Raw genomic sequence first — 112,609 nt, forward strand, 5'->3', positions numbered from 1 at the left:
GCGGCCGGCCGGCGGGTGGGGGGGGGGGGGGGGCGGGGGGCGCGGGGGGGGGGGGCGGGGGCGGCCCCCCCCCGGGGGGGGGGCGCCCCCCGGGGGGGGGGGGGCCCCCGCGCCCCGAAGGCTCAGCGGCCTTCCGCGAACTCCCGGAGGTCCGCGGTCAGTTGCTCGCGGTGTGTGGCGAACAGCCCGTGGCCCGCGTTCTCGTAGACCTTGAAGGTGCTGTCGGGCGCGAGTTCCGCCGCACGACGGCCGGTCAGCTCGATGGGGGCCGACGCGTCGTGGGTGCCGTGGACGACGAGGACGGGCAGATCGAGCTTGGCGATCTCGGGCGCCACGTTCAGGGTGACGACGAGGTCGCCCAGCGCCGCCCCGGCGCGGGCCGTCGCCCCGTGGCAGCGGTCGACCATCGACTGCACATAGGCCTCGGAGAGTTCGTTGCCGGGCAGGTCGAGGGCGAAGAACGCGCGGGCGCCGTCCGCGAAGAAGGCGGCCCGGTCGCGGCGGAACTCCGCGTTGCCCGCCTCGACGAGCGCCGGGGCGACTCCCGCCGGATGGTCGCTGGAGCGTGCGGGCCCCGGCGCCATGCCCGCCACGAGCGCCACCCTGGCGACCCGCGCGGCGCCGTGCCGGGTGAGGCAGCGCACGACCTCGGCGGTGCCCAGCGAGTGCCCGACCAGCGTCACCTGCCGCAGGTCGAGACGGCGCAGCAGCCCGTCCACGTCGTCGGCGAGGCTGTCCAGGTCGAAGCCGCCCCACACGTCGTCGGAGCGGCCGTGTCCGCGCCGGTCGAACCCGACGCACCGGAACCCGGCCTCGGCCAGCGGCAGCATCTGGTACTCCCACATCTCGGTGCCGAAGTAGGAGCTGTTGACGAAGACGATCACCTGTCCGGAGGCCGGACCGTAGTCGACGAAGTGCAGCCGGGTGCCATCGACGGGGCTCTCGAAGTACGGCATGGGAGTCCTCCCGGAATCCAGGTGGGTGACGGGCGGTGCGCTGTGCCCTTCATGGTTCCGGGAGTACACGGGCGGGTCGATTACCTCTGGGGTCATGGCCTTCGGAGCACGGGGTTCCGTCGCCGGCGATCACTGCGGGGCGCGCTCCTCCAGGGCGGTGCGCCACGCGGGCGACGGGCCCTGCCGGACGGGCTCGGCACGCCGTCCGCCCCGTGCGAAGAAGTCGGCGAGGGGCAGGATCGCGGCGCCGACGGTGACGGCGTCCGGGCCGAGTTTGCCGAGGTCGATGGTGACGCGTTCGGCGGGGTAGCGCAGGGAGTAGGAGGCCGCGTACCGGCGGACGGCCGGCAGGAAGCGGGAACCGAGCTGGAGGCCTGCCCAGCCGCCGATGAGGATGCGCTCGGGCTGGAACAGGTTGATGAGGTCCGAGAGACCGGCGCCGAGGTACTCGGCGGTCTCCTCCAGGACGGCGAGGGCCACGGGGTCGGGCGTGGTGTCCTCGGCGTCCTCGGGGGGATAGGCCGCGGCGAGCATCGCGGTGAGCGCGGTCTCCTCGTCGGTGTCCTCCGGAGGACGGCCGCCCTCCTCGCGCCAGCGGTCCAGGAGTGCCTCCGCGCCCGCGTACGCCTCGAGACAGCCGAGCGCTCCGCAGCGGCAGCGGCGTCCCCGGACCCGTACCGTCAGATGACCCCATTCGACGGACCGGCCGTTGTCCACCTCTTCCGTGGCGAGGCAGGCGCCGACACCCGAGCCGAAGAGGACGACGACCGCGTTGCGGGCGCCGCGCCCGGCGCCGAACCACATCTCCGCCTGGCCGAGGGTCCTGGCTCCGTTGTCCGCGAAGTACGGGACGGTGTCGGGGAGTTCGCAGGTGGCGCGGAGCAGGGATTCGAGCGGGACGGCGTCCCAGCCGATCGTCTGGCCGTGCACCACGGCTCCGCGGTCCGGGGTGCGGGCGACGATGCCGGGGACGCCGATACCGACGCCGAGGAGCTGCTCCGGCGCGATGTCGGTCGCGGCGAGCACCTCGGCGATGCCGTCGCGGATGTGGCCGACGATAACCTCCACGTCGTAGCCCTGGCGCTCCAACGGTCTTTCGGTGCGCGCGAGTTCAGTGAGGGTGAGGTCGAAGAGCTCGACGCGGACACGGGTCTCGCCGACATCGACGCCGATCATGTGGCCGCTGCCGGGCGCGACGCGCAGCAGGGTCCTGGGGCGGCCGCCGTCGGAGTCGACGCTGCCGGCCTCCTCGACCAGTCCGTCGGCGACGAGTTCGGCGACCACGTTGCTGATGGAACCGGAACTCAGCCCGGTGGCCGGGCCCAGTTCGTAGCGGCTCATCGGCCCGTCGAAATACAACCGTTGTAGTACGGCGGTGCGATTGCCCCGCCGCAGGTCACGCACTGTGCGCCCGTTCCGCCCCGCCATGAGATTCCCTTCCGGCCTGCCCGACCTGCAAGATACCCCTGCGCGATCCCTTGACGCGACTTTCTTCCGGGTCTTAACTCACGTCCTAAATTAAGCCATGAGGGGCGTTCGAGAAGTGAACGCGGGCGCCCCTTGTGCCATCCCTCCGGGAAAGGGACACAAGCAGCCATGCGCAGAATCCGAGCCGCGGCCGCCGGTGCGGTCACCATCTCCCTGCTGACCGCCGCGACCGCCTGTGGCGGCGGCTCGTCGACGAGCGGCGGGTCCAACGACTCCCCCAAGACGCTCACCTACTGGGCCTCCAACCAGGGCGCCAGCATCGCGATCGACAAGAAGGTGCTCCAGCCCGAGCTCGACAAGTTCCAGAAGCAGACCGGGATCAAGGTGAAACTGGAGGTCGTCCCCTGGTCCGACCTGCTGAACCGCATCCTCACCGCGACCACCTCCGGTCAGGGCCCGGACGTCCTGAACATAGGCAACACCTGGAGCGCCTCCCTCCAGGCCACCGGAGCCCTGCTGCCGTGGGACGCGAAGAACTTCGGCAAGATCGGCGGCAAGGACCGCTTCGTCGACTCGGCCCTCGGCTCGACCGGCGCCCAGGGCAAGGACCCGGCCGCGGTGCCGCTGTACTCGATGGCATACGCCCTCTACTACAACAAGAAGATGTTCGCCGACGCGGGCATCGCCAAGCCGCCGACGACCTGGGACGAGCTCATCGCCGACGGCAAGAAGCTCTCCAAGGGCGGCAAGTGGGGGCTGGGCGCCGAGGGCTCCAACCCGTCCGAGAACATCCACCACGCCTTCGTCTTCGCCAAGCAGCACGGCGCCGACTTCTTCACCGCGGACGGCAAGGCCGACTTCACCAACGACGGCGTGGTCGCGGCGGTCAAGCAGTACGTCGGCCTGATGGCGAAGGACAAGATCATCGCCCCGGGCAACGCCGAGTACGCGCAGAACCAGTCCGTGGCCGACTTCGCCAAGGGCAAGAACGCGATGCTGCTGTGGCAGTCCGCCTCCGCCAACCTCAAGTCGCAGGGCATGAGCGAGGACTCGTACGGCATCGCCCCGGTGCCCGTGCAGTCCGGCACCCCCGGCACCGGCGCGAACGTCAACTCGATGGTCGCGGGCATCAACCTGGCCGTCTTCAAGAACACCGACAACCTCGACGGTGCCACGAAGTTCGTGAAGTTCATGACCAGCGACGCCGAGCAGAAGATCCTCAACACGGCGTACAGCTCCATCCCGCCGGTCAAGGCCGCGCAGTCCGACGCCACGTTCAACACCCCGTCGAACGCGGTCCTGAAGGACACCCTGGCGCAGAGTGCCGCCGCGCTGCCGCAGGTCGCCGACGAGTCCCAGTTCGAGACCGCCGTCGGCACGGCGATCAAGGAGCTGTTCGCCGACGCGGCCGCCGGCCGTCCGGTGACCGAGGCCTCGGTGAAGGCCAAGCTCGACAAGGCCCAGCAGCAGATGCCGAAGAAGTGAGTGCGAGCACCCACATGACCACCACGACCGCCACCGCAGAGGCGGCCGAGCGGACGGTGCGCAAGAACTCCCCCGGTGCGGCACGCGGCCCGCGCCGCACCGGGCGGATCCGTCGCATCGGGCTGCCGTACCTGCTGCTTCTTCCCGCCCTGGTCCTCGAACTCCTGGTCCACCTGGTGCCGATGGTCATCGGCATCGTGATGAGCTTCAAGGAGCTCACGCAGTTCTACATCCGCGACTGGGGCACCGCGCCCTGGTCCGGCCTCGACAACTACAAGGTGTCGGTCGACTTCGACGCGCCCGTGGGCAAGGCGCTGCTCGACTCGTTCTTCGTCACCGTCACCTTCACGCTGCTGTCGGTCGGCCTGTGCTGGCTGATCGGAACGGCGGCCGCGATCTACATGCAGGGCACCTTCCGCGGCCGGGGCCTGCTGCGCGCGCTGTTCCTCATCCCGTACGCGCTGCCCGTGTACACGGCCGTGATCACCTGGGTGTTCATGTTCCAGCACGACAACGGCCTGGTGAACCACGTCCTGCACGACCAGCTGCACCTCACCGACAAGCCGTCCTTCTGGCTCATCGGCGACAACAGCTTCATCGCCCTGCTCACCGTGTCGGTGTGGAAGGGCTGGCCGTTCGCCTTCCTGATCGTGATGGCCGGCCTCCAGAACATCCCGCAGGAGCTCTACGAGGCGGCGGCCCTGGACGGCGCGGGCATGTGGCAGCAGATCCGCCGCATCACCCTGCCGTCGCTCCGCCCGGTCAACCAGGTGCTGGTGCTGGTGCTGTTCCTGTGGACGTTCAACGACTTCAACACGCCGTACGTCCTCTTCGGCAAGACCGCCCCGGAGGCGGCGGACCTCATATCGGTCCACATCTACCAGGCGTCGTTCGTCACCTGGAACTTCGGCACCGGCTCCGCCATGTCCGTCCTGCTGCTGCTGTTCCTGCTGGTCGTGACGGGTGTCTACCTCCTGCTGACCTCCCGAGGAAGGAAGACGGCCGATGTCTAGCACCGTGACCCGCAGCCGCTCCCCGATGGCGCCGCCCCGGTCCTTCCTCTGGTCCCGGCGGATCTTCCTCACGCTGCTCACCGGTTTCGTCCTGGTGCCGGTGTACGTGATGGTCTCCAGCTCGCTGAAGCCCCTCGCGGACGTCTCGGGGAAGTTCCGCTGGATCCCCAGCGGGCTGACGATCCGCCCGTACATCGACATCTGGTCGACGGTGCCGCTCGCGAAGTACTTCATGAACTCGCTGATCGTGGCGGGCGCCGCGACGGTGTGCTCGGTGGTGATCGCGGTCTTCTCCGCGTACGCCGTGAGCCGCTACTCGTTCCGCGGCAAGCGCGTCTTCACGGTCACCGTGCTGTCGACCCAGATGTTCCCCGGCATCCTCTTCCTGCTGCCGCTGTTCCTCCTCTACGTCAACATCGGCAACGCCACCGGCATCGCCCTGTTCGGGTCGCGCGGCGGGCTGATCCTGACGTACCTCACCTTCTCGCTGCCGTTCTCGATCTGGATGCTCATCGGGTACTTCGACTCGGTGCCGCGCGACCTCGACGAGGCGGCCCTGGTGGACGGCTGCGGACCGCTCGGGGCACTGTTCCGGGTCGTCGTGCCGGCCGCGATCCCCGGCATCGTCGCGGTCGCCGTCTACGCCTTCATGACCGCGTGGGGCGAAGTGCTGTTCGCCTCCGTGATGACCAACGACGCCACCCGCACGCTCGCCGTCGGGCTCCAGGGCTATTCCACGCTCAACGACGTGTACTGGAACCAGATCATGGCCGCCTCGCTGGTCGTCAGCGTCCCCGTGGTCGCCGGCTTCCTGCTCCTGCAGCGCTATCTCGTCGCCGGGCTGACGGCCGGTGCCGTCAAGTGACCGACTTCCCCCGTTCCGAGAGGACTTCCGTGACCATCGACCTCGCCGCTCTCCCGCACGACTTCCTGTGGGGCACGGCCACATCGGCGTACCAGATCGAGGGAGCCGTGACGGAGGACGGCCGTTCGCCGTCGATCTGGGACACCTTCTCGCACACGCCCGGCAAGATCGACAACGGCGACGACGGGGACACCGCCTGCGACCACTACCACCGCTGGCGCGAGGACATCGAGCTGATGCGCCGGCTCGGCACCAACGCCTACCGGCTGTCCGTCGCCTGGCCGCGCGTGGTGCCGGGCGGTGACGGCCCCGTCAACCCGAAGGGCCTCGACTTCTACGACGCCCTGATCGACGGCCTGCTGGAGGCGGGCATCACCCCGTCGGTGACCCTCTACCACTGGGATCTGCCGCAGGTGCTCCAGGACCGGGGCGGCTGGTCCGCGCGGGACACGGCACTGCACTTCGCGTCGTACGCGGCCGTCGTCGCGGAGCGGCTGGGCGACCGCGTGAAGCACTGGACCACGCTCAACGAGCCGCTGTGCTCGGCCTGGATCGGGCACCTGGAGGGCCGGATGGCCCCGGGCCTGACCGACCTGGCGGTCGCGGTGCGGGCCTCGTACCACCTGCTGCTGGGCCACGGCCTCGCCACCCAGGCCGTCCGCGCCGCCGTCCCCGGCGCCGAGATCGGCATCGTGAACAACCTGGCGAGCGTCGAGCCGGCCACCGACCGTCCCGAGGACGTCGCGGCGGCACACCGTCTGGACGGGCACACCAACCGCTGGTGGCTGGACCCGGTCCACGGCCGCGGCTTCCCCACCGACATGCGCGAGGTGTACGGAGTCGAGCTGCCCGAGCAGCCGGGCGACCTGGAGACGATGGCGGCGCCGCTGGACTGGCTGGGCCTCAACTACTACTTCCCGTCCACCGTCGCCGACGACCCCACCGGGCCCGCGCCGCGGGTCCGCACGGTCCGCCGTCTCGGCGTGCACCGCACGGGCATGGACTGGGAGGTCGAGGCCGACGGCATCGAGCGTCTGCTGCTCCGCCTGACGGAGGACTACGGCGCGCGCAAGCTGTACGTCACGGAGAACGGCTCCGCCTACCCCGACGTGGTGCGCGCCGACGGGACGGTCGACGACCCCGAGCGCGTCGCGTACCTGGAGCAGCATCTCGCCGCCTGCGCCTCCGCGGTCCGCAAGGGCGTTCCGCTCGCGGGCTACTTCGCCTGGTCGCTGCTCGACAACTTCGAGTGGGCGTACGGGTACGACAAGCGCTTCGGCCTCGTGCACGTCGACTACCAGACCCAGCGGCGCACGGTGAAGGGAAGCGGGCACCGCTACGCGGAGATCATCCGCGCGCACGGGGGAAGGGGGCGCAGCGCGGCGTAGGGCCTGTCCGTCCGTGCCCGGCGTCGACCGCCGGGCGGGCGGGAACGGTCACAGGGCCTGGCACGCCTCGTCGAGGGCGGCGGTCAGCTGCGGCGCCACGCCCTCGCGCACCCGGGCGACCTGTGCGTCACCGGCCGCGCGAGGCACCGTCTCCACGAGCATGATGAGGTAGAGGTAGCTGCGGTAGAGGGCCAGGCGCCGCCGTGTCCCGGCGTCGAACACGACCCGCCCGCCGGCTTCTTGATAGCCCATCAGGAAGTGCGGGTCGCGCTCGATGTCGTCGAGCAGGGCGAGGGAGACGAAGTCGGCGAGCGGGTCGCCCCAGAACATGCGCTCCCCGTCGATCAGCCCGCCGACACGTGGGCCGGCCTCCGTGCGCGCCACGAGGATGTTGCCCCGCCACAGGTCGAAGTGGACGAGGCGGGGGACGGTGACCTCGTCCAGCAGGTCGTAGGCGGCCTTCGCCGTCCTGGCCACCTCGTCCACCGGCCGGGGCAGCCAGGCGCGGAAGCGGCGGGCGTCGTCGAGCACGGCCTCGTACATGGCGGTGAAGGCGGTACGCCAGTCGCCGGACAGCGGGCCGAGCGCGCCGGACGGGTAGCCGAACCCGGGGCCGGTCACCGCGTGCAGACGGGCCACCAGCCCGCCCAACTCCCGCCGCAGCAGGGCCTCCTCGCCCTCGAGCAGGTCGCCCCACGCGGCGCCCGGGCAGTGCGTGAGGAGGAGATGTGCGTCGAAAAGGGGGCCGACGACACGGGGCACGGGAACGCCGGTCGCCGCCGCCGCACGGCAGAACTCCGCCTCGGAGACGACGAGCCGCCGTTCGTGGCTCAGGCCCGGGGCCGTGGCCGGCGGCGGGAACTTCACCACGTAGCGGCCGCCGTCGGTGAGACGCAGTTCCTCGACCTCGTTGTACGTCCCGCCCGTGAGGGTCCGGCGACCGGCGAGCAGGCCGGGCGCGAGGCCCGCCCCGTCGAGGACCTGCCGCGCCCGCTCCCAGCCGTCCACCACTGCCACCGGGGCCCCCCTCGTCGTCCGTGGGCCCCACTCTGCCAGGTGGGCCCGACGGCCTGAAACCCCTTTCTCCGGGGCCGGCCACACGCCTCGCTCCGGGCCACGGCGCGGTCGCCCGTCGTCAGCGCCGATCGCCGGGACTCTCCGGCGCGGTCGCCGGTACGGGGCCTGCCGTCCGCACACCTGGCGCGCCGACGACCGGTGCGCGGCCGTCCACCGACGTGCCCGCGCCCTCCGGAGCGCCGAAGCGGGCGAGGCAGTGCCACACCTTCTTCAGGTCCTGCGCCTCGTGCCGGCCCGAGCGGGCTGCGTCGCCGATGATCCGCGGATCGAGTCGTCCGTCCTCGGCGATGCGCGCGCCCAGTTCGACGAACTCCGGGCCGCGGAAGCCGGGGTGGCGCCGCAGTTCCTCGACGGTGAGCCGGTATCCGGGGTGGAACTCGACCGGGCACGGGAGCCGCCGGGCGGCCGCCTCGACGGGGGTGCCCCGGAAGGAGGCGTCGAGGACGAGTGCTTCCATGTCCCGGTCCAGCAGGACCGGACCGTGCACATGGGCCTCGATGTAGTCGTCGAGCGCGTCGCGGCTGTCCGCCTCGGCCAGTTCGACGAGGTCCATGCCGGCCGCCACACCGAACGCGGCCGGTTCGGCCGCGCTGTCGGGGTAGCAGAAGGTGGCGCGGCGCAGCGCTTCGCCGGTCATCCGGAAGTGCGAGGAGCCGAACCGGGGTGAGGCGCCGACCAGTTGGCGGCGGAAGTTCAGCCCGCCGTAGACCGGGCGCTCCTGCGGGGGCGCGGTGTCGTAGGCGCGGGCGAAGATCCTGCTCTCCCAGAGCCACCGGTCACCGCCCGGGTGCGCGGTCAGACCGCCGTTGCTGGTGCCGGTCACGAACTGGGAGCGGTACGAGCCGTCCCGGGCCATCGCGGTGAGGACCGGGACGCCGCCCACCAGCCGGTCCGGGTGGAAGTTCAGGGTCACCCGCAGCGCCGGGTCGACGGCCGGGCCGCTCGAGCGGGCCGCGACGTGGCGCAGGGCCCGTTCCTGCGGTGAGCGGCCGTTCTCGAAATGCATTGGTTCTCCCCCACGGGGCTAGGTAGCTTAGGACTCTACCTAGTGCCTCTAGGTTCAGTGTTTCCGCCCTGGAAGGACTCCCCCATGAGATCACTCACCGAGCAGGACATACGCACCTCGTTCGTCAACTGCTCCAAGGGGGAGGCGAACCGCCTCGCCACTCCCCGGAACCTCGACGAACTCCCCTGGGACGAGCTGGACTTCCTGGGCTGGCGAGATCCCGGGGCGCCCGACCGCAGCCACCTCGTCACCGAGCGGGACGGGGCTCTCGTCGGCATCGCGCTGCGCCGCCCCGCCTCGCGGCACGGCTTCCTGCACCGCAGCATGTGCTCGCTGTGCCTGACGACCCATCCGGGCGGCGGCGTCTCCCTGATGACGGCCCGCAAGGCCGGCGCGGCGGGCCGCGAGGGCAATTCGGTCGGCGTGTACATCTGCACCGACCTGGCCTGCTCCCTCTACGTGCGCGGCAAGAAGCTGCCGCCGTCGGGGACCCGTCTGGAGGAGACCCTCACGGTCGCGGAGCAGATCGCCCGGACCGTGCACAACCTGTCGGCGTTCCTGGACAGGGTCACGGGCTGACACGGCCTCACTCGGCGGCCTGCGGTCCCGTCGCCCGGTCGCCACGATGCGCGTCGTGCCGGGCCAGCAGGGCGAGCAGATCCGTCACGCTCAGACCCGCGTCCGCGGGATGACGCAGGATGGTCCCCGGTTCGATGCGGTAGATGTTGGAGCGCCCCACGCGGGTGCGGGAGAGATAGCCCTCCTGCACCAGATCGGAAATGATCTTCTGGACAGCGCGCTCGGTGAGCCGGCAGCGGGCGGCCATGTCGCGGATACGGGTCCGGGGGTTCTCGGCGATCGCGGCGAGCACGCGCGCATGGTTGGTGAGGAACGTCCACCCCGAGTGCGCCTCCGGTGCTCCATCCATGCCCCCAGGGTAGGGCGATGCATTCACGTATACAAAAGAGTGAAACCCATTTCCGGTATGCGGTGGCAGGAGACGCGCCGCGGGCACGGGGCCCGGGCCGCGGGAGCGCACTACGAAGCCCGGCGGCCGCGAAAGGCCCGGGGCCTCGGGAGCGCACTGCAGAAGCCCCGGGGGGCGCGGCGGCCCGGGACGTCCCTCCCGGGCCGCCGCGGTCTCAGGACGCGGCGGGCGTCCAGTGCGGGTCCCGGCCCAGGAAGGCGAGCAGGGTCTCGGCCCGGCCGGAGCCCTCGGGCACCTCACGCGCGGGGGCGAACACCCCGAACGAGTCGCGCAGATGGCCGACGAGCGACTGCGCCGCGAGCCAGATGCCGTCGGCCACCTCCTCGTCCAGCGGAGCGTCCTGCCCCGTCGCGACGGCTATGTCCCAGGCGTGCACGGCCGCGTCCATGGCGGCCGCCGCGGCGGCCAGGGGCAGCGGCAGCGGCCCCAGCGGGGTCGGCACCTCCGCGGCGTCGGCGGACAGCTGCGCGTAGGCGCCCGCGACCTCGCGCAGCACCTTGTCCAGTGCCCCCTGCGCGTCGGCCGTCAGCCCGTCGACGGGCTGGAAGGGGTCCGACTCCGGCATGCCGGCGCCGGTGATCGCGGCGCCGTAGGCCTGCTGGTCGAGCCGCGCGTGATTGAGGACCTGCCGGGCCGTCCACTCGCTGCACGGCGTGGGCGCTCCCCAGCCGCCCTCCGGCACGGCCGCGGCGACCTCCCGCAGGTAGGTGTGTGCCCGCACGAGCAGTTCGACGCCCTGGACGTTGGTCATTCCGGTCCCCTCCTGGTCCCTCCGGCTGATGACACCAACCTAGGCCCGATTGCGGACAGGTTCGGTCCGCAATCAAGAAGTTCGGCCCACGGGTGGAACGGGAACAGGCCAGAGATGCGAGAGGTACAGGGTGAGTGGGCGGCCGGCGTCGCCCGGATGGTGAAGCGGCGACGGGAGCCGGTGGTTCTGCAGACCTTGCGGTCGACCGCCGCGGCGACCATCGCGTACGTCGTGGCCCTGCACCTCAGTCCCGAGCCCGCGCCGCTCACCGCGCCCCTCACCGCCCTGCTGGTCGTCCAGGTGACCCTGTACTCCACGATCACCACCGGCGTCCGGCGGGTGAACTCGGTGGTGGCGGGCGTCGTCATCGCGATCGGCTTCAGCAGCCTGGTGGGGCTGACCTGGTGGAGCCTGGGTCTGATCATCCTCGCCTCGCTGATCGCCGGGCACCTCGTCCGGGTCAGCGAGTTCGTGCCCGAAGTGGCGATCAGCGCGATGCTGGTCCTCGGCGTGACCAGGGTGGGCGACACCGCGTGGGCCCGCGTCGTCGAGACGCTGATCGGTGCCGTCGTGGGACTCGGCGCCAACCTCGTCTTCCCGCCCCCGGTATGGGTCGGCGCGGCCGGCGAGTCCATCGAGGACCTCGCGCGCCGGATGCGGCAGCTGATGCTGCGTGTCGGCGAGCAGGCGTCGGGCCGCACCCCCTTCCGGCTGGCCGCCGAGCGGCTGCACGAGGCGCGCCGCCTCGATCACGACATCGGCGGGGTGGACGCGGCACTGCGGCAGGCCGAGGACAGTCTGAAGCTCAATCCGCGGGTGCGGGAGGGACTGCTGCACCGGGTGGTGCTGCGCACCGGTCTGGACACCCTGGAGATCTGCACCGTGGTCCTGCGGGTCATCGCGCGCAGCCTCACCGACCTCGCCAAGGAACGTGAGCCGGAACCGCTGTTCGAGCCGCAGGCGGGGGCCGTACTCGAGCAGTTGCTGGCCCAGGTCGCCGACGCCGTCGTCAGCTTCGCCGTGCTGGTGACCAGCGATGTGAGCCGTAGTGCCGCGTCCGCCGAGGAGCGGCTCAGCGCCGAGCTGACCACGGCCGCCTCCACCCGGGACAAGCTGGCGCAGCTGTTCCTCGAGGAGGTGCAGCGGGACGCCCGCCACTGGCAGCTGCACGGCGCGCTCCTGGCCGAGGTCAATCGCCTCATCGACGAGCTGGACACCGAGCACCGCACCCGAAGGCTTCTGGAGGAGCTGGACCGCTGCGCACGCGAACAGCGTGAGCGCCGCCCCCGGCTCACCCGGCTGCGGCAGCGGCTGCACGTGCCGCCGCGGCTGCGCTTCAAGCGGAACCGCCCCGCTGCTTCCCGTCGTTCTAGCTGAGGAGAGCGCGACGACGCCGGTACCGCTCCGGCGCCGGAGCGGTACGACGAGGAGGGGGCGGTCGAATGACCGAGGAAGCCGTACGGATCGACGGGAACACGCTGCGACTGCCGGGCGGGGTGCAGGTGCGGTTCATGCGGACCCTGCGACTGCCCGAGACCGGCACGCACGCCCTGCCCCCGGGGCTCGGCGAGTTCCCGGTGCGGCGCGTCGAGGACTACGCGGACACCGTGCCCGCCGCATGGCGGTCACGCGGCGGGGTGATGCTGCCGGTGTATCTGCGCGAGGCGATGTGGCTGAATTTCGCCGGGTCGTCGGAGCCTGCGGCGTTGCAGGTCGGCGTCGGCAAGGTGTGCGCGATCTCGGGCAAGAGGTGGAGCTCCCGTCTCACGCGGAAGCCGCAGAATTACGTGGTACTCCCACGACAGCCGTGGCTGGACGGGATCAATTCCGGCAAGGGCACGGTCCGCCAGTTCGTGGCGGTGCCGCTGGGTCTGGGGGCCACGGTCGAGGGCCAGGTCACCGGCGAGGAGGTGTGGGGCGGCGTCCAGCTCCAGTCCTTCCCGCTCAATGACGCGGAGCTGGCCGCGTGGCGCGAGGAGGAGCGCCGCCGGGCCCAGGAGCGCAGCTTCATGCCGCCGCCCGGCGGTGGGTACGGCGCCGCCTACCCGATGGCCGCACCGCCGGCGCCGGGCGCGGTTCCCGCCCCCGCGGCGGCCCCGGCGGGGCGTGCGCGCAGCGCCCCGGCGATGGGGCTCGGCGTCGGCGGCTCCATGCGCCAGGAGGTCTACCGTGACGACCGGCCGCTCAAGGCCTGGGCCGAGGAACCGGCGGGGCGCGTCTTCGTCCACCTCGTGACGCCGCCCGAGTGGCGCCGGATCACCGGCGAGGCGGCCCCACCCTCCCCCGTCGACCGCGCCGCCTACACGCGCGCGGGGCTTCCCTGGTTCGACTACTACGACCAGGACGCCGCGGACCTGGCGCCGACGGACGCGCTGGGTTCGGTGCAGCCGGTGGGCGAGTGGCTGGGCGACGACCACGAGCCCTGGCAGCAGCCCTCGCCGCACCAGATCAAGCCGCTCGGCGACGCGCCGGGCAAGCCGGTCGAGGACGGCGACTGGTAGACGCCACGGAGGCACGGGCGGGCGTTGCGCAGTGCGCAACGCGCATTGCCGGTCTTGCATCAGAAGGGTGCCGCACGCCAAGGTGACTGTCACGGCCGAGGCAATCGACACCTGAGGTGCAGGCATGAGCAGTGACGCGCGACCGTCCCCGGGCCAGGGCGGCGGCTGGACCAGGCGCCGCTTCGTGGGTGTGCTCGCGGGCGCCGCCGCCGTGACGACCGTCCCGGCGCCGGCCGCCCCCGGCACAGGGACGACAGGCGCGGCGCCGGCTCCGTCCGCACCCGCGCCGGCCGCCTCACGCTCCCCCGCGCACCGCTCCCGTCCCGGTCCGCGCCCGCTGTTCCTCGGCACCTACACCTCGGTCGACGGCGGCGGCACCGGGATCGGCATCGCCTCCTACGACCCGACGACGGGCCGTGTCACCGGCGCCGGCACGATCACCGGCGTCGGCGATCCGTCGTACCTCGCACTGCACCCCGACCACCGGACGCTGTACGCCGTCGACGAGCGGGACGACGGCGGCGTGACGGCGGTACGGCTGCGCGCGAGCGGTCAGAAGCCCTCGGTGCTGGGCACGCGCTCCACCGGCGGTGCGGGTCCCTGCCACCTGTCCGTGCATCCGAGCGGGCGCTGGCTGCTGAGCGCGAACTACCGGTCGGGCAGCGTGGCCGTGCACCCGATCGACGCCTCGGGGGCCCTCGGTGAGCGCACCGACCTGGTCACACACTCCAGCCCGGCCCCAGGTCCCGGCCAACAGGGCCCGCACGCACACCAGTTCATCACCGGACCGGACGGCGACCACGTGCTCGCCGTCGACCTCGGCACCGACACGGTCTACACCTACCGGCTGGACCGGTCGAAGGGCACCCTCAGCGAGGTGTCGCAGGCACACACGCGGCCGGGCGCGGGCCCGCGCCATCTCACCTTCCATCCGGACGGCCGCCACGCCTATCTCGCCAACGAGGTCGACAACACCGTCGCGGTCTGCGGCTACGACCCGGCCACCGGGCGGCTCACGGTGGGCGATCCGCAGTCCACGGGCACGGGTGAGGGTACGAGTTACCCGGCCCAGGTCCTGGTGACGGCGAACGGGGCGTACGCGTACCTCGCCAACCGCGGCCACAACAGCCTGACGCGCTACGCCGTCGAGGCGGACGGCGGCCGGCTGAGGCTGCTGGACACGGTGCCGGTCGGCGGGGACTTCCCGCGCCACATCGCGTTCTCCCCGGACGAACGGCTGCTGTTCGCGGCGAACCAGCGGTCGGGCACCGTCAGCGTGTTCCAGGTCGACGCCGCGGACGGTGGACTGCGGCTCGCGGGCGAGCCGTTCGCCTCACCGGTCGCCGTCTGCGCGCTGCCGCTGTAGGGAGCGCGGGCAGGAGGCCGAGCTCGCCTGCGTGAGCAGGACGTGCATGCGTTCGGTGAGCTCGGACACGTCGTCCGCGGGGGCGTGGAAGGGCAGGCGGACGTCGCCGCCGCCGCGCGCCCGCTCGATGCGCAGAGTGAGTCCGTGCCGGTCGACGGCGAGCGGCTGGACGCGCACCGCGCCGTGCAGGCTGTCCGGCTCGACCAGCCGGGTCAGCCGCTCGACCGCGTCCGGGTGGGCCTCGGCGAGGTGGGTGAGCAGCCGGGCCTCCGCGGTGGCGAGGGGATCGGGGCGGGCGTCGGCGAACTCGTCGAGGTCGAGCACCACCGTTCCGGACGGGCGGCGCAGCACGGCGCGCGTCGGCCGGAAGGCCAGCTGCCCGTCCTCGGGGGCGCACCATCCGGCGAGCCACAGCCGGGCGCGGATGCGGTTGCGCAGCGGTACGGGACCGGCGTCGGCGAACTCCAGGACGGCGGACGGTTCGCCGCGCGGCGCGCAGATCGCGGCGGCGAGGAGTGCGCTGTCCTCCGGTACGTGCAGGAGCACCCGGCCGTCCGCGGCGACGGTGTGCGCGCCGACGAACTCCTCGCGGCCGCCCTGTGCGGTCACCGCGCAGGACCAGGCCGCGGCGAGCACCGATCGGGCGCATTCCGCCGCGCTGGGCGCGGCCGTCCAGGCGTGAGGGTCACCCATCCATTCCTCCTTAGGTAAGGCTTGCCTAACCTATCGAAGATCCGGGCGTACGCCAACCACGCCTCGCCGTTCCTGGACCGCCCCTCTCCGGGCGCTGCCCCGTCAGGGCCGTGCCGCCTCAGGGATCGATGGCGCCGAGCAGCGCCCGGGCGCACAGGTCACGCACCTGCGCCCGGGTCAGGTCCGCACCCCTGAGCCACTCCAGGCACACGGCCGTGGTGAAGGCCAGCCATCCACGGACGGCGATCCGGAGTTCGGGGCGCTCCTCGGCCGGCCGGCCGAGCTCGGGGTCGGCGGCGAGCGCCGCCAGGATCTGCCGCTCCTGCGCGGCCAGCGCCTGCCGGTAGACCCTGCGCACGGCCTGGTCACCCGCCGCGTCGGCACGATGGAAGGCGCGGAAGCCGTGCGCGTGCTCCTCCACGTAGCCGAGGAAGATGTCGAGGCCCGCGCCGAGCTGCTCGCGCACCGGAACTCCCGGAACGGCCGCGGTCATCCGCAGCATCCGGCCGCTCTCACGCTCGACGACGGCGGCGAAGAAGTCCCGCTTCGTCGGAAAGTAGTGGTACAGCAGTCCGCGCGAGACGCCGGCGATCTCCGCGACCCGCTCGATCCACACGTCGTCGTACGGGCTCTCCGAGAACAGACACGCCCCGACGGACAGGAGCTGCTCGCGACGCTCCTCGGTGCTGAGCCGCCGCCGTGTGCGTTCCCCTTGTTTCCCCGCCATGCCCGCACTGTACTTGACGTCGGTTCAACAACGGGACCAGACTGAATTCCGCTATTGAACCCACGTACAACAGACTCAACCCGTCCCAGGCACAAGGGAGATGGCTGATGGCTCGGACGACGGAGGACGCGCTGCCCAGGGGGTTCCGCAGCGCGGAGCTGGGCTGGCCCGAGCTGCACCGCATCCCCCACCCGCCGCGCCGTGTCCCGCTGGCCGGCGACGTGCTGGGCGTGAGTCCGCGCTCCCCGGTCCAGGACTCCATGCGCTTCGGACACCTGCTCGGGCCGATCTTCCGGCGCAAGATCTTCGGCAAGGAGATCGTCTTCGTCTGGGGCGCGGACCTGGCCGCCGACCTGGCGGACGAGGCACGGTTCGCCAAGCACGTGGGACTGGGCGTCGCGAACCTTCGCCCGGTGGCCGGGGACGGTCTGTTCACCGCCTACAACCACGAGCCCAACTGGCAGCTGGCGCACGACGTCCTCGCCCCCGGCTTCAGCCGCGACGCCATGGAGGGCTACCACCCGATGATGCTGGCCGTCACCGAGCGGCTGACGGACCACTGGGACCGGGAGCAGGTGGCGGGACGCGCGGTGGACGTGCCCGGCGACATGACGAAGCTGACCCTGGAGACGATCGCGCGGACCGGGTTCGGCCACGACTTCGGCTCCTTCGAACGCTCCCGTCCGCACCCCTTCGTGAACGCCATGGTGGGCACGCTGACGTACGCGCAGCGGCTCAACAGCATCCCCGGCCCCCTGGCTCCCCTGCTGCTGCGCGGCGCCGCACGCCGCAACGCGGCGGACATCGCGTATCTCAACCGCACGGTGGACGCGGTCGTCGCGGCCCGTCGGTCCGGCGGCGGTGACGGCGACCTCCTCGACAGGATGCTGGACACCGCCCACCCCGAGACCGGTGAACGGCTGGCGCCGGAGAACATCCGCCGGCAGGTCATCACCTTCCTGGTCGCGGGACACGAGACCACGTCGGGCGCGCTGTCCTTCGCCCTGCACTACCTCGCGCTGCACCCGCAGGTCGCGGCGCGCGCCCGTGCCGAGGTCGACCGCGTCTGGGGCGACACGGACCGGCCCGGCTACGACCAGGTGGCCAAGCTGCGCTATGTCCGCCGCGTCCTGGACGAGGCACTGCGCCTGTGGCCGACGGCACCCGCCTTCGCGCGCGAGGCCCGGCAGGACACCGTGCTCGGTGGCGTCCATCCGATGCGGCAGGGCGCCTGGACACTGGTCCTGACGGCGATGCTGCACCGCGACCCGGACGTGTGGGGTGCCGACGCAGAGCAGTTCGACCCCGACCGCTTCGACGCGAAGGCTGTACGGGCCCGGCCCGCGCACACCTTCAAACCGTTCGGCACCGGGGCGCGGGCCTGCATCGGCCGCCAGTTCGCCCTGCACGAGGCAACGCTGGTCCTCGGGCTGCTGCTGCGCCGCTACGACCTGCTGCCCGACCCCGGATACCGCCTGCGGGTCGCGGAGCGGCTGACGCTGATGCCGCAAGGGCTGCGGCTGCGCCTGGAGCGGCGTGCTCCGGTCCGGCAGGAGGCCTCAGCCGCGGGCGGTCCAGTGGCCCGGGCGGCTGACTGACTCCGGAAGCCTGGTGTCCGCGCTGCCGCGGGCCGCGTTCAGCTGCGGCTGGGTCAGGAAGAACGCGCCGGTCAGGTCGGCGTCCGTGAGGTCGGTGTCCCGCAGGTCGGCGCCGATCAGGTCCGCGCCGCGCAGATCGGCGCCGGTCAGGTCGGCGGCGATGAGGTACGCGCCGCGCAGATCGGCGCCCCGCAGGTCCGCACCCTTGAGGCGGGCGCCCATCAGGTCGGCGCCGCGGCGGTCCTTCTTCCGGCCCCGGCCCACGCCGGCGCGGGCGAGCTCGCTGACCCGCAGCAGGAGCACGTTGACCTCCCGGCGGTGGGCGCCCACGTCCAGGTCCGCCAGCTCCTGCGGGCTCAGACGGGTGAGCCGCTCCGTCTCGTCGAGCGCACGGCGCGCGTCCGCGTGGACCGGCCGGGCGGCGGGGAGCGTCAGGGACTCGCTCAGGTACCACAGGAGTTCGTGGAGCTGCCGGACGACCGGGAACACGTCGAACATCTGCCGGGCGTGCGCCGCGGAGCCCGACCGCCAGTCCTGGCCGCCGAACGTGACCTGGGAGACCTTCTGCCCCGCGCCGAAGCAGTCGTACACCGTGCAACCGGTGAAGCCCTCCTGGCGCAGTCGCGTGTGGATGCCGCAGCGGAAGTCCGTCTTCAGGTTCGGGCAGGGCCTGCCCGCGTCCTTGTCCAGGGCGAAGTCCGCGGAGCGGGAGAACGGCAGGGCGACGCAGCACAGCCCGAAGCACTCGCCGCAGTCGGCCTTGAGCAGTTCCAGCCGCCGCCCGGGGGCCGCTCCCCTGTCTTCTCGCATGCACCCAGCGTACTGAGCCGATCGGACCGCCCTGAACTGGGGCGACGCCCTCCGGAGGGCCACTCGTCCGTCCGGCCGCGGCGCGCCGTCACGGGGCCGAACGCGCCACCGCCCGGCCTCCGCGCGCCGTGACGGGCACCGAGCGCGCCCCGGTCCGGCCGGAAGGCGTTCCCTGTCTCTGGAGATCTGGCGGCGCAGGCGGTATCGAGACGGCCATGGACGACACCTCCCTCCCCGGTCTGCCCGCCCCTCCGCCGCTCGGTGCGAGCGCGCTGCCCCCGGGCACGTACGACGGCTCCCTGGTCCTGGTCACCGGAGGCGGCACGGGCCTGGGCAAGGCGATCGCCGCCGAGTTCGGGCGGCTGGGCGCCGACCTGTTGGTCGTCAGCCGTGGCGAGGAACATCTGCGGGCCGCGCGCGAGGAGTTGACGGCGCTGGGCGCGCGGGTGACGACCGCCGTGTGCGACATCCGGGACGCGGGGCGCGTCGCCGAGGTGTTCGACCTGTGCGGACTGCCCGACGTGCTGGTCAACAACGCGGCGGCCAACTTCCCCGTGCCCGCCGAGGACATGTCGCCCAACGCGTGGCGGGCGGTCGTCGACATCACCCTGACCGGCACGTTCCTCATGACGCGTGAGTTCGGCCGCCGTCATCTCGCCGCGGGCACACCGGGCTCGGTCGTCGACGTGGGTGCGTCGTACGCCTGGACGGGCGGCCCCGGATTCGCGCACAGCGCCGCGGCCAAGGCCGGCGTGAGCGCCCTGGTCCGGACGCTGGCCGTGGAGTGGGGGCCGTACGGGATCCAGATCAACGGACTGGTGCCGGGGCTCATGCCGCACGCGGACATGACCGGGGACATCCGCGGGCCGCTGGACCGGGCCGGCGCGCACGACGCACGCCAGCCGGCGCTCCGGGTCGGCGCGCCGAGGGAGCTCGGCTGGGCGGCGACCTTCCTCGCGTCGCCCTACGCCCGGTTCATCACGGGTCACACCCTGGTGGTGGACGGCGCGAACTGGCAGCGCCGGGAGCTCGTCGGCCCGCCGGTGGTACCGCTGCGGGACCAGTTGGGGCGGGGGCCCTTCACCGGTTGAGCCTGGAGGCGGGACGGTCACTTCCCCTCGAAGCGGACCGTGCGGCGCGCGCCCTTCGCCGCGTACCCCTCGCGGGCGTCCTCGGAGGTGAGGGTGAGCGCCGCCGAGACGGCGGCGCGGTCGAGGGCCGCGGCGAGCCCGGCGTCGGTGTACGCGTCGATGTCGTGCTTCACGCCCTGCACGGCGAGCGGCGCGTTCGCCGCGATCTCTGCGGCGAGGCCGCGGGCGGTCGCCTCCGTCTCGTCGGGCGTGGTGACGAGCTGGACGAGGCGGAGGCGTTCGGCCGTGGCCGCGTCGATCCGGCGTCCCGTCAGCGCGAGGAGTTTCGCCCACCCCGCTCCCGCCTCGCGAGCGATCCGCAGGTCTCCGCCCGCGTCGACCGCGACGCCGAGCCGGGTCTCGGGCAGGGCGAACACCGCGTCGTCGGCGGCGACACGGACGTCCGCCATGAGGGCGAGTTCGAAGCCGAACCCGAGGCAATGGCCGCGGACCGCCGCGACGACCGGCTGCGGCAGGCGGGCGAAGGCCGCGAACCGTTCGTGCGCCCAGCGGATGCCCTCGTAGTAGTTGCGGAACCGCTCGGCGCCGGTGCGGCCGGTGATCGCCCCGCCCGGCGCCGTGACGTCGATGCCCGCGCAGAAGGCCCGGCCCTCGGCCCGCAGCAGAACCACCCGGATCGACTCGTCGAAGCGGATCCGGTCGGCGAACAGGCCCAGCTGGCGGGTGGATTCCCAGCTCCACGCGTTCAGCTTGGCCGGGCGGCAGAGGGTGAGGACGCCGATGCCGTCGTCCTCGACGTCGAGGCGCAGTCGCTCCTCGCCCTCCGGGATGTCCGTGCGCGTGGTGTCGATCACCGTGCCCCCTCGGAACTCCGACGACTCCTGACGGTCTGTCAGAATTCTAGGGGGACCCGGGAATCTCAGACCTCGTCGCGTGCGAGGGCCAGCAGCCGGTCCAGGACGCGCGGCCCGCCCGCCCGCACGCCGTCGTGCTCGAACTCGTCCGTCACCCAGGTCCGCACGCCCCGGACGTCGCGCGCCGTGCGCAGGGAGTGCTCGGCGTCGACGTACATGTCGTCGTGGTAGACCGCCGCGGCGACCGGCACCTCGTTCGCGGCGAGGCGGGCCGGGTCGTACAGCACCGGCCAGTCGGTGCGGGCGGCCAGCTCCTCGGCGGTCTCGCGCAGCGGGCGCAGGGCCGGGTCGGTCTCGAACGTCCAGGGGTGCACGGACTCCCCGGTGAACAGCACCGGGCCGTCGTCCGTGAGGGCCTTGGCCGCGTCGAACTGCGGGAACTCGGCGCGCACCCGCTCGGCGGACCAGGCGGTGGGCCGGTCGCCCTGGGCGTAACAGGCCTCGTGGACAAGCGCGTAGAGGGGGTGTCCGGCGTACGACAGCAGGCTCTGGACGTCCTCCTGGAAGGCGTCGGAGAGCGCCGGGCCCTGCGGGGTGCGGACGAAGGCCTCCTCCAGCAGGTAGTGCAGACGGTGGCTGCCCTCGCTGCCGCCGAGCAGGATGCCGAGCGACTGGAAGGCCTCGACGGTCAGGCGGTAGCCGCCGTTCAGGACCGGTTCGTGCTGGAGCAGGTACTCCGCGATCCGGCGCGCCCGCTCGACGTCCTGCGGGTAGCGCGCGTAGTGCGCGGCGACCTTGCGCTCGATGCGCGGGTACGCCGCCCGGTACACGTCGTCCGCGTGCGCGTCCAGGGAGGGCAGGCCGCCGGTGATGACGGCGGTGCTCAGCCCCTCCGGGGCGGCGGACAGGTAGTGGACCGTGCAGAAGCCGCCGAAGCTCTGGCCGAGGACGGTCCACGGGGCGCCGCCGGTGAGGCGGGGCCGGATGGCCTCGCAGTCGCGGACGATGGAGTCGGCGCGGAAGTGGGCGAGGTAGCCGGCCTGCTCGCGGGGGCCGCCGCGCAGCGGGAGGGTCTGCCGGTTGGCGGGCGTGGAGTGTCCGGTGCCGCGCTGGTCCAGCAGCAGCACCCGGAACTCCTTGAGCGCGCGGCCGAGCCAGGCCTGCTTGCCGATGAAGCGGTTGGCGCCGAAGCCGGGACCGCCCTGGAGGTAGACCAGCCAGGGGAGGTCCTGGTGCGCCTTGTCGCTCGCGACGACCTCGCGGGCGAAGAGCTCGATGCTCTCCCCCGCCGGGTCGTCGTGGTCGAGGGGCACGGCGAAGCGGTGGTCGGTGAGGACCACACCGGGCTGACGGTAGCTGACGGTCAACGGGGCTCCCGAGACGTACGGATTCCAGGCCGTGTCCCAGTTGAGCACATGTTCCTGAGGCGATGGGCCCCGGGATCAAGAAAATCTACTGAACAGCCGCTCAGCCCGCAGCGCCGCGGTACCGCCCGGCGGCACCCCGGCAACTGAACAGCCGCTCAGCGCGCGGAGAGGCTGGAGCGGCGCACGACCAGCTCCGGCTGGAGGACCACACGGCGGTGCTCGTGCGGAGCGGTCTCCGTCTCGATCTCCTCCAGGAGCAGCTCGGCGGCGAGCGCGCCCATGGTCACGGCGGGCTGGCGCACCGAGGTCAGCGGTACGGCCGCGGCGGCGGCGAACTCGATGTCGTCGTAGCCCACGATGGCGAGGTCGTCGGGCACGCCGACGCCCGCCGCGTACATGGCCTGGAGGACGCCGAGGGCGAGCAGGTCGTTGGCGCAGAAGACGGCGGTGGGCCGCTCGGCGAGGCCGAGGAGCCGGGCGCCGGCGTCGCGGCCCGCGGACACGTCGAGGCGTTCGGTGGGCAGCTCGCGCAGGCAGTCGGGGCCCAGTCCCGCCTCCGCCAGGGCGTTCAGGGCGCCCGTGCGGCGGTCCCGCACCTGGTTGAGTCCGGGCGGGCCGCTCACGTACGCGATGGACCGGTGGCCGGCGTCCACGAGGTGCCGTACCGCCAGGGCGCCGCCCGCGACGTCGTCCACCGAGACGGAGCACTCGGTGGTGCCGTCGGCGACCCGGTCGACGAGCACGAACGGGATGCCGTTGCGGCGGAACGCCTCGATGTTGCGCCCGCTCGCGTCGGTCGGCGTCAGCAGCACGCCGCGCACCCGCTGCTCGGCGAAGAGCGACAGGTAGTCGGCCTCCTCGCCGGCGCTCTGCGCGCTGTTGCAGACCATCACGCCGAGCCCGGCGTCGCGCGCGGCGCGCTCCGCGCCGCGCGCGACGTCGACGAAGAACGGGTTGCCCATGTCCAGGACGAGCAGGCCCATGATCCGGCTGCGCCCGGCCCGCAGCTGACGGGCGGATTCGCTGCGCACATAGCCGAGCCGGTCTATGGCGGACAGCACCCGCGCCCGGGTCTCCGAGGCGACCGTGTCGGGGCGGTTGATCACGTTCGAGACCGTGCCGACGGAGACTCCGGCGGCACGGGCGACGTCCTTGATACCCACCGACTGGGCCATCAGGCGGAAACCTCCAGGGAAACGAGAAGCGGCGGGCAGGCCCTCACATTACCCGCGCACGGGCCGGAACCAGTGGTCGTGCGGACAGCCCGACGCCGTGCGGTGCCGCGCCCCGGCCGGGGACCGGGGCGCGGTGACGAGGGCGTGGTCCCGCCGGACCTCTCCCGGTGGACCGGGAAGAGGGGTGCGTCCCGCGGGAGTGCCGTCCCGTCGACGACGGCTGTCCCGTCGGCGACGGCCCCGGCGTGGGTGTCGGACCCTCCGCCGCCGTACGGCGGTGTCCGGTCGGTGCGCCCGAAGGACCGCGGGCCGACCGCGCGGGCCGTCGTGGGCGGAGTGCGTCGTCTCATGCGAGGGGTCCTGCTCAGGCGAGGTGGAAGACTTCGGTGAGCGGTTTCATGGCCTCGTCGGGTCGGGCGCCGTCCAGCGATTCGAAGAACGGCGCCATCTCCGCCTGCCAGCGGGCGTTGACGTCGGTGGCCTCCATGCCCGCCTGGGCCACGGCGAAGTCCTCGGTCTCCAGGTAGCCGACGAGCAGGCCGTCCTCGCGCAGGAAGAGCGAGTAGTTGTGCCAGCCGGTGGCCGAGAGCGCCTCGCACATCTCGGGCCACACGGCGGCGTGCCGCTCGCGGTACTCGTCGAGGCGGTCCGCCCTGACCTTCAGCAGGAAGCACACGCGTTGCATCAACACCCCTTGAGGAATCAGAAGTCGAACTGGTCGATGTTCTTGGCGTCGAACACGGTCGGCTTGCCCAGGTTGATCACGCCGTCCTTGCCGATGGTGAAGGTGCCCATGTCGCCGGCCTTGAAGGTCTCGCCCTCCTTGCCGGTGATCTGCCCGGAGGACAGGGCCACGGCCGTGCGGGCGGCGAGCTCGCCGAGCTTCGCCGGGTCCCACAGCTCGAAGGCGTCGACGGTGCCGTTCTTGACGTACTTGCGCATGTCGTTCGGGGTGCCGAGGCCGGTCAGCCTGACCTTGCCCTTGTACTTCGAGCCGGACAGGTACTGCGCCGCGGCCTTGATGCCGACCGTGGTCGGCGAGATGATCCCCTTGAGGTTCGGGTGCTCCTGGAGAAGGCCCTGGGTCTGCTGGAAGGACTGCTGGGCGTCGTCGTTGCCGAAGGCGACCTTGACCAGCTTGATGTCCTTGTACTTGGGGTCCTTCAGCTCGTCCTTCATGAAGTCGATCCAGGTGTTCTGGTTCGTCGCGGTCTGCGCGGCGGACAGGATCGCGATCTCGCCCTTGTAGTCGATCTGCTCGGCGAGCAGCTGCACCTCGGTGCGGCCCAGGTCCTCGGCGCTGGCCTGCGAGACGAAGGCGTTGCGGCAGTCGGTCTTGGTGTCCGAGTCGTAGGTGACGACCTTGATCTTGTTCGTCATCGCCTGCTTGAGCGCCGTGCACAGGGCGCCCGGGTCCTGCGCGGACACGGCCATCGCGTCGACCTGCTGCTGGGTCAGCGTGTTGACGTAGCTGACCTGGCTGCTGGTGTCGGTGGCGCTGCTGGGGCCGACCTCCTTGTAGCTGGAGCCGAGTTCCTCGAGCGCCTTCTCGCCGCCCTTGTCCGCGGAGGTGAAGTACGGGTTGTTGACCTGCTTGGGCAGGAAACCGACGGTCAGGCCCTTCTTGGTGGCCGCGTTCGGGTCGGCCTTGCCCGCGGTGGCGGCCGAGCCGCCGGAGTCCTTGACGTCGTTCTTGGTGGTGCCACCGCAGGCGGTGACGGCCAGGGCGAGCGAGGTGACGGCGGCGAGGGCCGCGCAGCTGCGACGGATCGACGACTTGCGCATGGCGGGTCCTTTTCGGGAGGGAGGGGGTGCGCCCCCGACGGGGCGCGGGACTGTCTCGGTGTGCGGCTCCGCCGCGACGGCGCGACCGGCCGGGGACGGCCGGCGGCCGTCGGACGGCCGGTCCGGCGGGTGCGCCGGGAACGTGCGGGTACGTCGTGAGCGGGTGGAACGGGCCGGGAGCGGGCGGGGGCGGGGCGGCTAGGTCTGCGTGGTGGCCGCCCTGCGGCCCGCCCGTGCCACGGAGATCTGCCGTGCGACCCGGGGGCCGAGCACGGAGACGACCAGCAGGACGCCGGTGACGACGATCTGCGACTGCGCGGAGACGTTCAGGAGGCTCATCACGTTCTGCAGGGCGCCGAGCAGGAAGACGCCGGCGATCGCGCCGCCGAGCGTGCCCTTGCCGCCGTCGAAGTCGATGCCGCCGAGCAGGACGGCCGCGACGACGGAGAGTTCCAGTCCGGTGGCGTTGTCGTACCGGGCACTGGCGTAGTGCAGAGCCCAGAAGACACCGGTGAGCGAGGCCATGAAGCCGGTCGCGACGAAAAGGATCAGCTTCTGCCGCTTGACGCGGACGCCGGCGAACCGCGCGGCCTCCTCGTTGGCGCCGACCGCGAACGCGGAACGCCCGAACGGGGTGGCGTGCAGGACGACCACGGCGACGGCCAGCAGTACCAGGAAGGGCAGGAACGCCTGCGGGAGGAACGTGTCGCCGATGCGTCCGGCCGCGAAGTCGAGGTAATGGGTGGGGAAGTCGGTGACGGCGTCCGAGCCGAGCACGATCTGCGCGACGCCCCGGTAGGCGGCGAGCGTACCGATCGTGACGGCGAGGGAGGGCAGTCCGAGCCTGGTCACCAGCAGACCGTTGACCAGGCCGCACACCACGCCCAGGAGCAGGCACAGCGGGATGATCGTCTCGATGGACATGCCCTGGTTCCACAGGGCTCCCATGACCGCGCCGGACAGGCCGGCCGTGGAGGCGACCGACAGGTCGATCTCCCCCGCCACCACGAGCAGGGTCATCGGCAGGGCGATCAGCGCGATGGGCAGCGTGTTGCCGATCAGGAACGACAGGTTGAGGGCGTTGCCGAAACCGTCGACGAAGCCGAAGGAGAACAGCAGCAGGACGATGAGGAGGGCGCCGACGACCGTGTCCCAGCGGACGGCGCGCGCGAGGGGCGAGTCAGCCATGGCGGGCGTTCCTCTTCTTCAGTGCGGAGGCCACGCGCAGCGCGACGACCCGGTCGACCGCGATGGCGAGGATGAGCAGGATGCCGTTGATGGCGAGCACCCAGACGGAGCTGACGCCGAGGGCGGGCAGCACGCTGTTGATCGAGGTGAGCAGCAGGGCGCCGAGGGCGGCGCCGTAGACGCTGCCGGATCCGCCGGTGAAGACGACCCCGCCGACCACGACCGCGCTGACGACGGTGAGTTCGTAGCCGTTTCCGGTGCCGGAGTCGACGTTGCCGAAGCGGGCGAGATACAGGGCGCCCGCGAGTCCGGCGAGGCCCCCGCACACCACGTAGGCGGTCAGGATGCGCTTGCGGACGGGGATGCCGGCGAGTCGGGCGGCCTCCGGGTTGGAGCCCAGCGCGTACAGCTCGCGTCCGCTGCCGAAGTGCTTGAGGTAGTACGCGGTGACCAGCAGCACCGCCAGCGCGATCAGCGCGAGGTAGGGGACGGCCGAGATGCCGCCGGAGCCGAAGTCGACGAAGGAGCCGGGCAGGTCGGCCGCGGTGATCTGCCGGGAGCCGACCCAGATGGAGTCGATGCCGCGGATGATGTAGAGGGTGCCGAGGGTGACGACGAGCGCGGGTACCTGGCCGAGGCTGACGAGCGTTCCGTTGACCAGTCCGCAGGCGATGCCGAGCAGGACCGAGAGGAACACGGCGACGACGGGGTTCCCTCCGCCCTGGAGATAGGTGCCGGCCGCGAAGGCGCTGATGCCGAGCGTCGAGCCGACCGACAGGTCGACGTTGCGGGTGATGACGACGAGCGACTGTCCGGTGGCGACCAGGACGAGGATCGTCGCGTTCAGGAGCAGGTCCTTGATGCCCTGCTCGGACAGGAAGTGGCTGTTGCCCGCCTGGGTGATGGCGATCATCACCAGGAAGACGACCAGGATGGCCAGTTCGCGCATCTTGAAGACGCGGTCGACCAGCCGGGTGCCGCTCGACCTTGGCACCTCGGCGGCGGGGGCGGGGTTGGGAGCGGTCACCGTCATGCGGCCCTCCCGGTGGCTGCGGCCATCACGGTTTCCTCGGTGGCTTCGGAGCGTGGGATCTCGGCGGTGAGCCGGCCCTCGTGCATCACCAGCACGCGGTCCGCCATGCCGAGGATCTCGGGCAGATCGGAGGAGATCATCAGGACGGCCACCCCGTCGGCGGCCAACTCGCCGAGCAGGCGGTGCACTTCGGCCTTGGTGCCGACGTCGATGCCACGGGTCGGCTCGTCGACGATCAGCACCTTGGGGCCGGTGGCGAGCCACTTGGCGAGGACGACCTTCTGCTGGTTGCCGCCGGAGAGCGTGGAGACGGTGTCCGCGATCCTCGCGTACTTCACCTGGAGCTTGACGGCCCAGTCGAGGGAACGGCTGCGTTCGGCACCGCGGTCCATCAGGCCGGCCCGCACCGTGCTGCGCAGGCCGGTCAGGCCGATGTTCCGCTCGATGGACATGTCCATCACCAGGCCCTGGGCCCGCCGGTCCTCGGGGACGAGGGCCAGTCCGGCGGCCATGGCCGTCGAGGGTGCGCCGTTGGTCAGCGTCCTGCCGTCGACCTCGACCTCGCCGCCGTCCCAGCGGTCCACGCCGAACACGGCCCGCGCCACCTCCGTGCGGCCGGCGCCGACGAGGCCGGCGAGGCCGACGATCTCGCCGCGCCGCACCTCGAAGGAGACGTCGGTGAAGACGCCCTCGCGGGTCAGCCGGCGCACGCTCAGGGCGACCTCGCCCGCCCGGACGTCCTGCTTCGGGTAGAGCTCGTCGAGGTCGCGGCCGACCATCCGGCGCACCAGGTCGTCCTCGGTCATGCCGTCCAGCGGCTCGCTCGCGATCCAGGCGCCGTCGCGCAGGGTGGTGACGCGCTCGCAGATCTGGAAGATCTCCTCCAGGCGGTGCGAGATGAACAGCACCGCGGAGCCCTGGTCGCGCAGGGTGCGCACGACGCCGAAGAGGCGGGCCACCTCGCTGCCGGTGAGGGCGGCGGTCGGCTCGTCCATGATCAGGACGCGGGCGTCGAAGGAGAGGGCCTTGGCGATCTCGACGATCTGCTGGTCGGCGATGGACAGACCGCGGGCGGGGCGGTCGGGGTCGAGTTCGACTCCGAGGCGCTGCATCAGGGCCAGGGTGGCGGCGTGGGTCGCCTTGTGGTCGATGCGGCCGAGCGCGCGCCGGGGCTGGCGGCCCATGAAGATGTTCTCGGCGATCGACAGGTCGGGAAAGAGCGTGGGCTCCTGGTAGATCACCGCGATGCCCGCGTCGCGGGCGTCGGCGGGTCCGTGGAAGACGGTGGACTCGCCGTCCAGCAGCACCTGGCCGGCGTCCGGTCGGTGCACGCCGGCGAGTGTCTTGATGAGGGTCGACTTGCCCGCGCCGTTCTCTCCGGCGAGCGCGTGCACCTCGCCGGGAAACAGTTCCAGGGACACGTCCCGCAGGGCGCGCACGGCGCCGAAGGACTTCGAGATGTCCTTGAGCGCCAGCACGGGGGCCGGACCCGTATCGGACGGGTGGGTCATGAGGGGCTCCTCGACGACGCCGGCGGGACGGCCCCACAGCGTCGTGAAAGGTTTCAATTGGGTTGCCGGGACGTTAGGCATGTCACCCAGGTCACGTCAATGGGTTCGTGTCGAAATTTTTCGATGGTCAAAGGTCACAACAGAGTCACGGAGAACGGTCTGCGCCACAGGGGTTGACAGCCCCTCGGACGGCTCATAGCTTCGCCTTCTGAATCGTTTCAGACAGTCGTTGCAGGTAGCCGTCCCACCAGCCCCTCAGGAAGCACCGCAGGGCGCTCTTCGCACAGCCCGTCCCACGAGCCCGTCCGGACCCGTCCGGGGCCCGCCCGAAGAGATCCGCCCCAGCAGTCCTTTTCAGATCCGAAGTCGTAGGAGTCCCGAAGTGACCGAGCTCGCCGCGGTGAAGGCCGCGCTCAAGACCCAGGCCGTCGAGACGCCGTCGTGGGCGTACGGGAACTCGGGGACCCGGTTCAAGGTGTTCGCGCAACCGGGGGTCCCGCGCACCCCGCAGGAGAAGCTGGACGACGCCGCCAAGGTGCACGAGTTCACCGGCGCGGCCCCCACGGTCGCGCTGCACATCCCCTGGGACAAGGTCGACGACTACGAGGCCCTGGCCAAGCACGCGCAGGAGCGCGGTCTGAAGCTGGGCGCGATCAATTCCAACACCTTCCAGGACGACGACTACCGGCTCGGCTCGGTCTGCCACCCGGACGCGTCGGTGCGCCGCAAGGCCCTCGACCACCTTCTCGAGTGCGTGGACATCATGGACGCGACGGGTTCGAAGGATCTGAAGCTCTGGTTCGCGGACGGCACGAACTACCCCGGCCAGGACGACATCCGTGAGCGCCAGGACCGGCTCGCCGAGAGCCTCGCCCAGGTCTACGAGCGGCTCGGCGACGACCAGCGCATGCTCCTGGAGTACAAGTTCTTCGAGCCGGCCTTCTACGCGACCGACGTCCCGGACTGGGGCACGGCCTACGCGCACTGCCTCAAGCTCGGCCCCAAGGCACAGGTCGTCGTCGACACCGGACACCACGCCCCGGGCACCAACATCGAGTTCATCGTCGCCACGCTGCTGCGCGAGGGGAAGCTCGGAGCCTTCGACTTCAACTCCCGCTTCTACGCCGACGACGACCTGATGGTGGGCGCCGCCGACCCCTTCCAGCTCTTCCGGATCATGTACGAGGTGATCCGCGGCGGCGGCTTCGGCCCGGACGTCGCCTTCATGCTCGACCAGTGCCACAACATCGAGGCGAAGATCCCCGCGATCATCCGCTCGGTGATGAACGTCCAGGAGGCCACGGCGAAGGCCCTCCTCGTCGACCGCGACGCCCTGGCCGCCGCGCAGCGCGAGGGCGACGTGCTCGCCGCCAACGCGGTGCTCATGGACGCCTACAACACGGACGTACGGCCGCTCCTCGCCGAGGTGCGCTCCGAGCTCGGGCTCGACCCCGACCCGGTCGCCGCCTACCGCCGGTCCGGCTGGGCCGAGCGGATCGCCGCCGAGCGGGTCGGCGGGCAGCAGGCGGGCTGGGGGGCGTAGCCCCCGGCCGCCCCGCCGCGCGCGGCCCGCGGGCCGCGCCGGGCCGGTCGCGCGGTCCCCCACGCCCCTGAAGGGCGTCCTCTGCCCGGGTGCGCACCCGGGCACGTCTTCTCACCTCCGAAGGATCAGGAACATGGCATCCCATCCCGAAGCCGCCGCTCTGCTGGCCCGGTCGCACCGGCTCGGCTCGGATCCCCGCAACACCAACTACGCGGGCGGCAACGCCTCCGCCAAGGGCACCGACACCGACACCGTGACCGGCGGCGACGTCGAACTGATGTGGGTCAAGGGCTCCGGCGGCGACCTGGGCACCCTGACCGAGGCCGGTCTCGCGGTGCTACGCCTGGACCGGCTGCGCGCGCTCACCGACGTCTACCCGGGCGTCGAGCGCGAGGACGAGATGGTCGCCGCTTTCGACTACTGCCTGCACGGCAAGGGCGGCGCCGCCCCGTCCATCGACACCGCGATGCACGGCCTGGTGGACGCGCCGCACGTCGACCACCTGCACCCCGACTCCGGCATCGCGCTCGCCTGCGCGGCCGACGGCGAGAAGCTGACCGCCGAGTGCTTCGGCGACAGTGTGGTGTGGGTGCCCTGGCGGCGCCCCGGCTTCCAGCTCGGCCTGGACATCGCGGCGGTCAAGGAGGCCAACCCGCGGGCGATCGGCTGCGTCCTCGGGGGACACGGCATCACCGCCTGGGGCGCCACCGCCGAGGAGTGCGAGCGCAACTCGCTGCACATCATCCGCACCGCGGAGACGTTCCTCGCCGAGCGCGGCGAGGCGGAGCCCTTCGGCCCTGTCGTCGAGGGCTACGAGGCCCTCGACGAGGCCGGCCGTCGGGACCGTGCCGCGGCGCTGGCACCGTACGTCCGGGCCATCGCCTCCGAGGACCGCCCGCAGGTCGGTCACTTCACCGACGCGGACGTCGTGCTCGACTTCCTCGCCCGCGCCGAGCACCCGCGGCTCGCCGCGCTCGGCACCTCCTGCCCGGACCACTTCCTGCGCACGAAGGTGCGGCCGCTCGTCCTCGACCTGCCGCCGACCGCGCCCCTCGACGAGGCGGTCGCCCGGCTGAAGGAGCTGCACGCCGGGTACCGCGAGGAGTACGCCGCCTACTACGAGCGGCACGCGCTGCCCGACTCCCCCGCGATGCGCGGCGCGGACCCGGCGATCGTGCTGGTCCCCGGGGTCGGCATGTTCTCCTTCGGCAAGGACAAGCAGACGGCCCGCGTGGCGGGCGAGTTCTACGTCAACGCGATCAACGTGATGCGGGGCGCCGAGGCCGTCTCCACGTACGCGCCGATCGAGGAGGCGGAGAAGTTCCGCATCGAGTACTGGGCCCTGGAGGAGGCCAAGCTGAAGCGGATGCCGAGGCCCAAGCCGCTCGCCACGCGCGTGGCGCTGGTGACGGGCGCCGGCAGCGGCATCGGCAAGGCGATCGCGCACCGGCTGGTGGCCGAGGGCGCCTGCGTGGTCGTCGCCGACCTGAACGCCCAGAATGCCGCCGCCGTGGCCGAGGAGCTCGGCGGCCCCGACAAGGCCGTCGCCGTCACCGTCGACGTGACGTCCGAGGAGCAGATCACCGAGGCCTTCAAGGCGGCGGTGCTGGCCTTCGGCGGAGTCGACCTGGTCGTCAACAACGCGGGCATCTCCATCTCCAGGCCGCTGCTGGAGACCACCGCGAAGGACTGGGACCTCCAGCACGACATCATGGCCCGCGGCTCGTTCCTCGTCTCGCGCGAGGCGGCGCGGGTGATGACCCGGCAGGGCCTCGGCGGCGACATCGTCTACATCGCCTCGAAGAACGCGGTCTTCGCCGGACCCAACAACATCGCCTACTCGGCGACCAAGGCCGACCAGGCGCACCAGGTGCGGCTGCTGGCCGCCGAACTGGGCGAGCACGGCATCCGGGTCAACGGCGTCAATCCCGACGGGGTGGTCCGCGGGTCGGGGATCTTCGCGGGCGGCTGGGGCGCGCAGCGCGCGGCGACCTACGGCATCGAGGAGGAGAAGCTCGGCGAGTTCTACGCCCAGCGGACCATCCTCAAGCGGGAGGTGCTGCCCGAGCACGTCGCGAACGCGGTGTTCGCGCTGACCGGCGGGGAGCTGACGCACACCACGGGCCTGCACGTCCCGGTCGACGCGGGCGTCGCCGCCGCGTTCCTGCGGTGACGGCTGTGCACCACACGTACGCCGCGGTCGACCTCGGCGCGTCCAGCGGACGCGTCATGGTCGGCCGCGTGGGGCCCGACACGCTGGACCTCGCCGAGGCGCACCGCTTCCCGAACCGGCCGGTCCGCCTCCCCGAGGGGCTGCGCTGGGACGTCCTCGGCCTGTACGCGGGCGTCCTGGAGGGACTGCGCGCCGCCGGCCAGGTCGACTCGGTCGGCATCGACAGCTGGGCCGTCGACTACGGCCTGCTGGACGCGGACGGAGCGCTCCTCGGCAACCCGGTGCACTACCGGGACTCCCGCACCGAAGGTGTCGCGGAGAAGGTGTGGGCGACCGTGTCCGCCGCGGAGCTGTACGCGGCGACCGGACTCCAGTACGCGCCCTTCAACACGCTCTACCAGTTGACGGCGGCCCGCTCGTCGGCTCAGTTCGCCCGCGCCGAGCGCCTGTTGCTGGTCCCGGACCTGCTGACGTACTGGCTCACGGGCGAGGCCGGGACCGAGCTCACCAACGCGTCGACCACCCAGCTCATCGACCCGAGGACGCGCGACTGGGCGTACGGGCCGGCCGAACGGCTCGGTATCGACCTCGGGCTGTTCGCGCCGCTGCGCCGTCCCGGCGACCCGGCGGGCCTGCTGCTGCCGCGGGTGCTGGAGGAGACCGGGCTGACCGGCCCGGTCCCGGTGACGACCGTCGCCTCGCACGACACCGCCTCGGCGGTGGCCGCGGTCCCCGCGGCGGGCGAGCGCTTCGCCTACATCTGCACCGGCACCTGGTCCCTGGCGGGCCTGGAGCTGGACGCGCCCGTCCTCACCGAGGAGAGCCGGGCGGCCAACTTCACGAACGAGCTGGGGCTGGACGGCACGGTCCGCTATCTGCGGAACATCATGGGGCTGTGGCTGCTCCAGGAGTGCCTGCGCGAGTGGGGCGACCCCGGCCTGGAGGGTCTGCTCACGGCCGCCGCCGAGGTCACGCCCCTGCGGTCGGTCGTGGACGCGGGCGACGCGGCGTTCCTGGCGCCCGGCCGGATGCCGCAGCGGATCGCCGACGCCTGCCGGGAGTCGGGCCAGCCGGTGCCCGCGTCCCCCGCGGAGATCACGCGCTGCATCCTCGACTCCCTCGCGCTCGCCCATCGCCGCGCGGTCGCCGAGGCGCAGGCCCTCGCCGAGCATCCGGTCGACGTCGTGCACATCGTGGGCGGCGGCGCCCGCAACGACCTGCTGTGCCGGCTGACCGCCGAGGCCTGCGGGCTGCCCGTCGTCGCGGGCCCCGCGGAGGCGGCGGCACTCGGCAACGTGCTGGTCCAGGCACGGGCGCACGGCCAGGTGGGCGACCGCGCGCAGATGCGCCGGCTGCTCGCCCGGACCCAGCCGTTGCGGCGGTACGAACCGCGCGGCGACACCGCGGCCTGGCTCGCTGCCGAGGAACGGCTCGCCGCACGCTGACCCTTGCCGCCCGCACACGGCGGGTGCGCGGCGTCTCCCGCTCCGCACACCCGCCGCGTAGGCTGCACTCATCCGATGATCGACAACAAGGAGCTGCGATGCGTGTCGCTCTGTTCCTGACCTGTGTCAACGACACGCTGTATCCGGACACAGGCCGCGCCGTGGTGAAACTGCTGACCAGACTGGGTGTCGACGTCGACTTCCCGATGGACCAGACGTGTTGCGGACAGGCGCACTACAACACCGGATATCGCCACGAGGCAGAACCGCTCGCCCGGCATTTCTCCGATGTATTCGGGGAGTACGAGGCCATCGTGACCCCGTCCGGCTCCTGCGGGGCGATGGTGCGGGAGCTCTATCCGCGGATGGGTGAGAGGGCGCGTACCGAAGGCCGCGGCGACACCCTCGCGACCACGCTGGCGCCCGTCGTGCCGAAGACGTACGAACTGACGGAGTTCCTGGTCGACGTGCTCGGCGTGACCGACGTCGGCGCCTACTACCCGCACTCGGTCACCTACCATCCGACCTGCCACGGGCTGCGGAGCCTGGGTCTGGGCGACCGGCCGCGGCGCCTTCTCCAGGCCGTCAGGGGGCTGGAGTTGCGCGAGCTGCCCGGCGCCGACGAGTGCTGCGGCTTCGGCGGCACGTTCGCCGTCAAGAACTCCGACGTCTCGGCCGCGATGGGCGCCGACAAGGTGCGCAACGCCGCGTCGACGGGTGCCGAGATGCTGTGCGCGGCCGACAACTCCTGCCTGATGCACATCGGCGGCACGATGACCCGCCTCGGCACGGGCATGCGTCCGGTGCACATCGCGGAGATCCTGGCGAGCACGGAAGAGGAGCCCTGGGCATGAGCGGGACGTTCGTCGGCATGCCGGCGTTTCCGAAGGCCGCGCACGAGGCCGTGCACGACGCCACGCTGCGCGGCAACCTGCGGCACGCCACGCACACCATCCGTTCCAAGCGCGCCAAGGCGGTCGCGGAGGTGTCCGACTGGGCGGCGCTGCGCGAGGCGGGCAAGCGGATCAAGGACCACACGCTCCGTCATCTCGACCGCTACCTGGTGCAGTTGGAGGAGTCGGTCACGGCAGCCGGCGGCACCGTGCACTGGGCCGCCGACGCCGACGAGGCCAACCGCATCGTGGCCGGCCTGGTCCGGGCGACCGGCGAGTCGGAGGTCGTGAAGGTCAAGTCGATGGCCACGCAGGAGATCGGCCTCAACGAAGCCCTGGAGGCGGAGGGCGTCCGCGCCTACGAGACCGACCTCGCCGAGCTCATCGTGCAGCTGGGCAAGGACCGGCCCTCGCACATCCTGGTCCCGGCGATCCACCGCAACCGCGGCGAGATCCGCGACATCTTCGCCCGGGAGATGAGCGAGTGGGGCCGCCCCGCCCCCGACGGGCTGACCGACACGCCCGCCGAACTCGCCGAGGCGGCGCGGCTGCATCTGCGCGAGAAGTTCCTGCGAGCCAAGGTCGGCATCTCCGGCGCCAACTTCATGGTGGCCGAGACCGGCACCCTCGTCGTCGTCGAGTCCGAGGGCAACGGCCGGATGTGCCTGACCCTGCCGGAGACCCTGATCTCGGTCGTCGGCATCGAGAAGATCGTGCCGACCTGGCAGGACCTGGAGGTGTTCCTCCAGACGCTGCCCCGCTCCTCCACGGCCGAGCGCATGAACCCGTACACCTCGACCTGGACGGGCACCACGGACGAGGACGGGCCCCGGGCCTTCCACCTGGTGCTCCTCGACAACGGCCGCACCGACACGCTGGCCGACGAGGTCGGCCGTCAGGCGCTGCGCTGCATCCGCTGCTCGGCGTGCCTGAACGTCTGCCCGGTGTACGAGCGGGCCGGCGGCCACGCCTACGGTTCCGTCTATCCGGGCCCGATCGGCGCGATCCTCAGCCCGCAACTCCGGGGCACCGCCTCGGAGATCGACGCGTCCCTGCCGTACGCCTCCTCGCTGTGCGGCGCCTGCTACGAGGTGTGTCCGGTCGCCATCGACATTCCGGAGGTGCTCGTGCACCTGCGGGAGCGGGTCGCCCAGGGCGGCCCGGCGACCCGCGAGGGCAACAAGGTCGTCCTCAAGCCGGCCAAGGGGCACGCCGCCGAGCGGGCGGCGATGCGGGCGGCGCGCTGGGCGTTCAGCCACCCCGGCGCACTGCGCACCGGCCAGCGGCTCGCCGGGCGGACGCGCCGCTTCCATCCGCGGACGCTGCCGGGACCCGGCAGGGCGTGGAGCGCGAGCCGCGATCTGCCGCCGGTGCCCGCGGAGCCGTTCCGCGACTGGTGGCAGCGCACTCGGGGCGGAAAGGACGCGAAGTGAACAGCAGGGATGTGATCCTCGGCCGGGTGCGGCGCGCGCTCGCGGACACGGGCCACGACGACACGCCGTACGACCAGGCCGTGGAGCGGGGGTATCTGCGCGAGCACGGGAAGCGCGGTGTCGCCGAGACCGTCGAGCTGCTCGCCGAGAACCTGGCCGACTACCGGGCGATGGTGCACCGTTGCGACGCGGACGGACTGCCCGGTGTGATCGCCGGGCTGCTCGCGGAGCGCGGCTCGGCCTCCGTGGTGGTTCCGCCGGGCCTGGACGAGGCGTGGCTGGCGGCCACGGACGTCACGCGCGTGGCGGACCGCGCCGAGACCACCCCGCACGAGCTCGACCGGGTGGACAGCGTGGTCACCGCGTGCGCGGTGGCGATCGCAGAGACCGGCACCATCGTGCTCGACGGCGGCCCCGATCAGGGCCGTCGCCGGATCACCCTGGTGCCGGACCACCACATCTGCGTCGTGCGCGTCCCCGACCAGGTGGTCTCCTCGGTGCCGCAGGGGCTCGCGCGGCTCGCTCCGGAGCGCCCGTTGACCTGGATCTCCGGCCCTTCGGCGACCAGCGACATCGAACTCGACCGGGTCGAGGGGGTGCACGGTCCGCGCACCCTGGAGGTGATCCTGGTGGGCGCGGTCTGAGCCGACCGGAGGCAGGTCCGCGCGGTTGAACCGTGCGGGCCCGCCCCGTCCGTGTGCCCGCCCAGTCCAGGGCGGCCGTGACCTCGTAACCGCCCGACGGCAGGCGGTAGGAGGCGGTGCCGTCCTCGAACCCGAGGAACGCCACGCCCGGCACCCGCGCCGGCGGGGTCCGGCCCGCGCGCACCCGGCCATGCTCTCGTACATCCACTCCATGATCGCGCCGTAGGAGTAGTGGTTGAAGGAGTTCATCTCGACGGGGCCGAAGCCGTCGTCCTCGGAGCAGGAGTTCCAGCGCTCCCGGACCGTGCTGGCCCCGTTCTTCACCGAGTACGGCCAGGAGGGCATCGCGTCCTGGTGGAGCAGCTCGTACGCGAGGTCGGCGCGGCCCTGGTCGGCGAGGACCGGGGCGAGCACGTTCACGCCGAGGAAGCCCACGGACAGGGTGTTCTCCCCGTACTGCACACGGGTGCTGCCGGGGTGGGCAGCCTTGCAGGCCGCGCCGTTGCCGATGTTCTCGGCGAGCAGGTCGACGAGCAGCGGGGACGCCGCTGGTGGGCGGTGATCGCGGCACGCGGTTAGCGTGAGGGAATGATCCGGTTCGAGCAGGTCACCAAGCGCTATCCGGACGGCACGACCGCCGTGGACGGCCTCTCCTTCGAGGTGGCCGAGGGCGAACTCGTCACGCTCGTCGGCCCGTCGGGGTGCGGCAAGACGACGACCATGATGATGGTGAACCGGCTGATCGAGCCGACGTCCGGACGGATCTTCGTGAACGACGAGGACATCGCCGCGGTCGACCCGGTGCTGCTGCGGCGGCGCATCGGGTACGTCATCCAGCAGGTCGGCCTGTTCCCGCACCGGACGATCCTCGACAACACGGCGACCGTGCCCACTCTCGTCGGCTGGAAGAAGGCGAAGGCACGGGCACGCGCCGCCGAACTGCTCGACCTGGTGGGCCTGGACCCGGCGACGTACGGACCGCGCTATCCGGACCAGTTGTCCGGCGGCCAGCGTCAGCGGGTCGGCGTGGCGCGGGCGCTGGCCGCCGATCCGCCGGTGCTGCTGATGGACGAGCCCTTCGGGGCCGTCGACCCGGTGGTGCGGGAGCAGTTGCAGGACGAGTTCCTGCGCATGCAGGAAGCCGTGCGCAAGACGGTGCTGCTGGTCACGCACGACATCGAGGAAGCCGTACGGCTCGGCGACCGCATCGCGGTGTACGGCCAGGGTCGCATCGAGCAGTTCGACACGCCCGGCGCCGTTCTCGGTACGCCCGCCACGCCCTACGTCGCCGACTTCGTGGGCGCGGACCGCGGCCTGAAACGCCTGTCGGTGACCACGATCGAGGCCGACGACGTGGAGCAGCCGCCGATCGCGCGGCTGGACGAGAGCGCCGGGCGGGCCGCGGAACGGCTGCGGGCCGAAGGCGCCCGCTGGGCCGTGGTGCTCGACGCCGACGGAGATCTGCACGGATGGGTCGGCCGGGACGAACTCGGCGCGGGCGGCCGGGTCCGTGACCTGGCGCACCGGATGAACTCCTGGGTGCCCGTGGGCGCTCCCCTGAAGCAGGCGTTCGGCGTCATGCTCCAGCACGACGCGGGCTGGGTCGCCGTTCTGGACGGGGCGCGTTTCCTCGGCGTACTGACCCCGGCCAAGCTGCACGAGGCGCTGCGCAGGTCGGTGGACGCGGACGCGCGGGGCGTGCCGCGCGCTCAGGTGGACTTCGACTCGGTGGCGGATGCCTGAGCCCTGGAGCGTGCGGTCGCTCGGCCCGCGGTGCAGGCTCGAAGGTCGGGGCGAGGCCCCATGGGGTCAGGTCAGCAGGCCCTTGTCCCGCAGATAGGTGCGCGCCACGTCCTCGGGCAGCCGTCGCCAGCTGTCCACCTGCCGGTTCAGGGACGCCAGGTCGGCCGTGGTGAGGACGTCGTTGAGCTTGCCGAGCGCCTTGGTGACGCCCTCGCCGCCCGCCCGCGAACGGTTCACGACGGGCACGATGTAGTCGGCGTTCTGCAGGTGCTTGTCGTCCTCCAGCAGGACGAGCCCGAACTCGTCGAGCGTGGCGTCGGTCGTGGTGGTGAGCACCATCTGGTCCCGGCCGCTCTGCACGGCCTGCTTCGCCTGGGTGGTGCCGACACCCTTCGGGTCGACGGCGACGACGTCGATGCCGTACGTCTTCTTCAGCCCCGGCTCGCAGTAGGGCCGCTGCACGCACTCGTCGCCCGCCGCGAGCCGCACCTTCAGACCGGACCGTCCGAGGTCGCCGAGCGTCTTGAGGTGATGCTCCCGGGCGTACGCGGCGGACACCGCGAAGGCGTTCTGGTCGACGGCCTTGCCGGGTTCGAGGACGGTGAGCCCGCGCGGCGACGCCAGTTCACGCAGGGCGGTCATGGTGGTGCCGAGGTCGGGCGAGCCGACGGGGCGCGCGTCGGCACCGTGGGTCTTGGCGTTCAGCCAGTCCGCGAAGGTCGCCGCGTACTCGGGCACGACGTCGATCTGCCCCGATTCCAGGGCCGGTTCGTACAGTTCCCGGTTGGCGACGGTGATCATCGACGTCTTGTAGCCGGCCTGCTTCAGCAGCAGCGCGTACATCTGGGCCAGCAGGTCGCTCTCGGTGAATCCGGCCGAGCCGATGACCAGGTGCCTGCTGTCGCCGGGCGGGGCGGTGACCGAGCCCTGGTTCTCCAGCGACGGTCCGGTGGCGCAGCCGGCGAGCAGGAGGACGACCCCGGCCGGCACGGCGTGCCTCCTCACCGCGAGCCCCTCGTCCGGTGCGGTGCCACCCGCTCGACGACCTCGAAGACGCCCTCGACGAGCAGGGCGAAGACGGCGACCAGTACGGCACCGGCGACGACCTGGGGCGTGCTGGCCAGGTTGAATCCCGCGGTGATGATCCGGCCGAGCCCGCCGCCGCCGGCGAGCGCGGCGATGGTGGCGGTCGCGACGAGCTGGACGGCGGCGATCCGCACCCCGGTCAGCACCATGGGGAGCGCGAGGGGCAGTTCGACCTGGAACAGGCTCTGCCGGCCGGTCATGCCCATTCCGCTGGCAGCCCGCACCACGTCCCGGTCGACCTCGCGCATCCCGACGTACGCGTTGGTGAGCAGGGGCGGCACGGCGAAGAGGACGAGCGCCACGACCGTCGGCCCCTCGCCCCACCTCCCGATCGGGGTGAGCAGGAGAAGCACCAGCACGGCGAAGGTGGGCACGGCCCGGCCGACGTTGGAGAGGTTCACGGCGAGCGCGCCGCCCTTGCCGAGGTGCCCGAGGACGAGGGCGACGGGCAGCGCGATCAGACAGCTGACGACCAGACAGACGACCGTCAGGACGAGGTGCTGGGCGAGACGGTGCCAGACGCCGTCGTCGCCCGACCAGTGCGCGGGGTCGGTGAGCCATCCCCAGGCCTCGGTCACGGTGTTCATCCGCGGCTCGCCCGGGTCCAGGGGGTCATGAGCCGCTGCACCGCGAGGAGCAGGAGGTCCGTGGCGACGGCGATGACGACGCACAGCACCGACGCGGTGAGGACCTGCGCCTTGAAGTAGGTGTTCATGCCCGAGTAGATGAGATTGCCGAGCCCGCCGAAGCCGACGATGGCGCCGACCGTGACCAGGGACACCGCCGACACGGTGGCGATCCGCAGCCCGGCCATGCCCGCCGGCAGTGCGAGCGGCAGCTCCACGGTGAGCAGCAGCCGGACGGGCCCGTACCCCATGCCCCGCGCGGCCTGCCGGGTCTCCTCGGGGACGGCCCGCAGGCCGGCCAGGATGTTCCGTACGAGGAGGGTCAGCGAGTACAGGACGAGGCCCGCGACGACCAGCGCGGCGGACAGTCCGTAGACGGGCAGCAGGAGCGAGAACATCGCGAGCGACGGGATGGTGTAGAGGACCGTGGTCGCCGCGAGGACCGGTCCCGCGGCCAGGCCCCAGCGACGGGCGAGCACGGCGAGCGGCACCGCGACGGCCAGTCCGATGAGGACGGAGACCGCGGTGAGCTGGAGGTGCTGGGCGACCGCGTCGAGGAGGATGTGCCGGCGGGTGCTCAGATACTCGCCGCAGATCCACTCGTTGCGCGCCAGGCAGTCGTCGGGGGGCGCGGTCACCCCTCCATTCCATCGGTGCGGGCGGCGCCCGGCGCGTTCTGGTGACCCGTACGGGGTGGCCCACGTCCGAAGGTGTCGCTGGGTACACCCCGGAACAGGGGTCCTGCGGCCAGTGTGGGCGGACCCGGCTCTCCGTAGCGTCGTGGACGAGGCACAGGGCGTGCCGACGGAGGGTGATGACGATGTTTCACCGAGCGCGACGCACGAACGACCCGGGACCCGCCACCGAGGCGCTGCGGCTGGTCAAGGTCGGCAAGTCCTACGGGACCGGGGCCGGTGCCGTGACCGCTCTGGACGGGGTGACGCTCGGTCTGGCACGCGGCACGTTCACCGCGGTCATGGGCCCCTCGGGGTCCGGGAAGTCCACGCTGCTGCAGTGCGCGGCGGGGCTCGAACGGCCCGACACCGGCATCGTGAGGGTGGACGGGGCGGAGATGACCGGCGGTGGCGAGGCGGAGCTGACACGGTTCCGGCGCAGCCGGATCGGCTTCGTCTTCCAGCAGTACAACCTCCTGCCGACACTGACCGTCGCCCAGAACACGATCCTGCCGCTCAAACTCGCCGGCCGGCGCGTCGACCGGGCGCGGGTACGGGAGGTGCTGACGGCCGTCGGGCTCGGCGACCGGCTGGGGCAGCTGCCCGACCAGCTCTCCGGAGGACAGCGGCAGCGCGTGGCGATCGCCCGGGCGCTGGTGACCGAGCCCCGGGTGATCTTCGCGGACGAGCCGACGGGGGCCCTGGACACGCGCAGCGCCCGCGACGTACTGGTCCTGCTGCGGGAGGCCGTGCGGGTGCACGGCAGGACCGTGGTCATGGTCACGCACGACCCGGTGGCCGCCTCGTACGCCGACTCCGTCGTGTTCCTCGCGGACGGCCGCCTGGCGGGCGAGCTGCACGCGCCGACGGTCGACGCGGTGGCCGAACGGCTGGCCCATCTCGGCGACGACGTCCTGCTGGAGGTGTGAGGGATGTTCGCTCTGGCCCTGCGTTCCCTGCGCAAGCGCCCCGCGCGCTGCACGGCGACCCTGCTGTCCGCGTTCCTGGGCGCGGCGATCATCATGACGTTCAATTCGATGCACGACACGGCCGGCCGGGCCGGCGTGGACCGGGTGAGCGCGGAGTCGCTGTCCACCGCGGCGAGCGTCGTCGGCGGGTACGGCACCTTGCTGGTGTTCTTCGCGGTGGCGTCGACGCTGACGGTCGACGTCCGTCGACGCCGATCCGAGATGGAGCTGTTGCGCTGCTCCGGAGCGACGCCGGGGCAGATCGGGCGGATGGTCGTCGGGGAGGCCGTCGTGATCGCGCTGGTGGGTGCGGTTCTGGCGATCGGTCCGGCGATGCTCGGCGGGCGGGCCCTGCTGGGCGTCTTCCAGGACAGCGGACAGGTGGCGCGGTCGGTGGACTACTCCTTCGGTCCCGTCGCGCTGATGTCCGGCATCGACATCACGGTGCTCGCGGCGGCGGGCGCGGCGTTCCTCGCGGTGCGCCGGGCCACCCGGCGGAGCGTGCCCCGGCGCGGGGCGCGAAGGTTCCTCGCGTACGGGGCGCTGGCCCTCGGCGCCATGGCCGTCTGCTCGACCTTCGCCTTCTCGGCGCGGGACGCGGCCCTGATGGCGCCGCCCGCCTACGGCGCGATCCTGCTGTCCGTGGGGTGCGCGCTGCTGTCCCCGAAGCTGCTGACGGCCGTGCTGGACCGGCTGCCCCTGCCGGGAGCGAGCGGCTGGTTCGCCGTACGGAACCTGCGGCGCCGCGCCGCCGAACTGTCCGCGGTCCTGATGCCGTTGATCCTCTTCACCTGCGTGGCGACGGCGACCCTGTACATGCAGGCCGTCGAGAACGACGCGATCGACGCCTCCGGCCTGCCCAAGTCCGTCGACGCCAAGAACCTGGAGACCCTGAACCTGGTGGTCGTCGGGATCATCGTGGTCTTCGCCTGCGTGATGCTCGTCAACTCCCTTTACGCGGCGACGACTTACCGGTCCGGGGAGTTCGGGCGGCAGCGACTGGCCGGCGCGACACCGGGGCAGGTCCTCGCGACGGTCGGCGTGGAGAGCGTGGTCCTGACGGTGACCGGGGTCTTCTTCGGCACCCTGGCCGGGCTCGCCGGGATCCTCCCCTTCACGCTGGTCCGGTCGGACACGCTGCTGCCCGGCCGGGGGCCGGGAATCTGGCTCGGCGTCGCCGCGGTCGCGGCGCTGGTGACGGTGGGTACGAGCCTGCTCACGGCCCGGCACGCCGTGCGGGCACCTGCGGTGGAGGCCGTGACCCTGGCCGCGTGATCGTGCGCTGGGGCAGGGGCAGGGGCAGCCGCTCGTCGAGCGGCTGCCCCTGTCGTGTCGGGGGCGGACGCGGGCTCGGTACGGGAACCAGTCGATGTCCTCCGCAGCGTTGGCACACGCCCGGTGCAGTGGCGACGATGGACCCAGGAGCCCTGACCGACGACGCACCCCGCCCGGAGGGGACGATGAGTCCAGACGCCCGTCCGGATGACGACGATCCGCGCAGACTGCGGGAAGAGATCGACCAGTTGAAGGCAGCGGTCACCTCGCACGCCGTCGTGGACCAGGCCATCGGCATGATGGTGGCGCTCGGACGGGTGACACCCGAGCAGGGCTGGGACGTCCTGCGGGAGGTGTCCCAGCACACGAACATCAAGCTGCGCGCCGTCGCGGAGATGATCATCGTCTGGGGGCAGGAGGGAGAGCTGCCCGCGGACGTGCGCGCGGTCCTGGAGGAGACCCTCGACGAGTACGGGCCCACGGAGATCCCGGGTGCGCCACCGCCTCAGTGAGCCCCGACGCCCGAGGTGCGCGAGTGTTTCGATCGCTCCCTCCCCGGTAGTCCGGAAGGAGCGAGGCACTGGCCAACCGCTCCCGGGAGGGTTCGGCAGTGAGCTCGCCACCGGCCGCCCTGCCGAGTCGACTCGGCAGGGCGGCCGGTTCGGCGTGCCGGGCACGGGGGGCGCCTACACCACGTCGGCGAGCGCCTGTTCCCGCACCGTGCTGCACGACGTGCTGATCAGCCGGGACACGTGCATCTGCGAGATGCCGAGCTGCCGCGCGATGCCGCTCTGCGTCATGCCGCGGAAGAAGCGCAGGTAGAGGATGGTCCGCTCGCGCTCGGGCAACTCGCACAGCAGGGGCTTCACGGCCTCCCGGTCGACGACCAGGTCGTAGCCGGTGTCGGGCTCGCCGAGGGCGTCGGACAGCGCGTACCCGTCGTCGCTGCCCGGCAGATCGGCGTCCAGCGACAGAGCGGTGAAGCTGTCCAGCGCCTCCAGGGCGGTCCGTACGTCGTCCTCGCACAGGTGGGCGCACTCGGCGATCTCGGTGACGGTGGGCCGCCGGCCCGGGATCGTCTGGGACAGTTCCTTGAGCGCGGCACGCACGCGGTTGCGCAGGTCCTGGACCCGGCGCGGCACGTGCAGGATCCACATGTGGTCCCGGAAGTGGCGCTTGATCTCGCCGGTGATGGTCGGGATGGCGTAGCTCTCGAAGGCGTGCCCCAGGGCGGGGTCGTAGCGGTCGACGGCCTTGACGAGACCCAGTGCGGCGACCTGGACGAGGTCCTCGACGGACTCTCCCCGGCCGCGGAACCGTCCGGCGATGCGCTCGGCCATGGGGAGCCAGGTCCTGACGAGCTCGTCGCGCAGCGCCTGCCGCTGCGGACCGTCGGGAAGGGTGGACAGGCGTTCGAATGCTTCGGTGGTGTCGGGGGCGTCGTCGTGGGGGTGATGCGTCGTTCTCGCCGTGACGGACATGGTGCTCACAACTCCCTCAGGAGGTGCTGACTGAACAGTCACCATGGGAGGGCGTGCACACGGGCCGAGAGGAGACACCCGCGGTCCGGCACACCGGCTCCCACGGACGTGCCTCCTGTCCGAAGCACTCTTCTCCCAGTTTCCCTCTCTCGACACACGCAAACAAATTCGTGAATCTTATGACGCCTGGCGATCGCGCGACGCTGGAGCGTGACCGGGTACGGGCCCCGCGCCGGCCGGACCGTCGGTGGTGTTCCGGCCCCCGCTCCCAGGACCGGAGCCTGCGCCGGGCCCCCTGGTCCTGGGCGGATGCGGGCTCCCGCCGCTTCGCTCGTCCCACTCCTCCAGGGACGGGCGCGGGCGGCCGCGGGGTCAGCGGTAGCCGGGGTCGGGCGCGGTGAAGGTCTTACGGAGCCGTGACATGACGGGCGCGCTGCTGCCGTGGAGCGGGGCCGCCGCCCTAGCGTGAGCCGCATGCGAGTACTGGTCACCGGCGACGCCGGGTTCATCGGGTCCCATGTCGTACGGGCGCTGCGGGCGCGGGGGCACCAGCCGCTCGCGTTCGACCTGCGCGACGGCCTCGACGTGCGGAACGCGGACGCGGTCGCCACCGCCCTCCCGACGGTGGACGCCGTGTGCCACCAGGCGGCGATGGTCGGGCTGGGCACGGGGTTCGGCGACGCGGCGGAGTACGTGTCACGCAACGCCCTCGGCACGGCGGTGCTGCTGTCCGCGATGGCCGACGCGGGGGTGCGGCGGCTCGTGCTCGCCGGCTCGATGGTCGTGTACGGCGAGGGCGCCTACGCGTGCGGACGGCACGGGCCGGTACGACCGGGGCCCCGGGCCGTGACGGACCTGGACGCGGGGCGGTTCGAGCCCCGGTGTCCGCGCTGCGGTGCGGAGTTGACCCCGAGGCTGGTGGGCGAGGACGCTCCCACCGATCCGCGGAACGTCTACGCCACCACGAAGCTGGCCCAGGAACATCTGGCGGCCGCGTGGGCCCGGTCCACCGGTGGCAGCGCGGTGTCGCTGCGTTACCACAACGTGTACGGCCCCGGGATGCCCCGCGACACCCCGTACGCCGGGGTCGCCTCCTTCTTCCGTTCGGCGCTCGCCCGGGGCGAGGCGCCGCGCGTCTTCGAGGACGGCGGCCAGCGGCGGGACTTCGTGCATGTACGGGACGTGGCGGCGGCCAACGTGGCGGCTCTGGAGGCGGGTTCACGCCCGGGCGCGCTCACGGCCTACAACACCGGCAGCGGCGAACCGCACACGGTCGGCGAGATGGCGCAGGCCCTCGCCGCGGCGTCCCGGGGGCCCGAGCCCGTGGTGACCGGGGAGTACCGGCTCGGGGACGTGCGGCACATCACCGCCGACTCGACGCGGCTGCGGGCCGAGCTGGGCTGGAAGGCCGAGGTCGGATTCACCGAGGGGATGCGGGAGTTCGCGACCGCGCGGCTGCGTGGGGAGTAGCGACGCGGGAGGCCGCGAGCGTACGGCGAACAGCGACGCGGGAGTCCGCGAGCGCACGGCGAGTAACGGCGCGGGAGGCCGCGACGGCGCGAGGAGCGGCGCCGTAGGACCCGCTCCAGAGTCTCGCGCTCTCGCCCGCGTGCGCCGGTCATGCCTCGGCCGTGGGCAGCCTGACCTCGAAGCAGCAGCCCCCGGGGACGTTGCGCACGGCCGCCCGGCCCTGGTGGGCCTCCACGATGCCCCGGACGATGGCAAGGCCCAGACCGGCTCCGGCGGGTGGGGTACGGGCGTCCGTGCCGCGCCAGCCCGTGTCGAAGACGCGCGGAAGGTCCTCCTCGGGGATGCCGCCGCAGCCGTCGGTCACGGACAGCACGACCCCCTCGTCCGACCGTTCGGCGGCGACCGCGACCGTACCGTCGGCCGGTGTCCGGCGGATCGCGTTCACCAGCAGATTGCCCAGGACCCGGCTCATCTCCTTGCCGTCGACCTCGACCGGGACCGACTCGACACGGTCGCCGACCAGCCGGACGCCGTGCTCGCGGGCCAGTGGGTCCGCGCCCGCGAGGGCATCGCCGACGAGGTCGTACACGCAGACGCGCGACGGGGAGAGCGCGAGTGCGCCCGCATGGATGCGGGACAGCTCGAACAGGTCGCCCACCATGCCGTTGAGCCGTTCGACCTCGGTGCGCATCTGGCGCAGATAGCGCTCGGGGTCGGCCGCCACCCCGTCCTCCAGCGCCTCGGACATCGCGCGCAGTCCGGCCAGCGGAGTACGCAGGTCGTGCGAGATCCATGCGACCAGTTCGCGGCGCGAGGTCTCCAGGGCACGCTCACGCTCACGGGACCGCGCCAGCTTCGCGCTGGTGGCCGCCAGTTCCCGGCCCAGCGCCTCCAGCTCGGCGGTCGCCGGGCCGTCGGGCGCGGCGAAGTCGCCGCCGTCGCCGAAGGAACGGGCGGCGAGGGTGAGCGCCCGGCTGCGCGCCACGACCCAGCGGCCCAGCAGCAGTGCGGTGGCCAGGGACACCACGGCCGCCATGGCGACGACCGTGGTCACCACGGTCAGGTCGTGGGAGGACAGGAACATCGCCCAGGCCACGGCGAGCGTCCCCGCGAGCATGGCGGTCACGGCGACCGCGGCGACGACGCCGAGCGACGCGGTGAGCGAGCGTCGCCGCAGCAGCCACAGGGCGGCCGCGCCGAGCAGCCCGGCGGCCGCGGCTCCCAGGAAGGCGTACAGCGCCATGAGCAGTATGTCGTGCATGGTCAGGCCGCCTCCTCGCGCGGCAGGGCGGTGGTCATGGACGGACCGCCTCCTCACGGGACGTGGCGTCGAAGCGGTAGCCGACGCCCCACACCGTCTGGATCAGCCGGGGGCTCGCCGGGTCGTCCTCGACCTTGCCCCGCAGTCGGCGCACATGGACCGTGACGGTCGACAGGTCACCGAAGTCCCAGCCCCACACCTCGCGCATCAGGTCCTCGCGGCTGTAGGCCCGGCCCGGATGGCGCAGGAAGAAGGCGAGGAGGTCGAACTCGCGGATGGTGAGGGCGAGTTCCTCGCCGTGCTTGGTGGCACGGCGGGCCGCCGGGTCGATGGCCAGTCCCGCCGTGGCGAGGGGCCGGGCCGCGGGGGCGGGCCTGCTGCGGCGCAGCACCGACTCCACGCGCAGCACCAGTTCGCGGGGGCTGAACGGCTTGGTGACGTAGTCGTCGGCGCCGACCTCCAGGCCGAGGATCCGGTCGTCCTCGTCACCGCGCGCGGTGAGCATGATGACCGGTACGGGGCCGTGGCCGCGCATCCGGCGGCACACCTCCAGCCCGTCCATGCCCGGCAGCATCAGGTCCAGCACCACCAGGTCGGGCCGGTGGGCGGCGGCGCGGGCGAGCGCGGAAGGCCCGTCCGCGGCACGGTCCACCAGGTATCCCGCGCGGTCGAGGTAGCCGGAGACGACCTCGGCGACGGTCGGATCGTCGTCCACGACCAGGACACGGGCGGCCTCCCCGTGCCCGCCGGGAACGCGCACGGCGGTTACGGCTCCACGGAGCCCGGAGCCGTCCTGCGCACTGTCCTTCGCGCCGTGTCCACCGTGCCCGGAACCGTCCGGTCCACCGTTTTCCGAGCCCTTGTGCCCACCGTGCCCGGACCCTTCGTGCGCGCCGTGTCCGGAGTCCCCTTGCGTACGAGGTCCGGGGCCCGCGTGCGCTCCGGCGCCGGACGGACGGTGCGGTCCGGCCGTCACCGGGTCGCGAGGTGCGCCCTCCGACGGAGCCTTGGGTCCCGGTCCCGCGGGCTCGACGGAGCCGGGCGGTGCGGGGTCGCGACCGTCGGGGGCTCGACCGTCGGGAGCCGGAGCGTCCCGGCGCCCCGTGCCTGCGGATTCGTACGGCTGCTGCATGCGTCCAGCCTCCCACCGGCCCGTCGCCGATGCTGCCGGCCCCGGTCCGACGTCCGTGTTTCGTAAGGATCCGAAGTCCGATATCTCCCTTTCGCGTTCGTAGGGTGAACGCCGTGACGACCTCTCCCTCCCCAGACCCGGAAGTCGACGTGGTCCTGCCTTGCCTGGACGAAGCCGAGGCCCTCCCCTGGGTGCTCGCCCGCATCCCGCCCGGCTGGCGCGCCCTCGTCGTGGACAACGGATCCACCGACGGCTCGGCGGAGCTCGCCCGCGCCCTCGGCGCGACCGTCCTGCGCGAGGAGCGCCGCGGCTTCGGCGCCGCGTGCCACGCCGGCCTCACCGCCGCCACAGCGGACATCGTGTGCTTCTGCGACTGCGACGCCTCGCTCGACCCTTCGCTGCTCGTGCCGTTCGTGCGCGAGGTACGGGACGGCGGGGCGGACCTGGTGCTCGGACGGCGCCGACCGCGCGAACGCGGCGCATGGCCGGCGCACGCCCGCGCGGGCAACGCCGTGCTCGCCCGGATGGTGCGCCGTCGTACGGGGCTGCGCCTGCGCGACCTCGGGCCGCTCCGCGCGGCGCGCCGCGAGCCCCTGCTCGCCCTCGGCCTCACCGACCGCCGCAGCGGATACCCGCTCCAGATGGTCGTCCGCGCCGCCGACGCCGGCTGGCGCGTCACCGAGCACGACGTGCCCTATCTGCCGCGCACCGGCGCGTCCAAGGTGACGGGCACCTGGCGCGGCACCTGGCACGCGGTGCGGGACATGCGCCGTGTGCTGGCCGAGCCGCCCTGCGCCGCCCCCACAGCCACCCCGAGCCCCGGAGGATCCACCCAGTGACCACGCTCCTCGTCATCGCCAAGGAACCACGGCCGGGACGGGTCAAGACCCGCCTGACGCCTCCGTTCACCCCCCGGGAGGCGGCGACGCTCGCGGAAGCCGCGCTCGTGGACACCCTGCGCGCGGTGGCCGCGACGCCCGCCGCGCGCCGTGTCCTGGTGCTCGACGGAGCGCCGGGCGCCTGGCTGCCGCCCGGCTTCGACGTCGTACCGCAGTGCGCGGGCGGGCTCGACGAGCGGCTGGCCGGGGCCTTCGCCGGATGCGCCGGACCCGCGCTGCTCATCGGGATGGACACGCCCCAGGTGACGCCCGCGCTGCTCACCGTGGACTTCGCCGACTGCGACGCCTGGTTCGGGCCGGCCGAGGACGGCGGCTTCTGGGCTCTGGGGCTCGCCGCACCCGATCCCGCGCTCCTGCGGGGCGTTCCGATGTCGACGCCCACCACCGGCGCGGTGCAGCGGGACCGCCTCACGGCCGCGGGACTGCGGGTGCGCGATCTGCCCCGGCTGCGCGACGTCGACACGGCCGCGGACGCGGAGGCGGTCGCCGCCTCGGCACCCGAAGGCCGTTTCGCGGCCGAGCTGGGCCGCCTCGCAGCGGCGGCCGGTGACCGATGAACGGCGCCCGCGAGACCACCACCGCGGAGGTCGGCGGTCCGGACCGGACGGTGACGGCCGCCCCGGGAACCGGAGCACCGGGCCCCTGGGGCGCCGACCCCTACTCGGACGCCCTGGCGCGCGGCCGGGGCCCGCTCTTCCTGCGCCGGACCGACGGCTGGCTGCTGCCCCTGGAGGTGGAACGCTGGTGCGCGCGGGCCGACGCGGTGGACCTCCAGGTCCTGGAGCGCTGCGAGGGCGCCGTGCTGGACGTCGGCTGCGGCCCCGGACGGCTGGTCGCCGAGCTCGCGGCCCGGGGCCACCGCGCGCTGGGCATCGACGTGAGCGAGACCGCGGTGGCCCGGACCCTGCGGCTCGGCGGACAGGCGCTGCGCCGGTCCGTGTTCGAACCGCTCCCCGGTGAGGGGCGCTGGGACACCGCGCTGCTCGTCGACGGCAACATCGGCATCGGCGGCGACCCGGCCGCCCTGCTGCGCCGGCTGTCCCGGCTGGTGGCGCCGGGCGGCCTGCTGCTCGCCGAGACGCTCCCGGACGTGGACGTCGACGAACGCGTCAGCGTCCATGTCGTACGGGCCCTCGACACCCAGGGCGGCGCCGGCGGGCCCGCGTTCCCCTGGGCGCGCGTCGGCACCCCGGCCCTGTTGCGGCACGGGGTGCGCGCGGGCTGGCGCCCGGAGGGTCAGTGGGCGGCCGGCGGGCGCTCCTTCGCCGCCCTGCGCAACCGGTCCGACCGCGCGGCGCGCCACGTCCGCAAGGCGAGCAGCGCCGCCGAGCCGCCGAACAGTACCGCCGTGATCAGCAGCCAGCGGGCGAGGAAGCCGTCGCCGGGCAGGCCGGTCGCGGACCGGTAGTGGTCAGCGACCTGCCCGGTGATGAGCGGGAACCACACGAGCAGCAGGAGCGCGGACAGCGCCGCCGGGACACGGACGTAGAGCGTCCACTCGCGGCGGCCCACCCTGTCCAGGGCGCCGGTCAGCGCCCGGTCGGCTCCCGCGTACAGAGGCACCAGCACGAGGTCGTGCAGCACGGCGGCGCCCACGAACCAGAGCGCGACGGCGAACCAGTCGTCCGCGAGGAGCCGTACCCCCGCGTATCCGGCGAGGGCGAACGAGCAGGCGAGCAGCAGGAGTTGCAGCGGGCTCCCGACGTACGAGCGCAGCGGGCGCCGCGCGGCCGGCCACGCACCGAACCGTGCGCGACCGGGCCGCCTCATCACGGGCCGCCTCATCGCGGGCCACCGCAGCACGGGCCGCTTCATCGCGGGCCACCGCATCGCGGGTCGTCTCACCACGGGCCGCCTCATCGCAGGTCCCCGAACGTCATCCGGGCCACCCATTTGGTGTTGAGCACACCGGGCGCCGCGGGGACGATGACGCGCGCCGGGTGGCCGTGATCGGGTGTCAGCGGCGCGCCGTTGACGTGGAGCGCGAGCAGGGAACGCGGGTCGCGCACCTGGTTGTCGCGCAGCGCCGCGCTACGGAAGGCGCCGTGCCGCTGCAGGGATTCCACCAGGACGTCGGGCGCCGCCTCGGGCTCGTACCCGACGAGCGCCGCGAGGTCGCGCAGCCGCACTCCCCGCCACCACTGGTCGGAGGTGGACCACCCCTCCACGCATGCGATGGGCAGCGCTGCGCTGTGCAGCGGGAGTCCGAGCAGATCGGACCTGCTCAGCCGCACCGTGCGGCCACCTCCCCGCACGACCAGCCGCCACGCCTCCTCGGTCGTCTCGCTCGCGCTGATCCCCCGTGACGCGGCGGTCTTGTTGATCTGGAACCCGGCGGGCCCGCCGCCCGGTTCGGGGCCGCCGTGCGGCGTGAGCAGGGCGGTTCGGCGCAGCGGTCCGTCGAAGCTGCGGCCGGCCGTCGTGACGAACAGCAGCAGCGAGCCGCCGCCCACGACGCCGAGGGCGCCGCGCCGCGAGACGGTGGGCTCGGCGGGGTCCGGTGCGACCAGGTCGCCCTGTTCGTCGTGCGGGTGGCGCAGCGCGCGGAGCGCCGCCGGCATCTTGAGCGCGGCGTGTGCCACGAACGCGGCGAAGAAGACCCAGGCTCCGTAGAAGTGCAGCGGATAGAACGAGCCGGGGAAGACGTAGTCGAGCTGGACGTTCAGGATCCCGGTGGTGAACTCGAACAGCGCGCCACCGACCAGCAGGAGCAGCGAGATCCGCTCCAGCGCGTGGGCGAGCGATCGTGCGGGCGGCAGCGCGAACAGCTTCGGCACGACCGACCACAGTTTCGCGAGCAGGACGGGGACGAGCACGATGCCCAGCGTCACGTGCACGCCCTGGGTGAGGCGGTAGAGCCAGACCGGGCCGGTCGGCCAGGAGAACAGGTAGAAGCCGAGCAGCCCCTTGTCCGGGGTCTTGTCGTTGACCGGCGACAGGTCCGGGTTGTAGGCGGCGTACGACACGAGCCCGGTGACGAACAGCACCGTGATCCCGCCGAGCAGGACGACGCCGAGCACGGCGGTGAACCAGGGGCCGCGCAACGGGCTGCGCCAGAACGCGGGCGAGGAAGGAGACCGAGGCATGGCCCGACCGTAGGCCCGCGACACCACCCGAAAGGGGCCACGAACCATGACGAAACTCTGACGTCCACACGAGCGGCGGCAGCCGAGGGGGTGCCACGGCCTAGCGTGCCGGTGTGAACCGCGATCTCCTCCGTGACCTGTACGCCGTGCTGGCCGCCGCCCTGCTCGTCGCGGCCGCCGTCCTCGTCGGCGACCGGATCGAACAGCGCGACGGCACGCTGCACGTGTCCTGGCCGCCGCTGTACGCCCACTGGGAACCGCACGCGGGACCGGGCACCGCCGCCGCGCTCGTCGTGGCGGCCGCCGTCGTCGCCTACGGTCCGCGCCTCGCCGCCCGGCTGACCTGGCGCGCCCTGCCGTGGGCCGCCTGGGGCACGGCCATGGCGTGGACGTCCGCCCTGGCGCTGATCGACGGCTGGCAGCGCGGGATCGCGCGGCGCCTCACGACCGAGTACGAGTACCTCCAGGTCATCGACCGTTTCCACGACATCCCGGGCGCGCTGCGGGACTTCACCCACCACATCCTGATCCACTCGCCGGACCACTGGCCGGCCCACGTGGCCGGGCATCCCCCGGCCGCCACCGTCACGTTCGTCCTGCTGGACCGGATCGGGCTGGGCGGTGGCGCGTGGGCGGGGATCTGGTGCATCGTCGTCGGGGCCGCCGCACCGGCCGCGGTCCTCGTGGCCGTGCGGGTGCTCTGCGGGGAGGCACTCGCCCGCCGCGCCGCGCCGTTCCTCGTGCTCGCCCCGGCGGCCGTATGGATGGGCACCTCCGCGGACGGCTACTTCGCGGCCGTCGCCGCGTGGGCCGTCGCGTTCCTCGCCCTCGCCGTCACCGGGCACCGCCCCCGGGTCTGCGGTCTCGCCTCGGGCCTCCTGTTCGGCCTCACCTGCTACCTCTCCTACGGGTTGACGCTGTTCGCGCCGATCGCCGCCGCCGCGCTGCTGCTCGGCTCCCGTCGGCTGCGCCCGCTGCCCTACGTCGTCGCCGGGGCCGCGGTCGTGCCGCTGGTGTTCACCCTGCTCGGCTTCGACTGGTGGGAGGCGTACCGGCTGCTGGTCACCCGCTACTACGAGGGCGCGGGCGGCATCCGGCCGTACGGCTACTGGGTGTGGGCGAACCTCGCGTGCACGGTGCTGGTCGTGGGCCCGGCGACGGTGGCGGGACTGCGACGCGCCTGCGCGACGCCGGTGCTCGGTGAGCTGCGGGCCGTTCTCCGCAAGGGACCCCGGATGCCCGGCAGCGTGCCGGAGGCCCGTCTCGCGCTGCTCGTGCTCGCCGCCCTGCTCGCCCTCCTCGTCGCCGACCTTTCCGGGATGAGCAAGGCGGAGACGGAGCGGATCTGGCTGCCGTTCGCGATGTGGCTGCTCGCGGCGGGCGCGCTGCTGCCCCGGCCCCGCGGCTGGCTCGCCGCGCAGGCCGTGCTCGCCCTGCTCCTCAACCACCTGCTGCTGACCGGCTGGTGACACCGGAGCGTCCCGGTGTCGCCGACCGGACACGGCGTCCGGCGGGTGCCCGGCGTACGCCTCCGGCGGATGCCCTGCGCGGGTGTCCGGCGGATGCCGTGTCCTGCGCGGACGTCCGACGGGTGTCCTGCGCGGGCGTCCGGCGTGGGCGCCGTCACAGGTGACAGAAGCGGTGAACAAGCGCTTAGATAGTGTGGCCCGACCTGGCCCGTGCCGAGCTGGAGGCCCCGTTGCTTTTCACGTCCGTCGACGATGTCACCGCGCGCCTCGCCGAGACCGGCTATCTCGCGTCGCCCGCCGTCGCCACCACGGTGTTCCTCGCCGACCGGCTCGGCAAGCCGCTTCTGGTCGAGGGCCCTGCAGGAGTCGGCAAGACCGAACTCGCCAAGGCCGTCGCCCAGGTCGGTGGGGCCCGGCTGATCCGCCTGCAGTGCTACGAGGGGGTCGACGAGTCCCGGGCGCTGTACGAGTGGAACCACGCCAAGCAGCTGCTGCGCATCAGCGCCGGGCGGGACGAGACGTGGGACGAGACGCGCACGGACATCTTCAGCGAGGAGTTCCTGCTGCCCCGGCCGCTGCTCACGGCGATCCGCGGGGACGACCCCAAGGTGCTGCTCATCGACGAGACCGACAAGGCCGACGTCGAGGTGGAGGGCCTGCTACTCGAAGTACTCAGCGACTTCCAGGTGACCGTCCCCGAGCTGGGCACCGTCACCGCGACCCGCCGCCCGTTCGTGGTGCTCACCTCGAACGCGAGCCGCGAGCTGTCCGAAGCGCTGCGCCGCCGCTGTCTCTTCCTCCACATCGGCTTCCCCGACGAGGAGTTGGAGCGCCGGATCGTACGGCTGAAGGTGCCGGGCCTCGACACGGCGCTGACGGATTCCGTCGTGCGGGTGGTCGGCGCGCTGCGCGAGATGGACCTGCGGAAGGTGCCTTCGGTGGCGGAGACCATCGACTGGGCCCGCACGCTCCTCGCGCTCGGGGCGGACACTCTGGACGAGACCGTCGTACGCGACAGTCTGGGCGTCATCCTCAAGCACCAGGACGACGTCCTCAAGGCGGCGGCCAAGCTCGACCTGGACTCCCTGTGACCCCTCCGGCGCCCGCCGCGGACCTCGCCGAACGGCTGACCGGCCTGGTCGGCGCGCTGCGCTCGCACGGTGTGCGCATCGGCACCGGGGAGAGCGTGGACGCCGCGCAGGCACTGGAGGCGCTCGGCCTCGCCGACCGCGAACAGCTGCGCGAGGGACTGGCCGCCACACTCCTGCACAACCCCGGGCAGCGGCGGGTGTTCGACCCGGTCTTCGACGTGTACTTCCCGCGCCGTGTCGGCGCCCTGGACGCCGGCACGACGGTGGACCGGGAGGACCTGCGCGGCCGGCTGGCCGAGGCGCTCGCCGCCGACGACCGGGCGATGCTGGCCCGGCTGGCGCAGGAGGCGGTGGCCGGCTTCGGCGGCTACGGCGCCACGCCGGGCGGTGACGGCTGGTCGTCGTACCAGGCGCTGGACCGGCTGCGTCCGCAGACGCTGATGGCCCGGGTGCGTGACACCGTCCGTGCCCGCGGTGACGCCGCCGGTTTCACCGACCGGCTGCTGGAGGACGAGATCCGGCGGCGCATCGAGGAGTTCCGGCAGCAGGTCGCCACGGAGGCGCGGCGCCGGGTGGCCGAGCGGCGCGGCCGGGACGAGATCGCGCGGCGGGCGGTGGCGCCGACCGCCGACCGGGTCGACTTCCTCTTCGCGGGGCGGGACCGGCTCGCCGAACTGCGCAAGGTGGTGCAGCCGCTGGCCCGCAAGCTGGCCACCCGGCTCGCCGCACGCCGCCGCCGGGCCTCCCGCGGCACCATCGACCTGCGCAGGACGCTGCGCGGCTCGCTGTCCACGGGCGGGGTGCCGATGCGGCCCGTGCTGCGCAGGCGTCGCCCCGTCCGACCGGAACTGGTGCTGGTGTGCGACGTCTCGGGTTCCGTGTCGGGGTTCTCCGACTTCACGATGCTGCTGGTGCAGGCGCTGCACGACCAGTTCAGCAAGGTGCGGGTGTTCGCCTTCGTCAACCGGACCGACGAGGTGACCGGCCTGCTGGAGCGCGGCGCGGCCGACTCCGACGGACTGAGCGCCCGCATCCGCGACGAGGCGACGCTGACGGGGTGGCACGGCAGCAGTGACTACGGTGTCGCGTTCGGGGAGTTCACCGAGCGGTACGCCGACGCCGTGGGCCCCCGCACGACCGTGTTCGTCCTCGGCGACGCCCGCACGAACATGAGCGACCCGAATCTGCCGGCCGTGCGGGACATCTCCGAGCGGTCCCGCCGCACCTACTGGCTGAACCCCGAACCGCGTTCCCAGTGGGGCACCGGCGACTCCGCCGCCCCCGCCTACGCCGGCCTCGTCGAGATGCACGAGTGCCGCAACGCACGGCAGCTCAGCGCGCTGATCGCCCGGCTGCTGCCGGTCTGAACGCGCGCACGAGCGGTGTCACCCACGACGATCCGCCCCTCGGTCGTGCCGCGGATCGGCAGAACGGTCGGTGAACGCGGAGTCGCGTCGGCCCGCCCCGACGGGTGGTCAATCGAGCCGGCTCGAATCAGTGTTCGTCCGGCCAGGGCCGACAGGGCCGGCCACTGCCTTGGAGTCCCGAGCGTCCCCGCAGGTCAACGCACCCGTCCACGCGGCTTCAGCGGCACCGGGGGCAGGACGGGGGCGGACAGCGGGTCGCCGTCGTAGCCCTTGACCTCGCCGAAGCGGGAGCCACCCATCCAGTCCTGCCGGGCCTGCTCGATGTCCTCGTTGGTCCGTCCGATGAAGTTCCACCACATGATCAGCTCCTCTTCGAAGGGCTCACCGCCCAGGAGCATGAGGGTCGCGTCCGACTCGGCCCGCAGGGGGAGTTCGGTGCGGCCGCAGCCGAGGTAGAGCATCGAGCCGGGGAGCACCGGTACGCCGTCGACGTGCGCCTCGCCGGACATGGAGAGCACGGCGTACTCGAAGTCGGGCTCCAGGGGCAGCCGTACGTCGGCGCCCTGCGCGAGGGACAGGTCGGCACCGACGATCGGCGTGTACGTCGTGCCGGGCGAGGTCGCGCCGTCGACCGAGCCCAGGACGATCGTGGCGTCGAGGCCGGGTGCCGTCACCACCGGCAGTTCGGCGTGGTGCTCGAACCGCGGGTCGGTGTGACGGTGGCTGTCGGGGAGGGCGACCCAGAGCTGCGCGCCGTGCAGGAAGCGGGCGTGCGACCTGGGGCTCTCCTCTGAGTGGCTGATGGCCCGTCCCGAGGTCATCAGACCGAGTTCGCGCGGGCGGATGGTCTGCAGGCTGCCCGTGGAGTCACGGTGCAGCACCTCGCCCTCGTGCAGCCAGCTGACGGTCTGCAGGCCCATGTGCGGGTGCGGCGGGACCTGCATGCCGGGCTCGTCCGCGATGTCGTCGGGCCCGTAGTGATCGACGAAGCACCACGCGCCGACCATGCGACGGCCCAGGTTGGGGAGCAGACGGCGAACTTCGGTGGACTCGCCGAGCTTGACCCGGCGGGGGCTGAGGAGTTCGCGCACCGGCTCGGCCACCACGAACCCGCGGCCACCGCAGAGGGCGGGAACCGCCTCGCGATCAAGATTGCTCATGGGGCACAACCTAGCCCTGTCGAGGACCTTGCGTCAGGCCATCGGACCGCCGTACGGGGGGTCCTGGCCGAGAAACGGCAGGGGTCCTAGGTCCTCGGTCGCAGCCGCGTACGCCATCGGGCGGACCCTTGGGAAAATAGTAGCCATGTACATAGTAGCTATGTACGGTAATTGCCATGAGTTCGGTACCCGACAAGGCGACGCCCGGCTTCCTCGTCTGGCGTCTGTCCATGAAATGGCGTGTGGCCGTCGACCGCGCGGTCGCCCCGCTCGGTCTGACCCACGCGCAGTACTCGCTGATGGCGTCGCTGTACGGCATGCAGCGGGACGGGCTGCGCCCCAGTCAGCGCCGGCTCGCCGATCACACCGGGCTCGAACCGCTCTACGTCTCGAAACTGGCCCGCGCGCTGGAGGCGGCCGGATTCGTCGACCGCGTACGGGACCCGGCGGACCCGCGGGCGGTCCAGTTGTCCCTGACCGAGGACGGGCGCACTGTCGCCCGCCGCGCCATCAGGGTGGTCCAGGGCCTCCTGGACCAGCTCCTCGAACCACTCGGCGGGCTCGACGGGCAACGCACACGGGCGTTCGCCGCCGAGCTGGCCGCCCTGCTCGACGTGCCTCTCGATCCACACGCGGAGCCCGCCGCGCGAGAGTCGCCCGCGCCGGGAGCATCCGGCGCGGGCGGGAAGCCCGGCACGCCTGGAGCGCCCGGCCCTGGCGGGGAGTCCGGCACACCGACAGAACCGGGCGCGCGCGGGGAGTCCAGCGCGTGGGAAGAGCCCGCCGCGTCCGATCCATCCGATCCGCATTCCGAGAAGGAGTCGTCATGACCACCACCACTCCCCCGGTCAACGGCCAGGTCATCGGCCTCGCCCACTACGCGAGCCGCGCCGCCCTGGAGAAGGTCCTGGCCCGCACCGGCACCACCTTCCACCAGTCCGTCGCCCTCCGCGCGGTCTCCGACAACGGCGGGACCGTCGAGCGCGATCGGCTCGTGGGCCGCCTGACCGGAGCCCTGAAGATCGACGAGTCGCTGGCCCGCGAGACCGTCGAGGAACTGACGGCACGGAAGCTGCTGGACGAGCCGACGGCGGACCAGGTGTCGCTCACGGACAGCGGCAGGCAGCTGTTCGAAGCGGTCCGCACCGGGGGCAACGCGATCGCGGCCCGGCTCTACGCCGGCATTCCGGCCGAGGATCTCGCGACCGCCGGTCGCGTGCTGGCACTGATCACGGCGCGGGCCGATGCCGAGCTGGCCGACGAGGAGTCGGCCGAGGCCGAGGCGGTCGGGGCGTAGAGGTCGGCACCACTCTCCGGGTTGTGGAATATTCAACCAAACACCTCGGTTGTGGAGCGTCGAAGGAGGTCAGCAGTGGAAACGACGTACTACGACCACGGAACGGCCGCGGAGCGCTGGGAGCGGGCGCGGATGTTCTTCGAGGCCAGGGACTACGCCGCCGCGGCGCGGATTCTGGGTGGGCTGGTCGAGGAGGTGCCGGAGCAGGTCGGACCCCGGCTGCTGCTGGCGCGCTCCTACTACCACTCGGCCCAGCTGCGCCGCGCGGAGACGGAGCTGCGCGCGCTCGTGGAGCTCGACCCGGTCGAGCACTACGCCCGGCTGATGCTGGGGCGCACGCTCCAGCGCCAGGGGCGGCACGAGGAGGCGGAGTCGCACATGCGGATCGCCTCCGCGCTCGCGGGGGACTTCGGGCAAGTCTGACCGCTCGTCCGGCGGCGCCGCTCGCAAGGTCCGTCGCAGACGCAGGGGCCGGCCACTCCAGGTGGTCGGCCCCTTGCGTGTCGCCGCTCGCCGGTCGACTGATCCCGTCATCCGGCGGCGGGGGTTCGCCTCCCCCTGCGGTGGGCGATCCCGCCGAGGAGGACGTCCACGGCGACGAACACGGCGAGCGGGATGCCGAGCAGCGGGACGAAGTAGCCGAGAACGGTGACCGCCGCCATGGCCGGGACCAGAATCTGCGGCGGGACCTGCTGCCACGCGCCACGCGGAATGGGCCGCCCGAACGCCGACGCCCGACCGCGCAGCCACCACATGCGGTAGCCCCACACGATCAGCAGCACCAGCGAGAGCGCGAGGGCCATCAGCACGATCTGGTTGACGAGGCCGAACAGCGTGCCGGTGTGCGCGTCGATGCCCCAGCGGGTCAGCTTGGCCAGCAGCGGGTAGTCGGCGAACCGGAGTTCGTCGGTGACCTCGCCGGTCGCCGGGTCCACGGCCACCGAGTCCTGCTTCACGGGCCAGCTGCGCTGGATCTGCTTCACGACGTACGCCGACGAGGCGTCCGCGGGCGCGACGATCTCGACGGGGTCGCCGAGCCCGACGGCCCGTGCCGCCGCGAGGACCGCGTCCAGGTCCTGCGCGGTCGCCTCGCCGGACTTCGCACCGCTGTGCGCCGCGTGGTCACCGCCGGTCGTGGCCGAGACGGAGGGCGTGGCCTGGCCGAGCGAGGTCCGCAGCTCGTCGATGTTCGCGCCGGCGTACGCCGACCATGTCAGCCCCGTCGCGGAGAGGACGACGAAGCCGGTGGCCGCCCAGACGCCGAGCGTGCCGTGCAGTCCGAGGGTGCGGCGCCGTCCGGCGGTGCCGCGCACCTTGCGCCGCTCCCTTCGGCGGCCGAACCACAGCACCAGGCCGCCGCCCGCGATCACCCACAGCCAGCTCGCGGCGAGTTCGCTGTAGAGCCGGCCGTTCTCGCCGAGGTGCAGGTCCCGATGAAGCCCGTCGATCCAGGTGCGCAGCGGGAGCGCGCCCGTGGAGCCGTACTGCTCCAGGGCTCCACGCACTTTCCCCGTGTACGGGTCGACGAACACGGCGAGGGTGTGGTCGGCGTCGACGCCCGGGACGCCGGAGAGCAGCACCCGGGTGGTCGCGTCCGCCTCCGGGGAGGGCCGCACGGCCGAGACCGTGCCCTCGGGGTGAGCCTTGCGGGCCGCGGCCACCTGCTGGGACAACGGCAGTTCGCGGTCGCCGGCCGGCACGGTCAGTTCGTGCGCGTACACGATCTTCTCCGCCTGGAACGAGGCGGCGTAGAGGAATCCGGTCGCGGCGGCCACCAACAGGAACGGGGCGACCAGTACGCCCGCGTAGAAGTGCAGGCGCAGGACCAGAGGGCGCAGCGTGGCCCGGATTCTTCGTGACGGGGTCGGCGTGACGGGCGTGGGGTCGTCCGTCGTGGTCGAGGGAGCGGTGGACATGGGTGGGGGTCTCCGGTCGGGCAGGGGGCGGAAAGGGGCCACCGGACGGGGAGTTGGGCTCCCCTTCGGGGTGACGGTCCAGTAGTCGGGGGGCGAACGCATCGAGTTCCCGGGGCTTTGTGTGGTGTGGGTCACAGGGGAGCAGGGGGAGGGGTGGGTGCGGGAGAAAGGTCCGGGACTCGCCCGGCGCCGCCTCGCTCGGCGCGGTCCTGCTTGGCATCCTGGCGCGATGGCATCCGAACGTGACTCCGGCCTGTCCCGCCCTCTGAGCGACCTGGTCGAGGAACTCCTCGACCACGAAGGGCCGTTGCCGATCGTCGCGGCCGGCGACCCGGTGCTGCGGCAGCCGGCCGAGCCCTTCGACGGGCAGCTGGACGCCGGGCTGCTGGCCCGTTTCGTCGCCGCGCTGCGCGCGACGATGCATGCGGCGCCCGGCGTGGGGCTCGCGGCGCCGCAGGTCGGCGTGCCGCTGCGGCTCGCCGTGATCGAGGATCCGGCTCCCGTGTCCGAGGAGGTGCGGCTCGCGCGGGGGCGGGTGCCGCAGCCGTTCCGGGTGCTTGTGAACCCTTCGTACGAGGGGGTCGGAGCGGGGCGGGCCGCGTTCTTCGAGGGCTGCCTGAGTGTGCCGGGCTGGCAGGCCGTCGTGGAGCGGCATGCTCAGGTGCGGCTGCGGGCGCTGGACGAGCGCGGCCGTGAGGTCGACGAGGTGTTCAGTGGCTGGCCCGCCCGCATCGTCCAGCACGAGACGGATCACCTCGGCGGGACGCTGTATCTCGACCGCGCCGAGTTGCGGTCCCTGGCGTCGAACCAGGCGATGGCGGAACTCTGGGGCCAGCCGACGCCGGAACGGGCTGCGGCGGTCCTGGGTTTCTCGCTGCCCGGGTGAGGGAGCCGTGCTGCTCGGCGGGTGTGTTGGTGGGTGCGGGTGCGGATGTGGTGCGGGTGCGGATGTGGTGCGGGCCGTTTCGCCGTCCGTCCGGTGGGTGGGTCGGGGCCGTGCCGGTGATCCGCCCGTTGCAGCCCTCGTCTGGTCCGGTGTGTCAGTGCGGTGGGTCCGTGGCATCGTCCGCAACGGGCATGTGATGCACCGGCACGGCCCCTTCGGTGAGGAGGCGGCTGCGGGTGCGAGTGGGGCCGGGTCGGTCATAGGCCCGTCCGACGGCAGCCCCCGTCCAGACCAGCAGCAGCTCCCGTCCCGCCCGGCAGCAGCCCCCGTCCCGCCCCGGCAGCAGCCCCCGTCCCGCCCAGCAGCACCTCCCGTCCCGCCCAGCACCTCCCGTCCCGCCCAGCAGCTCCCGTCCGACGCCAGCTCCCGTCCCGTCCCGCTTTGAGGGCAGAGAGCCACCTTTCAGCCCGTCCGGCGCTTGAGGACGAGGCCGTCCGGGCCGATCTGGCTGAGTGCCGGGTGCCTTACGAGTCCCGGTGGGCCCTCCCGGCCCGTCCCGCCCGGGAGCGGAGGGCGCAGCCCTCAGCCCGTCCGGCGTTCGAGGACGAGGCCGTCCAGGCCGATCCGGCCGGTACCGGATGACCTACGAGATCTGGCACTCCCGGCGACCGACTCGGCAACCCCTCGCGGAGCGAAAACCGGTGGCGGCGCGCGACCCGTGCTCGTTAGCCTGGGCCCATGTCTACGCCCCGAATCTCTTAGCTCAAGGACCCGCTTCCACGCCACACGTGTGTCCTTTTGCCGATTGATTCCCGGAGCGTTCTCCCATGATCACCGTTCGCGGTGTCGACGTGCGCGCAGGCGCCCGTCTGCTGCTGTCCGACATCTCCTTCCACGTCTCCCCCGGCGACCGCGTCGGCCTGGTCGGCCGTAACGGCGCGGGCAAGACCAGCCTCCTGAACACCCTCGCGGGACAGGCGCGGCCCGCGGCCGGGTCCGTCTCCCGGACGGGGGCGCTCGGCTACCTGCCGCAGGACCCGCGCGCCGCCGACCCCGCGGTCACCGTCACCGACCGCATCCTGTGGGCGCGAGGTCTGGACGAGGCCGTACGCACGCTGCGTGCGGCCGAGGCCGCGATGGCCGACGGGTCGGAGCGCGCGATGAACGCGTACGCGCGCGCCGAGGCCGAGTTCCAGGCGCGCGGAGGCTACGCGGCCGAGGCCGAGGCGGCGCGGGTGGCCGCGGGCCTCGGCCTCCCCGACCGGGTCCTGGACCAGCCGGTCGGCGCCCTGTCCGGCGGACAGCGACGCCGGGTCGAGCTGGCCCGCATCCTGTTCGCGGACCACGGCACACTGCTGCTGGACGAGCCGACGAACCACCTGGACGCCGACTCGATCGCCTGGCTGCGCGGCTTCCTGACGAACCATCGGGCCGGACTGGTGCTCATCAGCCACGACACCTCGCTGCTGGCCGACGTGGTCAACCGCGTCTTCCACCTGGACCCGCACCACGCCACGCTCCACGTCCACAACACGGGCTGGCACGCCTACCTCGCGCAGCGCGAGGCGGACGAGCGCCGCCGTGCCCGGGAGCGGGCGAACGCCGAACGGAAGGCGGCGGCGCTGCACGCGCAGGCCGACAGGATGCGCGCCTACGTGTCGACGGCGGTCGCCGCGAAGAACATGGCCCGCCGCGCCGACCGGATGCTCGCCGGCCTGGAACCGGTGACCAGGGCGGAGAAGGTGGCCAGGATCCGGCTGCCCGAGCCCGCACCCTGCGGACGGATGCCGCTCGGTGCGGTCGCGCTGTCCAAGTCGTACGGCGATCACCGCGTCCTGAGCGGGGTGGACCTGGCCGTCGACCGGGGCAGCCGACTGGTGGTCCTCGGCCTCAACGGCTCGGGCAAGACCACGCTGCTGCGTCTCCTCGCCGGGCAGGACAGCCCGGACAGCGGGCGCGTGGTGCACGGTCACGGGCTGCGCCTGGGCTACTTCGCCCAGGAGCACGACACGCTGGACCCCGCCGACACGGTCCGGGGCCATCTGGCCGCGGCGGCGCCGCACCTCACCGACGGCGAGGTGCGTCGGGTGCTCGGCTTGTTCCTGTTCACCGGCGACGACGCCGACAAGCGCGTCGGCGTCCTGTCCGGGGGCGAGAAGACCCGCCTCGCCCTGGCGGGTCTCGTGCACTCCGGCGCCAACGTGCTGCTCCTGGACGAGCCCACCAACAACCTCGACCCGGCTTCCCGTGCCGAGGTGCTGGGCGCGGTGGGCACCTACCCGGGCGCGATCGTCATGGTCACCCACGACGAGGGCGCCATCGAGGCCCTGCGTCCCGACCGGGTGCTGCTGCTCCCGGACGCGGACGAGGACCTGTGGAGCGATGAGTACCTGGAGCTGGTGTCCCTGGCCTGACCCCTCAGTCCCGGTACGCCTCCAGGAGGCGCAGCCACACCTCGCTGACCGTCGGGTAGGACGGGACCGCGTGCCAGAGGCGGCTGATCGGTACCTGCCCGGCGACGGCGATGGTCGCCGAGTGGATCAGTTCGCCGACCCCGGGGCCGACGAAGGTGACGCCGAGGAGGATCTCGCGGTTGATGTCGACGACCATGCGGGCCTTGCCGCGGTAGCCGTCCGCGTACAGGCCCGCGCCCGCGACGGACGCCATGTCGACGTCCACGGCGCGCACGCGGTGGCCGGCCTGCTCCGCCTCGGCCAGGGAGAGCCCGACGGCCGCGGCCTCCGGGTCGGTGAAGACGACCTGCGGCACGGCCGAATGGTCCGCGGTCGCGGCGTGCGCGCCCCAGGGGTCGGACTCCAGCAGGGGCACCCCGGCGGCGCGGGCGGCGATGGCGGCGCCCGCGATCCGGGCCTGGTACTTGCCCTGGTGGGTCAGGAGTGCGCGGTGGTTGGCGTCGCCGACCGCGTACAGCCAGTCGCTGCCGGTCACTCGCAGGCTGTCGTCGACCTCCAGCCATGAGCCGGGTTCCAGGCCGAGCGTGTCGAGGCCTATGTCGTCGGTGCGGGGCGCGCGGCCCGTGGCGAAGAGGATCTCGTCGGCCTCGATGCAGTCGCCGGCGCCGGTCACGGCGACCACGGTGGAGCCCTCGCGCGTCACCGATGCCACCGAGGTGCCGGTGCGCACGTCGACGCCCGCCTCGGTGAGCGCCTCGGCGACCATTTCGCCGGCGAAGCTCTCCATGCGCGGCAGCAGGCCCTTGCCGCGCACCAGGAGGGTGACCTGCGAACCGAGGGCCTGCCAGGCCGTGGCCATCTCGGTGGCGACCACGCCGCCGCCCACCACGACGAGCCGTCCGGGCACGGCCTGTGCGCTGGTGGCTTCGCGGCTGGTCCAGGGCTTGACCTGGTCGAGTCCCGGCAGGTCGGGCAGGAGGGCGCGGCTTCCGGTGCAGACGGCGACGGCGTGCCGGGCGGTGAGCACCTGGGTCCCGTCCGCCCCCTCCACCGTCACCGTGCGCGGTCCGGCGAGCCGGCCGTGGCCGCGGTACAGGTCCGCTCCGATGCCGTCGAGCCAGGCGACCTGGCCGTCGTCCTTCCAGTGGGACGTGTAGTAGTCGCGGTGCGCGAGTACCGCGGGGGCGTCGAGAGGGCCCTGCACGGCCTGGCGCAGGCCGGGCACGCGGCGGGCGTCGGCGCGGGCGATCACCGGGCGCAGCAGGGCCTTGCTGGGCATGCACGCCCAGTACGAGCATTCGCCTCCGACGAGTTCGCTCTCCACGACCGCGGTGGACAGACCGGCCGCGCGGGTGCGGTCGGCGACGTTCTCCCCCACGGGTCCGGCACCGAGCACCACTACGTCATAGGCGATGGATTCCGTTTCCGTCATGGGGGCCAGTCTGGTCGGTGGTGTGCGCCGTTTCCACATGGGTACGTGCGCGGAATACGTCCCTGGAAGGCGGCGTTGTGCAAACCGGTATGACCCGGACGCGAGGAAGAAGGAAACGCGCATGAGCAGCACCGTGGAGCTCACCAAGGAGAACTTCGACCAGACGGTCGCGGACAACGAGTTCGTCCTGATCGACTTCTGGGCGTCCTGGTGCGGGCCGTGCCGTCAGTTCGCCCCCGTCTACGAGAAGGCCGCTCAGGCCAACCCGGACCTGGTGTTCGCCAAGGTGGACACCGAGGCACAGCCGGAGCTGGCCGCCGCCTTCGACATCCAGTCGATCCCGACGCTGATGATCGTGCGGGACCAGGTGGCGATCTTCGCCCAGCCCGGGGCGCTGCCCGAGGCCGCCCTGGACGACGTCATCGGGCAGGCCAGGAAGCTGGACATGGACGAGGTCCGCAAGTCCATCGCGGAGCAGCAGGCCCAGCAGAACGGCCAGTGAGCCGACGACGGGCCGGCGGTCCCTCGGGACCGCCGGCCCGTCGTGCACGCGTCCTCAGAACGGATACGCGGCGACGTCGCCGCGGACCGTCGTCCAGCGCACGTCGGTGAAGGCGTCCAGGTTGGCATCGCCTCCGAAGCGTGCTCCGGTGCCGGAGGCGGCGATGCCGCCGAAGGGTGCCACGGCCTCGTCGTTGACGGTCTGGTCGTTGATGTGGGCGATGCCGGTCGGGATGCGCTCGGCGAGGTCGAGGCCGCGCGCGGTGTCCCGGGTGACGATGCCCAGTGAGAGGCCGTAGGGTCCCGCGGAGGCGAGGGCCGCGGCCTCTTCGGGCGTGCTGAAGGGGCGTACGGGGGCGACCGGGCCGAAGACCTCCTCCGTGTACGCGGGAGTCGTGTCGTCGACCCCGGCGATCACCGTCGGCCGGTAGAAGAGCCGCTCGTGCGAGCCGCCCGCCGCGAGCTTCGCCCCGTGGGCCGTGCTGGACTCCACCAGGCCCTGGATCTTGTCGAGTTGGGCGCGGTCGATGATCGGTCCCAGGTGCACCTGTTCGCGGTAGGGGTCGCCGACGGCGAGGGAGTCGGCCTTGGCGGCGAGCCGCTCGACGTACTCCTCGTAGAGCGAGGCGTGCACCAGATGGCGGCCCGTCGTCATGCAGATCTGCCCCTGGTGGAAGAACGAGCCCCAGGCAGCCGTGGAGATGACCGCGTCGATGTCGGCGTCCTCCAGCACGATCAGGGCCGAGTTGCCGCCCAGTTCGAGGTGCGCCCGCTTGAGGTGACGGCCCGCGGCCTCACCGACCGCGCGTCCGGCCGCGGTCGAGCCGGTGAAGGAGATCACCGGTACGTGCGGGTCGGCGACGAGGGCCTGTCCGGCCTCGGGGCCGCCGGGCAGAACCTGCAGCAGCCCGTCGGGCAGGCCCGCCTCGGCGAAGACGGCGGCGAGTGCCAGGCCGCCGCAGACCGCGGTGCGCGGGTCGGGTTTGAGCACGACGCCGTTGCCGAGGGCGAGCGCGGGGGCCACCGAGCGGATCGACAGGATGAGCGGGGCGTTGAAGGGGGCGATGACGCCGACGACGCCGACGGGCACGCGCCGTGTGTACGACAGGCGGGGCGCCTCCGACGGCAGGATCTGGCCGACCGGACGCGAGGCGAGCGCGGCGGCCTCGTAGCACTCCTGGGCGGCGACATGCAGTTCGAAGTCGGCCTTGCCGGGGATGGAGCCGGACTCGCGGACGATCCAGTCACGCAGTTCGTCGGCGTGCGCGGCGAAGAGGTCCCCCGCCCTGCGCAGTACGGCGGCGCGCGCGAAGTGCGGGAGTGCGGCCCATTCCGGCTGGGCGGCGCTCGCCGCGCGGGCCGCCGTGGCGACGTCCTCGGCGGTGGCGAGGGTGACGGCGCCGAGGGAGTCGCCGGTGGCGGGCTCGGTGACGGTGTGCCCGCCGCCCGAGAGGGGACGGGGCTGCCAGTTCGTGGGGTCGAGCAACGGCATGACGGCTCTCTCCGATCGTTCTCTGGTCACCAGTGGGTCCGACGGGCTCACACGGTGAGCGGAAGTCCCGTGTAGTTGGCGGCCAGTTCGGCCGCCGCGGAGCGGGATGCCGTGATCCGGCGCAGCCGTGCCAGCTGCACCTGGTGGTCGAAGGCGTCCCCGTCCGGTTGCGCGTGCAGCATCCTGGTCATGTCGTACGAGAAGCGGGTGGCCTGCCACACCCGGTCGAGACACAAGTCCGAGTAGGCGTCGAGGAGTTCGGGTGAACCGGTGCGGTAGAGCTCGGCGAGGCCACGGGCCAGGACCCGTACGTCGGACACCGCGAGGTTGAGCCCCTTGGCGCCGGTCGGGGGCACGATGTGGGCGGCGTCGCCGGCCAGGAACAGCCGTCCGTAGCGCATCGGTTCGTGGACGAGGCTGCGCATCGGGGTCACCCCTTTGGCGGTGATCGGGCCGCGTTCCAGCCGCCAGTCGGCGTCGATCGCGAAGCGCGCGGCGAGTTCGTCCCAGATGCGGTCGTCGGGCCAGTCGTCGCCGACGGTGCCGTTCGGGACCTGGAGGTACAGCCGTGACAGCGACGGCGAGCGCATGCTGTGCAGCGCGAAACCGCCCGGGCCGCGCGCGTAGACGAGTTCCTCGCAGGAGGGCGGCACCTCGGCCAGGACGCCGAGCCAGGAGTAGGGGTAGTCGTGGGCGTACGTGCGGCTGGCGTCCACGGGGACGGCGTCACGGGCGATGCCGTGGGAGCCGTCGCAGCCCACCACGTAGTCGCAGGTCAGGGTGAGCTCGCGGCCCTCGTGCACGAACCGTACGACGGGCGCCTCGCTCTCCGCCTTCTCGACGGCCAGCGCCCGCGCCCCGAACAGCAGCGGCGGCCCGTCGGCGAGTTGGAGGGCGACGAGGTCCTTCACGATCTCCGTCTGGGCGTAGATCGTGACCGTACGGCCGCCCGTGAGCGAGGGGAAGTCGATGCGGTGGCGCTCGCGCTCGAAGCGCAGTTCGATCCCGTGGTGGACCATGCCCTCGACACCGAGGCGCGTACCGGCTCCGCTCTCGCGCAGCGCGTCGACCGTGCCCTGCTCCAGCATCCCGGCGCGCTGGCGCCGTTCGACGTACGACCGTGCCCTGCTCTCCAGGACGACGCAGTCGATCCCCGTCCGGTGCAGCAGCCGGGCCAGCAGCAGGCCTGCCGGCCCGCCGCCGATGATGCCGACCGTGGTCCGCATGTCGCGCCTCCGGTGTCCGGTGTCCGCGGGGAACAGCCCCCAGCCTCACACAGACCCGGGTCCGGGCCCAGCCTCTCTCAGCTCGAATCGCGGTGCACGACCCGCGCGCCAAGGACCTCGTGCGTCTCGGGCGCCGCACCCGGCCGGCGGACGGCGCGGTCGACCAGTTCGGCGAGGTCCCGGCCGGACGGCAACTCGATGTGGACGGTGCTCAGGCGGGGCCGCAGGAGCCGGCCGAGCATCAGGTCGTCGGCGCCGATGACGGCCGTCTCGTCCGGGACGCCGACGCCCTCGTCCTGCAGGGCGCGCATCAGCAGCATGGCGTACTCGTCGTTGTAGGCGAACACACCGTCGAGGCCCAGGGTGCGCCAGCGCGCGGCGAGCCGCGCGGCGTCCTCCTCCGCGTACGCGAGCGGCAGTTCGGTGACGGACGCCTCGCTGCCGCGCAGGGCGCGGCGGACGCCGTCGAGGCGGGGCCGGGAGAAGATCTCCAGTCCGGATTCGCCGGGCATGACTACGCCGATCCGGCGACGTCCGCGGGCCAGCAGGTGGGCGCCCGCGCTGTGGCCGACGCGGTCGTGGTCCATGAGCAGTGCGTGGGCGCCCTCGACGCGTTCGGGCCCCAGGGTGACCACGGCACGGGCGCCCGCCCGTTTGAGGACGGCGAGGCCCTCGGGGCTGAGGCCGGTGCCGGGGACCAGGACGGCGACCGGACGGAGCTCCGCCCAGGCGCGGGCCGCCTCGTCGCCGTGCAGGCCGAGACCGCCGTACTGCACGACGGTGTAGTCGAGGCGGCTCAGCGCCCATTGGAGTTCGTTGAAGAACTGGCTGTAGAGGGGGCCCACCGGGACGGTCGGGGCGGGCATGAGGACCATGCGGCTGTGTCCGGCACGCAGACTGCGGGCGGCGGCGTGCGGGACGTAGCCGAGTTCCTTGGCGGCCTCGTGGACGCGGCGGCGGGTGGGTTCGCTGATCCGGACGGCGCTGGTGTTGTTCAGGACGTACGAGACGGTCGCGCGGGACACTCCCGCCAGACGGGCCACATCGGCGCTCGTCGGCACGGGGCGCTGGGCGGGGGACGACGGGGCGGACTGCTTCGGTATCTGCACCATGACGTACGGCATCCTTGCAGAACCCCGGCGAGCCGTTCCGTGCCGGGGGTCCAGGGGCCCCGCGACGTGCGGAACTCCATTTGGCTCAATGGAAGTTGCCCTTCCCGTACCGGTCGGAGCGTCCGGAGGTTACCGTTCGGTAGACAGAGTGCTTCGGAGGTGTCCCGGATGGTTCCCGACCGTGCCGCAGGTCTGGCCGAATGTGCCCGCGCGCTCGCCGACGGCGAGGTGAGCGCGCGGGAGTTGACCGAACGTGCGCTGGCACGGATCGAGGCGACGCAGCCGACCCTGAACGCGTTCCGCGTGGTGCGCGCCGAGGCCGCCCTCGCCGAGGCGGACGCCGCGGACGCGCAGTTGGCGGCCGGGGTGCGGCGGCCCCTGCTCGGGGTGCCGGTGGCGGTCAAGGACGACATGGACGTGGCGGGTGAGCCGACCGCGTTCGGCTGTCCGGGCGACTTCCCGCCGAAGGACCGGGACGGCGAGGCGGTCCGCCGGCTGCGGGCGGCCGGAGCGGTCGTCGTCGGCAAGACCAACACGTGCGAGCTCGGTCAGTGGCCCTTCACCGAAGGGCCCGCCTTCGGTGCCACCCGCAATCCCTGGCACCACGACCACACACCGGGCGGCTCGTCCGGGGGTTCGGCGGCCGCCGTGGCGGCGGGTCTGGTTCCCGCGGCGCTGGGCTCGGACGGTGCGGGCTCGGTCCGTATCCCTGCCTCCTGGACGCATCTGGTCGGCATCAAGCCGCAGCGCGGCCGGATCTCCACCTGGCCGCGCCCGGAGTCGTTCCAGGGCATCACGGTCAACGGCACGCTGGCCCGCACGGTCGCCGACGCGGCCCTCCTCCTGGACGCGGCGAGCGGCAACCACGACGGCGATCTGCACCGCCCGCCCGCGCTGCGTGTCCAGGACGCGGTGGGGCGCGACCCCGGAAGGCTGCGCATCGCACTGTCGCTGAAGCCACCGTTCACGGCGCTGCCCGCCCGTCTCGACCCCTCCGTACGCGCGCGTGTCGTCGCCCTGGCGGAACGGCTGGCGGAGCTCGGGCACGTGGTGGAGGAGGCGGAGCCGCGCTACGGGCGGATCGGCCTCACCTTCATCCCGCGCGCCACGGCGGGGCTCGCCGAACACGTGCGCGAGGTGCCGCGGCAGGACCTGCTCGACCGGCGCACCCTGGACGCCGCCCGGCTGGGCCGGCTGCTCGGCGGCGCGCCCCTGCGGGCCGCCCGCAAGGCGGAGGCCGCCCTGCACCGGCGGGTCGGCGCGCTCTTCGACACGTACGACGTGCTGCTCGCTCCGACGACCGCCGCTCCCCCGCCGCGGATCGGTTCGATGGTGAACCTCAACGGCCTGGGCACCGACCGGGCCATGATCGCGGCCTGCCCCTACGCGTGGCCGTGGAACATCCTCGGCTGGCCGGGGGTCAACGTGCCCGCGGGCTTCGTCGGTGACGGACTGCCTGTGGGCGCCCAGTTGCTCGGCCCCGCGAACAGCGAACCCCTGCTGGTGTCGCTGGCCGCGCAACTGGAGGCGGACGGGCGCTGGCACGAGCGGTGGCCTCCGCACCGGACTCACGCGGACTCCGCCGACTCACCGGCGGCGTGAGCGAGTTCCGGCCTTACCCTGTGACCATGGGCGACGCGTCGATGGTCGGTTTGATGGGGCGGGTGACCGGCACGGTCGGGCCCGGGCTCGTCGGCGAGGTGATCGTCCGGGTGCGTGGCGGCGCCGAGCACTTCCTCGCGTACCCCGCCACGCCGAAGGAGCGCATCGAGCGGGGCACGGTCGTGATGGTGGTGGAGTACCTGCCGCCGCGCACGGTGTACGTGTCGGCCGCGTACGACGGCTGACGCCGACACCGACCGGAGTGCGCCGCAGGGAAGTTCGGCGTGCGACGCGCTCCAGTGCACGGCATCCGTCGGCACCGCGCACCGCAGGGCTTGAGCCGGTGACCGCGCCCTCCGCCGTGCGCTGTGCACAGCTGACCGTGCCCCGCGCCTCGCGGGGACCAACCGGTGAACGCGCCCTCACCTCGCAGGGCTTGAGCCGGTGACCGCGCCCTCCGCCTCCCGGCGTGCACCGATCGGCGCGCCGCGACGACGCGGCCGTCGGCGGGTTCCCCGCGCATCGTCGTCAACAGCTCGTATGTGAGGCCTTCGTCCCAGGTGAGAGCCGTATGCGTCAAGATTGCGACAAGGATCTGTCAGCGTCTGTACCCCGGCCTTGCGCAGGAGCACACTCCCGTTCGTTCGGTGCCGAAAGGGCACCATGCAAAGGGGGCGTATGCCGATGGTTGTCGGCGTCGTCGCGGGGGCAGCCGTCCTCGCGCTGATCTTCGTCGTTGTGGTCTTCAAGCTCATGTGGCGCGTCGCGGAGCCCAACGAAGCACTGATCATCTCCGGTTCGAAGCATCGGACCGAGGGCCTTGAAGAAGGCATGGGATTCCGCATCGTGACGGGGCGCGGCACGCTGGTGCTGCCGGGCGTGCAGGCGGTGCGCAAGATCTCGCTCGACCTCAACGAGACCGAGCTGCACGTGGACTGCGTGACCACCCAGGGCATTCCGCTGAAGGTGCGGGGCGTGGTCATCTTCAAGGTGGGCGACGACTTCGTGTCGATCGCCAACGCGGGCCGCCGCTTCCTCGACCAGCAAAAAATGATGTCGGAGCGGGTGCACAACGTGTTCGCCGGTCATCTGCGGTCCATCGTCGGCGGGTTGACCGTCGAGGACATGATCCGCGACCGGGAGAAGCTGACCGGTCAGACCCGTGCCGCGTGCGGTACGGAGATGGAGAAGCTCGGCCTGATCGTCGACTCGCTGCAGATCCATGAGATCGAGGACCCGACCGGGTACATCAAGAACCTCGCCATGCCGCACGCCGCCGCCGTCCAGCGCGACGCGCGTATCGCGCAGGCCGAGGCGAATCGTCTCGCCACCGAGGCCGAACAGCAGGCCGCGGCACGGATGTCGGAGGCGACCCGGGACAGCGAGATCCTCCAGGCCGGCTACCAGGCCGAGCGGGACAAGGCCGCCGCCAAGGCCCAGCAGGCCGGACCGCTCGCCTTCGCCGCCGCCCAGCAGGACGTCGTCGTCCAGGAGACCCGGGTCGCCGAACTCGAGGCGCACCGCCGCGAGCAGCAGCTCCAGGCGGACGTCCGCAAGCCGGCGGACGCGAAGGCGTACGAGATCCGTGCCCGCGCCGAGGCCGACCGCGACGCACGCATCTCGTCGGCCCAGGCCAAGGCGAAGGAGACCGAACTGGCCGCCGCGGCCGAGGCGAACCGGGTCAAGACGGCCGCCAACGCCGAGGCCGAGGCGACGAAGGCCCGGGGTGCGGCCGCCGCGACGGCGACCCGCGCCACCGGTGAGGCGGAGGCGGCCGCCGCTCAGGCCAAGGGTCTGGCGGAGGCCGAGGCGACACGTGCGCGGGGTCTGGCGGAGGCCGAGGCCATCAAGGCGCGGGCCGCCGCCCTGGCCGAGAACCAGGAGGCGGTGGTCGCCCAGCAACTCGCCGAGAACTGGCCGGAGATCGTCCAGGCGGGCGCGAGCGCGTTCGGCAACGTCGACCACATGGTCCTGCTCAACGGGGCCGACGGCATGTCGGACATGTTCGCCAAGGCGCTCACCATGGGCGGCACCGGGCTTGGTCTGGCCCGGCAGCTGCTCGCGTCGATGAACCAGAACGGCACCGCGCCGAACGGCACGGCCGCGGGGCTCAACGGCTTCACCGCACCGCGCACGGAGAAGGTGGCCGTGGAGAACGACGAGGGGTGAGGCGCTGAGACGTCGGGTGTACGGGAGTTGGCTCCCGTACACCCGAAGTCGTGTGTCCACGGGGTCTCGTACCGCAGGCCCGCGGGCCGGCGTCCCGTCAGCGGAGGTCGGCCCTGCCCGTCGGTGCACACCCCGCAGGCTCTAACGTGGCCCGCGTGACTGCCTTTACCGACGAAGACGTGCCCGGCCGCCACGGCCCCTCCGCGACCACCGAGGCCGAGCCCCGCGAGGTGGGCCGGGTGCGGACCGAGTACTCCCCCGCGCACGACGGGGACCCCGATCCCGGTGAGATCGTCTGGACGTGGGTGCCCTTCGAGGAGAACGACGGACGGGGCAAGGACCGTCCGGTGCTCGTCGTCGCCCGCGAGGCCGCCGGCACGTTCCTCGCCGTGCAGCTCTCCAGCAAGCGGCACGACGGCGACCGTGAGTGGGTGCCGATCGGCAGCGGTCCGTGGGACCGGTCGGGGCGCGACTCGTGGGTGGACGTGGACCGGGTGCTGCGGCTGCACGAGGCCGGCATGCGGCGCGAGGCGTGCGCCCTGGACCGGATGCGCTTCAACCTCGTGGTGCACCGGCTGCGGGAGCGCTACGGCTGGCGGTGAGCCGTTCGGCTACCGTCGCACGGCCGACTCCGCGAATGTCCGTTCGAAAGCGCCCAGGGTGACCGACCCGCGGGTGCGGTCGAGCACTCCGAACACGACCTGGGTGAAGGCTCCGGCGAACCGGCCGTCGGCGCCCAGCAGGGCGTGGAAGGCGTCCGCCACCTGTGCGGGGTCGTTGCGGAAGACGCCGCAGCCCCACGCTCCGAGCACCAGTCGCCGGTAGCCGTGGGCCACGGCCGTCTCCAGGACCCGCTCGGCGCGCACCGCGAGGGCGCCCGGCAGCTCGGCCGCGCGCTCGGGCGTCCTGCGCAGGACCACGCCCGCGTTGGGCGCCGCGGCGGTCAGGAATCCGGCGTGGTACGGGGCGTCGAGGAGGGCGCCGCGGTCGTCGCGGAAGACGGGCACGGCGGGTGAGTGGATCACCCGGTCCGTGTAGAACGGATCGCGGTGGGAGCGGTGGTGGTCGTAGAACTCACGGACCCCGGCCAGGCACGTGTACAGCGCGGAGGCCCGGCACAGGGCCTCTTCCTGGGCCTGCGCGCCGTTCAGGTAACCGCCGCCGGGGTTGCGCGCCGAGGCGAAGTTCAGTACGGCGACGGGATCGTCCCCGGTGAGCCTGCGGGCGGCCTGCAGGCTGCTCTCGCCGGTGACCTCGAACACCGTCTCCCGCGGAGCGAACGGAGGGATCTCCACCGGTTCCGGACCGTGCATCCTCGTGCCGGCGCGGGCGGCCGCCACCGCCGCGCCGATCGGGACCTCACGTCCGTCGGACGCGCGGTAGGCCCCCGCCGCGACGATTCCCTCCGTCCGAAGTGCCGTCGCGCGCAGGCGAGCGCTCATGGCGCGACCCCCGTACGTGCCGCGAGCGCTCCCCGCGCGATCTCCCCCGTCGTGCCCATGAACGCATCGTGAGCGATGCTGGTCATGCGGCGCAACAGAGTTTCGCGGCCCCGCAAACAGTGTTTGGCGGTCCCGAAAGCGGCGATCTGCACCCTTGTGCGAACCGCCGCGAGGGTCTTGGGTGGGACGGATGATTGCCGGTCCGGCCCACAAGATCCCGGGCCGGCGGCATGCTGGAATCTCAGGAGGATCCCTACATGTCCGATTCGGTGAGTGACTGTACGGAGTCCCACTCCGTCGTCACCGAGGCCGAGGTCGACGCTCTGGTCCGAGGCATCTGCTTCAAGACCGGGCCGCCCCGATACCTCGGTGTCGAAGTGGAATGGCTCGTCCACGAGCTGCGGCAGCCGCGGCTCCCCGTCCCCTCCGCACGACTCGAAGCGGCCTACGCCGCACTGCGGACCCTGCCCCTGCGTTCGGCGCTCACCGTCGAACCCGGCGGCCAGCTTGAGCTCAGTTCCGCTCCCGCCGCCTCCCTGATGGAGTGCATCGGGTCCGTCTCGGCCGACCTCGACGCCGTCCGCGCGACGCTGCGCGCGGCGGGTCTCGGCCTGATCGGCTACGGCCAGGACCCGTGGAACCCGCCGCGTCGCTTCCTCCATGAGCCCAGGTACGACGCCATGGAGCACTGTCTCGACCGCGCGGGGCCCGAGGGCCGGGCCATGATGTGCACCTCCGCGTCCGTCCAGGTGTGCCTGGACGCCGGGTACGAGGAGCCGGGCCCGCTCGGCCACGGGCGCCGCTGGTGGCTGGCTCACCAGCTGGGCGCGGTCCTCGTGGCCGCGTTCGCCCACTCCCCGATGGCCCGGGGGCGGCGCACCGGCTGGCTCTCCACCCGTCAGTCGCTGTGGACCGCCATGGACCCGGGGCGCACCGACGCGCCGCAACCGGGCGTCGAGCCGCGCGCCGCCTGGGCCCGGCACGTCCTGGACTCCCCGGTGATGTGCGTACGGGCGTCCAGCGGCCCCTGGGACGTGCCCGAGAACATGACGTTCCGTGACTGGACGCGGTCGGGCAGCCCGCCGCGCAAGGAGGATCTGGACTATCACCTGACGACCCTGTTCCCGCCGGTCCGGCCGCGCGGGCATCTGGAGCTGCGCATGATCGACGCGCAGCCGGGCGACGACGGCTGGATCGTGCCGCTCGCCGTGACGGCGGCGCTCTTCGACGATCCCGACGCGGCCGAGACCGCCTACCGGACGGTGAAGCCGCTCGCGGAGCGGGCCGGCCCCCTGGCCGCCCCGCGCAATCCGCTGTGGCGGGACGCCGCGCGGTTCGGTCTGGCCGATCCGGAGCTGCGGGAGGCCGCGACCGTCTGTTTCGCGGCGGCGGCCGAGGCGCTGCCCCGGCTCGGTGCCACGACGGCCGTCCTGGACGCCGTGGCGGAGTTCACCGAGCGCTATGTGGCCCGCGGTCGCTGCCCCGCCGACGATCTGCTCAGCAGCCTCCAGGGGCACTCGTCGGCCCGCACCCCCAATCCTTCGCACAGTCGTTCGTACGGTCAGTTCCACGGGAAGGACATCCGCACATGACCGCCCCCGAAACGCTCACGGACCCGGAGTCGCTCAGGGAGCGTGCGCGGGACGCGCTCACCACGGCCCGCGACCGCACCGCGCTCCTCACGTCCTGCGTGGAGGACCCCGAGCTGACCGCACAGCACTCGCCGTTGATGTCGCCCCTGGTGTGGGACCTCGCGCACATCGGCAACCAGGAGGAGCTGTGGCTGCTGCGCGCGGTCGCGGGACGCGACGCGATGCGTCCCGAGATCGACGGGCTGTACGACGCGTTCGAGCATCCGCGCGCCGAGCGCCCCTCGCTGCCGCTGCTGCCGCCCGCGGAGGCCCGCAAGTACGCGGCCGAGGTCCGCGGCAGGGCCTTGGACGTGCTGGAGGGCACCGCGTTCCACGGCACGCAGCTGACCCGGGCGGGGTTCGCCTTCGGGATGATCGCGCAGCACGAACAGCAGCACGACGAGACCATGCTGATCACCCATCAGCTGCGCCGGGGGCCGGCCGCGCTGACGGCGCCGGACCCCGCTCCCGTACCTCGGTTCACCGGACCCTCCGAAGTCCTCGTCCCCGGTGGCCCGTTCACGATGGGCACGTCCACCGAACCGTGGGCGCTGGACAACGAACGCCCCGCGCACCGGCGGACCGTGCCGTCGTTCTTCATCGACACCACGCCCGTCACCAACGCCGCCCACCTGGCCTTCATCGAGGACGGCGGGTACGGCGACGAGCGCTGGTGGACCCCCGAGGGGTGGGACCACGTCCGCGGTCACGGCATCGAGGCGCCGCTGTTCTGGCGCCGCGAAGGCGGGCAGTGGCTGCGGCGCCGGTTCGGCGTCACCGAGGTCGTGCCGCCCGACGAGCCGGTGCTGCACGTCTCCTGGTACGAGGCCGACGCGTACGCCCGCTGGGCGGGGCGGCGGCTGCCCACCGAGGAGGAGTGGGAGAAGGCGGCCCGGCACGACCCGGCGGCCGACCGCTCCCGGCGCTATCCGTGGGGCGACGCCGACCCGACGCCCGAGCACGCCAACCTCGGCCAGCGGCATCTGCGCCCGGCGCCGGCCGGCAGCTATCCTGCGGGTGAATCCCCGCTGGGCGTACGGCAGTTGATCGGCGATGTGTGGGAGTGGACGTCGAGCGACCTGTCGCCCTACCCCGGCTTCGCGGCCTTCCCGTACCCGGAGTACTCGGAGGTCTTCTTCGGGCCGGAGTACAAGGTGCTGCGCGGCGGCTCGTTCGCCGTGGACCCGGTGGCCTGCCGGGGCACGTTCCGCAACTGGGACTACCCGATCCGGCGGCAGATCTTCAGCGGGTTCCGCACCGCGCGCGACGCCGGACCCGGGAGTGCCTGATGTGCCGTCATCTGGCGTTCCTGGGGCCCGAGGAGTCGCTCGGCGCGCTCCTCGTGGAACCGGAGCACAGCCTGTTCCGGCAGGCGTGGGCACCCCGGCGGCAGCGGCACGGGACGGTCAACGCCGACGGGTTCGGCGTGGGCTGGTACGCCACCGGGGACCCGGTGCCCGCCCGTTACCGGCGCGCCGTGCCCATCTGGGGCGACCAGTCGTTCGCCGACCTGGCCCGTGTCGTCCGCACCTCCGCGCTGCTCGCCGCGGTGCGGGACGCGACCGTGGCGGGCGCCGACGGGGAGGCCGCGGCGGCGCCGTTCGCCGCGGGCCCCTGGCTGTTCAGCCACAACGGCGCGGTCGCCGGGTGGCCCGGCTCGCTCGCGCCGCTCGCCACGACCCTGCCCGCGCAGGAGGTGCTGTCGCTGGAGGCCCGTTGCGACTCCGCGCTCGTCTGGGCGCTGGTCCTGCACCGGCTGCGCGGCGGCGACGACGAGGGGCAGGCGCTGGCGGACACGGTCGTGGAGGTCGCCGAGGCGGCCCCCGGTTCCCGCCTCAACCTGGTGCTCACCAACGGCGAGACGATCGTGGCGACCGCCTGGGGCGACACCCTCTGGTACCTCTCCGGGCCCGGCCCCCGCACCGTCGTGGCCTCCGAGCCGTACGACGACGACCCGCACTGGCGGGAGGTCCCCGACCACACCCTGCTCACGGCGAGCCGCACCGAGGTGCTGCTCACCCCTCTCAAGGACATGAACGACGACATGGCACCCGCACAGCCGAAGGAGCCCCGTACGTGAGTCCGTTCCTTCTGACCCGCACCCTCCCCGAGGACGCCACGGACGCCGCGCTGCGCGCGGACGTCCTGCACGGCCTCACCGGAACACCCAAGACGCTGCCGCCCAAGTGGTTCTACGACGCCCACGGCAGCGAACTCTTCGACAAGATCACCGAACTCCCGGAGTACTACCCCACACGCGCGGAGCGGGAGATCCTGCTCGCCCGGGCGGGGGAGATCGCCCGGGCCGGCGGCGCGCGCACCCTCGTCGAGCTGGGCTCCGGCTCGTCCGAGAAGACGCGCCATCTCCTCGACGCGCTGCCCGGCCTGCACACCTACGTCCCCGTCGACGTCAGCGAGAGCGCGCTCACCCAGGCCGGTCAGGCGCTCGCCGCCGAGCGTCCCGGCCTCGGCGTGCACGCGCTGATCGCCGACTTCACCGGCTCCCTCACGCTGCCCGACACCCCCGGGCCGCGGCTCGTCGCGTTCCTCGGCGGCACGATCGGCAACCTGCTGCCCGCCGAACGCGCCGCCTTCCTGGCGTCCGTACGGGCGCTGCTGTCGCCCGGCGACGCGCTGCTGCTCGGTACCGACCTGGTCAAGGACGAGTCGGTCCTGGTCGCCGCGTACGACGACGCGGCCGGGGTGACGGCCGCGTTCAACAAGAACGTGCTGAGCGTCGTCAACCGTGAGCTGGAGGCGGACTTCGACCCCGACGCGTTCGACCATGTCGCCCTGTGGGACACCGAACAGGAGTGGATCGAGATGCGGCTGCGCTCGCGGGCCGCTCAGACGGTGAAGATCCCCGCCCTCGACCTCGCCGTGCACTTCGCGCGGGGCGAGGAGTTGCGCACCGAGGTCTCGGCGAAGTTCCGCGAGGACGGTGTGCGGGCCGAACTGGCCTCGGCCGGCTTCGCGTTGACCCATTGGTGGACGGACGTGGAGGGACGCTTCGCGCTGTCGCTGAGCGTCGCGGGCCAGGACCGCTGACAGGATCGCCGACAGGGCCGGGGCGGGCGCCGACAGGGGCCCGCCCCGGCACCGCGATGATCCGGCACCGCGATGGTCCGACCCCGGCGTGCTCCGGCACCGACCTGCTCCGGTTCCCACGGCACCCGCGGTCCCACGGCACCGGCCGCCCCGTGTCACTCGCCGTCGTCCGCCAGGGTCTTGGTGATGCGGGCGGAGGCGCGCCGGGCCTCCGTCGCCGGGTCGGCGCCGCTCAGCACCTTCGACATGTAGTCCTTGATCGGGTTGTCGGCCTCGACCGCGGCCCACCGGGGCGAGGTGGGGGTGGCGCGGCCGTGGGCGGCGCCGGCCGCCATCGCCGCGGCTCCTTCCTCGCCCGCGACGGCGTCGGCGAGGGTCGTCTTGTTGGGCACGTAGTTCATCGTGCGGGCCAGCTCGGTCTGCCACTTGGCGCCCGCGAGGGCGGCGACCACGGCCGTCGCGCCCTCCCGGTCGTCCGTGTTCTTGGGCACCACCAGGTCGGAGCCACCGGTGAAGACCGCGCCGGGAGCGGCGGCGGTCTTGCCGGGCACGGGGAAGAAGCCCAGTTTGCCCTTGAGCGCGGGATTGGTGCGCTCGATCGCCTGGACGAGTCCGGGGACCGCGACGATCTGCGCGACCCGGCCCTTGGCGAACACACCCGACTGCGGCGGGTGTTCCTCGTCGGCGTCCACGGGCCCGTCGCCGAGTGCCTGGAGCCGCCGGTAGAAGTCCATGCCCCGTACGGCGGCCGGCGTCTGGAGTGTGCCCTCCCAATTGCCGCTGGAGGTCTCCTTGGCGAGGTCGCCGCCCTCGTCCCAGATGAACCCGGACAAGGTGTACCAGTCCTGTCCTGCCAGGTATATGCCCTGGTTTCCGGCGGAGTTGAGGCGTTCGGTGTCGGCGAGCCACTGTTCGCGGCTCTTCGGCGGCTGTTTGATGCCGGCCCGTTCGAACAGGTCCTTGCGGTAGATGACGACGCGGTTGGCCGCGTACCAGGGGACGCCGAACTGGCGGGTGCCGAAGCGGCCGGGCTCGGCGAGGCCGGGCAGCCAGGCGTTCATGCCCCAGTCCCGCATGGACTCGAGGGTCAGGTCGCTCAGTCCGCCGCCGTCGACGTACTGCGCCACCTGGGTGTTGCCGACCTCGATCACATCGGGTGCGGACTCGTCCCGTTCCTTGAGCGCCGCCTGCACCTTCTCGCCGATGCCGGTCCACTCCTGGATGCGGATGTCGAGGCGCAGGGCGCCGTGAGTGCGCTCGAAGTCCTCGGTGAACCTCTTCAGGAAGTCCTTTGAGGCGCTGTCCTTCATCAGCCACACCGTGACCGTCCGCTGCCCCGATCCGCTGTCGGGCAGGGCTCCGCAGGCGGTGACCAGGAAGGCGGTGACGGATACGGCGGCGAGGAGGCGGAGTCTCACGAGGGGTCCTGTTCTGCCTTGCGGACAGGGGGAAGGGAGGCCCGACGTGGGGGACGAGCATGGCGCTCGCACGGGTGTTCTGGATTTTGGTATGGACCAATCGTTCCGTCAAGGGTCGACTACGGAAGGCTGCGTCCGGAGCCGGGCGCGGGCGGCCCTCACCGGGTTCCTCCGGACGCGGACGGGGAGCAGCTTTCCCCGCGGCACGCTCCGACATCTCGCGGACCGCCGCACCGTGGGGCACCGTGGAATGACGCGGGGCACACCCGCCACGGAGAGGAGCACCCGCATGTCCGAACACACGTACCGGGTCACCGAGATCGTCGGCACCTCCCACGAGGGGGTCGACCAGGCCATCCGCAACGGGATCACCCGTGCCTCGCAGACCCTGCACAACCTCGACTGGTTCGAGGTCACCCAGGTCAGGGGGCAGATCGAGAACGGGCGGATCGAGCACTACCAGGTCGGCCTGAAGGTCGGCTTCCGCCTGGACGAGAGCGACTGAGCGCCCTCATCCGACCCGCTTCCTTCGAGCGGACCCGCCCGGCCCCCCTCGGCCGGGTCCCCGACGGCTCGGTCAGGTCCGCCCTTCCCGCTCCTGTGCGTCCTTCAGCGCCGCCGACGTCGTCGCCCAGCGCGCCCGTACGACCCTGAAGCCCGCCCGCTCGGCGTCCGTGCAGACGAGTTCGTCGTCGTCGACGAGGACGCGGACCTCGCGGTCGCGGGCCAGTCGGCGCAGGATCTCCAGCTTGGTGCGGCGGGCGGGCCTGCGGTCGTCGTTGCGCCGCATCCAGATGCGCCCGGCGGGCAGGCCCTGCGCGGCCAGCCAGTCGACGGTGTCCCGGCGGCACCGCTCGGGGCGGCCGGTGAGGTAGACCACCTCGCACTCGCGTGCGCTCTCCAGCGCCAGCGCGATCCCTTCGGGCAGCGGCGGGTCCTGTGGCGCCGCCGCGAAGAACGCGTCCCAGTCGCGGGGCGTGCGCTCCAGGAACCGCTGCCGGTGCGCGCTGTCCGCGAGCGTGCCGTCCAGGTCGAACACGGCGAGTGGTCTGCTGTTCGTCTCCTTCACGGGCCCACCCTATGCAGGTCCCCCTGCCGCACCGCGCCCGCCCGCGGCCCGTCCCTCACCGACGCACCCGACGCCCGGGCCCGGCACGTGATTCGGGGATCCGTCAGGAGGCTTCCGCCAGCCATGGCCTGACCTGCTTGCGCGCCTCGTGCAACCGGGACTTGAGTGTGCCGAGGGGAATCCCGACGCGTTCGGCGACCTCGGCGTACTCCAGCTGGCAGATGTCCCGGTAGACCAACGGCGCCACGAGGTGGGGGTGTTCGCGCTCCAGACGCTCCAGCGCCTCCAGCAGGTCGACACGGGAGCCGGCGATCACGCTCGTGGTGCGCGGATCGACCTGCTGGGAGGCGTCGATCGCGACCGGCTGCTCGGCGGCCCGTCGCTTGAGTTCCCGGTACTTCTGCCGGGAGCAGTTCGCGACCACGGTGTAGAGCCAGGTGCCGAAGCGGCTGCGGCCCTCGAAGGTGGTGATCCTCCGCGCCACTTGGAGCAGGACGTCCTGCGCGGCCTCCTCGGCGTCCTCCCGGCAGGGCAGGAAGCGCCCGCAGCGCCGTACCACCTCGGGGCGGATCTGCTGGAGCAGTCCGTCCAGGGCCGCCTCGTCGCCGGCCGCCGCCCGCAGGGCCAGCTCCTCGGTCTGCGCCGCGTCCCGCACCGGGTGCTCCCCTCACTGTCGATCAGAGGCCAGGCATGATAGTCGCATGCACTCCCTGGAGCGGATCGGCCGTTACCGTCTGGACCGGCGTCTGGGTGCCGGCGGCTTCGGCGTCGTCTGGCTCGCCCACGACGACGTGCTGGAGGCGCCCGTCGCGGTGAAGGTGCTCTCCGAGAACTGGATCGACCACCTGGACATCCGGGAGCGCTTCCTCTCCGAGGCACGACTGCTGCGCCGGGCGGATTCCAGCCGGGTCGTGCAGGTCTACGACATCGGCGAACTCCCGGACGGCAGGCCGTACTTCGTCATGGAGTACGCCGACGGCGGCACCCTCGCCGACCGCGTCGGGACCGGTCCGCTGCCGGTCGCCGAAGCGCTACGGCTGACCGCGCTGGCCGCCCGGGGAGCCGCCGCGCTGCACGAGGCCGGGATCGTCCACCGTGACATCAAGCCGTCCAACGTGCTGCTGCGCGGCACGCCCGGCGGGGGCGACCGTGTCCTGCTCGCCGACCTCGGTCTGGCCAAGAGCCTGGCCCAGGCGTCCGGCCTCACCATGGCGGCGGGCTCCGCGGGATACACGCCTCCCGAGCAGGCCGAGCCCGGTTCCGGGATCGACGCGCGGGCCGACGTGTACAGCCTGGGCGCCCTCGGCCACCACCTCGTCACCGGCTCGGTGCCGGGCCCGCCCGGCAAGGTCGTACGGCCCGACCGTCTGCGCGCGGATCTCCCCGCGGACGTGGGGCGGACGCTGATGCGGGCCATGGAACCCGACCGTGAGCGGCGCTGGCCGACCGCCGCCGGATTCGCGGCGGAACTCGAACGGCTGGCCGCGGACGGTCCGGGCGGGACCCCGGCCGCACCGCGGCGCGGCAGGCGCGGCCTGGTCGCCGCGCTGGGCGTCGCCGTCCTCGCGGGCGCCGTCACCGTCGCCGCCACGCTCGCGACGCGGGAACCCTCGGCGGGGACCGTCCGGGTCGAGGACGGCACGGGACGGGTCACCGCGCAGGTTCCGGACGCCTGGGGCCGTCAGATACGGGACTCCGGCTGGAATCCGCGCGTCCTGGGGCTCAGGGACGGGCGGGAGCCCGGACTCGCCGTCGCGGACGACCTCGCCCGGTGGCAGGACCTCCGGTCGGACGTCAGCGGCGCCTTCATCGGACTCAGCGAGCGGGGCGACGTCGCCGCCGAGGTGCGGGCACTGGCGCACACCGGATGCCACTACGAGGGCAGCCGCGCCTACCGCGGCGCCCGCTGGCACGGTCTGATCCGAACCTGGGACGACTGTCCTGGCAGCGGCGGCTCCGTCGTCGAGGCGGGGCTGAGCCCGGCGGGCGGTGCGGCGCAGCCCCAGGTCTATGTACAGATCCGTCAGAAGCACGCGGGCAGGGACACGGCCGACCGGGTCATCGGGTCCGTACGCGTCGGCACCTGAACGGTCGCGCCCGGCCCGGCGCATTTTCCCGGCCGATCCCGCGAACTTTTCCGTGTGCGGGTGCATCGGACAGGGGTGACGGGGCACAACGCGCCGTGCGTGCGCGTGAGGAACGCGTGCGGTGATTCCCAAGGAGTGGTGACATGGCGACCTTCCGGCGCGCAGCGGCGGACACGGACCCGGTCGACGCGGTTCCCGCGCACCGCACTTCGGCCCACGCCCGGCGGGCGGCGGTGCTCGCGGGCATCGCGGTGCTCGGCCTGCTCACGGGCTGCGGCACGGACGGCTCACCGAAGAGCGCGCCGCAGACGCTCTCCGGCACCGCCGAGCCCGCCTCGGGCGACAGGACCGCGGACAGCGGATCGAGCGGCACGGCCACCCCCGGCGGGGACGACGCCTCGGCCGGGTCCGCCACCGCGTCCGGTACGAGGTCGGGGGCGGCCCCCACGTCCTCGGGCAAGTCCTCGGGCGGCGGCCGCTGCCACACCTCCGAACTGCGGGCGTCCGTGGGGAACAACGATCCGGGCGCGGGACAGGAGAACTTCCCCGTCGTCCTGACCAACAGGTCCGGGCGCACCTGCACCGTGCGCGGCTTCCCGGGGGCCGCGTTCGTCGACGCGTCGGGCAAGCAGCTCGGCCCGGACCCCAAGCGCTCGTCGGAATCGCCGACGACGCTCACGCTGAAGCCGGGGCAGAGCGCGTGGGCGGGACTGACCTTCTCCAATCCCGAGATCAGCGGGGCGAGGACGGCGACGCCCGCCGCGCTCCTCGTCACTCCCCCCGACGAGAAGGACCCGCTCAAGGTGACGTGGACGCAGGGCGAGGTGCCGGTCTCCGGCAACGCCTCGACGGTGTCCCTGACGGTCGTCCGGGCGGGCACCGGCACCTGAACCCAGCGGCCCCGATTCCCCCTGCCCCGCCACCTGCCCCGCAGGTCGGCGGGGTTTGTCACGGAACGGCTACGTGTCCTGGATCACGCGACCCTTTCCGGATGCCCGCGCATCCCACCGATTGACGCATCCGCACGGAACGGGGCGTCACAGGTACGGGGGCTCCGGCCGCAGAGCGGGAGCCGTGGCGAGAAACCCGGGGGACGATCATGAGCGGTATCTCACGCAGGCGGCTGCTGACCGCGGCGGCATCGGCGGGCGCCCTGGGCGCGCTCTCCGCCTGCTCGGCGAACGACTGGTCGGTGGGCAGTGCCGGCGAGGGCGACGGCAAGGGGTCGCGGAGCGAGCCGCCCAAGCCGATCGGTGACGGTTCGACCGCCGACACGGGGGCCCAGCCCAAGCAGCCGACGGCGCGGCGGCTGAAGCCGGGTGAGCGCCCGCCGCAGTTCGTCGTCTTCTCCTGGGACGGCGCGGGCGAGCTCAGCAACAAGCTGTTCTCCCGGTTCCGCAAGGTCGCCGCCGACCACGGGGCGTCCATGACGTTCTTCCTCAGCGGCATCTACACGCTGCCCGAGTCGAAGAAGCGTCTGTACCGCCCGCCGCAGCACCCGGTCGGTGCCTCCGCGATCGGTTACCTCTCCGACCGTCACATCCACGCCACGCTTCAGCAGATACGCGCCGCCTGGCTGGAGGGGCACGAGATCGGCACCCACTTCAACGGGCACTTCTGCGGGGCGGACGGGGTGCGTCTGTGGTCGCCCGCCGAGTGGCGCAGCGAGATCGAGCAGGCGATCGGGTTCGTCACGCGCTGGAAGACGAACACCGGCTTCACCGATCTCGAACCGCTGCCCTTCGACTACCGCAAGGAACTGATCGGCGGGCGGGCGCCGTGCCTGGAGGGACAGGCCAACCTGCTGCCGACCGTCGCCGACCTGGGGTGGAAGTACGACGCCAGCTCACCCGGCGGGCTGCAGATCTGGCCCGGGAAGGTGCAGGGCGGCCGGGTCTGGGACCTCCCGCTCCAGTCCATCCCGTTCCCCGGTCACTCCTTCCAGGTCCTGTCCATGGACTACAACCTGATGGCCAACCAGTCGAACGCGAACCCGCTCGGCGACCGTTCCCGGTTCGACGCGTGGCGTGCGCAGGCCCGTGACAGCTATCTCGCCGGCTTCCGCCGCGCCTACGAGGGCAACCGGGCGCCCCTCTTCATCGGCAACCACTTCGAACGCTGGAACGGCGGCATCTACATGGACGCCGTCGAGCAGGCCATCGCCCGGATCGCCGAACACGACGAGGTCAGGATGGTGTCCTTCCGCCAGCTCGTGGAGTGGCTGGAGGTGCAGGACCCGGCGGTCCTGCGCAAGCTGCGCACCCTCAGTCCCGGGCAGTCCCCGCTCGGCGGCTGGGCGGAGTTCCTGGGCACGGCGTCCGGTTCGGGCACGCCGTCGTCCTGACGGTTCAGGTCCGCCGGCAGGATGACGGCTCGGTGGTTTCCCGCACGGCGGCGGGGCGGGCGGGGTGTGCCGGACTCACCGGCGGCCTCCCCGTCCTCCCTCGCGTCCGGAGCCGTATCCGTAGTCCCCGTAGCCGTATCCGGGGTCGCGGCCGGAGCCGTACTGCCCGTCCTCGGGGCAGTAGGCGTACGGGGAGGTGCAGTACTCGTACGGCGGGGCGGAGGTCCCCGTAGCCGGCTGCGCGGTCGACGGGGTGGTGGACGAGCCGTGGGCGGCGGGCGGTGCGGGTTCCGTCGTCTCCGCGGACGGTGCGGGGGTGGTGTCCGCTCCGCCGTCGGCGGAGCCCCAGTTGACCACCTCCATCTGGAGCGTCGGCGAAGAGGTGTCGAGCTCCCAGCGCTGAACGGCCCCGTCGTCGCGGACTTTGAGGAGCAGGGCCGCGCCGTCGTCGGCGGAGGCGGGCGCGAGGGCCAGATCCTGGTTCCAGCGCGGCACCAACGCGCCCTGGAGGGTGAAGTCGTAGCGCCGGTCCTTCGCGCCGGGGCCCGACACGCCCGGGCAGGCGGTCAGCCGGACCGAGTAGCCGAGGTGGGAGTCGAGGCACAGGCCGGGGTCGGCCGCGTCGCTCAGCAGTCCGTCGGCTTCGTACGTCCACCGGCGGGCGGACTTCGAGGTGCACGAGGTGAGCCGGACCTCCACCCCCTTGGCGGGCTTGTCGCCCACGATGCCGACGCACAGTCCGGTCGCGACGTTGCGCAGCAGTCCCCGTGCGGTCTCGCCCGGCCGGGCTCCGGTCCCGATCCACGAGGGTTTCGCACCGGGCGACCGGCTCGAACCGGGCGCGTCCGAGCGGCCGGTGCCGTCGGCCGTGCCGTTCTCGCCGCCGGAGCTCGTGCCGGCCGCCCAGACGACCAGCGGGACCAGGATCAGGGTGCTCACGGTGAGGACGGCGAGGGCCACGTCGCGGCGGCGCGGTGCCTGGCGGGGGGCCTTGTGCGTGCCGGCCCCCTGTCCCCGGCGGGCCCGGTGCGCGGGCATACGCGGGTCGCCGGCCCCGCGGCCGCGCGCGGCGGTACGCGGGCGGAGTCCCGGCGGGAGCGGGACCTCGCGCACGGCGGGCGCGTCCGCGGGCGTCCCGGTCCAGGCAAGCACCCCCGTGCCGACGGGAGTTCCGGTGAGGTCGGGTGCCGTGGCGGCGGCCTCGTCGGCGGTATGGACGCCGTCGGCCGCGGGGATCGCGGAGGCGCGTCCGGGACGGGAGGCGACGTAGTCGCGCGCGGCCCAGCCGAGCACGGCCTCGGCGAGCGGGAGTCCCAGCGGGTGGTTGAACTGGTCCAACTGGTCGGCGGTGTGGCGGCAGTGACCGCACCGTGCCATGTGATCGCGCAGATCGGGGTCGAGTCCGGCGCCGCGGCGGCGCAGGGAGACGTCGAGCATCCGGTTGTAGCGCCGGCACTCCTGCTCGGGGGCCAGCTCGCGGTGGATCTCCAGACAGCCGGCGCGCAGGCGTTCCCGTGCGCGCTCCAGCTCCGGCGGGACGTCCTCGGCTTCGTATCCCAGCAGGGCCGCGGGCGTCTCCGGTCGCTCGGCCTCGACCTCGATGTGCCACAGCAGGCAGCGGGCGGGCTCGGGCAGCCGCTGGAACGCCCGGGACAGCAGGCGTCTGCCCTCCGGCGGGAGGAGCCGTGCCGCAGCCCGGTCCTCGCGGTCCGAGCCGGTGAGCAGGTTCGGGTGGAGCATGTCGCGCCGCTGGTCGGTGAGCCACTCGGCGGCCATGCGCCGGACGGTGACGAGGAGTTGGGGCCGCCAGGCGGCGCCGGGTCCCGACTGGTCCAGGGATTCGCCGAACAGACGGGTGAATGCGGCCGTGGTGAGCATTCCGGCGGACCGTACGCCGTGAGTGCACAGGCGTGCGTAGGAGTACACCGCTTCCCAGTGGCGGTCCAGCAGTTCGCCGACGGGATAGTGCACGGGTGCGTTCCCTTGGCTCTTCTTCAGATCGGCCGCGAGCCGTTCATCCGATACCTCGAACGACCGTGCCGGAGCCGGGGAATGAGGCAGCCTGGCTTCATTCACGTCCGCTTTCCTCCCAAAGGCAACACGGAAATTAGTCCATACCAATGGGTATGTAGACAGCCCGACGAGACGGACGGCCTACCCATGGGGGGCTGTGCCGCGCACGACCACCTCGGACCGCACCCGTGAAGCAATCCGGCCGCACTCGTGAAGCAAGGGGACGAACGACCGGACCGTACGGGTACAGAAGGCAGCACAATATTGTCTGCACGCCGACAACGCACACCTTTGCACAGGCTCCCGAGACGGAACAAGCGGTCCGGCGATTTCCTTTACCCCTGGTACCCCGAGATATTGACAGAATGTCAGTGGGCGCCGGGAAAACAGAATTCGGAAACCCTGCCACCACCGAACCGCACGCGAGCCCGACTCATTGAGGCATCCCATTGGGAGCGCTCCCAATAGGATGCCGAGTCCACTCAATTCCGGGAACCGGGGATTCCGCCGCTCAGTGGCCGCTGATCGCCCTGGGCGTGTAGGCCCGCTCCAGTTCCTCGATCTCCTTGTCCGTGAGTCGCACCTCGACGGCGGCGACCGCGTCCTCGACGTGCAGCGGTTCGGTGGCACCGACGACGGGCGCGGTCACGGTGCCACGGTGCAGCAGCCAGGCAAGGGCGATGCGCGCACGTGAGGTCTCCCGCCCGGCGGCGATCCGGGCGACGGCGTCGACGATCTCGCGGTCGCCGTCCAGGTAGAGGTTCCGGCCGAAATCGTCCGTGCGGCTGCGTGCCGTGGCGGTGTCCCAGTCCCGGGTGAGCCGTCCACGGGCCAGCGGGCTCCAGGGCAGCACGCCGACGCCCTGGTCCTCGCACAGCGGCAGCATCTCGCGCTCCTCCTCGCGGTACAGCAGGTTGTAGTGGTTCTGCATGGAGACGAACCGCGTCCATCCGTTCAGCCGCGCCGTGTACTGCGCCTTGGAGAACTGCCAGGCATACATCGAACTCGCCCCGATGTAGCGGGCCTTGCCCGCCTTGACCACGTCGTGCAGTGCCTCCATCGTCTCCTCTACCGGGGTCGCCGGGTCGAAACGGTGGATCTGGTAGAGGTCCACGTAGTCGGTGCCGAGGCGGCGCAGACTGTTGTCGATCTCCGTCATGACCGCCTTGCGGGACAGGCCGCGGGCGTTGGGCCCGTCGTGCATCCCGCCGTTCACCTTGGTGGCGATGACGATCTCGTCGCGGCGTGCGAGGTCGCCGAGCACTCGGCCGACGATCTCCTCGCTGGTGCCGTCCGAGTACACGTTCGCCGTGTCGAAGAAGTTGATCCCGGCCTCCAGCGCCTGGCGGATCAGCGGGCGGGAGGCCTCCTCGTCCAGGGTCCACTCGTGGACGCCGCGGTCGGGAAGACCGAAACTCATGCAGCCCAGGCAGATCCGGGACACGTCCAGGCCCGTCGAACCGAGCTTCACGTACTGCATGCTCACTCCTGCTCTCGCGCACCGTGGGATGGCGGCACTGCGGCCACCTGTTCCTTTGCCCGCCACAGGCCCGGTGAAGCCCTACTCGACGGGCGCCTCCACGTCGTCGTACACGTGCACGGCCGAGATCAGGCCACCCTCGCCGCGCGTGCAGACGACGAGGCCCGCCTGCGGCGGAAGGTCGGCGTCGCCCCAGCGGTCGCAGACGTACTCGACGGCACTGCGGGTGCCGTCGTCCGTGATGGTGCACAGCTTCAGCGGGATGCCGCCGCCCGCGGCGAAGAAGCCCTTGAACAGGTCGTTGAGCGCGGCGGTGCCGACGTACCGGTGGGTGTCGCCGGACGGTTCGCGGAAGTAGCCGTCGGGCGCGAAGGCCGCCACCACGGCGGCGACGTCGCCCTCCGCGAGGGCCGCCCGATAGACGTCCACGACGTCGGAGGCGTGCGCGTCCGGGGCGTGCCGCACCAGCGGGGGCCGTACGACGTGACGGCCGAGCAGCGGCCACCGGGAGTGGTAGATCCGCACCGGCATTTTGGAGGCGGGCTCCACGGCGACGGCGACGGGGAGCCCGACGCGTCCGCCGTCCGGTCCGTCGAGACGCACCACCCATTCACCCACGGCGCGCCGTCCGGTCACCGTGACGGCCGCCGGCTCCACGACGGCGGCGTGCTCCCTCCGCCACTTCTCCTGCTCGGCCAGCCAGGCGGCCAGGACACCCACGCCGCAGATGCGCCCGGCGCCGGGGTCGTCGAGCGCCACCGGCACGGTGGCCGTGTCCGGGTCGCGCAGGGCACCGGCGAGGTCGGCCGCTCCGAGCCGCTCGACGAGATCCGTGATCTGAGGAATCCAGACCATGAGTACTCCCGTGGGAATGCGAGACGTTCGTCTTCGCATCGTGTGCCTGTACGCGGCCGGGCGCGACCGCAGCGGCCCGGCTCCGGGCGCGGGCGGGTGACGTCGCCGGACGTCCGCGGTGCGGGGACGGCGAAGGAGCCCTGCGTCCATATTCGGACGTACGTTCGATCCAGCCCGTCTCCCGCGCATGGGGCGACGGGCGCGGTCGCTGTCCGAGTCGCAGTCCCGAGCACAGGTACCGCCGGTACCGGCACGGACCACCGGCGCAGGCAGGAGCACCCGCACCCGCACCCGCACCCGCACCGGGAATCCTGAGGGCCCGCATGCGTTGAACCCCCTGTGAGCTCTGTGATCGCGGAAACCCGTTTCTCCGTACTCGACCGCTCGCGCACCCGGGAGGGGCACGAGCCGGCCGAGGCACTGCGTGACACCGTGCGCCTGGCGCAGGACCTGGAGGCCCTCGGCTACCACCGCATCTGGGTCTCGGAGCACCACGGGGTGCCGGGGGTCGCCGGATCCGCGCCCACCGTCCTGGCCGCCGCCGTCGCCGCGGCCACGCGCACGATACGGGTGGGCACCGGCGGAGTGATGCTGCCGAACCACCGGCCGCTCGTCGTGGCCGAGCAGTTCGGCGTCCTCGCGTCCCTGTTCCCCGGGCGGATCGACATGGGGCTCGGCCGCTCCGTCGGCTTCACGGACGGTGTGCGCAAGGCGCTCGGACGGGACAAGGACGCGGCCGCGAGCGACGACTTCGCGGCGCAGCTCGACGAACTCCTCGGCTGGTTCCGCGGCACCTCCCCGACCGGTGTGCACGCGCGCCCGCCGGAGGGGCTGACCGTGCCGCCCTTCGTGCTCGCCATGGGCGAGGGCGCCGGCATCGCGGCGCGGGCGGGCCTGCCCATGGTCATCGGGGACCTCAGGAACCGGGACAAGATGCTGCGCGGCGTCGACCACTACCGCGCGGCGTTCCGGCCGTCCGTCTGGGCACAGGAGCCGTACGTCGTCGTCTCCGGCACCGTGGCGGTCGCCGCGACCCCCGAGCGGGCGCACCGCCTGCTGCTCCCCGAGGCATGGTCGATGGCCTACTCCCGCACGCACGGCACCTTCCCGCCGCTGCCTCCCGCCGAGCGGGTGGAGACCCTCACGATGAACGACAGGGAGCGCGCCTTCTACGAGTCCGGACTCACCGGACACATCGCCGGCACCGAGGAGCAGGTCGCGGACGAACTGGCGACACTGATCAAGGAGACCGATGCCCAGGAGGTACTGGTCACGACGAGCACGTACGACCGGGACGCCCTGCTCGACTCCTATCGCGGGCTGGCCCTGGTCGCGGGACTGACCCCGGCCTAGAATCGTGGGGTTTGCCCCGAGTCGCGCCGCCGTGCCGGCCCCAAGGCCCCCACAGGAGTTTCCCCGATGCCCAGCCCCCACGGTCCCCACGACCCGTACGTCCGCGTCCGGGGCGCCCGCGAGCACAATCTGCGGGGCGTGGACGTCGACGTGCCGAGGGACGTGCTCGCCGTCTTCACGGGCGTGTCCGGTTCCGGGAAGTCGTCGCTGGCCTTCGGGACCATCTACGCGGAGGCACAGCGCCGCTACTTCGAGTCGGTCGCACCGTACGCGCGGCGGCTGATCCATCAGGTCGGCGCGCCGAAGGTCGGGGAGATCACGGGGCTGCCGCCCGCGGTGTCCCTCCAGCAGCGCCGCTCGACACCCACGTCGCGTTCGTCCGTGGGCACGGTCACCAATCTCTCCAACTCGCTGCGCATGCTGTTCTCCCGCGCCGGCGACTATCCGCCGGGCGCGGAGCGGCTCGACTCGGACGCGTTCTCGCCGAACACGGCGGCCGGGGCCTGCCCGGAGTGCCACGGGCTCGGACGAGTGCACCGGACGACCGAGGAGTTGCTGGTCCCCGATCCGTCGCTGTCGATCCGCGAGGGCGCGATCGCCGCGTGGCCGGGCGCCTGGCAGGGCAAGAACCTGCGGGACATCCTCGACACGCTCGGCCACGACGTGGACCGGCCCTGGCGGGAGCTGCCCGCCGGGGAGCGGGAGTGGATCCTGTTCACCGACGAGCAGCCGGTCGTGACCGTGCACCCGGTGCGGGACGCGGAGCGGATCCAACGCCCCTACCAGGGCACGTACATGAGTGCCCGGCGCTATGTCATGAAGACCTTCTCCGACACGAAGAGCCCGACGCTCAGGGCCAAGGCTGAGCGGTTCCTGACCAGTGCTCCGTGTCCGGTGTGCGGCGGCAGCCGGCTGCGGGCCGAGGCTCTGGCGGTGACGTTCGCGGGGCACACCATCGCCGAGCTGGCCGCGCTGCCGCTGACCGAGCTGGGGCGGGCGCTGCACGGCAGCGGAGAGGCGGCGCGGGTCCTCACCGACGACCTCAGGTCGCGTGTCGCGCCGGTCGTGGAGCTCGGCCTCGGCTATCTCAGCCTCGACCGGCCGGCCCCCACGCTGTCGGCGGGAGAGCTCCAACGGCTGCGTCTGGCCACGCAGTTGCGCTCGGGCCTCTTCGGAGTCGTGTACGTCCTCGACGAGCCGTCCGCCGGGCTGCACCCCGCGGACACGGAGGCTCTGCTCACGGTCCTGGACCGGCTGAAGGGCGCGGGCAACTCGGTGTTCGTGGTGGAGCACCACCTCGACGTCGTCCGCGGCGCGGACTGGCTCGTCGACGTCGGTCCGCGCGCCGGTGAACACGGCGGGCAGGTGCTGCACAGCGGCCCGGTCGCGGACCTGGAGGGCGTGCCGGAGTCGGCGACCGCCCGCTTCCTCTTCGACCGGTCCCCCGCGCCGGTACGCGAGATCCGCCCGGCCCGGGGTCAGTTGAAGGTGGGGCCGGTCACCCGGCACAACCTGCGCGGGGTCACCGCGGAGTTCCCTCTCGGCGTGTTCACCGCGGTCACCGGGGTGTCCGGGTCCGGCAAGTCCACGCTGATCGGCGAGGTGACGGAGGAACTCGACGGGGTCGGGCGTCTGGTCACGGTCGACCAGAAGCCCATCGGCCGCACCCCGCGCTCGAACCTCGCGACGTACACGGGGCTGTTCGACGTCGTGCGCAAGGTCTTCGCCGGGACGGACGGGGCCCGCCGTCGCGGCTACGGCGTCGGCAGGTTCTCCTTCAACGTCGCCGGGGGCCGCTGCGAGACCTGCCAGGGCGAGGGCTTCGTCAGCGTCGAGCTGCTGTTCCTGCCCAGCACCTACTCGCCGTGCCCGGACTGCGGTGGGGCGCGCTACAACCCCGAGACCCTCGAAGTGACCTACCGGGAAAGGAACATCGCCCAGATCCTGGACCTGACGGTGGAGGCGGCGGCCGGCTTCTTCGCGGACACCCCGGCCGTCGCCCGCAGTCTGGCCACACTGCTGGACGTGGGACTCGGCTATCTCCGCCTCGGCCAGCCGGCGACCGAGCTGTCCGGCGGCGAGGCCCAGCGCATCAAGCTGGCCGGCGAACTCCAACGGGTGCGGCGCGGACACACCTTCTACCTGCTCGACGAGCCGACCACCGGCCTCCACCCGGCCGACGTCGAGGTGCTGATGCGCCAGCTGCACGGTCTGGTCGACGCGGGCCACACCGTCGTGGTCGTCGAGCACGACATGGCGGTCGTCGCGGGCGCCGACTGGGTGATCGACCTCGGGCCCGGCGGCGGCGACGCGGGCGGCCGCATCGTCGCGGCGGGACCACCGGCGGAGGTGGCACGTTCCGCGGGCAGCCGCACCGCCCCCTATCTGGCTCGGCAGTTGGCCGGCCGCGCTTGATCCGGCCGTGGACGGCGAGCACGGCCAGACCCGGGAACACCGGTTCGGTGAAGCGGCTGATCGTCCCGGTGCAGGTGCACCAGGATCCCCCGCACCCGTTTCGGGTGGGTCGACACCGAAGCCGTCGACTCCACATCGGCTGCCCCAAGTGGGAGGTGAGGCTTCAGGGGTGGACCGCCGTCTGCGCCCGCACCCAGTCCGGCGCTCCTTGCGCCGCCGCGGCCAGGCCCCGGCGGTCCGGGTGGTTGCGGGACGCGATCGGTGGCCGTACCTCGACCTCGGCCACCAGGCCACGCGTGGTGGCGACCCGCCACAGTGACGCGAGGAGCGAGTCGTCGCCGACGAACGCGGCGGCGGTGCTCTCCTCTCCCCCGCTCGACCGGTAGTGGACGCGCACCGGCTGCACGGGAGCTCCCGAGTCCAGCGCGGCCTGGAAGACAGCACGCCGGAAGCGGCCCTGGGCGCGGCCGCACCAGGTGCTGCCCTCGGGGAAGGCGACGACGGCCGCGCCGGCGTGCAGGGCCTCGGCGATGCGGGTCACCGTGCCGGGCAGCGCGCGGAGCCGGTCCCGTTCGATGAAGAGGGTGCCGCCGCGTGCGGCGAGGGCTCCCGCCACGGGCCAGTCCCGGACCTCGGTCTTGGCGAGCATCCGCGCCGGGCGGACCGCGGCGAGCAGCGGGATGTCCAGCCAGGAGATGTGGTTGGCCACGAGCAGCAGGCCACCGGTGGGCACGACGGTCCCGGTGATCCTGGTCCGTACGCCGCTCGCCCGGACGACGGCCCGGCACCAGCGGCGGATCATCCGGTCCCGCGGCACCGCCCGCATCCGGGCGATCCCCGGGGCGAGCAGGACCCCGGTGAGGACGACCGTCAGGACCGCGGCGAGCCGCAGCACGGCGGGGGGCACAGCGGTCCAGGACGCCGTCGACTGCACGCAGGCCCCGGGAGAGCAGGGCGCGGTGGGCAGCCAGGCGCTGCCGGTGCCGGAGGGTTCCGGCGCGGCGGTTCGGACACCGCCCGGCTCCGGGGCGGGGGCTTCGACACCGCCCGGCTCCGGGGCGGGATCTTCGGCACCGCCCGGCTCCGGGGCGGGATCTTCGGCACCGCCCGGCTCCCGACCGGGGGCTCGGGCACCACCCCGCTCCCGGACACCCGGCGGCGGGGCGTCCGGCCGGGACCGGGGCCCTGGTGCTTCGGCGTGCGACCGGTCCGGGCTCCCGGCACCCGGCCGGGCCGGTCCCGCGCGGAGCGCCCCCGGGCCCGGTGCTCCCACGTCGTGCGTGCTCATCACGCCGGGACGAGGGAGAGGAAGTGCCGCAGATAGCGCGGGTCGACCCGGCTCATCGGCAGCAGCACGTACAGGTCGGCGACCCCGAAGTCCGGGTCGTGGGCGGGCTCTCCGCAGACCCAGGCGCCGAGTCGCAGATAGCCCCGCAGCAGCGGGGGAAGCTCGGTGCGGGCGGGCCGGGTGACGCCCTCGGCGCTCCACGGCAGCAGGGGACGTACGCGGTGCTCCTCGGGAGCCAGGTGCCGGGTGCGGACACGGTCCCAGGTGCCCGCGGCGAGGGTGCCGCCGTCGGCGAGCGGGATGGAGCAGCAGCCGGCGAGCCACTCGTGGCCGCCCTCGACCATGTAGCGGGCGATCCCCGCCCAGATGAGTCCGATGACGGTGCCGTCGCGGTGGTCGGGGTGCACGCAGGAGCGGCCCACCTCGACGAGCCCGGAGCGGATCGGGGCGAGCTGACCGAGGTCGAACTCGCTCTCCGAGTACAGCCGTCCGGCGATCGCGGCCCGCTCGGGCGGCAGCAGCCGGTAGGTGCCGACGACCTGACCGGTCACCGTGTCCCGGACCATCAGGTGGTCGCAGTACGCGTCGAAGGCGTCGACGTCGAGACCCGGTTCCGGGGTGGACAGGAGGGCGCCCATCTCCCCGGCGAACACGTCGTGGCGCAGCCGCTGCGCGGCTCGCACGTCGGCCTCGTCGCGGGCCAGGGTGACGGTGTAGCGGGTGGGGGCGGCGGACTGGGGCGGGGTGTCGAGGGTGGAAACGCCGGTCATGGCACTCTCCTGGTCACGGGCCGGTTCGGCGGCGCGGCGGGCGCGGACCAGCGGTGTCCGGTCCGTGCGCTCCTGTTCTTCCGATGCCGGTTGGCGTGCGCGTGACCTGTGCCAGGAGAGTGGATGTGGGGTTGTTGAACGCCGGGTCCCCGGCCCGGTCAGCCGTCCTTCGTCACGCACCCGGCGAGCAGGCGCCCGGCCTCCTCGGGAGCGAGCACCCGCTCCAGGACGAGGTCGCCCGTCATGTTCGGGAAGAACCGGCCCGAGGGCCAGCTCCGCTCGTAGGCCGGCGGGTCGAGGACGAGCAGCCGGACTCCGTCGACGACGGGGATGTCGCTGGGCGTGCCCTCGTTCCACACCCACTCCCCGGTGGGGGCGACGAGGTTGAAGGAGCCGGTGGTGTGCACCTGTCCGGGCTGGTCGCGGCAGACCGCGGCCTCCTGCGCGGACGGGGCCCGGCCGGGTATGTGGCCGCCGCCGACGAGGACGTCGGCGACCAGCGTGTGCAGCTGGAAGTTGTCGCCGATGCCCCGCATGCGCATCGCGTAACCGGTTCCGGTCGGACGGTGCAGCACGATCAGCGGCTCGTCGAGGACCAGCAGGGCGTACGTCAGGCACTTGAAATGGTGTCCGGACGCCTCCTCCACCGTCCGCGTGGCCCGCAGCAGCCGGTTGCGCAGGGCGCTGTCGAGGGCGCCGCGCACCCCGGCGTGGTTCAGCATGGCGACGGACGCCATCTCGAACTGCGGCAACGTCAGCCAGGCCAGGGCCGGTTCCGCTCCGACACGGTCGAAGAGCGCCGGGTCCGCCGCACCGCCCTCCGGGTCGGGGAAGTCTCCTCCGCCGGTCTCCTCCCAGCGCTCGCAGAATTCACCGGCGGCGGCGAGCGTCTCGGCGAGTTCGGCGAAGACGTGCGGCGCGCAGGGCCCGGCGTCCGCGCCGCGCTCCACGCAGGCCCCGACGAGCACGGCCACGGTGCCCCGCGGCCCCGGGGGCACCTCGGGCAGCAGCGCGGCCAGCAGCGGGGCCGCCCGGGCGACTTCCCGCTCCCCCGCGTCCCCGAAGTGCCGGTACAACTCTCCGAACGCGCGTTCCGAACGGTCGACGTCCCGTTCGCGCACAGCGGCCTCGAAGTCCGTGACGGCTTCGAGGAACCGCTCCCTCCCGTTGTTGTCGAAGATCATGCCGGCAGCCTACCGACGGGAGGGGGTGCCTGGCGGGACCGGGGATGAGCACCACTCCCGGTCCCGCCCGTCCGCACCCTTACGGCGAACGACGTACGGCTAGCGCTTGCCCGACGAGCGAGTCGCGCGCAGCCACTCCTTGTTCATGCTGGTGATGGAGAACAGCGGGATGCCCTTGGGGCACGCCGTCGCGCACTCCCCGGCGAGCGTGCAGCCGCCGAAGCCCTCCTCGTCCATCTGGGCCACCATGTCGAGCACCCGCGACTCGCGTTCGGGAGCGCCCTGCGGGAGCACGTTGAGGTGGTTGATCTTGGCGGAGGTGAAGAGCATGGCCGCGCCGTTGGGGCAGGCGGCGACGCAGGCACCGCAGCCGATGCACTCGGCGTGCTCGAAGGCGAAGTCGGCGTCCGGCTTGGGCACGGGCGTGGCGTGGGCCTCCGGCGCGGCGCCGGTGGGGGCGGTGATGTAGCCGCCGGCCTGGATGATGCGGTCGAAGGCGGAGCGGTCGACGACGAGGTCCTTGACGACCGGGAAGGCCGAGGCGCGCCAGGGTTCGATGTCGATGGTGTCGCCGTCCTGGAAGGACCGCATGTGCAGCTGGCAGGTGGTGGTGCGTTCGGGGCCGTGCGCGTCGCCGTTGATGACGAGCGAGCAGGCGCCGCAGATGCCCTCGCGGCAGTCGTGGTCGAAGGCGACGGGGTCCTCGCCCTTGAGGGTGAGTTCCTCGTTGAGGGTGTCGAGCATCTCCAGGAAGGACATGTCGGCCGAGATGTCGTCCACCTGGTACGTGGACATGGCGCCTTCGGCGTCGGCGTTCTTCTGCCGCCAGACGCGCAGGGTGAGCTTCATGCGTAGCTCCGCTGGGTGGGGTGGACGTACTCGAAGACGAGGTCTTCCTTGTGCAGGACGGGGGACTGGCCCGTCTCGGTGAACTCCCAGGCCGCCGCGTAGGAGAACTCCTCGTCCTTGCGGGCGGCCTCGCCGTCCGGGGTCTGGGACTCCTCACGGAAGTGCCCGCCGCACGACTCGGAGCGGTGCAGCGCGTCGAGGCACATCAGCTCGGCGAGTTCGAGGTAGTCGACGACGCGGTTGGCCTTCTCCAGCGACTGGTTGAACTCCTCGCCGGTGCCGGGGACCTTGATGCGCCGCCAGAACTCCTCGCGGATCTGCGGGATCCGCTCCAGCGCCTTGCGCAGTCCGGTCTCGGTGCGGGCCATTCCGCAGAACTCCCACATCAGTTCGCCGACTTCGCGGTGGAAGGAGTCCGGGGTGCGGTCGCCGTCGACGGAGAGGAGCAGCCGCAGCCGGTCCTCGGTCTCGGCCAGCACTTCCTGGACGGCCGGGTGTTCGTCGGTCACCTCGTCGTGGTGGGGGTTGCGGGCGAGGTAGTCGTTGATCGTCGAGGGCAGGACGAAGTAGCCGTCGGCGAGGCCCTGCATCAGGGCCGAGGCGCCGAGGCGGTTCGCTCCGTGGTCGGAGAAGTTGGCCTCGCCGATCGCGAACAGGCCCGGGACGGTGGTCTGGAGGTCGTAGTCGACCCACAGGCCGCCCATCGTGTAGTGCACGGCGGGGTAGATGCGCATCGGCACCGTGTACGGGTCCTCGGCGGTGATCCGGGCGTACATGTCGAAGAGGTTGCCGTACTTCTCCTCGACCGCCTTGCGGCCCATCCGCCGGATGGCGTCCGCGAAGTCGAGGTAGACGCCCTGGCCGCCGGGGCCGACGCCACGGCCCTCGTCGCAGACGTTCTTCGCGGCACGGGAGGCGATGTCCCGGGGCACGAGATTGCCGAAGGACGGGTAGATGCGCTCCAGGTAGTAGTCGCGCTCCTCCTCCGGGATCTCGCCCGCCGGGCGGGTGTCGCCCTTCGCCTTCGGCACCCAGATGCGTCCGTCGTTGCGCAGCGACTCGCTCATCAGCGTCAGCTTGGACTGGTGGTCGCCGGTGCGCGGGATGCAGGTCGGATGGATCTGGGTGAAGCACGGGTTGGCGAAGTACGCGCCACGCCGGTGCGCCCGCCAGATCGCGGTCGCGTTCGAGTTCATCGCGTTCGTCGACAGGTAGAACACGTTGCCGTAGCCGCCGGAGGCGAGGACCACGGCGTCCGCGAAGTACGTGTCGATGCGGCCGGTGATCAGGTCGCGGGCCACGATGCCGCGCGCCCGTCCGTCGATCACGATCAGGTCGAGCATCTCGGTCCGCGGGTGCATCTCCACGTTCCCGGCGGCGATCTGCCGGGAGAGTGCCTGGTAGGCGCCGAGCAGCAGTTGCTGGCCCGTCTGGCCGCGGGCGTAGAAGGTGCGGGAGACCTGGACGCCGCCGAAGGACCGGGTGTCGAGGAGGCCGCCGTACTCGCGGGCGAAGGGCACGCCCTGCGCCACGCACTGGTCGATGATCTCCACGGAGATCTGCGCCAGCCGGTGCACGTTCGACTCCCGCGCCCGGAAGTCGCCGCCCTTGACGGTGTCGTAGAAGAGGCGGTGGACGGAGTCGCCGTCGTTGCGGTAGTTCTTCGCCGCGTTGATGCCGCCCTGCGCGGCGATCGAGTGGGCCCGGCGCGGCGAGTCCTGGTAGCAGAACTGGACCACGTGGTAGCCCTGTTCGGCCAGTGTCGCGCCCGCGGAGCCGCCCGCGAGACCGGTGCCCACGACGATCACGGTGTGCTTGCGGCGGTTGGCGGGGTTCACGAGCTTGGCCTCGAAGCGGCGGGTGTCCCAGCGTTCGTCGACCGGGCCCTGCGGGGCCTTGGCGTCGGCGACCGGTTCACCGGTCCGGTACGCGGAGTATTCGGACGATACGGTCATGTCAGCTCACCACTCCGGTCATGACTCCGACGGGTACGGCGATGAAGCCCGCCGTCAGCACCAGCGCGAGGACGTTCGCGCCGGCCTTGAGGGCGCGGTCGCGGCTGCGGCGGCCGGCGCCGAGGGTCTGTGCCGCGCTCCAGAAGCCGTGCCTGATGTGCAGGCCGAGCGCGAGCATGGCGACGATGTAGACGACGTCGCCGTACCAGGTGGAGAAGGTGTCCACGACGTTCTGGTACGGGTGGCCCTCCTGGAAGCCGCCGGAGTGCGCCGTGCCGGTCGTCAGGTCCAGGAGGTGCCAGACGATGAACAGGCCGAGGATGATCCCGCCCCAGCGCATGGTGCGCGTGGCGTAGCTCGCCCGGGCCTTCTTGTGCACGTACTTGCTGGGGCGCGCCTTGATGTCGCGGCGGCTGAGCTGGTACGCGGAGACGGCGTGCGCGACGACCGCGACGACCAGCGCCACGCGAAGGACCCAGAGGGTCCACTCGTAGTGCATGACGGGTTCGCCGAGGGTGCGCAGCCAGTGGGCGTAGTGATCGAACTCGCCGGCCCCGAAGAAGATCTTCAGGTTCCCGACCATGTGGGCGACCAGGTAGAGCAGCATGATCAGGCCGCTGACCGCCATCACGGTCTTCTTGCCGACGGAGCTGTCCCACACGGTACGCGCCAAGGACGGCCGTCGGTCCGTCCGCGTTGCCAGAGCCATGCCGTCGAAGCTAGGGCCCACAGGGCCGATCGGTCCAAGACATGGTCCAGCTTGTTTCCATAGGCATGGACTATCGTCGAGGTATGCAGTTCCAGCAGCTCCAGTACTTCGTGGCGGTCGCCGAGACCCGCCACTTCACCCGCGCCGCCGATCTCGTCCATGTGGCGCAGCCGTCCCTGTCCCAGCAGATCAAGGCGCTGGAGCGGGAGCTCGGGGCGGACCTGTTCCAGCGGGCGCGCGGGAACATCACGCTGACGGACGCGGGCGAGGCACTGCTGCCGCTGGCCCGGCGCATCCTCGCCGACGCGGACACGGCCCGGCACGAGGTGCAGGAACTGGCCCAGCTGCGCAGCGGCCGGGTCCGCCTCGGTGCGACCCCGAGCCTGTGCACCGGTCTGCTCCCCGATGTGCTGCGCGCCTTCCACGACCGGTATCCGGGCATCCGGCTGCTCATCGAGGAGGGCGGCTCGCACGATCTCGTACGGGAACTCGCCCGCGGCGCCCTGGACCTCGCCCTGGTCGTCCTCCCCCTCCCCACGCCGTCTCCCGCGCTGACCACCCTGGAGCTGCTGCGCGAGGACCTGGTGGTGGTGTCGTCGCCGGACGCACCCGCGCCGGGCACCGGACGTACGGTGCGCATCGCCGACCTGGAGGGCGAGCGCCTCGTCATGTTCCGGCACGGCTACGACCTGCGGGAACTGACCGTGGCCGCCTGTCGTGCCGAGGGCTTCGAGCCCGACTTCGCCGTCGAGGGCGGCGAGATGGACGCCGTGCTCGGCTTCGTCCGCGCCGGACTCGGCGTGGCCGTCGTCCCGCGCATGATCGCGACGCGGGCCGGGCGGGGGCTGCGGGTCACCCCGCTGGCCCGGCCGGGGCTGCACCGGACGATCGCGCTCGCCCACCGCAGCGACGTGGCTCCGCCCCGGGCGGCACGGGAGCTCCAGCGGATGCTGCTGGAGCGCTGACGGGCGGCCTCGCCGCTCGAAGGCGCGCCCGGCCGGGGCAGGACCGCGGGGCCGGCGGACGGCGCGGGCCTGCGGGGCGGTCACCGGCCGAGGTCGGGCCCGGGGGCGGCGGACGGGGGCGGGCAGCGGCCGAAGTCAGGCCGGCGAGGTCGGCGGGCGGGGCACGCCGACGGGACCGTCACCGGCCGAAGTCAGGCCCACGGGGCCGGCCGGCGGAGCGCGCCGGCGGGACCTTCACCGGTCGGGGGCGGGCCCGCGGGGCCGCCCGGCGGGGCACGCCCATCGAGCGGTCACCGGGTGGGGATGAACCCTCCGTCGATGACCAGGTCGCTTCCGGTGATGTTGCGTGCGCGGTCGCCCGCCAGGAAGAGCACGGTCTCCGCGACTTCCGAGGGCAGCGAGAAGCGGCCGGTGACCGTGGCGGCGGAGGCCTTTGCGACGACGTCGTCCGGCGTGATCCCGGCGGCCGAGGAGACGGTCGCGGCCACTCCGTCGCCACCGAGCCACAGCTCGGTCTTCACCGGCCCCGGACTCACCGTGTTGACCCGGATGCCCCGCGGGCCGACCTCCTTCGAGAGCGCTTTGGAGAAGGCGACGAGGGCGGCCTTGCTCGCGCTGTAGTCGATCACCAGAGGGTCGGGCAGCGTGGCGTTGACCGAGGCGACGGTCACCACGGAGCCCTCGCCCGCGTCCAGCATCACCGGCAGGGCGGCCCGGGTGACCCGTACGGCCGTCAGCAGATTGAGGTCGACGACGCGCTGCCAGTCGTCGTCGGTCACCGACAGGAAGCCGCCGGTACGGGCCGGGGCGGCGCCGACGTTGTTCACCAGGACGTCGATCCGCCCGTCCGCCGCGGCGACCAGGCGCTCGGCGGCCGCCGGTTCGGCGAGGTCGGCCGGGACCCAGACGACCGAGCCCTGCTCGACCAGCGCGTCCAGTTCCTTCGTCGTGGTCCGGGATCCGGCGACGACCCTCGCTCCCGCGCCGGCGAGCGCTTCGACGATCGCCAGCCCGATGCCCTTGCTGGCACCGGTCACCACGGCGGTCCGGCCCTCGAGTTCCTTGCCCATGCCGCTCAGCTCCTGCCCGTGGGGGTGTGCCGGGAGTCGGGGCGCCCGCGCCTGTGGCGCGAGGCCGCCCCGTTCCAGGAGACCACGGCACGCGCGCGGTCTCAGCCCGTGGCGTCCACCAGCGCCAGCTCGTGCAGCCGCTCCGGCGGTCCCGGGCGGGCGTAGTACCAGCCCTGGGCGGTGTCGCAGCCGAGTATCCGCAGCTGTTCGGCCTGCGCGCCCGTCTCCACGCCCTCGACCGTGACCGCGAGGTCGAGGGAGTGGGCGAGGGACACGATGCCCTCGACGATCTTCAGGTCGACGGGGTCCGCCGGGAACTGCTGCATGCCCTGGGTGAAGGATCGGTCCAGCTTGAGGATGCTCACGGGCAGCCGGCGCAGATTGGCGAGGTTCGAGTAGCCCGTGCCGAAGTCGTCCAGGGCGATGTCGACGCCCATCTCGGCGAGCCGGCGCAGCGGCTTCAACAGGTCGTCGTCGGCGCCGATCAGCGCGGACTCGGTGACCTCCAGGCACAGCGCGTCGGCGTCGAGTCCCTCGCGCTCCAGGATGTCGACCGTGTCCTGCACCAGGCCGGGGTGGGTCAGCTGGCACGGCGACAGATTGACGTTGATCCGCAGCGGGCCGGCGCCGGCATGGCGTTCCTGCCAGGCGCGGGCCTGGCGCACGGACTGCTCCAGGACCCAGCGGCCGAGCGGCACGATCAGGCCGGTGTGCTCGGCGAGCGGGATGAACCGGTCGGGGCCGAGGACGCCGTGCTGCGGGTGCAGCCAGCGCACCAGCGCCTCGGCGCCGCGGACACTGCCGTCGCCGAGGTGCACGAGCGGCTGGTACTCGATGAAGAACTCGCCCCGGTCCAGGGCCGCGGGCAGCGCGGTGGTCAGTCCGTGCCGGGTGATGGCGCGGGCGTCGGCCTCGGGGTCGGCCAGCTCGAAGCGGTTGCCGCCCGCGGACTTGGCCCGGTACATCGTGATGTCGGCGCTGCGCAGCACCTCGGCGGGACCGCGTTCCCCGGCCGGTCCCTCGACGATGCCGATGCTGCCGCGCACGGTCAGCTCGCGGCCGTCGATGCGGATCGGCGTGACGAGGGCGTTCATGATGCGCCCGGCGAGCTCGTCGACCTCGTGCTCGGTGCCGGGGCCGGTGGTGAGCGCGACGAACTCGTCGCCGCCGAGCCGGGCGACCATCTCGCCGGGGGCGGTCGCGCAGGACTGCAGCCGGTCGGCGACCTCGACGAGGAGCCGGTCCCCGGCCGCGTGCCCGAGGCTGTCGTTGATGGTCTTGAAGCCGTCGAGGTCGAGGTAGCACAGGCCGAAGCGCTGGCCGTCGCCCGCGGACAGCGCCTTCTCCAGGCGCTCGAAGAAGAGGGTGCGGTTGGGCAGTCCGGTGAGCGCGTCGTGCGTGGCCTCGTAGCGCAGCCGCAGATTGAGCAGCCGCCGCTCGGTGGTGTCCTCCATCAGCGCCAGCTGGTACTGGGGTTCGCCGTCCGCGTCGCGCAGCAGGGAGACCGTCAGATTGGTCCACAGGGCCGTGCCGTCGGGCCGGTAGAAGGCCTTTTCGACGTGGTAGTGCTCGCGCTCGCCGCGGACCAGTTCCTCGTACAGCCGCCAGACCTGGGGGGCGTCCTCGGGGTGGGTCCACTCGGGGACCTTGCGGCCGAGCATCAGCTGCTCGGAGCCGCCGAACATGCGCAGCAGCGCCCCGTTGACCTGGAGGACGTTGCCCTCCAGGTCGGCGATGCCGATTCCTATGGCCGCGCCCTCGAAGACCGCGCGGAAGCGGGCCTCGCTGGCGTGCAGCGCCTCGGCCACCGCGCTCCTCGCGCTCAGCGCCGCCCGGGAGATGGCTTCCTGTTCGGCGAGGGTCCGCTCCCGCAGGGCCTGCGCGAAACCGGCGGCCATGGCGTGCTGGAGCCGTGCGGACCGGGTCCGCAGCGCCTCCTGCGACCCGTCCTCTCCGCAGTACAGCACCAGATAGGCGTCGACGCAGTCGAGCGCGCGGCTGAGCGCCTCAGGGTCCGTGCAGTGCGCGGCCACGAGTGCGGCGCCGACCGCCTGGCCCGCGGCCGCCTCGAAGGTCCGGGCCCGCAGCGCGTCGCTCAGCCGCCGGGCCAGCGGCATCAGCACTTGCTCGAACTCGGGCCGGGTCAGCGACGTCGAGGTCACCGGGAACACCGCCCGGCTCCAGATCGTCGCGAACCGGCGCAGTCTGTCTTCCGGCCCGTCCGGCTCGGCGGTCACGCGGTGCGCCCCACGCCGCCGAACCCGGAGAAGGAATAGGGATCCTCGTCCTCCGATGCCGTGTCGGGCCTCCAGTCCGGCATCGGCACCAGCCCGGGTTCCACCATGTCGTACCCCTCGAAGAACCGCGCGATCTGTTCGCGCGAGCGCATGATCAGCGGATTGCGGATGTTCTTGTAGACGTCGACCGCGCCTTCGGCCCGCTCCGGCGGGAGTGGAATCCCCTCGTACGAGGCGTGCGTGACGATGAGCAGGCTGCCCGGCGCGAGCGCGTCGCGCAGCTCCGCCACCGCTCCGTACGGGTCGTCCGCGTCTTCCACGAAGTGAAGTATGGCAACGAGGAGCAGGGCGACCGGCCGGTTCAGGTCGATCAGCCGCTGGAGCTGAGGGCTCGCCAGGATCTCGTGGGGCTTGAGCAGATCGGCCGCGAGGACGTCCGCGTCGTCGTTGTCCCGCAGTACGGCCTCGCTGTGCGCGACGGCCACCGGGTCGTGGTCCACGTAGAGGACGTGTGCGCCGGGCCTTGCCGACTGGGCGACCTCGTGGACGTTTCCGAAGGTGGGGATGCCCGAACCGATGTCCAGGAACTGGTCGATGCCCTCGTCCGCGGCGAAGCGCACGGCACGGCGCATGAACGCGCGGTTCGCCTGCATGATCTTGGGAAGTCCCGGCATGAACTCCATCGCCTTGCGTGCCGCTTCCCGGTCGACCTCGAAGTTGTGCGAACCGCCCAGGTAGTAGTCATACATACGGGACACGCTCGGCATCGAGATGTCAATGCTGCGGGGGGCCCAGGCGGGACGCTCCATCTATCTCTCCAAGGCGTAGGCGACGGCGTAGGCGATCCGGTGTTCGAGCTGAGGCTACTGATCGCCCGCCAAACGGGCGAGCCAAAACGGAAATTGACCATCCGTTCCCGGTCACTGCCTCCGGCAAGTGCCGAATTGACGTCCCGCGAACCGCTCACGAACAAGCAGTGCGCCGCCCCTGCGAAATCGCTCCGAAGCATTCCAAAAAGCTCGGAGGAGTTACGAAGCGTGGTCACGTCGTCCGGAGAGTCGCCGCGATCGGCCGCTTCACCGACGGCCATTCTCCGTCGGACGGAGATCACGGAAATCCTTGAAATCCGGACGGACTCCGTCAACTTCCCTCGGCTCACGGACTCCGCCGACACCCGGTGTCGGCCGGCCACCTCCGTGTGCTGCCCGGGCACGCCCGACCGGGCGCACCGGCACCGGAACGGGCACGCCGAACGGTCCGCCCCCTCCGTTGCGGTGCGGAGGGGGCGGACCGGGGTCGCGCGCGCTGTTCCGTTGGTCCGGCACACTTGCCTGTCTGCGTCCACTCCCTTCCGCGTTCCGTGGCTCTCTGGGCGAGACGATCGACCCTGGGGAGGTGATCAACTACTTCTGCGCGCCGACCGGCTTTCCGTCGGGGGCGACGGCGTACCAAGTGCCGCCCACGCCCTGACCGTTGGTGTCACCGGGAGCCTTGTCCCCGGAGAAGGTGTAGATGGGCCAGCAGTTGACCGTCATCTGCTTGATGCCGTCCGGGCGGGTGAAGGGCATGAGGCCCTTCTTCTTGACGCCCTTGGTGTCGTCCTCGGAGACCGGCGCGACGGCCGGCCACTTCTCCAGGCAGGCACCGGTGCAGGCCGACTTCGAGACGGGCCAGGCCTGGTCCTTCATGAAGCGGTAGACGGTCATGCCGTTCTTGTCGACGATGATGTCGCCGAGCTTCGCGTCCTTGTGGACGGAGAGGCCGGGCAGGTCGGCCAGCGTCGCCTTCTTGCCATCGGGGGCGGAGGCGTACCAAGTGCCGCCGACGGCCTGGCCGTTGGTGTCCCCGGCCTTGGTGTCCTTTGCATAGCGGTACATCGGCCAGCCGCCGATGGTCAGCTGCTTCGTGCCGTCCGAGCGGGTCACCTCGCCGAGCAGGGCCTTGTCCACACCGGTCGCCGCCTCGGCGCCCTCGGCGGGCACGGGCGGCCAGGCCTTCGCACAGTCGCCGTCACAGCTCGACTTGGGCGGCTCGGCCGTGTCCTTGTCGAAGCGGTAGAGAGTGAATCCGGCGCTGTCGGTGAGCACCTTGCCGAGCTTCGTGCTTTCGGTGACATCGAGCTGACCTGCGGATTCCGCCTGGGCGGCGGCGCTCTGCTGGTCCTTGGAATCGGCGCCGTAGCCGTTGCCGACGGTGGTGCCGGTCCCGTAATCACCCGCGGCGGCGGTCGCACCCACGTTCTGGCTGCCCGTCGACTGGGCGCCCTGATCCTGACCGCACGCCGTCGTGAGCGCCAGCACGGCCGCAGCTGTCGCTACGAGCGAGGCGCTCCGCCAGGAGGTCTTCATTGGTAACTCCCGCTGTTCGCATAAGTGTTGCAGCGCCCTGCTGCGCCGCGCATGGCCCTAGGTACGGGCGGGGGTGGCGGGAGTGTTCAACCGGCTCACAAAATTCTTTCCGGAACCTGTGACGCGGTGTGCGCCCCGGCGCGCGAGCGCGCACATCACCGGCGTGCTCCGCCTCCGTTCCGGCGCGGGCGTGCGGGCCCGGTGCGCCCGCCCCGCCCGCCCCGCCCTGGCGCACGTGTACGGACCCCGTCGGGGCCGCCCCTCCCGGCCGTCAAACCGCGACGGGGCAGGCGTCCTCCCTTCGGGGCATTCCCCCGGCACTCCGGCGTGGCCGGGCCGCGATCGCTCCATGATCTCGGTCGTGCATGGACCTCCGCGGACCCGATCCGCCCTCGTCATACGGGTGCTGACGCTGCTGACGCTCACCTGGATCCTCGCCGGGGCGCCGAGCGGCACGGCCTCGGCCGACGCCTGTGCGTACGCCTCGACCGGGCCGGACGGAACCACGGCCGTGGCCGCCGCGGGAAGCGGCGCGGTGGCCGTGGCCGGGGACACCGCATGGTGCCCGACCCCCACACCGACGCCACCCTGCCCGCCCACGCCGACGCCGACTCCGACCCCCACGCCGAAGCCCACCCCACCCCCGAAACCGACGCCTCCGCCGAAGCCGGCGCCACCTCGTCCCCCGAAGCCGGACCCGCCGCCTCCGCCGCCCCCGCCTCCTCCCGCGCCGGAGCCACGGCCCGTGGTACGACGGCCCGCTCCCCCACCCGCACCGAAGCCGCCGCCCGAGCGTCCCGAGCCGTCGCCGACGCCGGTGAGCTATCCGGCGTACCACGCCGCGCCGCACAAGCACCCACCGCGCAGCGGGCCGTCGCTCGTCTCGCTCACCCTGCTCATCACAGCGCCCGCGGTGCTCGCCGTCGCGGCGCTGCGCCCGCGCTGACCCCCAGGAGGCAACCTTGTCGGATTGGCTTGTTCTCGCCCTCGCGATGGCGGCCGCGTGCGTCGTCGTACTCATCGTGGTCCTCGTGCGCCACCGGCGGGCCCGCGAGGACGAAGATCCGTCCGAGACCCCGGACGTCATCGAGTACATGACGATGATGATCGGCGTGGTGTACGCCATCGTTCTCGGGCTGGCCATCGCGGGTGTCTGGGAGGCCCGGGGCGCCGCGCAGGACCATGTGCAGGCGGAGGCCCAGGCCCTGCACGAGATCTCGGAACGGGTCCGCGTCTACCCGCCCGAGGTGCGCGACCGTGTCCGTGACGACGTCAACGCCTATGCCGGCCACGTCGTCACGACCGAGTGGAAGGCGATGGAGAAGGGCCGGATGACCGCCGAGGGCGGCCGGCTCCTCGACCGCATCCGCCAGGACGTCACCGACTACGAGCCGAAGTCGGACTTCGAGGCCCAGGCCTACCAGCCGCTCGTCGACCAGGTCACGGCGGCGGACGCCGCGCGCAACGCCCGCGCCGACTCGACCGGGGCGACCATGCCGGGGGTGGTGTGGTTCGGGCTGATCACCGGCGCCCTGGTGACCGTCGGGATGGTGTTCGCGCTGCAGATCCGACGCACCGCCCGGGAGCTGATCCTCGCCGGTCTGTTCTCGGCACTGATCGCCTTCCTGCTCTTCCTGATCTGGGACTTCGACGCGCCCTACAGCAGGGGGATCGCCGCCTCGGCGGAGCCGTTCACTGCGCTGTTCCCCCACCTGACCGGGTGACGTAACCCGGACGACCACGAAGCGGCCGGAGGTCGGGAGCCACGCCGCTCCCGCCCCCCGGCCGTAGGTACGTCTTCCCCCGTACGGCCCACACGACTGACCCGTTCGCGCGACTGCGATCGCGCCCGCGCGCACCCTTTCCTAGCGTTTCGTCCCGTCGAGGCGCATTTCCGACGCGAGCGGAACGGTCCGCAGCGAGGCTCCTCGGGACCCGGAGGCTTCACCATGCACGCGATACCCGTCGCGTCGGCCGCACTGCTCGGCGTGTCCTTCCTGGCCTGCACGGCACCCGCCGCGCTCGCCGACGACGGCAGTGACGCGAACATCACGCCGTTCGGTTTCGCCGTCCAGCCCTCGACGGTCGCCGCGGGCGGCCAGGTCTCGCTCCAGCTGAAGCGGGACAGCGGCGGCTGCAGCGGCGCGGCCACGGTGTCCTCGGGCGTCTTCGACACCGTCAGCATCCCCGCGGCACAGTCCTCGGCCACCGTGCTGGTCGACCGGAACGCCAAGCCGGGCGCCGTGTACGAGGTGACGTTCTCCTGCGGCGGCACGACCGGTCACACGGACCTCGCCATCGCGGGCGGCGGTTCGGCCGACGTGACGACCGTCCCCGTGCAGCAGGGCGTCGACGCCGGTGTCGGCGGCAGCAGCGACGGCTTCGATCTCCGGGAGATCGGCCTGGGAGCGGCTCTCGTCACCGGTTCCATCGGTGCCGCGTGGTACGTGGCGCGCCGCCGCGCCACGCCCGACGACTCATGACGGGCTCCGAGGGCCCCACGGCCCGCACGTGACAGCCCTCCGCCCCGGCCGCCCTGTCGGGGGCATCCGGGGCGGAGGGCTGTCACGTGCGGGCTCCGCGCGGGCCGACGGGTCCCGGAGGAGGACGGACGGTCTCCGAGGGGGGACGGGACCTGTTCTCTTCCGGGGGACGCCGGTCAGATCTTCTTCTCGGACCTGCGGCGCATCCAGAGGACGCCGCCGCCGATCACCGCCGAGGCCACCAGACCACCGCCGATCGCCATGTCGGTGGGCGTCGCACCGGTGGTGCTGCTGCCACCGAGGCCGGTATGCGGCAGGCCGGGGTACGGCGCGTCGGAGCGGATGACGGTGTAGGCGTTCGGGCGGGTCAGTGCGCCCACGCCGACGCAGTTGACGGTGATGTCGTACGCGCCGGGGAGCGCGTCACGGTGCACGGTCGCCGTTCCGCTCGCCGTGTCGTTGTTGCCGGGGACCCGGGCGAGGGTGGCTTGTCCGAATCCGGGCGAGGTCATGGTGCCGCCGTTGCGGCAGCCGTCGACCGTCACCGTCAGCCGGCCCCCGGGCGCGATGACGTTGGGCTGGGCGACGATGTTCCGCGGGCCGCCTCCGTGGTTGTTGCCGAACCCGTTGTTGTTGCCGAATCCGTTGTTGCCCCCGTGGTTGTTGTCGAAGCCGTTGTTGCCCCCGTGGCCGTTGTTGAAGCCGTTGTTGAACCCGTTGTTGAAGCCGTAGTTGAAGCCGAAGTTGTTGTTGAACCCGTTGTTGCCGAATCCGTAGTTGTACCCCGGCACGAAGCCGTTGCCCGGCACGACGCCGGTGCCCGGCACGACGCCCACGATGGTGCCGTTCTGGGTGCCCGTGCCGCCGCCCACGATGGCGCCGTTCTGGGTGCCCGTGCCGCCGCCCACAATGGCGCCGTTCTGGGTGCCCGTGCCGCCGCCCATACCGTCGGCGAGAGCCGCCGGGGCGACTGTCCCGAGGAGTGCGGCCGCCGCGGCCGAGGCCGCCAGGGCGCGTGCGTTGCGCATGTGATCCTCCGCGGAAGACGCCCCGGGAACCGTCCCCGGTGGATCGGCGAGACAGCGCCTCCCAGACCGACCTTCAGATGCCGGGCACAGGCCCGCATTTCGAGAATGGTCCGTCCTGGTGAGAAGACACGCCGAAGGAATTCCACACAATCGGATATTGCCGCAGGTCACGGACCGTCAGAAAATTCCTGGTCCCGGGGACTCGGATGGCTCACGACCGATGTACTCCGCCACCCGTTCGCTCGCGTCCCGTCGCCGGACGGCCGTGCTGGAATTAGCGTTCTCATATGCTCGACGGACGTGGCGACGGCCACGTCGAGAGGGGATGACGAATGCTTGCGTCCGATCTGGCCGAAGAGGAGGAGAGGCGGAGGAAGCGCGCCCCTTGGGGCGTTATAGCGCTTGTTCTGCTGACCGGCCTCGCACTCATTCGAAACGGCTCCGGTGAGTTCGACGTGGGTCCGCCGCAGCCCGCTTCGGCGGCCGCGGCGGACAGCCGCACGTCGGCCGGCACCTTCTCGAACGGGCCGTCCGGCCTGCCGTTCTCCTCGGTGCAGCGGGTGAAGATCCCGGCGATCCAGGTCGACGCCCCGACCGTGCCGGTGGGTCTGGACATCGGCGGCTGGGTCGACGCGCCGCCCCCGGACGACCCGAACCTGGCCGGCTGGTTCACCGGTGCGGTCTCGCCCGGCGAGAAGGGCACGTCGGTCATCGTCGGCCACGTGGACAACATGCAGGGCCCCGCGGTCTTCTACGGACTGGGGGCGCTCAAGAAGGGCAACAAGGTCGAGGTCCTGCGCGAGGACCGGAAGACGGCCGTGTTCGAGGTCTACGGCGTCGACGTGTTCGAGAAGAGCAATTTCCCCGGCGACCGTGTGTACGGCAGCAAGGGCACCCCGGAACTGCGGGTCATCACCTGCGGCGGCGGTTTCTCCAAGCAGCACGG

General features: G+C 72.5%; 98 protein-coding genes and 3 pseudogenes (1 of these 101 cut by a window edge). 52 read left to right on the forward strand and 49 right to left on the reverse strand.

Going from position 1 to position 112,609, the window contains the following annotated elements; all coding sequences use genetic code 11:
* Positions 1-122: 122 nt before the first annotated feature.
* Complete coding sequence (locus ACZ4IF_RS06135) at positions 123-956, reverse strand: alpha/beta fold hydrolase (protein WP_467560014.1); 834 nt, start codon at positions 954-956, stop codon at positions 123-125.
* 129 nt (positions 957-1,085) lie between these two features.
* Positions 1,086-2,384 (reverse strand): ROK family transcriptional regulator, encoded by a 1,299-nt coding sequence (locus tag ACZ4IF_RS06140; RefSeq protein WP_467560016.1) that lies wholly within the window; start codon positions 2,382-2,384, stop codon positions 1,086-1,088.
* Between the two features lie 168 nt (positions 2,385-2,552).
* Between ACZ4IF_RS06140 and ACZ4IF_RS06145 the strand changes: the two genes are divergently transcribed.
* Genes ACZ4IF_RS06145 through ACZ4IF_RS06160 form a run of 4 tightly spaced genes read left to right on the forward strand, consistent with a single transcriptional unit; the run spans position 2,553 to position 7,135 of the window.
* On the forward strand, positions 2,553-3,869 hold the full coding sequence (locus ACZ4IF_RS06145) for an ABC transporter substrate-binding protein (RefSeq protein ID WP_467560018.1): 1,317 nt from the start codon (positions 2,553-2,555) through the stop codon (positions 3,867-3,869).
* A gap of 14 nt (positions 3,870-3,883) precedes the next feature.
* On the forward strand, positions 3,884-4,882 hold the full coding sequence (locus ACZ4IF_RS06150; protein ID WP_095938108.1) for a carbohydrate ABC transporter permease: 999 nt from the start codon (positions 3,884-3,886) through the stop codon (positions 4,880-4,882).
* Positions 4,875-5,747, forward strand: a complete 873-nt coding sequence (locus tag ACZ4IF_RS06155; protein WP_078628812.1) for a carbohydrate ABC transporter permease — start codon at positions 4,875-4,877, stop codon at positions 5,745-5,747. The genes ACZ4IF_RS06150 and ACZ4IF_RS06155 overlap by 8 nt, the downstream gene beginning before the upstream one ends.
* Positions 5,748-5,776: 29 nt before the next feature.
* Complete coding sequence (locus ACZ4IF_RS06160; protein ID WP_467560022.1) at positions 5,777-7,135, forward strand: GH1 family beta-glucosidase; 1,359 nt, start codon at positions 5,777-5,779, stop codon at positions 7,133-7,135.
* 48 nt (positions 7,136-7,183) lie between these two features.
* Here the strand turns inward: ACZ4IF_RS06160 and ACZ4IF_RS06165 are convergent, their stop codons facing one another.
* Positions 7,184-8,146 (reverse strand): phosphotransferase family protein, encoded by a 963-nt coding sequence (locus ACZ4IF_RS06165; RefSeq protein ID WP_467561083.1) that lies wholly within the window; start codon positions 8,144-8,146, stop codon positions 7,184-7,186.
* 124 nt (positions 8,147-8,270) lie between these two features.
* Positions 8,271-9,218, reverse strand: coding sequence for a DUF3626 domain-containing protein (locus ACZ4IF_RS06170; RefSeq protein ID WP_467560024.1), 948 nt, complete (start codon positions 9,216-9,218; stop codon positions 8,271-8,273).
* A gap of 84 nt (positions 9,219-9,302) precedes the next feature.
* Between ACZ4IF_RS06170 and ACZ4IF_RS06175 the strand changes: the two genes are divergently transcribed.
* Positions 9,303-9,797, forward strand: coding sequence for an FBP domain-containing protein (locus ACZ4IF_RS06175; protein WP_467560026.1), 495 nt, complete (start codon positions 9,303-9,305; stop codon positions 9,795-9,797).
* A gap of 7 nt (positions 9,798-9,804) precedes the next feature.
* Here the strand turns inward: ACZ4IF_RS06175 and ACZ4IF_RS06180 are convergent, their stop codons facing one another.
* Together ACZ4IF_RS06180 and ACZ4IF_RS06185 are read right to left on the reverse strand one after the other, a co-directional pair.
* The gene (locus ACZ4IF_RS06180) at positions 9,805-10,146 is read right to left on the reverse strand and encodes a helix-turn-helix transcriptional regulator (RefSeq protein WP_467560028.1); all 342 of its coding nucleotides are present in this window, start codon (positions 10,144-10,146) and stop codon (positions 9,805-9,807) included.
* A gap of 214 nt (positions 10,147-10,360) precedes the next feature.
* Entirely contained in the window at positions 10,361-10,957 is a 597-nt protein-coding gene (locus ACZ4IF_RS06185; RefSeq protein ID WP_467560030.1) for a TIGR03086 family metal-binding protein, read from the reverse strand.
* Positions 10,958-11,071: 114 nt separating this feature from the next.
* On the opposite strand from ACZ4IF_RS06185, the gene ACZ4IF_RS06190 reads away from it, so the two are divergent.
* The 3 genes from ACZ4IF_RS06190 to ACZ4IF_RS06200 all read left to right on the forward strand — a co-directional run bounded on the left by ACZ4IF_RS06190 (position 11,072) and on the right by ACZ4IF_RS06200 (position 14,824).
* On the forward strand, positions 11,072-12,334 hold the full coding sequence (locus ACZ4IF_RS06190; protein WP_467560032.1) for an aromatic acid exporter family protein: 1,263 nt from the start codon (positions 11,072-11,074) through the stop codon (positions 12,332-12,334).
* Between the two features lie 65 nt (positions 12,335-12,399).
* The gene (locus tag ACZ4IF_RS06195; protein ID WP_467560034.1) at positions 12,400-13,458 is read left to right on the forward strand and encodes a hypothetical protein; all 1,059 of its coding nucleotides are present in this window, start codon (positions 12,400-12,402) and stop codon (positions 13,456-13,458) included.
* A gap of 124 nt (positions 13,459-13,582) precedes the next feature.
* Positions 13,583-14,824, forward strand: coding sequence for a lactonase family protein (locus ACZ4IF_RS06200; RefSeq protein WP_467560036.1), 1,242 nt, complete (start codon positions 13,583-13,585; stop codon positions 14,822-14,824).
* Here ACZ4IF_RS06200 and ACZ4IF_RS06205 read toward each other — a convergent pair.
* On the reverse strand, positions 14,792-15,517 hold the full coding sequence (locus ACZ4IF_RS06205; protein WP_467560037.1) for a DUF2470 domain-containing protein: 726 nt from the start codon (positions 15,515-15,517) through the stop codon (positions 14,792-14,794). The two genes, ACZ4IF_RS06200 and ACZ4IF_RS06205, sit on opposite strands and share 33 nt — an antisense overlap.
* Positions 15,518-15,635: 118 nt before the next feature.
* Complete coding sequence (locus ACZ4IF_RS06210) at positions 15,636-16,244, reverse strand: TetR/AcrR family transcriptional regulator (protein ID WP_467560039.1); 609 nt, start codon at positions 16,242-16,244, stop codon at positions 15,636-15,638.
* A gap of 107 nt (positions 16,245-16,351) precedes the next feature.
* Between ACZ4IF_RS06210 and ACZ4IF_RS06215 the strand changes: the two genes are divergently transcribed.
* Positions 16,352-17,842: a cytochrome P450 gene (locus ACZ4IF_RS06215; protein WP_467560041.1), complete on the forward strand. Its 1,491-nt coding sequence runs from the start codon at positions 16,352-16,354 to the stop codon at positions 17,840-17,842.
* On the opposite strand, the gene ACZ4IF_RS06220 is transcribed toward ACZ4IF_RS06215, so the two are convergent.
* Complete coding sequence (locus ACZ4IF_RS06220; RefSeq protein ID WP_467560043.1) at positions 17,804-18,652, reverse strand: pentapeptide repeat-containing protein; 849 nt, start codon at positions 18,650-18,652, stop codon at positions 17,804-17,806. The two genes, ACZ4IF_RS06215 and ACZ4IF_RS06220, sit on opposite strands and share 39 nt — an antisense overlap.
* Before the next feature lie 215 nt (positions 18,653-18,867).
* On the opposite strand from ACZ4IF_RS06220, the gene ACZ4IF_RS06225 reads away from it, so the two are divergent.
* Positions 18,868-19,743 (forward strand): SDR family oxidoreductase, encoded by an 876-nt coding sequence (locus ACZ4IF_RS06225; protein WP_467560045.1) that lies wholly within the window; start codon positions 18,868-18,870, stop codon positions 19,741-19,743.
* Between the two features lie 17 nt (positions 19,744-19,760).
* Here ACZ4IF_RS06225 and ACZ4IF_RS06230 read toward each other — a convergent pair whose 3' ends face one another.
* The 8 genes from ACZ4IF_RS06230 to ACZ4IF_RS06265 form a co-directional block, all read right to left on the reverse strand.
* Positions 19,761-20,597 (reverse strand): enoyl-CoA hydratase/isomerase family protein, encoded by an 837-nt coding sequence (locus tag ACZ4IF_RS06230; protein ID WP_095938094.1) that lies wholly within the window; start codon positions 20,595-20,597, stop codon positions 19,761-19,763.
* Positions 20,598-20,662: 65 nt separating this feature from the next.
* Positions 20,663-21,964 carry an alpha/beta fold hydrolase gene (locus tag ACZ4IF_RS06235; RefSeq protein WP_467560047.1) on the reverse strand — a complete coding sequence of 434 codons (1,302 nt, stop codon included), beginning with the start codon at positions 21,962-21,964 and terminating at the stop codon, positions 20,663-20,665.
* Positions 21,965-22,119: 155 nt separating this feature from the next.
* The gene (locus ACZ4IF_RS06240) at positions 22,120-23,139 is read right to left on the reverse strand and encodes a LacI family DNA-binding transcriptional regulator (protein WP_432188834.1); all 1,020 of its coding nucleotides are present in this window, start codon (positions 23,137-23,139) and stop codon (positions 22,120-22,122) included.
* Between the two features lie 364 nt (positions 23,140-23,503).
* Positions 23,504-23,824, reverse strand: coding sequence for an L-rhamnose mutarotase (locus tag ACZ4IF_RS06245; protein WP_467560049.1), 321 nt, complete (start codon positions 23,822-23,824; stop codon positions 23,504-23,506).
* Between the two features lie 17 nt (positions 23,825-23,841).
* Complete coding sequence (gene rhaS, locus ACZ4IF_RS06250; RefSeq protein ID WP_467560051.1) at positions 23,842-24,924, reverse strand: rhamnose ABC transporter substrate-binding protein; 1,083 nt, start codon at positions 24,922-24,924, stop codon at positions 23,842-23,844.
* A 198-nt stretch (positions 24,925-25,122) separates the two neighbouring features.
* Positions 25,123-26,112 (reverse strand): ABC transporter permease, encoded by a 990-nt coding sequence (locus ACZ4IF_RS06255; protein WP_467560053.1) that lies wholly within the window; start codon positions 26,110-26,112, stop codon positions 25,123-25,125.
* Positions 26,105-27,145 (reverse strand): ABC transporter permease, encoded by a 1,041-nt coding sequence (locus tag ACZ4IF_RS06260; protein ID WP_467560055.1) that lies wholly within the window; start codon positions 27,143-27,145, stop codon positions 26,105-26,107. Before ACZ4IF_RS06260 ends, ACZ4IF_RS06255 begins: the two co-directional genes overlap by 8 nt.
* A complete protein-coding gene (locus ACZ4IF_RS06265) occupies positions 27,142-28,656 on the reverse strand; it encodes a sugar ABC transporter ATP-binding protein (RefSeq protein ID WP_467560057.1) in 1,515 nt (504 codons plus the stop codon). Before ACZ4IF_RS06265 ends, ACZ4IF_RS06260 begins: the two co-directional genes overlap by 4 nt.
* Before the next feature lie 382 nt (positions 28,657-29,038).
* Here ACZ4IF_RS06265 and rhaI point away from each other — a divergent pair, with 382 nt between their 5' ends.
* The 6 genes from rhaI (at position 29,039) to ACZ4IF_RS06295 (ending at position 36,787) form a co-directional block, all read left to right on the forward strand.
* The gene (rhaI, locus tag ACZ4IF_RS06270) at positions 29,039-30,199 is read left to right on the forward strand and encodes an L-rhamnose isomerase (protein WP_467560059.1); all 1,161 of its coding nucleotides are present in this window, start codon (positions 29,039-29,041) and stop codon (positions 30,197-30,199) included.
* 133 nt (positions 30,200-30,332) lie between these two features.
* Positions 30,333-32,372 (forward strand): bifunctional aldolase/short-chain dehydrogenase, encoded by a 2,040-nt coding sequence (locus ACZ4IF_RS06275; protein WP_467560061.1) that lies wholly within the window; start codon positions 30,333-30,335, stop codon positions 32,370-32,372.
* Between the two features lie 56 nt (positions 32,373-32,428).
* Entirely contained in the window at positions 32,429-33,817 is a 1,389-nt protein-coding gene (locus tag ACZ4IF_RS06280) for a rhamnulokinase (RefSeq protein WP_467561085.1), read from the forward strand.
* A 98-nt stretch (positions 33,818-33,915) separates the two neighbouring features.
* Positions 33,916-34,671: a (Fe-S)-binding protein gene (locus tag ACZ4IF_RS06285; RefSeq protein ID WP_467560063.1), complete on the forward strand. Its 756-nt coding sequence runs from the start codon at positions 33,916-33,918 to the stop codon at positions 34,669-34,671.
* A complete protein-coding gene (locus ACZ4IF_RS06290) occupies positions 34,668-36,143 on the forward strand; it encodes a LutB/LldF family L-lactate oxidation iron-sulfur protein (RefSeq protein WP_467560065.1) in 1,476 nt (491 codons plus the stop codon). The genes ACZ4IF_RS06285 and ACZ4IF_RS06290 overlap by 4 nt, the downstream gene beginning before the upstream one ends.
* Positions 36,140-36,787: a LutC/YkgG family protein gene (locus ACZ4IF_RS06295; protein ID WP_467560067.1), complete on the forward strand. Its 648-nt coding sequence runs from the start codon at positions 36,140-36,142 to the stop codon at positions 36,785-36,787. Before ACZ4IF_RS06290 ends, ACZ4IF_RS06295 begins: the two co-directional genes overlap by 4 nt.
* A 67-nt stretch (positions 36,788-36,854) precedes the next feature.
* Here ACZ4IF_RS06295 and ACZ4IF_RS06300 read toward each other — a convergent pair.
* A pseudogene (locus ACZ4IF_RS06300) lies at positions 36,855-37,321 on the reverse strand (alpha-L-rhamnosidase-related protein); the annotation flags it as partial.
* A 54-nt stretch (positions 37,322-37,375) separates the two neighbouring features.
* Between ACZ4IF_RS06300 and ACZ4IF_RS06305 the strand changes: the two are divergent.
* Positions 37,376-38,530 (forward strand): ATP-binding cassette domain-containing protein, encoded by a 1,155-nt coding sequence (locus ACZ4IF_RS06305; protein WP_467560069.1) that lies wholly within the window; start codon positions 37,376-37,378, stop codon positions 38,528-38,530.
* Positions 38,531-38,596: 66 nt separating this feature from the next.
* Here the strand turns inward: ACZ4IF_RS06305 and ACZ4IF_RS06310 are convergent, their stop codons facing one another.
* The 3 genes from ACZ4IF_RS06310 to ACZ4IF_RS06320 are packed head-to-tail and all read right to left on the reverse strand — an operon-like array spanning position 38,597 to position 40,880.
* Positions 38,597-39,520 carry an ABC transporter substrate-binding protein gene (locus tag ACZ4IF_RS06310; RefSeq protein ID WP_467560071.1) on the reverse strand — a complete coding sequence of 308 codons (924 nt, stop codon included), beginning with the start codon at positions 39,518-39,520 and terminating at the stop codon, positions 38,597-38,599.
* Between the two features lie 11 nt (positions 39,521-39,531).
* Positions 39,532-40,203, reverse strand: a complete 672-nt coding sequence (locus ACZ4IF_RS06315; RefSeq protein ID WP_467560073.1) for an ABC transporter permease — start codon at positions 40,201-40,203, stop codon at positions 39,532-39,534.
* Positions 40,200-40,880, reverse strand: coding sequence for an ABC transporter permease (locus ACZ4IF_RS06320; RefSeq protein WP_467560075.1), 681 nt, complete (start codon positions 40,878-40,880; stop codon positions 40,200-40,202). Before ACZ4IF_RS06320 ends, ACZ4IF_RS06315 begins: the two co-directional genes overlap by 4 nt.
* Before the next feature lie 176 nt (positions 40,881-41,056).
* On the opposite strand from ACZ4IF_RS06320, the gene ACZ4IF_RS06325 reads away from it, so the two are divergent.
* From ACZ4IF_RS06325 to ACZ4IF_RS06335, 3 genes are all read left to right on the forward strand, one after another.
* Positions 41,057-41,845: an ABC transporter ATP-binding protein gene (locus ACZ4IF_RS06325; protein WP_467560077.1), complete on the forward strand. Its 789-nt coding sequence runs from the start codon at positions 41,057-41,059 to the stop codon at positions 41,843-41,845.
* Positions 41,846-41,848: 3 nt separating this feature from the next.
* Entirely contained in the window at positions 41,849-43,159 is a 1,311-nt protein-coding gene (locus ACZ4IF_RS06330) for an FtsX-like permease family protein (protein WP_467560079.1), read from the forward strand.
* A 185-nt stretch (positions 43,160-43,344) separates the two neighbouring features.
* Positions 43,345-43,671 (forward strand): ANTAR domain-containing protein, encoded by a 327-nt coding sequence (locus ACZ4IF_RS06335; RefSeq protein WP_467560081.1) that lies wholly within the window; start codon positions 43,345-43,347, stop codon positions 43,669-43,671.
* A gap of 174 nt (positions 43,672-43,845) precedes the next feature.
* Here the strand turns inward: ACZ4IF_RS06335 and ACZ4IF_RS06340 are convergent, their stop codons facing one another.
* Positions 43,846-44,640 (reverse strand): RNA polymerase sigma factor SigF, encoded by a 795-nt coding sequence (locus ACZ4IF_RS06340; RefSeq protein WP_467561087.1) that lies wholly within the window; start codon positions 44,638-44,640, stop codon positions 43,846-43,848.
* Between the two features lie 474 nt (positions 44,641-45,114).
* On the opposite strand from ACZ4IF_RS06340, the gene ACZ4IF_RS06345 reads away from it, so the two are divergent.
* On the forward strand, positions 45,115-46,110 hold the full coding sequence (locus tag ACZ4IF_RS06345; protein WP_467560083.1) for an NAD-dependent epimerase/dehydratase family protein: 996 nt from the start codon (positions 45,115-45,117) through the stop codon (positions 46,108-46,110).
* A 148-nt stretch (positions 46,111-46,258) separates the two neighbouring features.
* Here ACZ4IF_RS06345 and ACZ4IF_RS06350 read toward each other — a convergent pair whose 3' ends face one another.
* Positions 46,259-47,371 (reverse strand): sensor histidine kinase, encoded by a 1,113-nt coding sequence (locus ACZ4IF_RS06350; RefSeq protein ID WP_467560085.1) that lies wholly within the window; start codon positions 47,369-47,371, stop codon positions 46,259-46,261.
* Positions 47,372-47,405: 34 nt separating this feature from the next.
* Complete coding sequence (locus ACZ4IF_RS06355) at positions 47,406-48,131, reverse strand: response regulator transcription factor (RefSeq protein ID WP_467560087.1); 726 nt, start codon at positions 48,129-48,131, stop codon at positions 47,406-47,408.
* 476 nt (positions 48,132-48,607) lie between these two features.
* Here ACZ4IF_RS06355 and ACZ4IF_RS06360 point away from each other — a divergent pair, with 476 nt between their 5' ends.
* Genes ACZ4IF_RS06360 through ACZ4IF_RS06370 form a run of 3 tightly spaced genes read left to right on the forward strand, consistent with a single transcriptional unit; the run spans position 48,608 to position 50,810 of the window.
* Entirely contained in the window at positions 48,608-49,342 is a 735-nt protein-coding gene (locus tag ACZ4IF_RS06360; protein ID WP_467560089.1) for a glycosyltransferase family 2 protein, read from the forward strand.
* On the forward strand, positions 49,339-49,959 hold the full coding sequence (locus ACZ4IF_RS06365; protein WP_467560091.1) for a TIGR04282 family arsenosugar biosynthesis glycosyltransferase: 621 nt from the start codon (positions 49,339-49,341) through the stop codon (positions 49,957-49,959). The genes ACZ4IF_RS06360 and ACZ4IF_RS06365 overlap by 4 nt, the downstream gene beginning before the upstream one ends.
* Positions 49,956-50,810 carry a class I SAM-dependent methyltransferase gene (locus ACZ4IF_RS06370; protein ID WP_467560093.1) on the forward strand — a complete coding sequence of 285 codons (855 nt, stop codon included), beginning with the start codon at positions 49,956-49,958 and terminating at the stop codon, positions 50,808-50,810. The genes ACZ4IF_RS06365 and ACZ4IF_RS06370 overlap by 4 nt, the downstream gene beginning before the upstream one ends.
* Before the next feature lie 448 nt (positions 50,811-51,258).
* Here the strand turns inward: ACZ4IF_RS06370 and ACZ4IF_RS06375 are convergent, their stop codons facing one another.
* On the reverse strand, positions 51,259-52,488 hold the full coding sequence (locus tag ACZ4IF_RS06375) for a molybdopterin-dependent oxidoreductase (RefSeq protein ID WP_467560095.1): 1,230 nt from the start codon (positions 52,486-52,488) through the stop codon (positions 51,259-51,261).
* A gap of 113 nt (positions 52,489-52,601) precedes the next feature.
* On the opposite strand from ACZ4IF_RS06375, the gene ACZ4IF_RS06380 reads away from it, so the two are divergent.
* The 3 genes from ACZ4IF_RS06380 to ACZ4IF_RS06390 all read left to right on the forward strand — a co-directional run bounded on the left by ACZ4IF_RS06380 (position 52,602) and on the right by ACZ4IF_RS06390 (position 56,415).
* A complete protein-coding gene (locus ACZ4IF_RS06380; protein ID WP_467560097.1) occupies positions 52,602-53,957 on the forward strand; it encodes a hypothetical protein in 1,356 nt (451 codons plus the stop codon).
* Between the two features lie 230 nt (positions 53,958-54,187).
* A complete protein-coding gene (locus ACZ4IF_RS06385) occupies positions 54,188-55,048 on the forward strand; it encodes an AAA family ATPase (protein WP_467560098.1) in 861 nt (286 codons plus the stop codon).
* A complete protein-coding gene (locus ACZ4IF_RS06390) occupies positions 55,045-56,415 on the forward strand; it encodes a VWA domain-containing protein (protein ID WP_467560099.1) in 1,371 nt (456 codons plus the stop codon). The genes ACZ4IF_RS06385 and ACZ4IF_RS06390 overlap by 4 nt, the downstream gene beginning before the upstream one ends.
* Positions 56,416-56,609: 194 nt before the next feature.
* On the opposite strand, the gene ACZ4IF_RS06395 is transcribed toward ACZ4IF_RS06390, so the two are convergent.
* Positions 56,610-57,575: a pirin family protein gene (locus tag ACZ4IF_RS06395; protein WP_467560100.1), complete on the reverse strand. Its 966-nt coding sequence runs from the start codon at positions 57,573-57,575 to the stop codon at positions 56,610-56,612.
* A 176-nt stretch (positions 57,576-57,751) separates the two neighbouring features.
* Here ACZ4IF_RS06395 and ACZ4IF_RS06400 point away from each other — a divergent pair.
* From ACZ4IF_RS06400 to ACZ4IF_RS06410, 3 genes and pseudogenes are all read left to right on the forward strand, one after another.
* Positions 57,752-58,213, forward strand: a pseudogene (locus tag ACZ4IF_RS06400) (MarR family winged helix-turn-helix transcriptional regulator); the annotation flags it as partial.
* Positions 58,214-58,401: 188 nt separating this feature from the next.
* Positions 58,402-58,872 (forward strand): MarR family winged helix-turn-helix transcriptional regulator, encoded by a 471-nt coding sequence (locus ACZ4IF_RS06405; RefSeq protein WP_467560101.1) that lies wholly within the window; start codon positions 58,402-58,404, stop codon positions 58,870-58,872.
* A gap of 75 nt (positions 58,873-58,947) precedes the next feature.
* A complete protein-coding gene (locus tag ACZ4IF_RS06410; protein WP_359504238.1) occupies positions 58,948-59,295 on the forward strand; it encodes a tetratricopeptide repeat protein in 348 nt (115 codons plus the stop codon).
* A gap of 107 nt (positions 59,296-59,402) precedes the next feature.
* Here the strand turns inward: ACZ4IF_RS06410 and ACZ4IF_RS06415 are convergent, their stop codons facing one another.
* Positions 59,403-60,788 carry a PepSY-associated TM helix domain-containing protein gene (locus tag ACZ4IF_RS06415; RefSeq protein ID WP_467560102.1) on the reverse strand — a complete coding sequence of 462 codons (1,386 nt, stop codon included), beginning with the start codon at positions 60,786-60,788 and terminating at the stop codon, positions 59,403-59,405.
* A 229-nt stretch (positions 60,789-61,017) separates the two neighbouring features.
* Between ACZ4IF_RS06415 and ACZ4IF_RS06420 the strand changes: the two genes are divergently transcribed.
* Positions 61,018-61,674, forward strand: coding sequence for a peptide deformylase (locus ACZ4IF_RS06420; protein WP_467560103.1), 657 nt, complete (start codon positions 61,018-61,020; stop codon positions 61,672-61,674).
* A gap of 827 nt (positions 61,675-62,501) precedes the next feature.
* Positions 62,502-64,088 carry an ABC-F family ATP-binding cassette domain-containing protein gene (locus ACZ4IF_RS06425; RefSeq protein ID WP_467560105.1) on the forward strand — a complete coding sequence of 529 codons (1,587 nt, stop codon included), beginning with the start codon at positions 62,502-62,504 and terminating at the stop codon, positions 64,086-64,088.
* 4 nt (positions 64,089-64,092) lie between these two features.
* On the opposite strand, the gene ACZ4IF_RS06430 is transcribed toward ACZ4IF_RS06425, so the two are convergent.
* Complete coding sequence (locus ACZ4IF_RS06430) at positions 64,093-65,520, reverse strand: dihydrolipoyl dehydrogenase family protein (RefSeq protein ID WP_467560107.1); 1,428 nt, start codon at positions 65,518-65,520, stop codon at positions 64,093-64,095.
* A gap of 37 nt (positions 65,521-65,557) precedes the next feature.
* Between ACZ4IF_RS06430 and trxA the strand changes: the two genes are divergently transcribed.
* On the forward strand, positions 65,558-66,022 hold the full coding sequence (gene trxA / locus ACZ4IF_RS06435) for a thioredoxin (protein ID WP_359488316.1): 465 nt from the start codon (positions 65,558-65,560) through the stop codon (positions 66,020-66,022).
* Positions 66,023-66,076: 54 nt separating this feature from the next.
* On the opposite strand, the gene ACZ4IF_RS06440 is transcribed toward trxA, so the two are convergent.
* The 3 genes from ACZ4IF_RS06440 to ACZ4IF_RS06450 all read right to left on the reverse strand — a co-directional run bounded on the left by ACZ4IF_RS06440 (position 66,077) and on the right by ACZ4IF_RS06450 (position 69,851).
* On the reverse strand, positions 66,077-67,513 hold the full coding sequence (locus ACZ4IF_RS06440) for a benzaldehyde dehydrogenase (protein ID WP_467560109.1): 1,437 nt from the start codon (positions 67,511-67,513) through the stop codon (positions 66,077-66,079).
* 47 nt (positions 67,514-67,560) lie between these two features.
* Positions 67,561-68,739, reverse strand: a complete 1,179-nt coding sequence (locus tag ACZ4IF_RS06445) for a 4-hydroxybenzoate 3-monooxygenase (protein ID WP_467560111.1) — start codon at positions 68,737-68,739, stop codon at positions 67,561-67,563.
* A gap of 77 nt (positions 68,740-68,816) precedes the next feature.
* Entirely contained in the window at positions 68,817-69,851 is a 1,035-nt protein-coding gene (locus tag ACZ4IF_RS06450; protein ID WP_467560113.1) for a LacI family DNA-binding transcriptional regulator, read from the reverse strand.
* A 159-nt stretch (positions 69,852-70,010) separates the two neighbouring features.
* Between ACZ4IF_RS06450 and ACZ4IF_RS06455 the strand changes: the two genes are divergently transcribed.
* The 4 genes from ACZ4IF_RS06455 to ACZ4IF_RS06470 all read left to right on the forward strand — a co-directional run bounded on the left by ACZ4IF_RS06455 (position 70,011) and on the right by ACZ4IF_RS06470 (position 74,224).
* Positions 70,011-71,453: an amidase gene (locus ACZ4IF_RS06455; protein WP_467560115.1), complete on the forward strand. Its 1,443-nt coding sequence runs from the start codon at positions 70,011-70,013 to the stop codon at positions 71,451-71,453.
* 26 nt (positions 71,454-71,479) lie between these two features.
* Positions 71,480-71,698: a hypothetical protein gene (locus ACZ4IF_RS06460; RefSeq protein ID WP_467560117.1), complete on the forward strand. Its 219-nt coding sequence runs from the start codon at positions 71,480-71,482 to the stop codon at positions 71,696-71,698.
* A 433-nt stretch (positions 71,699-72,131) separates the two neighbouring features.
* Positions 72,132-73,622, forward strand: coding sequence for an SPFH domain-containing protein (locus tag ACZ4IF_RS06465; RefSeq protein WP_467560119.1), 1,491 nt, complete (start codon positions 72,132-72,134; stop codon positions 73,620-73,622).
* 155 nt (positions 73,623-73,777) lie between these two features.
* On the forward strand, positions 73,778-74,224 hold the full coding sequence (locus ACZ4IF_RS06470; protein ID WP_095938053.1) for a type II toxin-antitoxin system PemK/MazF family toxin: 447 nt from the start codon (positions 73,778-73,780) through the stop codon (positions 74,222-74,224).
* 9 nt (positions 74,225-74,233) lie between these two features.
* On the opposite strand, the gene ACZ4IF_RS06475 is transcribed toward ACZ4IF_RS06470, so the two are convergent.
* The gene (locus ACZ4IF_RS06475) at positions 74,234-75,064 is read right to left on the reverse strand and encodes a TIGR02452 family protein (RefSeq protein ID WP_467560121.1); all 831 of its coding nucleotides are present in this window, start codon (positions 75,062-75,064) and stop codon (positions 74,234-74,236) included.
* A 257-nt stretch (positions 75,065-75,321) separates the two neighbouring features.
* On the opposite strand from ACZ4IF_RS06475, the gene egtA reads away from it, so the two are divergent.
* The 4 genes from egtA to egtD are packed head-to-tail and all read left to right on the forward strand — an operon-like array spanning position 75,322 to position 79,743.
* Positions 75,322-76,656, forward strand: coding sequence for an ergothioneine biosynthesis glutamate--cysteine ligase EgtA (egtA, locus tag ACZ4IF_RS06480; RefSeq protein WP_467560123.1), 1,335 nt, complete (start codon positions 75,322-75,324; stop codon positions 76,654-76,656).
* A complete protein-coding gene (egtB, locus tag ACZ4IF_RS06485; protein WP_467560125.1) occupies positions 76,653-77,984 on the forward strand; it encodes an ergothioneine biosynthesis protein EgtB in 1,332 nt (443 codons plus the stop codon). Before egtA ends, egtB begins: the two co-directional genes overlap by 4 nt.
* Positions 77,984-78,775, forward strand: coding sequence for an ergothioneine biosynthesis protein EgtC (egtC, locus tag ACZ4IF_RS06490; RefSeq protein ID WP_467560127.1), 792 nt, complete (start codon positions 77,984-77,986; stop codon positions 78,773-78,775). Before egtB ends, egtC begins: the two co-directional genes overlap by 1 nt.
* Positions 78,772-79,743 (forward strand): L-histidine N(alpha)-methyltransferase, encoded by a 972-nt coding sequence (egtD, locus tag ACZ4IF_RS06495; protein WP_467560129.1) that lies wholly within the window; start codon positions 78,772-78,774, stop codon positions 79,741-79,743. The genes egtC and egtD overlap by 4 nt, the downstream gene beginning before the upstream one ends.
* A 155-nt stretch (positions 79,744-79,898) precedes the next feature.
* Here egtD and ACZ4IF_RS06500 read toward each other — a convergent pair whose 3' ends face one another.
* Positions 79,899-81,161, reverse strand: a complete 1,263-nt coding sequence (locus tag ACZ4IF_RS06500; protein ID WP_467560131.1) for an extracellular solute-binding protein — start codon at positions 81,159-81,161, stop codon at positions 79,899-79,901.
* 289 nt (positions 81,162-81,450) lie between these two features.
* Here ACZ4IF_RS06500 and ACZ4IF_RS06505 point away from each other — a divergent pair, with 289 nt between their 5' ends.
* Positions 81,451-81,666: a dodecin gene (locus ACZ4IF_RS06505; protein ID WP_345656767.1), complete on the forward strand. Its 216-nt coding sequence runs from the start codon at positions 81,451-81,453 to the stop codon at positions 81,664-81,666.
* 72 nt (positions 81,667-81,738) lie between these two features.
* Here ACZ4IF_RS06505 and ACZ4IF_RS06510 read toward each other — a convergent pair whose 3' ends face one another.
* Both ACZ4IF_RS06510 and ACZ4IF_RS06515 read right to left on the reverse strand, forming a co-directional pair.
* Entirely contained in the window at positions 81,739-82,230 is a 492-nt protein-coding gene (locus ACZ4IF_RS06510) for a phosphatase domain-containing protein (protein ID WP_467560134.1), read from the reverse strand.
* A 103-nt stretch (positions 82,231-82,333) separates the two neighbouring features.
* Positions 82,334-82,885 carry an RNA polymerase sigma factor gene (locus ACZ4IF_RS06515; protein WP_467560136.1) on the reverse strand — a complete coding sequence of 184 codons (552 nt, stop codon included), beginning with the start codon at positions 82,883-82,885 and terminating at the stop codon, positions 82,334-82,336.
* 46 nt (positions 82,886-82,931) lie between these two features.
* Between ACZ4IF_RS06515 and ACZ4IF_RS06520 the strand changes: the two genes are divergently transcribed.
* From ACZ4IF_RS06520 to ACZ4IF_RS06530, 3 genes are all read left to right on the forward strand, one after another.
* A complete protein-coding gene (locus ACZ4IF_RS06520) occupies positions 82,932-84,317 on the forward strand; it encodes a serine/threonine-protein kinase (RefSeq protein ID WP_467560138.1) in 1,386 nt (461 codons plus the stop codon).
* Positions 84,318-84,460: 143 nt separating this feature from the next.
* Positions 84,461-85,207 (forward strand): DUF4232 domain-containing protein, encoded by a 747-nt coding sequence (locus ACZ4IF_RS06525; protein ID WP_467560140.1) that lies wholly within the window; start codon positions 84,461-84,463, stop codon positions 85,205-85,207.
* Positions 85,208-85,416: 209 nt separating this feature from the next.
* On the forward strand, positions 85,417-86,661 hold the full coding sequence (locus ACZ4IF_RS06530; protein WP_467560142.1) for a polysaccharide deacetylase family protein: 1,245 nt from the start codon (positions 85,417-85,419) through the stop codon (positions 86,659-86,661).
* Between the two features lie 75 nt (positions 86,662-86,736).
* Here the strand turns inward: ACZ4IF_RS06530 and ACZ4IF_RS06535 are convergent, their stop codons facing one another.
* From ACZ4IF_RS06535 to ACZ4IF_RS06545, 3 genes are all read right to left on the reverse strand, one after another.
* Complete coding sequence (locus ACZ4IF_RS06535) at positions 86,737-88,632, reverse strand: ricin-type beta-trefoil lectin domain protein (RefSeq protein WP_467560144.1); 1,896 nt, start codon at positions 88,630-88,632, stop codon at positions 86,737-86,739.
* 553 nt (positions 88,633-89,185) lie between these two features.
* Positions 89,186-90,154 carry an aldo/keto reductase gene (locus tag ACZ4IF_RS06540; RefSeq protein WP_467560145.1) on the reverse strand — a complete coding sequence of 323 codons (969 nt, stop codon included), beginning with the start codon at positions 90,152-90,154 and terminating at the stop codon, positions 89,186-89,188.
* Between the two features lie 81 nt (positions 90,155-90,235).
* Positions 90,236-91,009 (reverse strand): nuclear transport factor 2 family protein, encoded by a 774-nt coding sequence (locus tag ACZ4IF_RS06545; RefSeq protein ID WP_467560147.1) that lies wholly within the window; start codon positions 91,007-91,009, stop codon positions 90,236-90,238.
* Between the two features lie 339 nt (positions 91,010-91,348).
* Between ACZ4IF_RS06545 and ACZ4IF_RS06550 the strand changes: the two genes are divergently transcribed.
* Together ACZ4IF_RS06550 and ACZ4IF_RS06555 are read left to right on the forward strand one after the other, a co-directional pair.
* Positions 91,349-92,362, forward strand: coding sequence for an LLM class flavin-dependent oxidoreductase (locus tag ACZ4IF_RS06550; protein ID WP_467560149.1), 1,014 nt, complete (start codon positions 91,349-91,351; stop codon positions 92,360-92,362).
* 66 nt (positions 92,363-92,428) lie between these two features.
* The gene (locus ACZ4IF_RS06555; protein ID WP_467560151.1) at positions 92,429-94,777 is read left to right on the forward strand and encodes an ATP-binding cassette domain-containing protein; all 2,349 of its coding nucleotides are present in this window, start codon (positions 92,429-92,431) and stop codon (positions 94,775-94,777) included.
* A 163-nt stretch (positions 94,778-94,940) separates the two neighbouring features.
* Here ACZ4IF_RS06555 and ACZ4IF_RS06560 read toward each other — a convergent pair whose 3' ends face one another.
* From ACZ4IF_RS06560 to ACZ4IF_RS06585, 6 genes are all read right to left on the reverse strand, one after another.
* A complete protein-coding gene (locus tag ACZ4IF_RS06560) occupies positions 94,941-95,711 on the reverse strand; it encodes a lysophospholipid acyltransferase family protein (RefSeq protein ID WP_467560153.1) in 771 nt (256 codons plus the stop codon).
* Between the two features lie 353 nt (positions 95,712-96,064).
* On the reverse strand, positions 96,065-96,835 hold the full coding sequence (locus ACZ4IF_RS06565; protein WP_467560155.1) for a GNAT family N-acetyltransferase: 771 nt from the start codon (positions 96,833-96,835) through the stop codon (positions 96,065-96,067).
* 158 nt (positions 96,836-96,993) lie between these two features.
* The gene (locus tag ACZ4IF_RS06570; RefSeq protein ID WP_467560157.1) at positions 96,994-98,019 is read right to left on the reverse strand and encodes a hypothetical protein; all 1,026 of its coding nucleotides are present in this window, start codon (positions 98,017-98,019) and stop codon (positions 96,994-96,996) included.
* Between the two features lie 99 nt (positions 98,020-98,118).
* A complete protein-coding gene (locus tag ACZ4IF_RS06575) occupies positions 98,119-98,868 on the reverse strand; it encodes a succinate dehydrogenase/fumarate reductase iron-sulfur subunit (RefSeq protein WP_467560159.1) in 750 nt (249 codons plus the stop codon).
* Positions 98,865-100,823, reverse strand: coding sequence for a fumarate reductase/succinate dehydrogenase flavoprotein subunit (locus ACZ4IF_RS06580; RefSeq protein ID WP_359487787.1), 1,959 nt, complete (start codon positions 100,821-100,823; stop codon positions 98,865-98,867). Before ACZ4IF_RS06580 ends, ACZ4IF_RS06575 begins: the two co-directional genes overlap by 4 nt.
* Position 100,824: 1 nt before the next feature.
* Positions 100,825-101,496, reverse strand: coding sequence for a succinate dehydrogenase (locus tag ACZ4IF_RS06585; RefSeq protein ID WP_467561089.1), 672 nt, complete (start codon positions 101,494-101,496; stop codon positions 100,825-100,827).
* Positions 101,497-101,615: 119 nt separating this feature from the next.
* Between ACZ4IF_RS06585 and ACZ4IF_RS06590 the strand changes: the two genes are divergently transcribed.
* Positions 101,616-102,497 (forward strand): LysR family transcriptional regulator, encoded by an 882-nt coding sequence (locus ACZ4IF_RS06590; RefSeq protein ID WP_467560161.1) that lies wholly within the window; start codon positions 101,616-101,618, stop codon positions 102,495-102,497.
* Positions 102,498-102,787: 290 nt separating this feature from the next.
* Here ACZ4IF_RS06590 and ACZ4IF_RS06595 read toward each other — a convergent pair whose 3' ends face one another.
* The 4 genes from ACZ4IF_RS06595 to ACZ4IF_RS06610 form a co-directional block, all read right to left on the reverse strand.
* Complete coding sequence (locus tag ACZ4IF_RS06595) at positions 102,788-103,567, reverse strand: SDR family NAD(P)-dependent oxidoreductase (protein ID WP_467560163.1); 780 nt, start codon at positions 103,565-103,567, stop codon at positions 102,788-102,790.
* A gap of 101 nt (positions 103,568-103,668) precedes the next feature.
* Complete coding sequence (locus tag ACZ4IF_RS06600) at positions 103,669-105,804, reverse strand: putative bifunctional diguanylate cyclase/phosphodiesterase (RefSeq protein ID WP_467560165.1); 2,136 nt, start codon at positions 105,802-105,804, stop codon at positions 103,669-103,671.
* Positions 105,801-106,613 carry an SAM-dependent methyltransferase gene (locus ACZ4IF_RS06605; RefSeq protein WP_426676758.1) on the reverse strand — a complete coding sequence of 271 codons (813 nt, stop codon included), beginning with the start codon at positions 106,611-106,613 and terminating at the stop codon, positions 105,801-105,803. The genes ACZ4IF_RS06600 and ACZ4IF_RS06605 overlap by 4 nt, the downstream gene beginning before the upstream one ends.
* A gap of 594 nt (positions 106,614-107,207) precedes the next feature.
* Positions 107,208-108,152, reverse strand: a complete 945-nt coding sequence (locus ACZ4IF_RS06610; RefSeq protein ID WP_359487796.1) for an SCO0930 family lipoprotein — start codon at positions 108,150-108,152, stop codon at positions 107,208-107,210.
* 817 nt (positions 108,153-108,969) lie between these two features.
* On the opposite strand from ACZ4IF_RS06610, the gene ACZ4IF_RS06615 reads away from it, so the two are divergent.
* From ACZ4IF_RS06615 to ACZ4IF_RS06625, 3 genes are all read left to right on the forward strand, one after another.
* Positions 108,970-109,098 (forward strand): hypothetical protein, encoded by a 129-nt coding sequence (locus ACZ4IF_RS06615; RefSeq protein WP_257005057.1) that lies wholly within the window; start codon positions 108,970-108,972, stop codon positions 109,096-109,098.
* A 16-nt stretch (positions 109,099-109,114) separates the two neighbouring features.
* Entirely contained in the window at positions 109,115-109,876 is a 762-nt protein-coding gene (locus tag ACZ4IF_RS06620) for a bestrophin-like domain (RefSeq protein ID WP_078628818.1), read from the forward strand.
* A 225-nt stretch (positions 109,877-110,101) separates the two neighbouring features.
* Positions 110,102-110,635 (forward strand): hypothetical protein, encoded by a 534-nt coding sequence (locus tag ACZ4IF_RS06625; protein ID WP_467560168.1) that lies wholly within the window; start codon positions 110,102-110,104, stop codon positions 110,633-110,635.
* 176 nt (positions 110,636-110,811) lie between these two features.
* On the opposite strand, the pseudogene ACZ4IF_RS06630 reads toward ACZ4IF_RS06625, so the two are convergent.
* Positions 110,812-111,237: pseudogene (locus tag ACZ4IF_RS06630) on the reverse strand (hypothetical protein); the annotation flags it as partial.
* Between the two features lie 758 nt (positions 111,238-111,995).
* On the opposite strand from ACZ4IF_RS06630, the gene ACZ4IF_RS06635 reads away from it, so the two are divergent.
* Positions 111,996-112,609 carry the 5' portion of a class F sortase gene (locus ACZ4IF_RS06635; protein ID WP_359487801.1) on the forward strand. The gene runs 49 nt beyond the window's last position, so 614 of the gene's 663 nt are visible here — the first part of the coding sequence; the start codon lies at positions 111,996-111,998; its stop codon lies beyond the right edge, outside the window.

The organism is Streptomyces sp. NPDC025784, from assembly GCF_055558435.1.

Coding starts and splice junctions, on each gene's coding strand:
- ACZ4IF_RS06135 (WP_467560014.1), bottom strand. CDS start 956: ATGCCGTACTTCGAGAGCCCCGTCGATGGCACCCGGCTGCACTTCGTC.
- ACZ4IF_RS06140 (WP_467560016.1), bottom strand. CDS start 2,384: ATGGCGGGGCGGAACGGGCGCACAGTGCGTGACCTGCGGCGGGGCAAT.
- ACZ4IF_RS06145 (WP_467560018.1), top strand. CDS start 2,553: ATGCGCAGAATCCGAGCCGCGGCCGCCGGTGCGGTCACCATCTCCCTG.
- ACZ4IF_RS06150 (WP_095938108.1), top strand. CDS start 3,884: ATGACCACCACGACCGCCACCGCAGAGGCGGCCGAGCGGACGGTGCGC.
- ACZ4IF_RS06155 (WP_078628812.1), top strand. CDS start 4,875: ATGTCTAGCACCGTGACCCGCAGCCGCTCCCCGATGGCGCCGCCCCGG.
- ACZ4IF_RS06170 (WP_467560024.1), bottom strand. CDS start 9,218: ATGCATTTCGAGAACGGCCGCTCACCGCAGGAACGGGCCCTGCGCCAC.
- ACZ4IF_RS06175 (WP_467560026.1), top strand. CDS start 9,303: ATGAGATCACTCACCGAGCAGGACATACGCACCTCGTTCGTCAACTGC.
- ACZ4IF_RS06180 (WP_467560028.1), bottom strand. CDS start 10,146: ATGGATGGAGCACCGGAGGCGCACTCGGGGTGGACGTTCCTCACCAAC.
- ACZ4IF_RS06185 (WP_467560030.1), bottom strand. CDS start 10,957: ATGACCAACGTCCAGGGCGTCGAACTGCTCGTGCGGGCACACACCTAC.
- ACZ4IF_RS06190 (WP_467560032.1), top strand. CDS start 11,072: ATGCGAGAGGTACAGGGTGAGTGGGCGGCCGGCGTCGCCCGGATGGTG.
- ACZ4IF_RS06195 (WP_467560034.1), top strand. CDS start 12,400: ATGACCGAGGAAGCCGTACGGATCGACGGGAACACGCTGCGACTGCCG.
- ACZ4IF_RS06200 (WP_467560036.1), top strand. CDS start 13,583: ATGAGCAGTGACGCGCGACCGTCCCCGGGCCAGGGCGGCGGCTGGACC.
- ACZ4IF_RS06205 (WP_467560037.1), bottom strand. CDS start 15,517: ATGGGTGACCCTCACGCCTGGACGGCCGCGCCCAGCGCGGCGGAATGC.
- ACZ4IF_RS06210 (WP_467560039.1), bottom strand. CDS start 16,244: ATGGCGGGGAAACAAGGGGAACGCACACGGCGGCGGCTCAGCACCGAG.
- ACZ4IF_RS06215 (WP_467560041.1), top strand. CDS start 16,352: ATGGCTCGGACGACGGAGGACGCGCTGCCCAGGGGGTTCCGCAGCGCG.
- ACZ4IF_RS06220 (WP_467560043.1), bottom strand. CDS start 18,652: ATGCGAGAAGACAGGGGAGCGGCCCCCGGGCGGCGGCTGGAACTGCTC.
- ACZ4IF_RS06225 (WP_467560045.1), top strand. CDS start 18,868: ATGGACGACACCTCCCTCCCCGGTCTGCCCGCCCCTCCGCCGCTCGGT.
- ACZ4IF_RS06240 (WP_432188834.1), bottom strand. CDS start 23,139: ATGGCCCAGTCGGTGGGTATCAAGGACGTCGCCCGTGCCGCCGGAGTC.
- ACZ4IF_RS06245 (WP_467560049.1), bottom strand. CDS start 23,824: ATGCAACGCGTGTGCTTCCTGCTGAAGGTCAGGGCGGACCGCCTCGAC.
- rhaS (WP_467560051.1), bottom strand. CDS start 24,924: ATGCGCAAGTCGTCGATCCGTCGCAGCTGCGCGGCCCTCGCCGCCGTC.
- ACZ4IF_RS06255 (WP_467560053.1), bottom strand. CDS start 26,112: ATGGCTGACTCGCCCCTCGCGCGCGCCGTCCGCTGGGACACGGTCGTC.
- ACZ4IF_RS06260 (WP_467560055.1), bottom strand. CDS start 27,145: ATGACGGTGACCGCTCCCAACCCCGCCCCCGCCGCCGAGGTGCCAAGG.
- ACZ4IF_RS06265 (WP_467560057.1), bottom strand. CDS start 28,656: ATGACCCACCCGTCCGATACGGGTCCGGCCCCCGTGCTGGCGCTCAAG.
- ACZ4IF_RS06275 (WP_467560061.1), top strand. CDS start 30,333: ATGGCATCCCATCCCGAAGCCGCCGCTCTGCTGGCCCGGTCGCACCGG.
- ACZ4IF_RS06280 (WP_467561085.1), top strand. CDS start 32,429: ATGGTCGGCCGCGTGGGGCCCGACACGCTGGACCTCGCCGAGGCGCAC.
- ACZ4IF_RS06285 (WP_467560063.1), top strand. CDS start 33,916: ATGCGTGTCGCTCTGTTCCTGACCTGTGTCAACGACACGCTGTATCCG.
- ACZ4IF_RS06290 (WP_467560065.1), top strand. CDS start 34,668: ATGAGCGGGACGTTCGTCGGCATGCCGGCGTTTCCGAAGGCCGCGCAC.
- ACZ4IF_RS06305 (WP_467560069.1), top strand. CDS start 37,376: ATGATCCGGTTCGAGCAGGTCACCAAGCGCTATCCGGACGGCACGACC.
- ACZ4IF_RS06315 (WP_467560073.1), bottom strand. CDS start 40,203: ATGAACACCGTGACCGAGGCCTGGGGATGGCTCACCGACCCCGCGCAC.
- ACZ4IF_RS06325 (WP_467560077.1), top strand. CDS start 41,057: ATGACGATGTTTCACCGAGCGCGACGCACGAACGACCCGGGACCCGCC.
- ACZ4IF_RS06330 (WP_467560079.1), top strand. CDS start 41,849: ATGTTCGCTCTGGCCCTGCGTTCCCTGCGCAAGCGCCCCGCGCGCTGC.
- ACZ4IF_RS06335 (WP_467560081.1), top strand. CDS start 43,345: ATGAGTCCAGACGCCCGTCCGGATGACGACGATCCGCGCAGACTGCGG.
- ACZ4IF_RS06340 (WP_467561087.1), bottom strand. CDS start 44,640: ATGTCCGTCACGGCGAGAACGACGCATCACCCCCACGACGACGCCCCC.
- ACZ4IF_RS06345 (WP_467560083.1), top strand. CDS start 45,115: ATGCGAGTACTGGTCACCGGCGACGCCGGGTTCATCGGGTCCCATGTC.
- ACZ4IF_RS06350 (WP_467560085.1), bottom strand. CDS start 47,371: ATGCACGACATACTGCTCATGGCGCTGTACGCCTTCCTGGGAGCCGCG.
- ACZ4IF_RS06370 (WP_467560093.1), top strand. CDS start 49,956: ATGAACGGCGCCCGCGAGACCACCACCGCGGAGGTCGGCGGTCCGGAC.
- ACZ4IF_RS06375 (WP_467560095.1), bottom strand. CDS start 52,488: ATGCCTCGGTCTCCTTCCTCGCCCGCGTTCTGGCGCAGCCCGTTGCGC.
- ACZ4IF_RS06395 (WP_467560100.1), bottom strand. CDS start 57,575: ATGAGCAATCTTGATCGCGAGGCGGTTCCCGCCCTCTGCGGTGGCCGC.
- ACZ4IF_RS06405 (WP_467560101.1), top strand. CDS start 58,402: ATGACCACCACCACTCCCCCGGTCAACGGCCAGGTCATCGGCCTCGCC.
- ACZ4IF_RS06415 (WP_467560102.1), bottom strand. CDS start 60,788: ATGTCCACCGCTCCCTCGACCACGACGGACGACCCCACGCCCGTCACG.
- ACZ4IF_RS06420 (WP_467560103.1), top strand. CDS start 61,018: ATGGCATCCGAACGTGACTCCGGCCTGTCCCGCCCTCTGAGCGACCTG.
- ACZ4IF_RS06425 (WP_467560105.1), top strand. CDS start 62,502: ATGATCACCGTTCGCGGTGTCGACGTGCGCGCAGGCGCCCGTCTGCTG.
- ACZ4IF_RS06430 (WP_467560107.1), bottom strand. CDS start 65,520: ATGACGGAAACGGAATCCATCGCCTATGACGTAGTGGTGCTCGGTGCC.
- trxA (WP_359488316.1), top strand. CDS start 65,558: ATGGGTACGTGCGCGGAATACGTCCCTGGAAGGCGGCGTTGTGCAAAC.
- ACZ4IF_RS06440 (WP_467560109.1), bottom strand. CDS start 67,513: ATGCCGTTGCTCGACCCCACGAACTGGCAGCCCCGTCCCCTCTCGGGC.
- ACZ4IF_RS06445 (WP_467560111.1), bottom strand. CDS start 68,739: ATGCGGACCACGGTCGGCATCATCGGCGGCGGGCCGGCAGGCCTGCTG.
- ACZ4IF_RS06450 (WP_467560113.1), bottom strand. CDS start 69,851: ATGGTGCAGATACCGAAGCAGTCCGCCCCGTCGTCCCCCGCCCAGCGC.
- ACZ4IF_RS06460 (WP_467560117.1), top strand. CDS start 71,480: ATGGGCGACGCGTCGATGGTCGGTTTGATGGGGCGGGTGACCGGCACG.
- ACZ4IF_RS06465 (WP_467560119.1), top strand. CDS start 72,132: ATGCCGATGGTTGTCGGCGTCGTCGCGGGGGCAGCCGTCCTCGCGCTG.
- ACZ4IF_RS06475 (WP_467560121.1), bottom strand. CDS start 75,064: ATGAGCGCTCGCCTGCGCGCGACGGCACTTCGGACGGAGGGAATCGTC.
- egtA (WP_467560123.1), top strand. CDS start 75,322: ATGTCCGATTCGGTGAGTGACTGTACGGAGTCCCACTCCGTCGTCACC.
- egtB (WP_467560125.1), top strand. CDS start 76,653: ATGACCGCCCCCGAAACGCTCACGGACCCGGAGTCGCTCAGGGAGCGT.
- egtC (WP_467560127.1), top strand. CDS start 77,984: ATGTGCCGTCATCTGGCGTTCCTGGGGCCCGAGGAGTCGCTCGGCGCG.
- ACZ4IF_RS06505 (WP_345656767.1), top strand. CDS start 81,451: ATGTCCGAACACACGTACCGGGTCACCGAGATCGTCGGCACCTCCCAC.
- ACZ4IF_RS06520 (WP_467560138.1), top strand. CDS start 82,932: ATGCACTCCCTGGAGCGGATCGGCCGTTACCGTCTGGACCGGCGTCTG.
- ACZ4IF_RS06525 (WP_467560140.1), top strand. CDS start 84,461: ATGGCGACCTTCCGGCGCGCAGCGGCGGACACGGACCCGGTCGACGCG.
- ACZ4IF_RS06530 (WP_467560142.1), top strand. CDS start 85,417: ATGAGCGGTATCTCACGCAGGCGGCTGCTGACCGCGGCGGCATCGGCG.
- ACZ4IF_RS06540 (WP_467560145.1), bottom strand. CDS start 90,154: ATGCAGTACGTGAAGCTCGGTTCGACGGGCCTGGACGTGTCCCGGATC.
- ACZ4IF_RS06545 (WP_467560147.1), bottom strand. CDS start 91,009: ATGGTCTGGATTCCTCAGATCACGGATCTCGTCGAGCGGCTCGGAGCG.
- ACZ4IF_RS06555 (WP_467560151.1), top strand. CDS start 92,429: ATGCCCAGCCCCCACGGTCCCCACGACCCGTACGTCCGCGTCCGGGGC.
- ACZ4IF_RS06565 (WP_467560155.1), bottom strand. CDS start 96,835: ATGACCGGCGTTTCCACCCTCGACACCCCGCCCCAGTCCGCCGCCCCC.
- ACZ4IF_RS06570 (WP_467560157.1), bottom strand. CDS start 98,019: ATGATCTTCGACAACAACGGGAGGGAGCGGTTCCTCGAAGCCGTCACG.
- ACZ4IF_RS06575 (WP_467560159.1), bottom strand. CDS start 98,868: ATGAAGCTCACCCTGCGCGTCTGGCGGCAGAAGAACGCCGACGCCGAA.
- ACZ4IF_RS06580 (WP_359487787.1), bottom strand. CDS start 100,823: ATGACCGTATCGTCCGAATACTCCGCGTACCGGACCGGTGAACCGGTC.
- ACZ4IF_RS06590 (WP_467560161.1), top strand. CDS start 101,616: ATGCAGTTCCAGCAGCTCCAGTACTTCGTGGCGGTCGCCGAGACCCGC.
- ACZ4IF_RS06595 (WP_467560163.1), bottom strand. CDS start 103,567: ATGGGCAAGGAACTCGAGGGCCGGACCGCCGTGGTGACCGGTGCCAGC.
- ACZ4IF_RS06605 (WP_426676758.1), bottom strand. CDS start 106,613: ATGGAGCGTCCCGCCTGGGCCCCCCGCAGCATTGACATCTCGATGCCG.
- ACZ4IF_RS06610 (WP_359487796.1), bottom strand. CDS start 108,152: ATGAAGACCTCCTGGCGGAGCGCCTCGCTCGTAGCGACAGCTGCGGCC.
- ACZ4IF_RS06625 (WP_467560168.1), top strand. CDS start 110,102: ATGCACGCGATACCCGTCGCGTCGGCCGCACTGCTCGGCGTGTCCTTC.